Here is a 115,343-nt window from a genome sequence, read left to right on the forward strand (position 1 = left end):
ATGAGTTGTTGGGTTTGGTCGGGGGGGAGGTTGATGTTGGTCATGCCGCCGTGGCCGGTGAGGGTGGTGAGGGCTTGGCTGCGGAGGGCGGTGATGCGGGCGCCGTCTTCGAGGGTGAGTGCGCCGGCTACGACGGCGGCGGCGATTTCGCCTTGGGAGTGGCCGAGGACGGCGTCGGGGTGGATGCCGTGGTGTTGCCAGAGGGTGGCGAGGGAGACCATGATCGCCCAGAGTGCGGGTTGGATGATGTCGACGCGGTTGAGTGGTGTGTGGTCGCGTAGGAGTTGGGTGAGGTGCCAGTCGACGTGGGGTGCGAGGGCTTGTTCGCATTCGGTCATGCGCTGTGCGAACGCGGGTTGGGTGTCGAGGAGTTCGGCGGCCATGCCGGGCCATTGGGAGCCCTGGCCGGGGAAGACGAAGACGGTACGCCCAGGAGTCTCCCGGCTGCCCCGGACCAGCTGCGGGTGCGGGAGGTCGCCGGCCAAGTGGGCCAGCGCGTCGCGGATCTGGTCACGGTTCCCGATGGCGACGGCGCGGTGGTCGAAGGTGGCGCGGCCGGTCGCGAGGGTGTGGGCGATGTCCGGAGAGGGCCGGCTCGCCGTCCGGAGTCCGGCAGCGTAGGAGCGGAGGGCCTCCGGGGTGCGCGCGGAGAGGATCCACGGCAGCACCGCCCCCGGGTCCTCCACACCCTCCGGCGCGGGCTCCTCGGCCGGTGCCTGCTCCAGCACCACGTGCGCGTTGGTCCCGCTCACGCCGAACGACGAGACGCCCGCCCGGCGCGGCCGGCCGTCGGTCTCCCAGGGCCGCGCCTCGGTCAGCAGCTCGACCGCGCCGGCCGACCAGTCCACCTGTGGCGTCGGCTCGTCCACGTGCAGGGTCTTCGGCAGCACCCCGTTCCGCATGGCCAGCACCATCTTGATCACCCCGCCGACCCCGGCGGCCGCCGAGGTGTGGCCGAGGTTGGATTTCAACGAGCCCAGCCACAAGGGGCGTTCGCGGTCCTGGCCGTAGGTGGCGAGCAGCGCCTGGGCTTCGATCGGGTCGCCGAGCCGGGTGCCGGTGCCGTGCCCCTCCACCGCGTCCACGTCGGCCGCCCGTAGGCCGGCGTCGGCCAACGCGGCCCGGATCACCCGCTGTTGGGACGGCCCGTTCGGTGCGGTGAGCCCGTTGCTGGCGCCGTCCTGGTTGACCGCCGTACCCCGGACCACCGCGAGCACGGGGTGCCCGTTGCGCCGGGCGTCGCTCAGCCGCTCCAGCAGCAGGACGCCCGCGCCCTCGCCGAAGCCCGTCCCGTCCGCCGCCGCCGCGTACGGCTTGCAGCGCCCGTCCGGGGCGAGCCCGCCCTGCCGGCTGAACTCGACGAACAGCTCAGGGCTGCACATCACCGTCACCCCGCCGGCCAGCGCGAGGTCGCACTCCCCGTGCCGCAGCGCCCGCGCGGCCAGGTGCAGCGCGACCAGCGAGGAGGAGCAGGCGGTGTCCACGGTCACCGCCGGGCCCTCGAGGCCGAAGACGTACGCGAGCCGGCCGGAGACGATACTGCCCGAGTTGCCGGTGCCGAGGAAGCCCTCGACCTCCTCCGGGATGTACGGCAGCAGCCGGGCCGCGTAGTCCTGCTGCATCAGGCCGACGAAGACACCGGCCGCCGCGCCGCGCAGGGTGGTCGGGTCGATCCCGGCCCGCTCGAACGCCTCCCAGGTGATCTCCAGTAACAGCCGCTGCTGCGGGTCCATCGCCACCGCCTCGCGCGGCGAGATGCCGAAGAACTCCGCGTCGAACCCGCCGACCCCGGCCAGGAAGCCGCCCTCCCGGGCGTACGAGGTGCCGCGGTGCTCCGGGTCCGGGTGGTAGAGCGCGTCCAGGTCCCAGCCGCGGTCCGCCGGGAACGGTGCGATGCCCTCGGCGCCGTCGGCGACCAGTCGCCACAACTCCTCCGGGGTCCGCACCCCGCCGGGGAAACGGCAGCCCATCGAGACCACCACCACCGGGTCGTCCGCGCCGGCCCGCCTCACCGACCGGGCGGCGATCGGTGCGGCCTGACCGCCGAACAGCTCGGCCCGCAGGTGCCGGGCCAGCGCGGCCGGCGACGGGTGGTCGAAGACCAGGGTGGCGGGCAGCCGCAGGCCGGTCGCGGCGGTCAGCCGGTTCCGCAGTTCGACCGCGGCCAGCGAGTCGAAGCCCAGGTCACGGAAGGCCCGTCCGGCGTCGACCGCCTCCGGCGAGGCGTGGCCGAGCACGGCCGCCACCTGCGCCCGGATCAGCGCCAGCAGCGCGGGTTCGCGCTCCGCCTCGGGCAGCGCGCCCAACTCGCCGGCGGGCGCGGCCTCGGCGACCGCCCGGGCCGCCGTCCGCCGGACGACCGGGCCGCCCACCAACGAGCGCAGCAGCGCGGGGACCGGCCGGCCGTCGCCCCCGGCGCGCAGGGCCGCCAGGTCCAGCCGGATCGGCACCAGCGCCGGCAGGTCCACGGTGAGTGCCGCGTCCAGCAGCGCCAGCCCCTGCGCGGTGGAGAGCGCGGGCAGCCCGGAGCGGGCCAGCCGCCGCTCGCCGGCCTCGTCCACCCGGCTGGTCAGCGCGCTGCGCTGCTCCCAGAGCGTCCAGGCCAGCGACTGGCCGGCCAGACCGCCCGCTCGCCGGTGCTGGGCGAGGGCGTCCAACACGGCGTTGGCCGCCGCGTAGTTGGCCTGTCCGGGGCCGCCGAAGACGCCGGCCGCCGAGGAGAACAGCACGAACGCGGCCAGCGGAAGGTCGGCGGTCAGCGCGTGCAGGTGCAGCGCCGCCTCGGCCTTGGGCGCCAGCACGGTGTCCAGCCGGTCCGGGGTCAGCGCGCTGACCACGCCGTCGTCCAGCGCGCCGGCCGCGTGCACCACGGCGGTGAGCGGACGGTCCTCGGGCACCCGTGCCAGCAGCTCGGCCAGCGCCGGGCGGTCGGCGACGTCGCAGGCCGTCACGGTGGCGGTGGCGCCCAACTCGGCTAGCTCCGCGACGATTTCGGCGGCGCCGGCGGCTCGCGGGCCCTGCCGGCTCACCAGCAGCAGGTGGCGCACGCCGTGCGCCCGGGCCAGGTGGCGGGCGACCTCGGAGCCGAGCAGGCCGGTGCCGCCGGTGATCAGGACGGTGCCGTCCGGGTCCAGCGCGGTCGGGGTCGGGTCCGCCGTGATCGGGACCCGGGCCAGCCGGGGCGCGAGCAGCGTCGCACCGCGCACCGCGAGCTGCTCCTCGGCGGCGGGCCCGGTGAACGCGGCCACCGCCGCCGAGAGCGACTCGCTCGCGTGGCCCGGAAGATCGAGCAGGCCGAACCGGCCCGGGTGCTCGGCCATGGCCGAGCGGACCAGGCCCCAGACGCCGCTGTGCGCGAGATCCGGCACGTCCTCGGTCGGTCCGGTGGCCACCGCGCCGTCGGTGACGAAGACCAGGCGCGAGCCGGCGAACCGCTCCTCCGCCAGCCACCGTCGCACCAGTTGGAGCGCCCGGTGGGTGGCCTCGCGCACGCTCGCCGAGCGGTCGCCGACCGGCACCAGCACCAGCGGCGGCGGCTCGGTGAGCGCCGACAGGTCCGCCCCGCCCGGCTCGAGCAGCACCCAACTCGTGTCATCAGAAAGGGAATTGGCCGGAAGTGCGGACCACTCGACCCGGCACAGCGACTCGTGCCGGCGCTCCACGGCCGGTACCCACGCCGAGGCCTCCGGCACCGGCCGCAGTACCAGCGACTCCACGGTGGCGACCGGCCGCCCGGTCGGGTCGGTCGCCGCCAGCGCCAGCGCGCCCTCGCCCACCGGGGTCAGTCGCAGCCGCAGCGCGGTCGCGCCCGAGGCGTGCAGGGTCACCCCGGTCCAGCTGAACGGCATCCGGCCCGCGGCCTCCGGTCCCAGACCGGTGGCGTGCAGGGCCGCGTCCAGCAGTGCCGGGTGCAGCCCGTACCGGCCCGCCTCGGCCCGCTGCTCCGGCGTCAACTCGGCCTGGGCGAACAGCTCCGCGCCGCGCTGCCAGGCGGCCGTCAGCCCCTGGAACGCTGGGCCGTAGCCGAACCCGGCCGCCGCGAACCGCTCGTACAGCCCGTCGAGGTCGAACGGGACCGCGCCGGCCGGCGGCCACTCGGCCGACTCCTCGCCCGCCGCCGCGCCGTCGCCGAGCAGCCCGTCCGCGTGCCGCACCCAGACCTCGGTGTCCTCGGCGCGCGAGTGCAGTGAGATCGGCCGCTCGCCGTGCTCGTCCGGCGCGCCGACGGTCAGCCGCAGCAACACGCCGCCCCGCTCGGGCAGCGGCAGCGGCGCGCCGAGCGTGAACTCCCGCACCACCGGGCAGCCGACCTGGTCACCGGCCCGAACCGCCAGCTCCAGGAAGGCCGTTCCGGGCAGCAGCGCGGTGCCCCGCACGGCGTGGTCGGCCAGCCAGGGGTGGGTGCGCAGCGAGAGCCGGCCGGTGAACACCACGCCGTCCCGGTCGGCGAGCGTGACCATGGCGCCCAGCAGCGGGTGCTCCGCCGTCTCCAGGCCCGCCGCCGCCAGGTCGCCCGGCGCCGCCGAACCGTCCTGCAACCAGTAGTCCTGGCGCTGGAAGGCGTAGGTCGGCAGCTCGGCCGGCAGCGCCGGACGGCCCGTGAAGACCGCGTCCCAGTCGATCGGCACTCCGCGCAGCCAGAGTTCGCCGAGCGAGCCCAGCAGCCGGGCCGGGCCGCCCTCGCCGCGGCGCAGCGTGCCGACCGCACAGGCGTCCGCGCCGGCCGCCTCCGCCGTCTCCTGGAGCGCGGGGAGCAGCACGGGGTGCGGGCTGGCCTCCAGGAAGACCTGGTAACCGTCGGCCAGCAGGGCCGCGGTGGCCCGCTCGAACTCCACGGCCCGGCGCAGGTTCCGGTACCAGTACCCGGCGTCCAGTTCGGTGGTGTCCAACAAGCCACCGGTGACCGCCGAGTAGAACGGCACGCTCGCCGGCCGCGGCGTGATCCCGGCCAGCTCGCGCAGCAACTCCCCTTCGATCGCGGCGACCTGTGGACCGTGCGAGGCGTAGTCGACCGGCACCGAGCGCGCTCGCTCGCCCGCCGCCGTCAGCTCGGCCAGCAGCTCGGCCAGCGCCGCCGGCTCGCCGGAGACCACCACCGAGGCCGGCCCGTTCACCGCCGCCAGCGCCAGCCGCTCGCCCCACGGCTCGATCCGGGCCCGGACCCGCTCGGCCGGCAGTGAGACCGACAGCATCCCGCCGCGGCCGGCCAGCGCCCGCAGCGCTCGGGAGCGCAGCGCCACCACCTTGGCGCCGTCCGCCAGCGAGAGCGCGCCGGCCACCACGGCGGCGGCGATCTCGCCCTGGCTGTGGCCCACCACGGCATCCGGCGCGACCCCGTACGAGGCCCACACCGCGGCCAGCGAGACCAGCACCGCGAAGAGCAGCGGCTGTACCTCGTCCACCCGCTCGACCGGCTCGCCGGAGCGCAGCAGTTCCAGCGGCGAGCGGTCCAGGTAGGGCGCCAGGGCGTCCGCGCAGGCGGCCATCCGATCGGCGAACACCGGTTCGCGGTCCAGCAGTTCGAGTGCCATGCCGGTCCACTGCGAGCCCTGCCCCGGGAACACCATGGCCACCGCGCCGCCCGCGCCGGCCCGCCCGCGCAGCAGGCCCGGCGCCTCCCGGTCGGCGGCCAGCGCCGCCAGCCGCGCCAGCAGGCCCGCGCGGTCCCCGGCGACCAGCACCGCCCGGTGCTCCAGCGCGGCCCGGGTGGTCGCCAGCGCGTGGCCGACCGCCGCCGGCGCCGGTCCAGGACGCTCGGCCAGGTGCGCGTGCAGCCGCTCGGCCTGGGCACGCAGGGCCGCGGGGGTGTGGCCGGACAGCACCCAGGGCAGCGGGCCACCGGCCCGGGCCGCCGGCGCGGGCTCCGACCCGGGCTCCGACCCGGCGGTCTCCACCGGTTGCGGGGCCTGTTCCAGCACCACGTGCCCGTTGGTCCCGCTCACCCCGAACGAGGAGACCGCCGCCCGCCGCGGTCGTCCGGTCTCCGGCCAGGCCCGAGCCTCGGTCACCAGCTCCACGGCGCCCGCCGCCCAGTCCACCTGCGCGGTGCGCGGCTCGGCGTGCAGGGTGGGCGGGACGACGCCGTGCCGCATCGCCAGCACCATCTTGATCACGCCGCCGACGCCCGCGGCGGCCTGGGTGTGCCCGATGTTCGACTTCAACGAGCCGAGCAGCAGCGGGTGTTCACGATCCTGGCCGTAGGTGGCGAGCAGTGCCTGGGCCTCGATCGGGTCGCCCAGCGGGGTGCCGGTGCCGTGCGCCTCGACCACGTCCACGTCGCCGGGGGCCAACCGGGCGGCGGCCAGCGCCTGGCGGATCACCCGCTGCTGGGCCGGGCCGTTGGGCGCGGTCAGCCGGCTGCTGGCACCGTCCTGGTTGACCGCCGTGCCGCGCACCACCGCGAGCACGGGGTGCCCGTGGCGTCGCGCGTCGCTCAGCCTCTCCAGCAGCAGCAGGCCGACGCCCTCGCCCCAGCCGGTGCCGTCGGCGCGCGCCGAGAAGGACTTGCAGCGGCCGTCGGCGGCCAGCCCGCCCTGCCGGCTCATCTCGACGAACGGCACCGGCGTCGACATCACCATCGCGCCGCCGGCCAGCGCCAACGTGCACTCGCCGGCCCGCAGCGCCTGGGCGGCCAGGTGGATGGCGACCAGGGACGAGGAGCAGGCGGTGTCCACGCTCAGCGCCGGCCCCTCCAGGCCGAAGGTGTACGCCATCCGGCCGGAGGCGACACTGTCCGAGCTGCCGCTTCCCAGGTAGCCGGCCACGTCCTCCGGGACCCGGCGCAGCCGCACCGCGTAGTCCTGGTACATCACGCCGGCGAAGACCCCGGTCCGACTGCCGCGCAGGGTGGTCGGGTCGATGCCGGCCCGCTCGAACGCCTCCCAGCCGGTCTCCAGCAGCAGCCGCTGCTGCGGGTCCATGGCCAGCGCCTCGCGCGGCGAGATCCCGAAGAACGTCGGGTCGAAGCCGCCGACGTCGGCCAGGAAGCCGCCCTGGTCGGCATAGCTGGTGTCGGGCCGGCTGCGGCTCTCGTCGACCAGCGCGGCCAGGTCCCAGCCGCGGTCGGCCGGGAACGGGGTGATGGCGTCCGTCCCGCCGGCCACCAGCTCCCAGAGCTCCTCGGGCGAGCCGACGCCGCCGGGGTAGCGGCAGCTCATCGCGACGATGGCGATCGGCTCGTGGTCCTTCGCCTCGACCTCCCGCAACCGCTGGCGGGTGCGGTGCAGGTCGGTCGCGACGCGCTTGAGGTAGTCCCGCAGCTTGTCGTCGTTCACCGTGTGCGGCCTGTCGTCATTCACCGGTGGTCGTCACCTTCGTCAGCAGGGGCCGGGGACAAGCCCAGTTCGTGGTCGATGAAGTCGAAGAGGTCGTCGTCGCCGGCGCCGGCCATCCGCTCGGTCAGGTCGTCGTCCGGCCCGGGATCCGGCTCCGGACCCAGTCGGCCGAGCAGCGTGCGGAGCCGGGCGGCCAGCTCGGGGTGCGGCCGGTCACCGGCCAGGGCCAGCTCCAGCCGTTCCAGTTCGGCCAGCCCGGCGACCACCGGCTCGGCGGCCTCCGGCACCAGCCGCTCGCCGAGGTGGCCGGCGATCGCGGCGGCGGTCGGGTGGTCGAAGAGCAGGGTGGCCGGCAGCCGCAGGCCGGTGGCCGCGCGCAGCCGGTTGCGCAGCTCGACGGCGGTCAGCGAGTCGAAGCCGAGCTCCAGCAGGCCGCGGTCGGTCGGGACCGGCTCCCGCGTCGGGAAGCCCAGGATCAGTCCGACCTGTGAGCGGACCAGCTCCAGCAGCACCCGGGCGCGCTGCGGTTCGGCCAGGCCGGCCAGCCGGCCGAGCAACGCCCGCGGCCCGTCGCCGCCGGCCTCGCCGGTCGCCGCCACCGCACGCCGGGCCGGTGCCCGGACCAGGCCGCGCAGCAGGGCGGGGACGCCGCCGGTACCGGCCTGCGCGGCGATCGCCCGGGTGTCCAGCCGGACCGGCAGCACCATCGCGCGGTCCACGCCGTGCGCGGCGTCGAACAGGGCCAGCCCCTCCTCGGGGGCGAAGGCGACGATCCCGCCCCGGGCGATCCGGCGCAGGTCGGCCTCGTCCAGTCCGCCGGTCATCCCGCCGCTGTTCGCCCACAGACCCCAGGCCAGCGAGCTCGCGGTCAGGCCCTGCGCCCGGCGCCGGTGCGCCAGCGCGTCCAGGAAGGCGTTGGCCGCCGCGTAGTTGCCCTGGCCCATCCCGCCGAAGACCCCGGCCAGCGAGGAGAACAGCAGGAAGGCGGAGAGCTTGCGGCCCTCGGTCAGCTCGTGCAGGTGCACGGCCGCGTCGACCTTGGGCCGCAGCGCGGTGTCCAGCTGCTCGGGGGTCAGCTCCGCGACCAGGCCGTCGGCCAGCACACCGGCCGCGTGCACCACCGCGGTCAGCGGGTGCGCGGCCGGCACCTCGTCGAGCAGCGCCGCCAGCGCCGCCCGGTCGGCCGCGTCGCAGGCGGCCACCCGGACCTCGGCGCCCAGCGCCCGCAGCTCGGCGCGCAACTCCCCGGCGCCTTCGGCCGCCGGGCCGCCGCGGCTGGTCAGCACCAGGTGCCGGACACCGTGCTCGACCACCAGGTGACGGGCGACCAGCGCGCCGATCGCGCCGGTGCCGCCGGTGATCAGCACCGTGCCCTCGGCGTCCCAGCGCGGCGTCGGCTCGTCCTCCGTGCGCGGCACCCGGGTCAGCCGGGGCAGGTACGCCCGGCCCTCGCGCAGCGCGAGCTGCGGCTCGCCGCTCGCCAGCGCCGCGCCCAGTGCCGCGCCCAGTGCCGCCCGGGAGGAGGGCAGGTCGTCCAGGTCCAGCAGGACGAACCGGCCCGGGTTCTCGGTCTGGGCCGAGCGCAGCAGGCCCCAGACGGCGGCCTGCGCCAGGTCGGGGACGTCGTCGTCCGGGTGGACCGGGACGGCTCCGGCGGTGACCAGGGCCAGCGTGGAGCCGGCCAGCCGGTCCCCCGCCAGCCAGTCCCGGACCAGTCGCAGGGCCTGTGCGGTGGTCGCCCGGACCGAGTCCGCCAGCGCCCCGGGCCGCTCCGGCGCGCAGCCGGCCAGCACCAGGGACGGCACCGGTCCGCCCGCCGCCAGCAGGTCGGCCACCCGGCCGCCGGCCGGCAGCTCGGCCCAGCCGGCGGCTGCGGCTGCCGACGGCCAGGTCTGGGGCGTCCACTCGACCCGGTACAGCTCCTCGTGGTGCGCGGCGCGCGCCGGCCCGACCTGCTCGGGGGAGACCGGGCGCAGCACCAGCGAGTCGGCCGAGGCCACCGGTCGCCCGCTGGCGTCCGCCACCAGGACGGCCACCGAGTCGCGCCCGGTCGGTGTCAGCCGCAGTCGCACGGCCGGCGCGCCCTGGGCGTGCAGCGTGACGCCGGTCCAGGAGAACGGCAGCCAGCCCTGGCTGTTCCCGCCTGCGGGGGCCTCGGGGCCGGTGCCCGGCAGCACGTCGAAGACCAGCGCGTGCAGCGCGCTGTCCAGCAGCGCGGGGTGCAGCCCGTAGCGGGCCGCCTCGGCGTGCAGGCCGTCCGGCAGCGCCGCCTCGGCGAACACCTGCTCGCCGAGCCGCCAGGCCGCGGTCAGACCCTGGAACGCCGGGCCGTAGCCGAAGCCGCCCGCCGCGAACCGCTCGTACAGTCCGTCCACCGGGAGCGGGACGGCGCCCGCCGGCGGCCACGCCGCCAGGTCGTCCGGCTCGGCCGGCACGACGGTGGCCAGCAGACCGCTCGCGTGCCGGGTCCACGGTTGGTCCGGGGTGTCCTCCGGCCGGGCGTAGACGGTCAGGGCCCGGGTGCCGGACGGCTCCGGCGCGCCCAGCACCAGCTGCAGCACCGTGCCGCCGGTCGCCGGCAGCACCAGCGGCGCCTCCAGGGTCAGCTCCTCGACCTGTCCGCAGCCCACCTGGTCGGCGGCCCGCACGGCCAGCTCCAGGAAGCCGGTGGCCGGGAACAGCACGCCGTCGTAGACCCGGTGGTCGGCCAGCCAGGGCTGGGCCTGGCAGGAGAGCCGACTGGTGAACAACAGGCCCTCGCCGTCGGCCAGTTCGACGGCAGCGCTGAGCAGTGGGTGGTCCACCGGCAGCAGCCCGGCGGACGGCAGGTCGGCCTCGGCGGTGGTGGCCTCCAGCCAGTAGCGGCGGCGCTGGAAGGCATAGGTGGGCAGTGCGGTGGCCGCCGCCGGGGCGGGGGTGAAGCGGCGGGTCCAGTCCACCGCGGCGCCGTGGACGTGCAGTTGGGCGAGCGCGGCGGTCAGCGCGGTCTCCTCCGGCTGGTCGCGGCGGAGCAGCGGCACCAGCAGGGCCGGCGCCTCGCCCAGGCAGTCCTGGCCGAGCCCGGTCAGCGCGCCGTCCGGGCCGAGTTCGACGTACCTGGTCACCCCGGCCGCCTCCAGGCAGGCCATCCCGGCCCGGAACTCGACCGTGCCGCGGACCTGGTCCACCCAGTGGTCGGGGGAGGCGAGCTGTTCGTCGCCGGCGAGGGCGCCGGTCCGGTTGGCGACCAGCGGGATCCGTGCCGGGTGGAACGTCAACTGGCCTGCCAGCAATCGGTATTCGTCCAGCATGCCGTCCATGTGCGGGGAGTGGAAGGCGTGGCTGACCCGCAGCCGGCGGGCCCGCCGCCCGTGCGACTCCCAGTGTGCGGCGATCTCGGCGACCGCCGCCGCGTCGCCCGAAACCACGCTGGCGTCCGGGCCGTTGACCGCCGCGAGGGCGACCTCACCGGCCCGCTCCGCCAGCACCGGGGCCAGCTCCTCGGCCGACACGGTCAGCGCGACCATCGCGCCGCCACCCGGCATCGCCTGCATCAGCCGGCCACGGGCCACCACCAGCGCCGCCGCGTCGGGCAGTGACAGCACCCCGGCGACGTGCGCGGCGGTCAGCTCGCCGATCGAGTGGCCGAGCAGGTAGTCGGGAGTGATGCCCCAGTGGGCGGCCAGTTCGAAGAGCGCGGTGCCGAGCGCGAACAGGGCCGGCTGGGTGTACTCGGTGCGCTCCAGCAGCTCGGGGTCGGCGATCGCCTCGTGCAGTGGACGGTCCAGCAGCGGGTCCAGTGCGGCGCAGACCCGGTCGAAGGCGTCCGCGAAGACCGCGTGGGTCCGGTACAACTCCATCCCCATGCCGGGGCGTTGGCTGCCCTGGCCGGGGAGCAGGAAGGCGGTCCGGCCGAGCGGTGGCAGCTCGGCGGCGCCACGCACCAGTCCGGAGTGTTCCTGGCCCGCCGCCAGCGCGCCGAGCGCCGCCGTCCGCTCGGCGCGGTCCGCGCCGAGCAGCACCGCACGGTGCTCGAAGGTCGCCCGGGCGGTGGCCAACGCGGCGCCCGGGTCGTGCTCGGGCTCGCCGTTCAGGTGCTCCAGCAGCCGGCCGGCCTGCGCGCGCAGCGCCTCGGGAGTGCGGGCCGACAGCAGCCACGGGCCCTCGGCGGCCGGCGCCGGCGGCTCGGCGGGGACGTGCTCCAGCACGGTGTGCGCGTTGGTGCCGCTGACTCCGAAGGAGGAGACCCCGGCCCGACGCGGGTGGTCGGTGCTCGGCCAGTCGGTGTTCTCGGTGAGCAGCCGCACCGTGCCGGCACTCCAGTCGATCTCCGGCGAGGGCCGGTCCACGTGCAGGATCCTCGGCAGCACGCCGTACCGCATGGCCTGCACCATCTTGATCACGCTCGCCACGCCGGCGGCGGCCTGGGTGTGCCCGATGTTGGACTTCAACGAGCCCAGCCACAAGGGGTGTTCACGGTCCTGGCCGTAGGTGGCGAGTAGCGCGCCGGCCTCGATCGGGTCGCCCAGCCGGGTGCCGGTGCCGTGCGCCTCCACCGCGTCCACCTCGGCCGCGCGCAGCCCGGCGTTGGCCAGCGCCTGGCGGATCACCCGCTGTTGCGAGGGCCCGTTGGGCGCGGTGAGCCCGTTGCTGGCACCGTCCTGGTTGACCGCCGAGCCGCGGATCAGGGCGAGCACGGGGTGCCCGTTGCGGCGGGCGTCGCTCAGCCGCTCCAGCAGCAGCAGGCCGGCGCCCTCGGCCCAGGCGGTGCCGTCGGCGGCCGCGGCGAACGGCTTGCACCGGCCGTCCGGCGCGAGCCCGCGCTGGCGGCTGAACTCGACGAAGGCGTCCGGGCCGGCCATCACCGTCACGCCGCCGGCCAGCGCCAGCGTGCACTCGCCGGCCCGCAGCGCCTGGGCGGCCAGGTGGATGGCGACCAGCGCGGAGGAGCAGGCGGTGTCCACGGTGACCGCCGGCCCCTCGAGCCCGAAGGTGTAGGCGATCCGCCCGGAGGCCACGCTGCCGGCGCTGCCGATCCCGAGGTAGCCCTCGAACTCCTCGGAGGGCCGGCCCAGCCGCGAGCCGTAGTCCCGGTAGCTGGAGCCGACGAAGACGCCGCCCCGGCCGCCCCTGAGCGAGGACGGGTCGATCCCGGCCCGCTCGAACGTCTCCCAGGCCACCTCCAGCAACAGCCGCTGCTGCGGGTCGACGGAGACCGCCTCGCGCGGCGAGATGCCGAAGAAGGCCGGGTCGAACTCGCCCGCGTCGTACAGGAATCCGCCCTCGCGGGCGTACGTGGTGCCGACCCGGTCGGCGTCCGGGTCGTAGAGGCCGTCCAGGTCCCAGCCGCGGTCGGTGGGGAAGCCGGCGACCGCGTCGGTGCCCGACAGCACCAGCCGCCACAGGTCCTCGGGGCCGCGCACCCCGCCGGGGAAGCGGCAGCCCATCGCGACGATCGCGATCGGGTCGTCGGCCGGAGCCGGGGTCGCGCTCTCCTCGATCTGGGTCAACTCCGCTGTTACTCCGGGGAGTTGGGTGAGCAGGTGATCGGTGAGCGAGGCGGTGGTCGGGTAGTCGAAGACCAGGGTCACCGAGAGCCGCAGCCCGGTCGCACCGGCCAGCCGGTTGCGCAGCTCGACCGCGGTCAGCGAGTCGAAGCCGAGGTCCTTGAACACCCGCTCGGGCTCGATCGTCGCCGGGTCCGGGTGGCCCAGCACGGCGGCGACCTCGGTGCGGATCAGCGCGGTCAGCGCCGCCCGCCGCTCGGGGCCGGCCAGTCGGGCCAGCCGGGTGGCCGGGGTGTCGTCCTCGGCCGTCGCCGCGGGCACCCCGGCCTGGGGCAGGTCCCTCAGCACGGCGCTGGGCCGCAGCGCGGTGAACGAGCGGACGAACCGCTCCCAGGCGAAGTCGGCGACCACCACCCGGGCGTCGTCGTGGTCCAGCACCTGCTGGAGCGCGACCAGTGCCGCCCCGGGGGCCATCGCGGGCAGGCCGTTGCGGACCAGCCGCTCGCCCACCGCGCCGCCGGCCAGGCTCTCCCCGCCCCACAGACCCCAGGCCACCGAGGTGGCCGGCAGTCCGGCCGCGCGGCGCTGCTCGGCGAGCGCGTCCAGGAAGGCGTTGGCCGCCGCGTAGCTGCCCTGGCCGGTGCCGCCCAGGGTGCCGGCCAGCGAGGAGAAGAGCACGAACGCCGACAGGTCCGACTCCCGGGTCAGTGCGTCGAGGTGCAGCGCCGCGTCCACCTTCGGCCGCAGCACGCCCGCCGCCCGCTCCGGGGTCAGCGCGTCCAGCACGCCGTCGTCCAGTACGCCGGCCGCGTGCACCACCGCGCGCAGCGGGTACCCGGCCGGGATGCCGTCCAGCAGCGCCGCGAGCGCCGCCCGGTCGGCCACGTCGCAGGCCGCCACGGTCGCGGTCGCGCCCAACTCGGCCAGCTCCGCGACCAGTTCGGCGGCCCCCGGGGCGGCCGGACCCTGCCGGCCGGTGAGCAGCAGCCGGCGGGCGCCGTTGCCGGCCAGCCAGCGGGCGACGTGCCCACCCAGCGCACCGGTGCCACCGGTGACCAGCACCGTGCCGTCGGCCGGCGGGGTCCAGGCCCGGGCCGGGCCGCCCGCGCCGGTGCCGGCCGAGGCCAGCCGGCGCCCGAAGAGACCGGCGGGGCGCACCGCCACCTGGTCCTCGCCGTCACCGCTCGCCAGCACCCCGGCCAGCCGGGCACGGGCCCGCGCGTCCAGCCGGGCCGGCAGGTCGACCAGCCCGGCCCAGCGCTGCGGGTACTCCACGCCCGCCACCCCGCCCAGCCCCCAGGCCAGTGCCTGCAGCGGCCCGGTCAGCGGATCCGAGCGGCCCACCGACACCGCGCCGCTGGTCGCGCACCACAGCGGCGCCGCCGACCCGGCGTCCCCCAGCGCCTGGAGCAGCGCCACCAGCGCGACCAGTCCGGCCGGCAGCGCCGAGCCCGCCGCGTACGGCCGCTCGTCCAGGGCCAGCAGCGAGAGCACGCCATCGGGCCGCAGCTCGCTCAGCCGGTTGGCCGACTCGGCGCGGTCGGCCGCCGCGATCTCCAACACACTGGCCTCGGCGCCGTGTTCACCCAGCGCCAGCAGGCAGTCGGCGACCAGCGGATGCTCCGCCAGCCCGGCCGGGACGGCGATCAGCCAGGTGCCGGTCGGCCGACCGGTCGGCGCGCCGGCCAGCGGCCGCCACTCCACCCGGTAGCGCCAGCCGTCCACCGCGGCCCGGTCCCGGCTCCGCCCGAGCCGGTCGGAGAGTGCCGGCAGCACGGCCGCCAGGGCCGAGCGGGTCGCGTCGTCCTCGATCCGCAGCGCCTCGGCCAGCCCGGCCGGGTCCTGGCGTTCCACCGCGCCCCAGAAGTCCCCGTCCAGCGGTGTCGACCCGGCCCGCTCCGGCGCGGCCGGGACCAGCCAGTAGTGCTGGCGCTGGAAGGGGTAGGTGGGCAGGTCGGTGCGGCGGGGTTCCAGGCCGGCGAAGAGTGCCGTGCGGTCCACCGGCACGCCCAGCACGTGCAGTTCCGCCAGCGAGGTGAGGAACCGCTCCCGGCCGCCCTCGCCCCGGCGCAGCGTGCCGACCACCGCGCCGCCCCCGCCGGCCGTCTCCACGGCCTCCTGCAGCCACACCGTCAACGCCGGATGGGTGCTGGTCTCGACGAACACGTCATGGCCGTCGGCCAGCAGCGCGCGGACGGCGCGGCCGAACTCCACCGGCCGGCGCAGGTTCCGGTACCAGTACCCGGCGTCCAGCAGCTCGCCGTCCAGCGGCCCACCGGTGACCGTCGAGTAGAAGGCGAGCTCGCCGCGCCGGGGCCGGACGTCCGCCAGGACGGTCAGCAACTCCCGCTCGATCCGCTCCACCTGGGCCGAGTGACCGGCGAAGTCCACGCCCGGGATGGGCCAGTTGAGCACGCCGTCCGCCGACAGAGCGCCGGCCAGCTCGGCCAGCGCGGCAGGATCGCCGGAGAGCGCCACCGAGGTCGGTCCGTTGACCGCCGCCACCCCGATCCGGTCGCCGAAGTCGGCCAGGTAGCCGGTCAGTCGCTCGACCGCCAGCGGGACGAAGAGCATCGCGCCCCGGCCGGCCAGCGCTCGCAGCGCCCGGCTGCGCAGCGCCACCACCTTGGCGCCGTCGGCCAGCGAGAGCGCGCCGGCCACCACGGCGGCGGCGATCTCGCCCTGGCTGTGGCCCACCACGGCGTCCGGCTCGACCCCGTACGAGCGCCAGAGCGCGGCCAGCGACACCATCACCGCGAAGAGCACCGGCTGCACCACGTCGACCCGCTCCAACGGGTCGTCCGAGTGCAGCACTTCGAGCAGCGACCAGTCCACGTACGGCGCCAGCGCCCGCTCGCAGTCGGCCATCCGCGCGGCGAACACGGGCTCGCCGTCGAGCAGGTGGAGTGCCATGCCGACCCACTGCGAGCCCTGGCCGGGGAAGACGAACACCGTCCGGCCGCGCTGCCCGGCCACCCCGCTGGCCAGGCCGGCCCCGGTCCGGCCGGCGACCAACTCGTCCAGGCCACGCCGGAACTCGGCCGGCTCGGAGCCGACCACGGCCGCGCGGTGCTCGAAGGCGGTCCGGGTGGTGGCCAACGACCAGGCCACGTCCAGCGGGTCGCAGTCCCGCTCCGCCAGCGCCCGCAACCGCTCGGCCTGGGCCCGCAGGGCGTCCGCGCTGCGTCCCGAGAGCAGCCAGGGCACCGCCCGCCGGGTGGCCGCGCACTCGGCGGCGCAAGGCGCCTCGGCGAGCCGGTCGGCGGGCGGCTGCTCCACGATGACGTGCGCGTTGGTGCCGCTCAGCCCGAACGAGGAGACGCCGGCCCGGCGCGGCCGGCCCCTGTTCGGCCAGGCCCGGGCCTCGGCCAGCAGCTCGACCGCGCCGGCCGTCCAGTCGACGTGTGGCGAGGGCTCGTCCAGGTGGAGCGAGCGCGGCAGCACGCCGTGCCGCATCGCCAGCACCATCTTCATGATCCCGGCGACCCCGGCGGCGGCCTGGGTGTGGCCGATGTTGGATTTCAACGAGCCCAACCACAAGGGGTGTTCACGGTCCTGGCCGTAGGTGGCCAGCAGCGCGTCCGCCTCGATCGGGTCGCCGAGCCGGGTGCCGGTGCCGTGCGCCTCCACCGCGTCGACCTCGGCGCCGGTCAGGCCGGCGTCGGCCAGCGCCTGCCGGATCACCTCCCGCTGCGCCAGACCGCTCGGCGCGGTCAGCCCGTTGCTGGCGCCGTCCTGGTTGACCGCCGAGCCGCGCAGCACCGCCAGCACCGGGTGCCCGTTGCGCCGGGCGTCGCTCAGCCGCTCCAGCACCAGCAGCCCGACACCCTCGGCCAGCCCGAAGCCGTCCGCCGCCGCGGCGAAGGACTTGCAGCGGCCGTCGGCGGCCAGGCCGCGCTGGCGGCTGAAGCCGGTCAGCGACAGCGGGGTGCCGATCACGGCGGCCCCGCCGGCCAGCGCCAGCGCGCACTCGCCGGCCCGCAGCGCCCGGGCCGCCAGGTGCACCGCGACCAGCGAGGAGGAGCAGGCGGTGTCCACCGTCACGGCCGGTCCGCGCAGGCCCAGGGTGTAGGCGACCCGCCCGGTCAGCACGCTGGTGGACACGCCCGCGACGAACAGGCCCTCCAGCTCGTCCGGGACCAGGTCCATGCTGCCGCCGTACCCCTGGTAGGCGGCGCCGGCGAACACCCCGACCCGGCTGCCGTGCAGCGTCGTCGGGTCGATCCCGGCCCGTTCGATCGCCTCCCAGGAGGCCTCCAGCAGCAGTCGCTGCTGCGGGTCCATGGCCAGCGCCTCGCGCGGCGAGATCCCGAAGAACGCCGGATCGAACTCGCCGGCACCCCGCACGAACCCGCCGGCGGTGCTGTAGCTGGTGCCGGGGTGGTCCGGGTCCGCGTCGAAGAGGGCGGCCAGGTCCCAGCCGCGGTCCGCCGGCAGCTCGCCGATCGCGTCCAGCTCCCCGGTCAGCGCCTGCCACAGCCGCTCGGGGGAGTCGATGCCACCGGGGTAGCGGCAGCTCATCGAGACGATCACGATCGGGTCCCGGTCCGGCCCGGCGGTGGCCGCCGGCGGCGGGGCGGCCGGCGCGTCGGCGGTGGTGCCGAACAGCTGGGCCGCCAGGTGCCGGCCCAGCGCCCCCGCCGTCGGGTGGTCGAAGACCACGGTCACCGGCAGTCGCAGCCCGGTCGCCGCGTTCAGCCGGTTGCGGGTCTCCACGGCGGTCAGCGAGTCGAAGCCCAGGTCGCGGAAGGCCCGCGCGGCGTCCACCGCCGAGGCCTCGTCATGGCCCAGCACGGCCGCGGCCACCCCGCGCACCAGCTCGGTCAGCTCGCGGTCCCGCTCGGCCGCCGGCCGCCCGGCCAGCCGTTCGCGCAGCTCGGCGGCCGTCCCGCCGGCCCGGTCCGCGGCCGGCGCGTCGGCCAGCGCGGCCCGCACCTCCGCCAGCTCGCCGATCAGCGGGCTGGGGCGCGCCGAGGTGAAGACCGGCGCGAACCGGCTCCAGTCCACATCGGCGACGATCGGCACCACCTCGTCGCCGTCCAACACCTGCTGGAGGGCGGTCACCGCGAGTGCGGGCGGCATGAAGACGACGCCCTGTGCCCGCAGTTGTTCCTCGACCAGCTGGGCGGCCATTCCCGCGCCGCCCTCCGGGCTCCAGATCCCCCACACCACCGAGGTGGCGACCAGGCCGCGGGCCCGGCGCCGCTCGGCCAGCGCGTCCAGGTAGGCGTTGGAGGCGGCGTAGGCGCCGTGCACCGCGCTGCCCCAGACCGAGGAGATCGAGGAGAAGAGCACGAAGGCGTCCAACTCGGCGTCCTGGAAGAGCTCGTCCAGGTTGGCCGCGCCGCCCACCTTCGCGTACAGGGTGTCCGCGAACTCGGCGAGGTCGGTGTCGGCCAGCGGCACCAGCAGGCCGGCGCCGGCCGCGTGCAGCACCGAACGGATCTCGCTCCCCTCGGCCCGGAGCCGCGCCACCAGCGAGCCGAGCGCCGCCCGGTCGGCCACGTCGCAGGCGGCCAGGGTCACCCGGCAGCCGAGCGCGGTCAGCTCCTCGGCCAGCGCGGCGGCGCCGGGCGCGTCCGGCCCGGCCCGGCCGACCAGCACCAGGTGCTCGGCGCCGGAACGGGCCAGCCAGCGGGCGATCTGGGTGCCCACCCCGCCGGTGCCGCCGGTGATCAGCACCGTGCCACGCGGCGTCCAGGTCCGCCCGGCCGCGGTCCGGGGGGAGGCCGAACGGACCAACCGGCGGCCGTGACCGCCGCCCGGGCGGATCGCCACCTGGTCCTCGTCGCCCGCTCCGGCCAGCTGCCGGGCCAGCAGGTCGGCACCCGGCCCGTCGAGTTCGGCGGGCAGGTCCAGCAGGCCACCCCAGCCGCGCGGGTACTCCAGTGCCGCGACCCGGCCCAGGCCCCAGCTCAACTGCTGCTCCGGGCACGGTGGTTCGTCCTGCGGCCCGACCGCGACCGCGCCGCTGGTCGCCCACCAGAGCGGCGCCCGCACCGCCAGGTCGCCCAGCGCCTGCACCAGTGCCAGGTTCAGGGCCAGCCCGACCGGCACCACCGGGTGCGCCGGGTGCGGTCGCTCGTCCAGCGCCAGCAGCGACAGCACCCCGTCGACGGGCGCGGCCAGCGGGCCGGCCAACCGCCCGGTCAGCACCGCGCGGTCCGCGTCCGGCTCGGTCAGTTCGACGGTGCGCAGCTCGGTGTCGGCCAGCGCCCGTTGGCAGGCCGCCACCAGCGGGTGGTCGGCCGAACCGGCCGGCACCAGCAGCAGCCAGCGCCCGGCCGGCCGAGCGCCGCCCGGCTCCGGAGCGAGCCGCCGCCAGGTCACCCGGTAGCGCCAGGAGTCCAGGGTCTCCTGCTCGCGGCTCCTCGCGTGCCAGCCGGCCAGCGCCGGCAGCACCGCGCTGAGCGGCTCCTCGGGTCCGACTCCCAGCGTGGCGGTCAGCTCCGCCAGGTCGCCCTCGCGCACCGCCGACCAGAACCGCTCGCCGGCCGGATCGGCCGCCGCCGGCGCGCCGGCCGCCGTCAGCCAGTACCGCCGCCGCTGGAAGGCGTAGGTGGGCAGCTCCACCGGGTGCCCGGTTCGCTCGCCCGCGCCGAGGACCGCCGGCCAGTGCGGCGAGCGGCCCGCCACGTGGGCCTCGGCCAGAGCCAGCAGGAAGCGCTCCGGGCCGCCCTCGGCGCGGCGCAGGGTACCGAGCGCGGTAGCCTCGAACTCCCCGTCCTCCGCGGTCTGTTGCACGCCGAAGGTGAGCACGGGGTGCGGGCTGGCCTCCACGAAGTACCGGTAGCCATCGGCCAGCAGCGCCCGGGTGACCGGCTCGAACCGCACGGTCCGGCGCAGGTTGCGGTACCAGTAGTCGGCGTCCAGCTCCTCGCCGGTCAGCCGGTGGCCGTCCACCGTGGAGAAGAACGGCACCCGCGCCACCGTCGGTACCAGGCCGGCCAGTTCGGTGAGCAGCTGCTCGCGGATCTCCTCGACCTGCGCCGAGTGCGAGGCGTAGTCGACCGGGATCCGGCGGGCCTCCGGCTGTTCGGCGAGCAGCTCCTCGATCGCGGTGCTCGCGCCGGAGAGCACCACGGCGGACGGGCCGTTGACCGCCGCGATCGACAGGCTCTCGCCCCACGGCTCGATCAACTGCCGGACGCTTTCCAGTGGTTGGCCGATCGAGACCATCCCGCCGGCGCCCTCCAGGCGGCGCAGGGCGCGGCTGCGCAGCGCGACCACCCGGGCGCCGTCCTCGAGGGTGAGCGCGCCGGCCACCACGGCGGCGGCGATCTCGCCCTGCGAGTGCCCGAGCACCGCGTCGGGCAGCACGCCGTGGGACTCCCAGAGCGCGGCCAGCGAGACCATCACCGCCCACAGTGCCGGCTGCACGATGTCGACCCGCTCCAACGGGTCGCCACCGCGCAGCAGTTCGGCCAGTGACCAGTCCACGTGCGGGGCGAGCGCCCGCTCGCAGGCAGCCATTCGCTCGGCGAAGACCGGTGCGGCGTCCATGAGTTCGACGGCCATCCCGGACCACTGCGAGCCCTGGCCCGGGAAGACGAAGGCGGTCTTCCCGGCCGGGCCGGCGGTGCCGCGCACCAGGCCGGGCGCGGGCTCGTCGCGGGCCAGCGCGTCGAGCCCGGCGGCGAAGTCGGCCCGGTCGGCGGCGACGAGTGCCGCGCGGTGCTCGAAGGCCGTCCGGGTGGTGGCCAGGGCGCGGCCGATCCCGGCCGGATCGTACTCGGGCGCGTCGGCCAGGAACGCCGCCAGCCGGGCCGCCTGGGCTCGCAGTGCCCGCGGGTCCCGGCCGGACAGCACCCACGGCAGCGGACCGGCCACCGGCTCGACCGGTTCCGGCTCCCCGTCCGCCGGCGCCTGTTCGACGATCGCGTGCGCGTTGGTGCCGCCCACTCCGAAGCCGGAGATCCCGGCCCGGCGCGGCCGGTCGACCGCCGGCCACGGCCGGGCCGAGGTCAGCAGCTCGACCGCACCCGCCGACCAGTCCACGAACGGCGTCGGCTGGTCCACGTGCAGGGTCTTCGGCAGCACTCCGTGCCGGATCGCCTGGACCATCTTGATCACCCCGCCCACCCCGGCCGCCGCCGAGCTGTGGCCGAGGTTGGACTTGAGCGAGCCCAGCCAGAGCGGCCGGTCCGCCGGCCGGTGCCGGCCGTAGCCGGCCAGCAGGGCCTGCGCCTCGATCGGGTCGCCGAGTCGGGTGCCGGTGCCGTGCGCCTCCACGGCGTCCACCTCGGCGGCCGACAGCCGGGCGTCCGCCAGCGCGTCGGTGATCACCCGTTGCTGGGAGGGGCCGTTGGGTGCGGTGAGCCCGTTGCTGGCGCCGTCCTGGTTGACCGCGGTGCCCCGGATGACGGCCAGCACCCGGTGGCCGTTGGCCCGGGCGTCGCCCAGCCGCTCCAGCAGCAGCACGCCGACCCCCTCCGACCAGCCGGTGCCGTCGGCGGCGCCGGCGAACGCCTTGCACCGGCCGTCGGCGGAGAGCGCTCGCTGGCGGCTGAACGTGACGAACGCGTCCGGCACGGCCAACACCGACACGCCGCCCGCCAGCGCCAGCCCGCACTCGCCCGAGCGGAGCGAGCGGACCGCGAGGTGCAGTGCGACCAGGGAGGAGGAGCAGGCGGTGTCCACGGTGACGGCCGGCCCCTCCAGGCCCAGTGTGTACGACACCCGCCCGGAGACCACGCTGCCAGCCGTGCCGGTGTCCAACAGTCCTTCCACCTCGGCGAGTTGCCGGGATCCCGAGCCGTATCCGTTGGCGATCGCGCCGACGAAGACGCCGGTCCGGCTGCCGCGCAAGGTGGTCGGGTCCAGACCGGCCCGCTCCACGGTCTCCCAGCAGGTCTCCAGCAGCAGTCGCTGCTGCGGGTCCATGGCCAGCGCCTCACGCGGACTGATCCCGAAGAACCCGGCGTCGAACTCGCCCGCCTGGTAAAGGAATCCGCCGCTTCGGGTGTACGAGGTGCCGGTGTGGTCCGGGTCCGGGTGGTACAGCCCCTCGACGTCCCAGCCGCGGTCGTCCGGCCAGTCGGCGATCGCGTCGCCGCCCCGCTCGACCAGCTCCCACAGCCGCTCCGGCGAGTCCACCCCGCCCGGGTAGCGGCAGCCCATCGCGACGATCGCGATCGGCTCGTGCCGGGCGTCCTCGGCGGCCCGCAGCTCGCGCCGGGCCTCGCCGAGGTCGGCGGTGGCCCGCCTGAGGTAGTCGAGAAGCTTCTCGTTGTCCCGCATCAGTCGCAGCGCTCCCTCAGGCCATTCCGAAGTCGTTGTCGAGCAGGTCGAAGAGTTCGTCGGCGGTCGCCGCCTCCAGCGCCAGCGGGTCGGGCGACTCGGCGCCCCGGCCGCCGCGCTCGCCCCAGCTCCGCAGCAGCTCGCGCAGCCGGTCGCCGACCGCGTCCGCGCCGGGCGCGGCCGGATCCAGCTCGGTCAACACCTCGGCCAGTCGGTCCAGTTCGGCCTCGGCCGGCGGCCGAGGCGTGGGGCACAGTGCACGCTCCAGCAGGCCGGCCAGCGCCTCCGGGGTGGGCTGGTCGAAGACCGCGGTCGGGGGCAGGGACAGGCCGGTGGCCGTGGACAGGCGGTTGCGGAACCGCACCGCGAGCATCGAGTCGAAGCCCAGCTCGGCGAAGGCCCGGTCGGGGCGGACGGCCGCCGCGGAGGCGTGGCCCAGGGCCGCGGCGGCGTGCGCGCTGACCAGCTCGACCAGCACCCGATGCCGGTCCGCCCGGTCCAGCGGCGTCAGTCGCAGCGCCAGCTCGGCCGCCGGGTCGGCGGTCGGGTCGACGGCCGGTTCCCCGGTCGTGCCGGGTGCCCCGGGCGCGGCCGCCGGCGCAGTCCAGCCGCCGCGCCCGGGGGAGGGCAGCCAGAAGCGCTCGCGTTCGAACGGGTAGGTCGGCAGCCGGTCCGGCCGGCGCGGGCGACCCGCCCGCCAGGCCACCGGCGCACCGGCGGCCCACGCCTCGGCCAGTGCGCGGAGCAGCCGCCCCGGCCCGCCGTCCGCCCGGTGCAGCGTGCCGACCGCGACGGCCGGCCGCCCGGCCGCCTGGGCCGAGCCGTCCACCGCCGCCACCAGCACCGGGTGCGGGCTCACCTCGACGAACAGCTGGTGCCCCGCCGCCAGCAGTGCCCGGGTCGCGGCGTCGAACGCGACCGGCTCGCGCAGGTTGCGGTACCAGTACTCGGCGTCCAGCAGCGCACCGTCGATCCACTCGCCGGTCACGGTCGAGAGGAGCGGCACGGCGGCTGGCCGCGGCGCGATCCCGGCCAGCCCCGCCAGCAGTTCGGCGCGCACCCCGACGACCTGGGCGGAGTGCGCCGAGTAGGCCACCGGGATCCGCCGGGCCCGCACCCCCGCCCGCTCGCAGTCGGCCAGCAGCCCGTCCAGTGGCCCGGGCGCACCGGCCACCACCACGGCCTGCGGTCCGTTCACCGCCGCCACGCAGAGCGCCTCGCCGTACGGCTCGATCAACTTCCCCACGCTCTCCAGGGGTTGGCTGACCGAGACCATCCCGCCGGCCCCCTCCAGGCGGCGCAGGGCGCGGCTGCGCAGCGCGACCACCCGGGCGCCGTCCTCGAGGGTGAGCGCGCCGGCCACCACGGCGGCGGCGATCTCGCCCTGGCTGTGGCCGACCACGGCGGCCGGTTCCACGCCGTGCGCCCGCCAGACCGCGGCCAGTGCCACCATGACGGCCCAGAGCGCCGGCTGCACCACGTCCACCCGCTCCAACGGGTCTCCGCCGCAAAGCACTTCGGTCAGCGACCAGTCCACGTGCGGGGCCAGCGCCCGCTCGCACTCGGCCAGCCGCTCCGCGAAGACCGCCGACGCCTCCAGCAACTCCACCGCCATGCCGGGCCATTGAGAGCCCTGCCCGGGGAGGACGAAGACCGTCCCCGCACCGCCGGCCCGCCCCTCGAACACCCCGACCGAGGGCGATCCGGCGGCCAGCGCGGCCAGTTCGGCGCGGAGCCCGGCCCGGTCCGCGCCGACCAGCGCGGCCCGCAGCGGCAGCGCGGCCCGGCCGGTGGCCAGGGTGCGAGCGATCTCGTCCGCCGTCAACTCAGGATCCTCGTCCACCCGTTCCAGCAGCCTGGCGGCCTGGCGGCGCAGTGCCGCCGGTGAACGCGCCGACAGCAGCCAGGGCGATGCCGAGGGCTCCGCGGGCACGGCCGGCTCGTCCGGGGCCTGTTCCAGCACCGCGTGCGCGTTGGTGCCGCTCATCCCGAACGCGGAGACGGCGATCCGGCGCGGCCGGTCGACGGTCGGCCACGGCCGGGCCTCGGTCAGCAGCTCGACCGCGCCCGCCGACCAGTCCACCCGGGTCGAGGGCCGTTCGGCGTGCAGGGTCTTCGGCAGCACCCCGTGCCGCAGCGCCAGCACCGACTTGATCACTCCGGCGACCCCGGCGGCGGCCTGGGTGTGGCCGATGTTGGACTTCAACGAGCCGAGCCACAAGGGCTGTTCACGGTCCCGGCCGTAGCTGGCGAGCAGCGCGCCGGCCTCGATCGGGTCGCCGAGCGTGGTGCCGGTGCCGTGCGCCTCGACCGCGTCCACCTCGGCGGCGGACAGGCCCGCGTTGGCCAGCGCCTGCCGGATCACCCGCTGTTGGGCCAGGCCGTTCGGCGCGGTCAGGCCGTTGCTGGCGCCGTCCTGGTTGACGGCGGTGCCGCGCACCACGGCCAGCACCGGGTGGCCGAGCCGGCGGGCCTCGGCGAGCGTCTCCACCAGCAGCATGCCCACCCCCTCCGACCAGCCGGTGCCGTCGGCGTCGTCGGAGAACGAGCGGCAGCGCCCGTCGGCCGACAGCCCGCGCTGGCGGCTGAACTCCACGAAGGCGTCCGGCCCGGCCAGCACTGCCGCGCCGCCGACCAGCGCGAGCGAACACTCGCCGGCCCGCAGCGACTGCCCGGCCAGGTGCAGGGCGACCAGCGAGGAGGAGCACGCCGTCTCCACCGTGACGGCCGGGCCCTCCAGGCCGAGCGTGTAGGCGATTCGGCCGGACGCCACACTGGTCACCGTGCCGCTGAGCAGATGCCCCTCGACGTCCGCCGACGGATCCTGCGGGCCGGTGCCGTACCCCTGCGCGGCCAGGCCCAGGAAGACCCCGCCGGCGGTGCCGCGCAGCGCCGTCGGATCGATCCCAGCCCGTTCCACGGCCTCCCAGGCGGCCTGCATCAGCAGGCGCTGCTGCGGGTCCATGGCCAGCGCCTCGCGCGGGGAGATCCCGAAGAACTCGGCGTCGAACTCGCCGGCGTCGGACAGGAACCCGCCCGCGGTGGCGTAGAAGGTGCCGGGCGCGTCCCGGTCGGTGCTGCACAGCGCCTCCAGCGGCCAGCCCCGGTCCGTGGGCAGCGCGCCGATCGCGTCCGTGCCGTCCGCGAGCAGCCGCCACAGCTCCTCGGGGCTGCTCACCCCGCCGGGGAACCGGCAGGCCATCCCGACGATCGCCAGCGGCTCACCGGCCGGCAGCGGCCCGCTGGCCGGCCCGGCCGGTTCGGGCGCCGCCGCGTCGTCGCACAGCTCGGTCGCCAGGTGCTCGCCCAGGGCGGCGGCGCTCGGGTGGTCGAAGACCGTGGTGACGGCCAGTTCCAGACCGCAGCTGGCGACCAGCCGGTTGCGCAGCTCGACGGCGGTCAACGAGTCGAACCCGGCCTCCCGGAACGGCCGTTCGGCCGCCATCTCGTCGCCGTCGCGGTGTCCCAGCACGGCCGCCGCCTCGGCGCGGACCAGCTCCACCAGCAGCTGCCGGCGGGCCGACGCACCCAGCGGCGCCAACCGGCGGCGCAGCAGCACGCCGGGCGACTCCCCGGCCACCTCCAGGGGCTCCGGCCCGGCCGCGCCGGTCAGCTCGGCCAGCAGCGGGCTGCGCCGGGCCGACTCGAAGAGCGACCCGAAGCGCGCCCAGTCCAGGTCGGCGATCACCACGTGGGTCTCGTCCAGCTCCAGCGCCCGTTCCAGCGCGTCCAACGCCGTCGCGGGCGCCATCGGCCGCAGGCCGAGCGCGCGCAGCCGTCCGCCCACCTCGCCCGCGGCCATCCCGGCGCCCGCCCACGGCCCCCAGGCCACCGAGGTGGCGGCCAGGCCGCGCGCCCGGCGGTGTTCGGCCAGCGCGTCCAGGTAGGCGTTGGCAGCCGCGTACGCGCCCTGGCCACCGCTGCCCCAGGCCGCCGAGACCGAGGAGAACAGCACGAAGGCGTCCAGCTGCCGGTCCGCGAGGAGCGCGTCCAGGTTGGCCGCGCCGGCCGCCTTGGCGGCGCACTCGGCGGCCCAGCCGGCCGGCGTGCACCGGTCCAGCGGCGTGTCGGAGGTCAACCCGGCGGCGTGCACCACCGCGTCGACCCGGTCGTCGCCGAGGCCCGCCAGCAGCTCCGCCAGCGCGGCGCGGTCCGCCACGTCGCAGGCCGCCACGGTGACCCGGGCGCCGAGCCCGGTCAGCTCGGCCGCCAACTCGGCTGCCCCGGGCGTCTGTTCCCCGCTCCGGCTGGTCAGCACCAGGTGTTTCGCGCCGGCTTCGGCCAGCCGCCGGGCCAGCTGGGCGCCGAGCCCCCCGGTGCCGCCGGTGATCAGCACGGTGCCGGTCAGCCGACCGCCCACGCCGGCCGGCCGCGCCGCCGCCGGGGCGCGTCGCAGCCGGCGCCCGAACAGCCCGGCCGGGCGCACCGCGACCTGATCCTCACCGCTCAGCCCGGCCAGCACCGCGCACAGGCCCGCCCAGTCCGCCGCCGCCGGCTCGGCCGGCAGGTCGACCAGTCCGCCCCAGCGCCCGGGGTGCTCCAGCGCGGCGACCCGGCCCAGGCCCCACGACCGGGCCTGCTCCGGCCGCTCGACCGGCTGCCCGCCGGCCGCCACCGCCGCCCGGGTCGCGCACCACAGCGGTGCCGCCGAGCCGGCGTCACCCAGCGCCTGCACCAGCGTCAGCAGGTCGGTGTCCCCGGCCGGCAGGGCCAGCACTCCGGCGGCCGCCGCCGGCAGCAGCGCGGCCAGCGCGGCCCGGTCCGTCCCGGCCGGCATCCGCACCGCCTCGACCTCCGCGCCGTGCTCGGCCAACGCCCGCGCGCAGTCCGCCGCGAGGGCGTCCGCGGGCTCGGGAGCGACCAGCAGCCAGCGGCCGGTGAGCGTGGCCGAGGCCGGGCGGGCCAGTGGCTGCCAGCCGATCCGGTAGCGCAGCCGGTCGGCGTCGGCGGCGACCGGCCGCGGCCAGTAACGGCGATGCTGGAAGGGGTATCCGGGCAGCTCGAGGCGGGCCGGGGCGACGCTCCCCGCGGCCCAGTCCACCGGCACGCCTCGGACGTGCAGCCGGGCCAGGGCGGCGGTCACCGACTCCTGCTCCGGGCGCCCCTGCCGGAGCAGCGTCACCACCGCGCCCTCGGGCGTCTCCGGCAGGCCCTCCTGGACCAGCGCCGACAGCACCCCGCCGGTGCCGAGCTCGACGAAGCCACTCGCCCCCTCGGCCCCCAACCGCCGTACGCCGTCCAGGAACCGGACCGTGCCGCGCGCGTGCCGCACCCAGTAGTCGGGGGAGCAGAGCTGCTCGGCGCCGGCCGGCTCGCCGGTCAGGTCCGAGATCACCGGGAGTACCGGCGGGTGGTAGCGCAGGCCCGCCGCGACCTCCCGGAAGGCCGGCAGCATCGGCTCCAGCAGCGCGGAGTGGAAGGCGTGGCCGACCGTCAGCCGCTTGACCCGCCGCCCGCGCGCCCGGAACTCCTCGGCCACCCGCAGCACGGCCGCGCGCTCGCCGGACAGCACGCACGAGCGCGGCCCGTTCACCGCCGCCAGGTCGACGCCCGGATCGGCCAGCGCCGCCGCCAGCTCGTCCTCCTCGGCCTGCACGGCCACCATCGCGCCGCCCGCGGGCAGTTCGTCCATCAGCCGGCCGCGCGCGGCGACCAGCGCGCAGGCGTCCGCCAGCTCCAGCACGCCGGCCGCGTGCGCGGCGGAGAGCTCGCCGATCGAGTGCCCGAGCAGCAGGCCGGGGGTCACACCCCGGTGGCGCAGCAGCCGGAACAGCGCGGTCTGCAGGGCGAACAGCGCCGGCTGGGTGTAGCGGGTGCGGTCCAGCGGCCCGGCCGCCGGGCTGCCGGGCTCGGCGAACATCACCTCGCGCAGCGGCCGGTCCAGCCACGGGTCCAGCGCGGCCAGCACCTCGTCCAGCGCGTCGGCGAAGACCGGCTCGGTGCGGTACAACTCGGCTCCGGTACCCGCGCGTTGGCTGCCCTGGCCGGGGAAGAGGAACGCGGTCCGGACCACCGGCGGCAGCACGCCGGTGCTCACCGCGGCCGAGCGGGTGCCGGCGGCCAGCGCCCGCAGGCCTTCGCGCAGCGCCGCGCGGTCCGGTCCGTGCACGGCGGCCCGGTGCTCCAGGCCGGCCCGGCTCGCCGCCAACGCCCGGCCCAGCTCGGCGAGATCGACCTCCGGCCGCTCCTCCAGGTACCGACCCAGCCGCTCGGCGGTGGCCCGCAGCGCGGCCTCGCCGTGCCCGGAGAGCAGCAGTGGCAGCCGCCGTTCGGGCCGGGGCGCGCCGGTCGGTTCCGCCGGGGCCTGCTCGACGATCACGTGCGCGTTGGTGCCGCTGATCCCGAACGAGGAGACCCCGGCCCGGCGCGGCCGGTCCAGCCGGGGCCAGTCCCGGGCCTCGGTCAGCAGCTCGACCGCGCCCGCCGACCAGTCCACCAGCGGGTTCGGCTCCCCGACGTGCAGGCTCTTCGGCAGCACGCCGTGCCGGATCGCCAGCACCGTCTTGATCACTCCGGCGACGCCGGCGGCGGCCTGGGTGTGGCCGATGTTGGACTTCACCGACCCGAGCAGCAGCGGCCGGTCCGCCGGCCGCCCCCGGCCGTAGACCGCCTGCAGCGCCTGCGCCTCGATCGGGTCGCCGAGCCGGGTGCCGGTGCCGTGCGCCTCGACCGCGTCCACGTCGGCGGGGCGCAGGCCGGCGTCGGCCAGCGCGGCCTCGATCACCCGCTGTTGGGACGGGCCGTTCGGCGCGGTCAGCCCGTTGCTGGCGCCGTCCTGGTTGACCGCCGTGCCGCGGACGACGGCCAGCACCCGGTGGCCGCGGGCGCGGGCGTCGGAGAGCCGTTCCAGCACCAGCAGGCCGACGCCCTCGCCCCAGCCGGTGCCGTCCGCCTCCGCCGAGAACGCCTTGCACCGGCCGTCCGGCGCCAGCCCGCGCTGGCGGCTGAACTCCACGAACAGCTTCGGCGTGGACATCACCGTCACCCCGCCCGCGAGCGCCTGCTCGCACTCGCCGCGGCGCAGCGCCTGGGCGGCCAGGTGCACGGCGACCAGCGAGGAGGAGCACGCGGTGTCCACGGTCAGCGCCGGGCCCTCCAGGCCCAGTGCGTAGCAGATCCGGCCGGAGAGCACGCTGGCGGTGTTGCCGGTCAGCAGGTGGCCTTCGGAGACGTCCTCGGCGTCGGCCAGCGCGTCCGGGTAGTCCTGGCCGTTGGTGCCGACGAAGACGCCGATCCGCCGGCCGCGCAGCCCGCTCGGATCCTGCCCGGAGTCCTCCAGGGCCTGCCAGGAGGTCTCCAGCAGCAGCCGCTGCTGCGGGTCCATGGCCAGTGCCTCGCGCGGTGAGATGCCGAAGAACTCGGCGTCGAACCCGCCGGGGTCCGCCAGGAAGGCGCCGCGCCGGCTGTAGGTGGTGCCCGGCCGGTCCGGATCCGGGTCGTAGAGCCGCTCGACGTCCCAGCCGCGGTCGGTCGGCCAGTCGCCCACCGCGTCGGTGCCGCCGGCCAGCAGCTCCCAGAGCTCCTCGGGGCTGCTCACCCCACCGGGGAAGCGGCAGGCCATCCCGACCACGGCCAGCGGCTCGTCGCCGGTGGCCGAGACCGCCTCCTCGGCCACCGGGCCCGGGGCGAGCCGCAGTTCGGCGAGCAGCCGCTCGGCCACCGCCAGCGGGGTCGGGTGGTCGAACAGCACGGTCGCGGGCAGCCGCAGGCCGGTCGCGGCACCGAGCCGGTTGCGCAGCTCGACGGCGGTCAGCGAGTCGAAGCCCAGCTCGGCGAAGGCCCGCGCGGGCGGTACGGTGCCGGTGTCGGCGTGCCGCAGCACCGCCGCCGCGTGGGTGCGCACCAGGTCGGTCAGCAGGCGTGGCCGCTCGGCGGCAGGCAGTTGGGCCAGCCGGTCGGCCAGCGTCCCGCCCGCCGCCGCCGGGGCGGTGGACCGCTCCGCGGCGGCGGCCGGCAGCCGTTCCAACAGCGCCGGGCGCAGGCCGGACGCCGCGGCGAAGCGCCGCCAGTCCACGTCGGCGACCACCACCAGCTCGTCGCCCTCGGCCAGCGCGCGGTCGACCGCGGTGACCGCCGTGCGCGGGGCCATGGCCGGCAGGCCCCGGTCGCGCAGCCGCCGCGCCACGTCGTCGGTCAGCATGCCGGCACCGTCGCCGTTGCCGCCGTCATCGCCGTCGCCGCCGACCTCGGTGCCCCAGGCTCCCCAGGCGATCGACGTGCCCGGCAGACCGGCGGCCCGGCGCTGTGCGACCAGCGCGTCGAGCGCCGCGTTCGCCGCCGTGTAGTTGCCCTGGCCGGCGTTGCCGACCACGCCCATCACCGAGCTGCACACCACGAAGGCGTCCAGCTCCCAGGAGGCCGTCAGTTCGTGCAGAAGGCGGGCCGCGGTCAGCTTGGTCCGCAGCGCGGAGGCCATCCGCTCCGGGGTCAACGCGTCCGACATCCCGTCGTCCAGCGACCCGGCGGCGTGCACGACGGCGGTCGGCCGGTGCTCGTCGAGCACGGCGGCCAGCGCCCGGCGGTCGGTCACGTCGCAGCCGACCAGCGTCACGGCCGCGCCCAGCTCCGCCCGCAGCCGCGCCGCACCGGGCGCCTGCGCACCCCGGCGACCGACCAGTACCACCCGCTCAGCGCCCCGCGCCACCAGCCGGCGCGCCAGTTGCGCTCCGACCGCGCCCGTGCCCCCGGTGACCAGCACCGCGCCGGTCGGCCGCCACTCGGGCGCCGCCGTGCGCGTCGGGGCCGGCAACAGCCGGCGGCCGTGCACGCCGGTGGAGCGGACCGCCACCTGGTCCTCGTCGCGCGCCGCCGCCAGCACCGCGCACAGTCGGCGGGCCGCCCGTTCGTCCAGTTCGCTCGGCAGATCCAGCAACCCGCCCCAGCGCTCGGGGTGTTCGAGCGCCACCGTGCGGGCCAGACCGGCCACGGCACCCTGGGCGGGTGCGCCCGGCCGCTCGCCCGCGCCGAGCACCGCCGTGCCGCTCACCAGGCACCAGAGCGGCGCCTCGATCCCCGCGTCGCCCAGCGCCTGGACCAGCGCCAGCGTGAGCGAGACGGCACCGGGCAGGTCGGGGAGGCCGGGGTGCGGGCGGTCCTCGCGGGCCAGCAACGAGAGCACGCCGGTCAGTGGCCGTTCGCCGTCGACGGCGTCGCCCAGCCGCTCCGCCAGCGCCCGCCGGGTCTGCCCGGGGCCGCCCACGGTCAGCGTGGCCAGCTCCAGGCCCACCGCCGCCAGCGCGTCGACCAGCTCGCCGCCGGCCCCGCCCTCGGGCAGCACGGCCAGCCAGCGGCCCGCCGGAGCCCCTTCGACCGGCTTCAGCGTCAGCGGCTGCCAACCGATCCGGTAGCGCCAGGAGTCCGCCCGGCGCGCGACGGACCGCTCGGCCCGCCAACGCGACAGCGCGGGCAGCACCTCGTCGAGCGCGGCGGGGTCCACCCGGAGCGCGGCCGACAGCTCGGCCGGGTCCTGTCGCTCCAACTCACCCCACAGGCCGTCGACTTCGCTTCCGGTCGGCTCCGGGGCGAGCCAGCAGCGTGCACGCTGGAACGGATAGGTCGGCAGGTCCGCGCGGCTGCCCTCGCCGAGGACGGTGGTCCAGTCGACGGGGAGGCCGTGGCTCCAGGCGTGGGCGAGGGAGTGGAGGAAGCGGTGGTGGCTGTGGTCGTCGCGGCGGAGGGTGGCGGTGGTGGTCGCGGTGTCGAGGGTTTCCTCGATGGTGGGGACGAGGACGGGGTGGGGGCTGGTCTCCAGGTAGTGGGTGTGGCCCTGGGCCCGCAGCTCGGCCAGTGCCCGGGTGAGCAGGACCGGTTGGCGCAGGTTGGTGTACCAGTACTCGGCGTCGGGGGGTGTGGTGAGCCGTTGCCCGGTGACGGTGGAGTACATCGGGATGCGCGGGGTGACGGGTGTGATGTCGCCCAGCACGGTGAGGAGTCGCGCGCGGATCCGCTCGACCTGGGGGGAGTGGGAGGCGTAGTCGACGTCGATCGCCCGATACCGGACGCCCTGGGCGGCGCAGTGCGCGTGGAGTTCGGCCAGCGCCTCGCGGGTGCCCGCGATCACCGTACTGGTGGGGGAGTTGTAGGCGGCGACGGACAGACCCGCTGCCCAGCGGGCGATCAGCCGCTCGGTCCGCTCCGCCGGGAGGTTGATGCTGGTCATCCCACCGTGACCGGCCAGCACGCCGAGGGCCCGGCTGCGCAGGGCGGCGACCCGGGCGCCGTCCTCCAGCGTGAGCGCGCCCGCCACCACCGCCGCGGCGATCTCGCCCTGGGAGTGGCCGAGGACGGCGTCGGGCCGGACGCCGTGGTGCTGCCAGAGCGCGGCGAGGGAGACCATGACCGCCCAGAGCGCGGGCTGGACCAGCTCGACGCGATCCAACGGCGCTCTCTCGCCCAGGAGCCGGGTGAGCCGCCAGTCGACGTGGGGTGCCAGAGCCTCTTCGCACTCGGCCATCCGCCGCGCGAACGCCGGCTCGGTGTCGAGGAGTTCGGCGGCCATCCCGGCCCACTGCGAGCCCTGACCGGGGAAGACGAAGACCGTGCGTCCGGGGGTCCTGCGGCCACGCGGCAGGGGCACGGACAGCTCGGCGCGCAGCTGGTCCCGGTCGCCGACCAACACCGCGCGGTGCTCGAACGCGGTCCTCCTCGCCAACGCCCTTGCCACCGTGAGCGGTTCGGCGTCCGCGCCGGTCACGTGCTCGCGCAGCCGCTCGATCTGGGCGTCCAGGGCCTGCGGAGTGCGCGCGGAGAGTGGCCAGACCACCGGCCCCACCGCCGGTGCCGACGGCTCGACGGCGGTGGCCGGCGCCTCCTCCAGTACCACGTGTGCGTTGGTCCCGCTCACCCCGAACGAGGACACCCCCGCCCGTCGCGGGCGGTCCGTGCGAGGCCAGCCGGTCTGCTCGGTGAGGAGTTCGACCGCGCCGGCACTCCAGTCGATGTGCGGCGAGGGCCGGTCGACGTGCAGGGTCTTCGGCAGCACCTCGTGTCGCATGGCCAGCACCATCTTGATCACCCCGCCGACGCCCGCCGCGGCCTGGGTGTGGCCGATGTTGGATTTCAACGAGCCGAGCCACAAAGGGCGTTCGCGATCCTGTCCGTAGCTGGCGAGCAGTGCGCCGGCCTCGATCGGGTCGCCGAGCGTGGTGCCGGTGCCGTGCGCCTCGACCGCGTCCACGTCGGCGGGGTGCAGGCCGGCGTCGGCCAACGCCGCCTGGATCACCCGCTGTTGGGACGGGCCGTTCGGCGCGGTCAGCCCGTTGCTGGCGCCGTCCTGGTTGACCGCCGAGCCGCGCAGCACCGCGAGCACGGGGTGCCCGCCGCGCCGCGCGTCGCTCAGCCGCTCCAGCAGCAGCACGCCCGCGCCCTCGGCCAGCCCGAAGCCGTCGGCCGCCGCCGCGAAGGCCTTGCACCGCCCGTCCGGTGCCAGTCCACCCTGCCGGCTGAACTCCATGAACATCCCCGGCGTGGACATCACGGTCACCCCGCCCGCCAGCGCGAGGTCGCACTCCCCGCGCCGCAGCGACTGGGCGGCCAGGTGCAGCGCGACCAGCGAGGACGAGCACGCGGTGTCCACGGTCACCGCCGGGCCCTCGAGCCCGAAGACGTACGCCAGCCGGCCGGACGCCACGCTCCCGGTGGTGCCGGTCAGCAGATGGCCCGACAGCTCCGAGCCCGAGGTCAGCCCCGGCCCGTAGTCCATCGTCATCGCGCCGACGAAGACACCGGTCCGGCTGCCGCGCAGCGATCCCGGCTCGATCCCGGCCCGCTCGAAGGTCTCCCAGGTGGTCTCCAGGAGCAGTCGTTGCTGCGGGTCCATGGCCAGCGCCTCGCGCGGCGAGATGCCGAAGAACTCCGCGTCGAACAGCTCGGCCCCGGCCAGGAAGCCGGCCGCCCGCTGGTAGAAGCGGCCCGGCTCGCGGCCGTCGGGCCGGTACCCGGCGGCGAGGTCCCAGCCGCGTCCGGTGGGGAACTCCGCCACCGCGTCGCCGCCGGCCGCCAGTAACTCCCAGAGCCGCTGCGGGCTGTCGGCGCCGCCCGGGTAGCGGCAGCCCATCGCGACGATGGCCACCGGGTCGTCCCGGTCCTCCCGGCCGGTCGCTTCGGCTCGCGAGGACTCCGCCACCGCCGGCACGCCGGTCAGTTCGGCCCGCAGGAACTCCGCCACCGCCGCCGGCGTGGGCCGATCGAAGACCAGCGTGGCGGGCAGGTTCAGCGAGGTCACCGCGCCGAGCAGGTTGCGGGTCGCCAACGCGCTGACCGAGTCGAGCCCGAGGTCCAGGAAGCTCCGGTCGGCGGTCACCGGAGCGGTCCGGCCCAGCGCCTCGTTGACCGCGGCGCCGACCAACTCCAGCAGCAGGGTGCGCTGTTCCGACTCACCCAGCTCGGCCAGCCGCTCCGGCCAGGTGAGCCCGTCCTCGACCGGGGCCTCCGCCGCCGGCTCCTCGACCGGCTCCGGCGGCAGCTCCACGGCCCGCCCGCCGGCCGCCGCCGCGACCGCCGTCAGTTCCAACTCGTGCCCGTCCACAAAGAGTTCGCCGAGTGTGGTGAGAACCCGCTGCGGCCCGCCCTGGTCACGCCGGAGCGAGCCGCGCACCCTGGACGCCACGCCACGGGCGCGGGCGGTCTCCTGGAGCGCGGCGGTCAGCACCGGGTGCGGGCTCACCTCCAGGAGCAGCCGGTGGCCGTCCGCGAGCAGGGCCTCGGCGGCCGGGGCGAACAGCACGGTGCCGCGCAGGTTGCGACACCAGTGCTCGGCGTCCAGCACCGGGTCCGCCAGCCGGCCGCCAGTCAGTCCCGAGTAGAAGGGAAGTCGGGCAGGTCGGGGTCGCAACGGGGCGAGCACGGCGCGCAGTTCGGGCAGGATCGCGTCGATGTGCGGGGAGTGCGCGGCCAGCCCGACCGCGACCCGGCGGGCGTGCAGACCGAGTGCGTCGGACGCGGCGACCAGCTCGGCGGCGGCGTCGACGTCCCCCGAAACGACCACCGAGCCGGGGCCGTTGACCGCGGCCACCGCGAGCCGGCCACCCCAGCGGTCCAGCAGCGGGCGGACCCGGTCCACCGGGCTCATCACCGAGACCATGTCGCCCCGCCCGGTCAGCGTGGCCTGCAGCCGGCTCCAGTGCGCGACCACCCGGGCCGCGTCGTCCAGATCGAGCGCGCCGGAGACCACGGCGGAGCTGATCTCGCCCATGCTGTGCCCCAGCACCGCCGCCGGCCGCACCCCGTAGGACTCCCAGAGCGCGACCAGCCCGAGCGTCACGGCGAACAGGACCGGCTGGACCACGTCGGCGCCCTCCAGCTCGGGCGCACCCGTCGCACCGCGCAGCACATCCAGCGCCGACCAGTCGGTGAACGGCTCCAGCGCCTGCGCGCAGTCCTCCAGCCGACGCCTGAACACCGGTGCCCGGTCGAGGAGTTCGGTCGCCATGCCGGGCCACTGGGAGCCCTGGCCGGGAAAGACGAGGGCCGTGTCGCCCTCCCCGGCGGTGCCGGTGAGCAGCCCGGCCGAGGTCGACCCGGCCGCCAGGGCGGCGAGTTGCGCGAGCAGGCCGTCCCGGTCGGAGCCGACCAGCGCGGCGCGGTACGGACCGCCGGTCGGTCGGCCGCCGAGCGCGTACGCCACGTCCGCGGGGCGCAGCTCCGGACGTTCCGTCAGCTCGCCGTACAGGATCCGTGCCCGCCGGGCCAGTTGGGCCGCGCTGTCGCCGCGGAGCGTCCACAGGATCGGCGTGTCGGGACCGGATCCGTGAGTCATCGTGCTTCACCACTCCTTCGTGACGAGCCGGACCGGCGGGCGCCCGCGAGGGAACGATCACCCGGCGGCAGGCGCGCCCGAATTCCCTGGACACGCGGGCACGACCCGGTGGTATCCGCCCCCCGACGGACCATTCAGACTGATCACTCAGCGATATCGGTGGACTGGACCAGTCACCTCATCCGCATTCCCGCCTCGCCGATTCGGAGCGGGTCGCGGAATGCTGGAAAGCCTCCCGATAGATGTTGGCACCCCCCCATATCGTTTCGATAGCGGGATCCGCGACACCGCTCTTGTGGGGGGATTTAGCCAGTTTCCGCATTTCGCCGCGAGCCCCCTGCTACCGTGGTCGAGCAGCGGTGGACCGGCCCCGAACGGCCCGCAATGCGGCCCGGCTTCCGGTATTCCGAGGCCCCGGCCGGCCCCTGCCACTCCCTATTCGCGGAATTCCCTGAGGAGGACCGGATGGCGCTGGGGTATCTGTTCGGCGGCGGTGTCGGAACCGAACCGCACGGCCTGGAGCTGTACCAGGCCTATCCGGTGATGCGGGAGCTCTACGACCGGATAGCCGAGTGGGCCGGCCTGACCGTCGGCCAACTGCTCGACGAGGAGCTGCCGAAGCCGCCGGAGGAGCGCCAGGGCGTCGGCAGCGTCCGGGAGGCCGCGCTGGCGCTCGCGGTGTACGACATCCTCGCCGAGCACGGTCTGCGCCCCTCCGTGGTGGGCGGGTTGAGCCTGGGGGCGATGACGGCGAGCGCCCTGGTCGGCGCGCTGGGCCGGCGGGAGCTGGTCGAGATGCTGGCGCACACCCGTCAGGTTCCCGCGCTCTGCGCCGACGCGCCCGAGCAGGGCATGGCACTGGTCTTCGCTCCCGCCGGCACCGAGTCCGCCGGGCTCGCCGAGGGCCGGCCCGGGGTGTACCTGTCGGGGGACTTCGGCCCCGCCGCCGACGGCTCGGCGCGCATCCTGATGCTCTCCGGGGAGCGGGCCGCGCTGGAGGCGCTGGCCGGCGAGCTGCCGGCCGGTCTGGTCAACCCGCTGCCGGACCGCACGATCGCCGTGCACTCGCCGCTGCGCGCCCACTTCCGCGCCTTCATGGCCCACTACATCGACGCGATGCCCTTCCGGGCCCCCGAACTGCCGCTGGCCTCCTGCCTGGAGCGGAAGACCCTGGTCACCGCCGAGGACGTGCGCGACCTCTTCCACCGCAACGCGACCGACCCGATCAGCCTGGTCGACGTCTACACCGGGATGAGACAGGAGGGCGTCCGGCTGGGCCTGGTGATGGGCGGCTCCATCCCGGACGGGATCCTGGACTTCCCCTTCCCCGTGGTGCACGTGGACCGGCCCGAGCACATCGAGCAGGTGCTGACCACGGTCTACGAGCTGGGGATCGACCTCCCCGACGGTCAGGACGCGCGGTGACCACGGCGGGGGCGGTGCGGCCGAGTGCCGCGTGCGACGCGCTGATCGAGGGCTGGCTCGGCACCGACCTCGACCGGTGGACCCGCCAGGTGGTGCGCCGGCACTTCGACCCCGCGACCGGCAGTCCCTACTGGCTCCGCCGGGCGGCCGAACTCGAGTTCGACCCCCGGGACCTGACCCGTTACGAGCAACTCACCGCGTTCGGCCCGTTCCCGCTGGAGGCACTGCGCACCGGTGATCCGGCCGACCTGGTCCCGCTCGCGGTACCCCGGCCGCTGACCGGGCGGATCTGGGACACCGGCGGTACCACCGGCGCCCCGTGCCGGGTCTTCTACACCCCCGACATGCTGCTGCACCGCGGGGCCTGGCGGCGCTGGTCCTTCGTCACCGAGGGCTTCGCACCCGGTCGCGGCTGGCTGCAGGCCACTCCGACCGGGCCGCACCTGATCGGCAACGGCGTCTGGGAGGCGTCGGAACTGCACGCCGGGCGGGTCCACGCGATCGACATGGACCCGCGCTGGGTCAAACGCCTGATCCGGGCCGGCCGCCTGGCGGACGCCCGCGAGTACACCACCCACCTGCTGGAGCAGATCGCGGACGTGCTCGGCCGGGGCGGGGTGCACTACCTCAACACCACACCGGCCCTCTTCCAGGCGCTCCGCCAGCGCTTCCCGGACCTGGTGCGGGGGCTCGACGGAGTCCGCCTCAGCGGCACCCAGATCAGCCCGGACACCTACCACGACTTCGTGGCCGCCCTGAACGGCGGTGTCTGCGGCCTCAGTTACGGCAACACCTTCGGCAACGCGGCCGGTCTCGCCACGCGGCAGGACGCCCGGCTGCTCCCGTACGTGCCGAACTACCCCCAGGTCACCATGGCGGTGGTGGACCGGGGCGACTGGTCCACGCCGGTCGGGTACGGGCAGACCGGGCAGGTTCGGCTGACCGTGCTGCACGAGGACCTCTTCCTGCCGAACATCCTCGAACGCGACCAGGCGCTGCGCTACCACTGCGGCGCCGACTGGCCGACCGACGGCGTGGCCAACGTCCGCCCGCTGCAGATCACTTCGACCGCACCCGAGGGCCTGTACTGAGCCGGCGCCGGAACCACGGTCCGCCCGCCGCGAGCAGCCGCCCCGCACCCGTGCACCCGCGCGCCCTACGCTCCCGGTGACGGCCGCCCCGGCGCGCCGGTGAGTGCCCTGATGTGCGCGGGCACCACGCAGGCCTGGCCGGCGAGCAGATCCGCGAACGTGGTGGTGAGCGGATCGGGCCGGGTTCGCGTGTAGGCCGTGAGAGTCCGCCGGACCGCCGGCTCCGGTAGCCGGAGCAGACCGTCGAAGTCCGCCGGGATGATGTTCGCCGGCACGAGGGCCGGTCCGAGGCCGGCGGCGGCGAGCAGCGGCGCGGCCGAGGTCTGCTCGGCATGGACGGCGGTCAGCGGCTGGAACCCCGCCTCCCGGCAGACCCGGTCCAGCAGGTCGGCGAGCCCGTTCCCGGGCGCGTACCGCACCCACGCGCGGTCGGCCAGCGCGCGGAGCGCCAGCGGCCCGGCCGGCGCGTCCGCCAACGGGTCGTCACTCGGCAGCACGATGACGAACTCCTCGATGCCCAGATCCCTCACCGGCCCCTCCCACCCGGCCGGTGAGGGCCCCACCGCCAGGTCGGCCTCCCCGGCGGCCATCGCGGCCCGGAGCTGATCGGCGTGCGGATACTCGCGCAGGCGGATCCGCACCCCCGGGTGCCGCCGGCGCCAGGCCCGCAGGACGGGCGGGAGGATGCCCAGACTGACCGAGTAGACGGTGGCGACCTCCAGCTCGCCGCCCTCCAGCCCGGCCGCACGCCGTGCCGCCCCGCGCAGCCGCTCGGCCTCGGCCAGCGCGGCGCGGGCGTGCGGCAGCACCGCGCGGCCCATCGGGGTGGGCCTGACCGCGCGCGGCAGACGCTCCAGCAGTGGACCGCCCAGCGAGCTCTCCAACGCCCGGATCTGGTGCGACAGCGCCGGCTGCGTCAGGTGCAGCAGCTCCGCCGCCTGCGTGAACGAGCCGGTGTCGACGACGGTGACCAGGTATTCGAGCTGTCGCAGCGTTGCCATGAACGGATTTTATCGCAGCAGGAGAAAACAAGTCTTGGACTCATTACCGCTCCCCGGGAGAGGGTCGAACCAGAGCCGCTGCCCACGAAACAGCCGGCAGTTCGGTCCCTCCCACTCGAAGGAGTTCAGTCACCATGACAACCCCGGCAATCTGACCCGCTGGTCACCGGCGACAAGATCACCGCCCGGCTGGCACATCGAGGACAACCAGACCCTGATGAGCCAGCTCGGCGTCAACGGCTGACCACCCGCGGGCAGGCAGCCGCGGGCAACGGGGCGCGCGTCAGCGGAAGTCGTCCGCGTGGTCGCGGGCCCACTCGTCGAAGGTGCGGGCCGGGCGCCCGGTGATCCGCTCGACCTCGTCGGTCATCCGGGGCGTGGTCCCGACCGAGGCGCCGAAGTACTCGAGGAGCTGGCGGGCGGCCCCCTCGGGGATGCCCGTGCCGGCCGCCATCGCCTCGGCGGCCCGCTCCACGGGGATCGTCTCGAACCGGACCTCGCGCCCGATCGCCCGCCCGATCGCGGCGGCCTGGCCGGCCTGGGTCACGGGCTCCGGGCCCGTGACGTAGGGGGCGCATCCGAGCAGGGCGCCGCTGCGGTCCAGCAGGGCGCGGGCGGTGACGGCCGCCAGATCGGCCTCGTGGACGGGGGCGGCGACCGCCTCCGGGAACGGGCCGCGGACCACGCCCTCGGCCTTGACGAGCGGGACCCACTGGAGCGAGTTGGTGGCGTACATCCCGCCGCGCACGAAGGTCCACTCCAACCCGGAGGCACGGATCGCCCGCTCGACGGAGGCGTGCATGCGGGAGATGAAGCCCTCGTCGTCGGCCGGGGTGTCGGTCACCGACAGCGAGGAGTTGAGGACGATCCGGCGCACGCCCGCCTTGACGGCGGCGTCCACGAGCTGGATCGCCGCCTCGCCGCCACCCGCCGCGAGGTTGAGGTAGAGCGATTCGGCACCCTCCAGGGCCGGTTCCACGGACGCCGGGTCGGTCAGGTCGGCACGCACCACCTCGGCGGCGGCCGGCAGCCCGGCGCGCTCGGGGTCGCGGGTGAGGGCGCGTACGGACGCACCCTCGGCGAGCAGCTGGTCGACGAGCCGGCGTCCGATGTGGCCGGTCGCTCCGGTGACTACGATCACGGGTCGCTCCTCCTGATGGCGCCGGGCCACGGGCCGTCCACGGCCGTGCCCGACTCTGCTGGGCGGCGGTTCACCATCCACAGGAACAACGGATGCCTGCCGCAAAGGTGTTCCCCCGCCCGCGCGGGAGTTCCGGTCAGAAGTTCTTCGCCCCCGCGGTGATCGCCTCGCGGATCCGGAAGTAGGTGCCGCAGCGGCAGATGTTGCGGATCTCGTCGAAGTCGGCGTCGCCGATCTCGTGTCCGGCGGCGCGAGCCTGCTCGACCTTCGCCACGGCGGCCATGATCTGCCCGGGCTGGCAGTAACCGCACTGCGCGACGTCGTACTCCAGCCAGGCCTCCTGCATGGGGTGCAGGTCCTTGCCGACGGTGGCCGGCAGGCCCTCGATGGTGGTGATCTCGTCCGTCGGCCGCAGCGCGCTGACCGGCACCGAGCACGGGTTGAAGGCCTTGCCGTTGATGTGGCTGGTGCAGGCCTGGCAGACGCCCAGCCCGCAGCCGTACTTGGGACCGGTGACGCCGAGGACGTCGCGCAGCACCCACAGCAGCCGGACGTCGTCCTCGACGTCCACCGAGACCGGCGCGCCGTTGAGGATGAAGGTGTGTTGGGGCATGGTGCGGCTCCTAGTAGGCGCGGGTCAGGCCGTCAACCGGCGACTGCGGAACGGGCGGTGTGGTCGGCAGCGGATCGAAGGCGAGCGGGGCGGCGTGGTTGATCGGGAAGCTGGTCGGCACGGTTCCCGTGGCCCGGGCGTAGGCGCAGGCCACCGCGGCCATCGCCGCGCCGACGGCGAGCTCCCCGGCGCCGCCCGGGGTGCCGGTGGTCGGCGGCATCACCACGATCTGCAGGTCGGGTGGCGTGTTCCACTGTCGGGTGTAGAAGTAGTTGTCCCAACTTCCCTCCTGGAAGACCCCGTTGCTGAGGTGCAGGCCGGAGGTGAGGGCGAGCGCGATGCCGTCCGAGATCCCGCCCATCATCTGGGCCTCCAGTCCGAGCGGGTTGACCGCGAGGCCGGCGTCGACCGCGCAGACGGCCTTGGTGACCCGTGGTCCGGTGTAGGCGTCGGGGATCTGCCGCCCGACGGTCTGCGCGGTGCAGTCGATCTCGACCAGGACCGCGGCGATGCTGTGGTACTCGGGGTGGAGCGCGATGCCCTGTGCGGTCCCGGCCGGCATCGGGCGCCCCCAGTCGCCGAGTTGGGCCACCTTGTCGAGAACCGCCACCGCCCGCTGGTCCTTGAGGAACTGCCGGCGGAACCGGTAGGGATCCTGCCCCAGCGCGACCGCCAGCTGATCGACCATCAACTCCTGTGCGCAGCGCACGTTGGGCGAGTAGATCCCGCGCATGCTACCGGTGTTGAAGCCCTTGTCCACCTCGCTCAGCAACTGCGTGGTGAGGCCGAAGTCGTAGGGGGTCTGCTGGGTCAGCTCGAAGATGGTCTCGGAGAATCCGAGGCCGCCCACCGGCAGTTTGGCCACCATCGCGGTGAGCACCTCGCCGAGGCCGTGGCTGAAGTCGGTGGCCACCGAGGTGTGCCGCTGCTCGAAGCTGAGCACCTCGCCCAACGCGTAGCTGGCGCGCACCCGGGAGGTGCACATCGGATGGGTACGGCCCTGCCGGAACTCGTCCGTCCGGTGCCACATCAGCTTCACCGGCTTGCCCATCGCCCGGGAGATCCCGGCGGCCTCCAACGCCGCGTCGGAGAACAGCTTGCGACCGAACGACCCGCCGCCCTCGGTGACGTGCACCGTGACGGCGCTCGGCGGCAGCGCCAGCTTGGCCGCGATCGCGCCCTGCGCCACGATCGGTGCCTTCATGGCCGCCCAGATCTCGGCCCGGTCCGCGCGGACGTCGGCGATGGCGCAGTTGGGCTCCAGCGCGGTGTTGCTGGCGAAGGCGAAGGTGAAGGTGTTCTCGATCGTGTGTGCCAGCAGGTTCACCGGCGGTACCGCGAACGGGAGTTCGGCGGCCCGCAGCTCCCGCAGCACCGTGTCGTCGGAGGATCCGTCCTCGCTGCCCGGGCCCCAGGTCACCTGCAACGCGCGGATCGCGTCGATGCACTGCCCGAAGGTCCTCGCGCGCACCGCCACGCCGGTTGCGATGGTGACGACGTCGGTGACCCCCGGCATCGCCTGCACGGCCGCCAGGTTCCGCACGGAGAGCGGGGTGCCGTTGATCGTCGGAGGCCGGCAGACCATGGTCGGCAGCGCGTTCGGCACCGCCAGGTCCATGGTGAACTGCTTGCGGCCGGTCACGATGTCCAGAGCGTCGATCCGCTGCTGCGCGGTGCCGATGACCTTGAACTCGGCCTGCTGTTTCAGCGCCACGGAGACCTGCACCGTCGTGTCGCTCGCCGCCCGTGCCGCAAGTGAGCCGTAGCTCGCGCTCTGCCCATCGGGGCCGTTGACCACACCCGCGGCCGTCGTCAGCGTCGAGACGGGCACGCCGAAGCGGGCGGCGGCGGCCGCCAGCAGCCGCTGGCGGGCGATGGCCGCCGCGACCCGGACCGGGGTGTAGGTGGCGACGGTCGTGTTCGACGCCCCGGTGAACTGGTTGAACAGCAGCTCCGGGCGGGCGTCCGCGAGCGTGATCCGCACCTGCGCGAGGGGGAGGTCCAACTCCTCGGCGATCAGCATCGCGGTGGAGGTGGTGATGCCCTGGCCGACCTCGGCGCGCGGCAGCGCGAAGCTCGCCGTCCCGTCGGCGTTCAACTGGATGCTGATCAGGCCCGAGGTCGGCAGCGCCGCGTCGGTGAGCAGGTCGGTCAGGTCGTACACCTCGGCCGGCTCGGGCAGTGACGGCACCGCCGCCGCGGCCGGCGCGGGCGCGAGCACCGCCTCCTCGAACTGCGCGGCCACCAGCAACGTCGGTGCCGCCAGCACGTAGCCGAGGAACCGTCGCCGCCCGACCCCCTGATCTCCCATCAACTGTCCCCTCCGGTAAGTGGAAGCCGCGGCCGGGCACACCAGCCATGACCGCGCCAAGCCTAGGGGTCACCCCTCATGAACCCGAAGGTGGGGTGGTCGCGTGCCCGCCACCCGCGCCGACCCGGTGCGGACCGCCGGGCCGCCGGCTCGGTGGCCGGACCGCGGTGCGATCACCGGTGCACCTGGCGGGTGATCAGTGGCACATCGCGCCGCAGCCGTGCGGCACCGCGTCGGTGTCCATGGGGCCGACCGTGAGCGGGGTGGAGGCGACCGTGATCGAGCCGTCGTCGGCCGAGGGCGCGTCCGGCTCGGTGCTGGGTGCCGGTGCGGCCCACCGCTCGGCGCACGCCGAAATACCGTGCCAGGCGTGCGAATTCGTGAACTCGTGCGCCGACAGCCGCGATCCGGGTGGTCCCGTCGGTCGCCGAGCGGTGAAGAGTTGCCGCGTTCATGGCTTCGCCCCTCCGGCGGCCGGAGGGGCGATCGGTCAACGGGCCAGGCGCCCGGTCACCACTGGGCGGTGCAGCTGGTGTGGTTCCAGGTGGGCTTGTGAACGGTGATGTTGGTGTCCAGCTCGGTGATGCACACGTAGGCGAGGGTGCCGTTGTCGCCGTACAAGTCCCCTGACGTGCTTCCCCCGTTGGTGACGGTGAGCGCCGGCCCCAGCGGGCCCCAGCCGCCCTGGTTGCGGTAGAGCTGGCCGGTGCAGAGGTAGTTCAGCGAGCCGGTGTTCGGTGCGGCCGAGACGGTGACCCGGACGTTGTACACGCCGTTGTTCCAGTACGTCTCCATGCCGCCACTGCAGCCGTCCAGGCCGGTGGCGGCGAGGTAGCCGGAGCCCGACGTCTGCGGGGCGGCACTGGCGAGCGGCACGGCGAGGGTTGCGAGCGAACAGACGGTGGCGCCGACCACGGCCAGGCGCTTGACGATGCGTTTGATGACGTCCTCCAGATAGGCGTCCCGGATACTCCCCCAGGTACCGGCGCCCCCGAACCCCCGACAACTCGGCTGCGCGCCGACGGGCGTGGGTGGTGGCGAGGTCCGACCGCTCCCCTGCGGGCGGACCCACCGGCCGACGGGCTGACCCGGCCAGCGTCCTCCCCGGGCGCCGGGTTGCGCAATGGGCGGGGGCACGGACGGTTCGGGCGGTTCTCGCGCGGCTCCGATGGAGGAGACGGGCCGGAGCGGTGTGCTCCGGAAAGCGCCGGGACTGACGGATCCGGACGTCGGCGGAGGCGGACCGCTCAGACGACTGGCGAACTCGTACGGTCCGGCTGGCGGTCGGCGGGCTGTCGATCCTCTGCCGGCCGGGCAGGGCGCGGTGTCGGATCCGACGCGGCCGGCCGCGCGGACCGTACCGACCCTCGCTCCGGCGTCGACCGCCGCCGCCTCAGCCGCGGCAGCGGCGCCTCGCTGACGAAGACGCCCAGGATGATCAGCGCCGCACCCAGGACCGCCGGCCCCGGCAGACGGTCGCCGGCCAGGCGGCCGACGAGGCCACCCCAGACCGGTTCGGCGGAGTAGATCACTGTTGCCCGCATGGGAGGCACGGACTGCTGCGCCCAGTTCATCGTCAGCTGGATCACGGCACTCGCGGCGCCCAATCCCACGGCCGCGGCGAGCCAGACCCAGGAGAAGGCGGGGACCGACTCGCCGGCCGCGGGCATGGCGAGGAAGGACAGCACGCTCGCCGTGAGCAGTTGGACGACGGTGATGCGGCGCAGGTCGACCCGCCCGGCGAACCGGCTGATCAGGACGATCTCGGCCGCACCGGCCACGGCCGAGCCCAGCGTCGCCAGTTCGCCGGCGCCCAGTGCCGGACTCACGGCCCCGGGGCCGGCGAGGAGTATCAGCCCGATGAGGGCGCAGGCGATCCCGAGCAGGCCGGCAGGCTTCGGCGGCCGGCGCAGGAGCAGCCACTGGAAGAGCGGGACCAGGGGGACGTACAGCGCCGTGATGAAGGCGGAGGTGCTGCTGCTGACGGTCTGCAGGCCGTACGTCTGGAGTGCGTAGCCGAAGAAGATCGTCGTGCCGACCGATGCTCCGGCCACCAGGTCCGCCCGGGTCAGGCCCCGCAGGGCCTTCCGGAACACGAGTAGGGTGAGCAGCCCGGCGGTGGCGAACCGGGAGCCGACGAAGAAGAGAGGTCCGCTGTGGCGCATGGCGGTGTGCACGATGAGGAAGGTCGTGCCCCAGAACATGGTGATGGCGACCAGGGCCAGGTCGTGACGGCCGAGGCCCAGGAGAGGGCTTCGGCGAACAGTGGGGAGTGCAGCATAGTGCACATGATAGGGGCACTATAGTGCACACTCGCCAGGGGCGATCCGACGTCCTGGCGTTCGTCGGCGAGAACCTGCGCCGCCTGCGCCACCAGGCGGGGATGAGCCAGGCCGCGCTCGCGCAGGCGTCGGGGATCAGCCGTCGCATGATCATCAAGCTTGAGGGCGGCGACACGAACATCAGCCTCTCCAGCCTCGACCGGCTGGCCGAGGCGCTCGGGGTGACCTTCGTCGAGGTCGTCAGCGACCCCGGCGCGCAGAGCCGCCGCATCGATGCGGTGGCCTGGCGCGGCGGCCAGCCCGCCAGCGAGGCCGTCCTGCTGGGCAGCGTGCCCGCTCGCAGCGAGGCCCAGCTGTGGCGCTGGTCTCTCGGTCCCGGCGACCGGTACTCCGCCGAGCCCGATCCCGAGGGCTGGCACGAGATGATCGCGGTGACCGAGGGGCGGGTGCTGATCGAGTTGGCGGAGGGGCCGGTCACCGTCGAGGCGGGCGGCTACGCGATCTACAGCAGCGCCCAGACGTACGCGTACGTCAACGTCGGTGACGGCGTCGCGCGGTTCATTCGCACGGCGGTGGCGTGATCGGCACGTCGGCACGGCCGTCGCCGCCGGCGGCGACCGACGAGTGGTGCTGATCACCGGTGAGGGATCCCATCAGCTGACCGCCCAGGAGATCAGCCAGTTCGGCCGGTACGGGCTGCGCCCCGTGGTGTTCGTGCTCAACAACAACGGCCACCTGGAGGAGGTGCCGGGTCAACCGTGGTGCCTGGCGGGATCGGCCGGGCCGCCGGCCCCGGCACCCGCGCCAGTAGCCGGCCCGATCGTGTGGTGATCAGGGCCGGCGTCGAACGCGGTGGTGTCAGCGGCCTGACCTGGTCAGCGGGGGTGCACCTCGAGGAAGGCGCGGACCGCGGACTCCAGGGCCCCTTCGATCCAGGCGGGCTTGAGGCTGGTGTGCTCGCCGGCGAAGTGGACCCGGCCTTCCACCGTACGGGTGGCGGGGTGCAGCTCGTGCAGCTGGCCGGGGGTGAAGATGACGGCCTCGCCGAGCGCGTAGCGGGCGCGGGCCCAGGACTGGGTGGCGCCCGCGCCGGTGAACTCGGTCCGGACCTTGGGCCCGAAGAGCTTCTCCATGTCGTTCAGGGCGAACGCGTAGCGCTCGCCGGGGGTGAGCGAGTCCCAGCGCATGGCGTCGTCGGACCAGGTGTAGGAGGCCAGCACGACACCGCCGGGTGAGTCGGTCGGGGAGTGGGAGGGGAAGTAGGTGAAGCGGCTGGCGCTGTCGGAGACGCAGCCGCCGCCGGTGAAGCCGTTCGGCCCGTTCTCCCAGAAGCGGCTCTTGAACTCCAGGAGGACCTTGGTCGCCGAGTCGTAGTGCAGCTCGTTGACGGCCCGGCGCTTCTGGTAGGACATCAGCGGTTCGACCGAGCAGAACCGCAGGGCGCTGAACGGGATGGTGATGATCGCGTAGTCGCCCTCGAAGGTCTCCAGCGGTTCGGTCGGGGCGCCGTCGCAGGACTCCTCGCTGCCGCTCTCGGCGGTGGTCTCGATCCGCACCCCGGTGTCCGTCTGCACCAGGCGGGTCATCCGGCGGCCCAGGCGCAGCTCGTTGCGGAGCTTGCTCGCCAGCGCCTCGGTCAGGACGTCGGTGCCGCCGTCCAGTTCCCAGTAGCGGTTGGTGGGGCTGATCACGGCTTGGTCGATCAGGGTGGGGACCAGGGAGTAGTGCAGCCGGGAGGTCATGTTCTCCAGGGTGCCGACGGCCTGGATCCTGGCGAGGTCCCAGCCGGCCTCCTCGACCAGGTAGCGGTGCGTGGAGTAGCCGTCGTAGCGCTGGAAGATCTTGGACCAGGCGGCGAGCTGGTCGGTGATCGGGCCGTTCGGGACGGTGACGTCCGCGAAGGCCTTGGCGACGGCGTCCGTGGTGGTGGTGTCGAGGGTGGTGCCGAAGGTGGCGTTGACCGGACGCGGGGACTTGGCGTAGGCGGCGCGGGTGGTCTGGACGCCGTTGACGGCGATCCTGGTGCGCAGACTGGCGGTCGGCGCGCGGAAGGAGCCGCTGTCCTCGCCGTTGCTCCAGGTCTCGCCGGTGAACGAGCGGTAGACCACCGGCGGCACCGCGCCGGTGGTCCCGGCGCGCGGCGCCACGTCGGCGTTGTAGAACAGCCGGCGACCCAGGCCGAGCTTGTCGGCCAGCGCCAGCACCAACGGGTGGAAGTCGGGCAACCGCATCGCGCCCGCCTCGGCGTGCAGGCCCGGGTCGGCGAAGATTCCACGGAAGGTCTTGACCCGACCGCCCACCCGGCTGCCGTTCGCCTCGATCACCACCACCTCGTGCCCGGCCTGCCTGAGCAGGTGAGCGGCCGTGAGACCGGCCACGCCCGCGCCCACGACCAGCACCTTCTTGCGCGGTGCGCGCGGCGGCAGCTTCTCGTCGATCAGGATCCGCAGGTAGGACAGCTTGAGGTCCTCCTGCTCGTCATCGCCGACCAACAGCATCTTCCGGGCCAGATCCCGGCCCTGCGCCTCATCGGCACCACCCCCGCCGCCCACACTCGACGGGAGGCCGACGGCGGGGGCGGCGACCGCACGGCCGACGAGTCCAGTCGCGGCGGCCACCGCGACTCCGCCGACCGCCGAGCCGACCAGGCCGCGCCGGGAGATCCCGGCGTGGTCGACGACGGGCACGGGCTGCTGGCTGAGGTGCTGATCCACAAGAACTCCCGAACAGGGGGGACAGAGGGCAACACCCGGCGCAACTCCCAGGAACGATCAGGGACACGAGAAGCTGGGGCCGTTCATCCGGACGGGGTGACGACCACTGACCGACCTCGAGCCGCACGCCCGCCGGAGGGCGACGGGCGGCCCGTGGCGGGGCACCGCTTCACCCGCCCGGACGATCTCCGGGTAGCCGCCAGCGGGCTCACGTCCCTGGAGCACACCGGCGTCCGCGCGGGCGCGGCCACGCTCAGCCCTGACGACGGGGGCTTGAGGCGGCCGACGCCGACTCCCTCCTCACCCGGGCCCGGTCGATGGTCCATGCGCCCAGGGCCACCAGCAGGGCCGCTCCGACGCCGTACAGCGGCAGCCACCTGGTCGTCGTCGCTGACAGGCAGTCGGCAACGGCCTCATGGCTGTGGCTGGCCTGCGCGTAGGCCAGGGCGGCGCTGTCGCGACCGGCGAGGTTCGCCAGCGCGGCCTCCGTCTGGATGCTCTGGTACCTGCCCAGCTTCTGACACCCGCTGCGGGTGCCCGGCATCGGGAACAACCATGCCCAGCGCTGCATCAGGGGAGCCAGCGTGATGGCGACGCACAGGCCCACGACGAGCGAATACGCCGTCAGGTTCCGCGCGTACGCCGACCGGAGACCGGGCGTCCAGGTCGGCAGGCGGTAGAAGGAGAAGACCACCGCGAGGAGTGTCACTCCGACGTAGGTGGCGAACCACTGCCAGGAACCGTTCGCGAGCGCGGCCGTCAGCACGGCGGCGAGCGCGATGCCGATGACGCCCGGCTGAGCGCCAGGGCCGTGACCGCTCATCTCGGCGGATGCCGTTTCGCGGGTTCCTCGGGGGGTGGGCTCGCTGTCCACGGTCTCTCCTGTCTGGTTCCGGGGCCATCAGTGTTCGGGGACACCGCACTGTTGTCCTGGCACCATTCCGGAGTGGGTCGGAAGTCCCGCCCGGTTGGCGGGGCTTCCGACCTTCCGCAGGATCGGCGTGGAGACGGCGGACCGGTCGGGCCGTACGGCGGGCCGACCAGCCTCGACCGACTTCCGCTCAGGCCTTCGCCGGGTACACGGTCCGTCCGCCCAGTACCGTGCGGAGCGGGCGCAACGCGGCCAGCTCCCGCTCCGGGCAGGTCAGCGGGTCGGTCGGCCAGAGCGTCAGGTCGGCCAGGGCGCCCACCCGCAGGCTGCCGCGCTGCGCGCTCTCCCCGAGCAGTCGAGCCGCGTTGCCGGTGTGCAGGGCGATCGCCTCCGCCCGGGTGATCGCGTGCTGCGCGCCCTGCGGGCCGGCCACCGTCTGGCGGGTCGTCATGCCCCAGACCGAGGTCATCGCGCCGTACGGGCCGACCGGGAAGTCGGAGCCGGCCGCGAGCAGCGCGCCCTCGTCGATCCACTCCCGCAGCGGGAAGAGCGCGCCCACCCGGTCGGCACCCCAGGCGCGGATCTGCGCGGTGGCGGCGTCGTGCAGCAGCGGGTGCTGGACGGTGACCGGCACGCCGAGCGCGATCGCCCGGGCCCGCTGCTCGGCGGTGGCCAGCCCGCCGTGTTCGACCACCAGCGTCCCCGGTTCCAGATCCGGGTGGCTCCCGAGGACCTTGGTGTAGACGTCCAGCAGGGTGCGCAGGCCCCGGTCGCCCCAGGCGTGCACGCCCACCCGCCAGCCGCGCGCCACCACCCGGTCGATCGCCTCGGCCAGCGTGTCGGGGTCCCAGTGCAGGGTGCCGTGGTAGCACGGCCGGTCCGCGTACGGCTCCTCCAGCGCACCCGCCTCGATGCCGCCGTCGATGCCGAACTTGACGCCCCAGACCCGCAGCCACTCGTCGGTCGGGCCGGCCTGCCAGGGTTCCATCCGGTCGAGCAGCTGCTCGACCTCCGGTACCGAGGTCAGGCCGATCGCCGAGACCAGCGCCCGGACCCGGACGTCGAGCGCGCCGGCGTCCCGCGCCGCGCGCAGCACCTCCAGGTCATCGACCGGCACCGCGCAGTCGCGGACCGTGCCGATCCCGGTGGCCGCGTAGTCCTGGGAGGCCGCGTGCAGGCCCGCGATCCGCTCCGCGAGGGCCGGGGGCGGCAGCAGCCGTTCGGCGAGCGCGATCGCCGCGTTGACCAGCCGGCCGGTCAGTCGGCCCTGCGCGTCGCGCTCGATCACCCCGCCGGGCGGGTCGGGCGTCTCGGCGGTGATCCCGGCCAGCCGCAGCGCGGGGGAGTTGAGCACCACGTTGTAGGCGCCGCGCTTGACCAGCACCGGGTGGTCGGGGGCGGCCGCCGACAGCTCCTCGGCGGTGGGCAGCCGCTGCTCGGCGAGGTTGGCCTCCTGCCAGTTGATCGTGGTGCGGATCCACGCGCCGGTGGGCGTGCGGGCGGCGCGCTCGCGGATCAGCTCCAGGAACTCGGCGAGGGTCCGGGCCCGGTGGACCGGCACGTCGTGGACGCTGTGCCCGGCCAGGATCAGATGGGTGTGGGTGTCGTCGAAGGCGGGCAGCACGGTGGCGCCGGGGGCGTCCAGCACCTCGGTGCCCGGGCCGATCAGGTGGTCCAGGCCGTCGGCGTCCGAGGAGAGGGCGCTGATCCGCTCGCCGGTGACGGCCAGCGCCCGCCGCACCCCCTGCGCCGGGTCCAGGGTGCGCACCGCGCCGGCTCGGATCAACAGATGGGCTTGGGTCATGACGGCTCCTTCGGGTGCGACAGGCCGGTCAGCCGCTCGACGTGGCGCATGCTGGGCACGGCGAGCAGGTCGTGCAACTCCGCGAAGACGGCCCGGGCCGCCACCGCGTTCCACTCCGCCGGCAGCAGCGGCGCGGGCAGGCCCGGGTCCAGGTACGGCAGCCGGCGCCACTGGGTGAGCATCGGTACGTAGGCGCGGAAGGCGTGCGCCGGCTCGACGGCGTCCAGCTGCCGCAGCTTCTCGGCCACCGGGGCCCAGGCGTTGGAGAACTCGGCGTACTGGGCCTCGATCGCCGGGAAGTCCCACCAGGAGCTGACCGCCTCGCGCAGTTCGGCGAAGCCCGCGTAGTCGGAGAGGAAGAGGTGGACGTAGGAGCTCAGCCCCAGCCGCTCCAGCAGCCGCCGGGCGTCCGGCAGCAGCCGGGCCGGGGCCAGCCAGACGCCCGGCGCGGCGTTGCCGAAGCCGAGCCAGGACAGCCGGGAGCGCAGCTGGTGGCGGTGGGCGCGCTCCGACTCGGGCACCGAGAAGACCGCGACGACCCAGCCGTCGGCCAGCTCGGCCGGCTCCAGGCTGTGGAAGATCCGCCGGTCCCCCTCCTCGAAGACCGGTGTCATCGCCGGGCTCAGCCGGTAGCCGATGGTGGGCCGCCGCTCCTGGCGCAGCGTGTCGGCCTTCTTCAGCCGCGAGATGGCCGAGCGGACGGCGGGGCCTTCCACGTCCAGCTCGGCCATCAGGGCGACCAGGTCGGCGATCGAGATCCAGCCGCCCAGGCGGCGCACGAACTCGCCGTAGACGGTGTGGATCAGGGAGCTGGGCCGAGGTGTGCCCTCCGGCATCCGCACGCTCCTCCCCGTCCCCGGTCGGTCGCGGTGATCATACCGGCGGGGCGGGGGTGGCGTAGGCGCCGGAGAGCAGGTGGCCCGCGCCCGGGGCGTACGCGGGCAGGTCCAGGGCGCGCAGCAGCTGGTGGGCGGTGCAGACGGCGGCCGAGACCACCGGCTTGCCGAGTAGCTGCTCGGCCTCCTCGACGGCGCTCAGCGAGGGGAGCTGGACGCAGGCGGAGAGCACCACGGCGTCGGCGTCCGCGTGCGCCAGGCCCTTGGCGATGGCGGGCAACCGGGCCGGGTCGTGGGCGGCCACCGCCAGGTTGTCGGCGATCTCCAGGGCGGCGAAGTCCACCACCTCGATGCCCTCGTGGGTGAGGTAGTCGGCGACCGTGCGGGTCAGCGGGCGCAGGTAGGGCGCCACCAGGACGACCTTCCGGGCACCCAGCGTGTGCAGGCCGGCCACCAGGGCGCCGGCGCTGGTGACGACGGGCGCGGGCGCGCCGTTCTCGACGGTCCGGGTGTGCAGGCGCTGCTCGGCGGTGCGGTGGTAGCCCGGGCCGGTGCTCATCACGGCCACCAGGCAGGCGTAGCCGAGCACGTCCATCCGCGCGTCCGACAGCTCGACGGCGCAGCGGTCGGACTCGGCGTCCATCGCGCGCAGTTGCTCGGGGGTGACCCTGGTCATCCGCATCCGGCTGGAGTGGAAGGTGAAGCGCTCCGGGGCCACGGCCTCCCGGGCGCGCAGGATGGCCGGGATCTCGGTCTCCATGGTGACGTTCGAGCTCGGGACGATCTGACCGATCCGGTAGCTGGACACGGTGCGGTGCTCCTTCTGCCGGGCCCTCAGCGGGCGTCCACGACCGGGTTGGTCAGGGTGCCGATCCGCTCGATGGTGGCCTCGACCAGGTCGCCGGGCCGCAGGAACTGCGGGGGCGCCTGGCCGGCGCCCACCCCCGAGGGGGAGCCGGTGGCGATCACGTCGCCCGCCTCGAGCGTGACACCCGAGGAGATGTCGGCGATCAGACGGGCGATCGAGAAGAGCATGTGGCGGGTGTTGGAGTTCTGCTTGGTCTCGCCGTTGACGGTCAGGGACAGCCCGAGGTTCTGCGGGTCGGGGATCTCGTCGGCGGTGACCACGGCCGGGCCGAACGGCGCGTAGGAGTCCTGGCCCTTGGAGAAGAACCACTGGCCCGAGCGGCGCTGGTCACGGGCGCTGATGTCGTTGACGATGCTGTAGCCGAAGACGTGCCGCCAGGCGTCGGCCTCGGCGACCCGGACGGCGGGGCGGCCGATGACCACGGCCAGTTCGCACTCCCAGTCGAGCTGCTCGGTGAGGTCGGCGTTGTGCAGGATCGGCTGGCCGGGGCCCGTGACGGCGGTGGCGGGCTTGCTGAACAGCACCGGGCGGTCCGGCAGTTCGCGCGCGGTGTCCAGGGTGCGGTGCGACTCGGCGACGTGTTCCACGTAGTTGAGGCCGACGCCGACGATCTTGCCGGGGCGCAGCGGGGCGCGCAGCACCACGTCGGCGAGCGGCGGCAGTGCCTGGTGGTCGACTCGGCCCAGCAGGGTGCGGGCACGCTCCAGGGCCGGCTGCCCAGCCCGGATCAGGGCGAGCAGATCGCCCGGCAGCGCCACGCCGGCCCGGGCCGCCAGCGCCCCCAGGTCGGCGACCCGGTCGCCGAGCCGGGCGCCCAGGCGGGGGGCGTCGGCGGCGGTGGGGGAGTAGGTGATCAGGTCCATCGGGGGCTCCTTACGGGAGGATCGGCTGGCGGCCGCCGTTGTCCGGGTAGGCCTCCTCCCGGTGCAGGCCGAGCGAGCGCATCACCGGGAAGTCGTTGAAGGAGAAGAGGACGGCGTCCTCGGAGGCGTCGAGGTTCTCGTGCTCGTGCCAGGCCCAGGACGGGACGCAGAAGATGTCGCCTTCCTGCCAGGCGAACCGGTGCCCGGCGATGACGCTCACGCCGCGCCCCTTGGCGGCGGTGTAGACCACGGAGCCGGTGTGGCGGTGGGCGAGGGTGGCCTGGCCCGGGCGCAGCAACTGGAGGTGGGCGCTCATGGTGGGCATCACCGAGCCGCCGCTGACCGGATCGGTGTACTCCATGATCACGCCGTCGTACGGGGAGCCCTCGCGCGCCCCGGCCAGCCGGCCGAGCGCGTGGTAGCTGGGTTCCCAGGGCCAGCCGAGCAGCGGCGAGTAGGGGCGGGTCCACTTCTCCATCCCGTAGGGGAGCAGATTGCCGCCGTAGCTGAGCAGCGAGGAGTTCACCACCGTGCCGGGCCGCTGGTGGAGTTCGGGGTGGACCTGGTAGAAGTTCGCGTCCAGCGCGTTGACCAGCGGGATGTCCAGGCCGTCCTGCCAGATGACCGGGGCGTCGGTGCCCTCGTTGCCGTGCTCGTGCCAGGTGTTGTTGGGGGTGATGGCGAAGTCCCGTGGGCCGACGGCGAGTTTCTGGCCGTCCACGATGGTCCACGCGCCGTGGCCCTCGTGCACGAAGCGCAGGGCGGCGGCCTGGTGGCGGTGGGCGGTCATCGCCTCCCCGGGGCCCATGATCTGCAGGCCGGTGTAGAGCAGGCCGACGGCGGCGCTCAGCTCCCGGCGGCCGGGGTTGACCAGCATCACCACCCGCCGGCCGGCATCGTCGGCGTTGACCAGCGGCAGGGCCTTGCGCACCAGCGGGCGCAGGTCCGCGTAGCGCCACAGCACCGGTACCGAGCGGGGCTGCGGGTACCAGGGCTCGATCTCGTTCGCCACGGTCCACAGGGCACCGGCCTCTACCTTGGCCAACTCGTCGTAGTAGGACAGGAGTTCGGGGCTGTCGGTGACCCGGGCCCGGCCGGCCTGGGTGTCGTCGTGGTTGTTCAAGCTTCCTCCTCGAAGAACACCACGGGGGTGCGCGGACGGTTGTCGACCTGGAGCTGGAAGACGTCGAAGCGGTTGTAGTGGCCGATGATGTCGTGCATCTGCTTGGGCTGGATGCAGCGGCCGAGGTCGATCTCGGCGTACACGATGCCCTCCTCGTCCACCAGCGGTTCGCCGACCGGGCGGCCGTCGGGACCGAAGATGCCGGACAACGCGCTGTGCGGGCGGGCCAGTTGCTTGCGCACCTCGGGGTCATCGCCGGCGATCAGGTCGACCATCTCGGGCGAGACGGTGGAGCAGGCGACCACCGAGAAGAGCTTGCCCTCGAAGCAGTGGGCGGCGGTGCGCACCGCGATCGCCTCCGCCATGTCGTAGTCGGCGGGGGCCACCGGAAGGGCGATGTAGCTTGCCGCGTGCACCAGTTCGCCCTGGGCGAGCAGGGTGAAGCGGGCCAGCGTGTTGGTGTTCTCGCCGCAGGCCAGCGCGCCGAGCGGGCCGATCGCGGTCCGGTGCACCCGCAGTGAGCTGCCGTCACCACCGGTCCAGGTCAGCTTCTCGGCCCAGGTCGGGACCAACTTACGGTGCACACCAAGCAGTTCGCCGTCGTCGCCGATGATCAGCAGGGTGTTGTGGAGCACCCCGAGACTGTGCGCGCCGCGCTCGTTGACCCCGATCACCAGCACCACCCCCGTGCGGCGGGCCGCCTCGCGGAGGGTCGCCACCTGGGGGCCGGGGACGTCGACGGCGCTGCGGTAGAGCCGTTCGAACCAGGGCGAGCCCTGGACCGGGTTCATCGTCCAGTTCCAGTACGGGTAGCCGGGCACGAAGACCTCGGGGAAGACCACCAGCGAGGCGCCGTGCCCGGCCGCCTCCTCGATCAGGGCGACGGCCTTGTCGACGGTGGCGTCCGCGTCCAGGTAGACCGGTGCGGCCTGGACGGCGGCGGCGGTGAAGCGGGGCAGGTACGGCATCGGGTCCTCCGGCGCGGGGCGCGGGTCAGCGGGTCGCGGGGGCGGTCAGCGGCGGTGCCGGCAGCCACCGGCGGTGGACCGGCGCGGCGGCCTCGCGCAGCAGTCGCAGGCGCGGCGGGACGCGGTCGGCGCCCGGGCCGGGCGGCCGGCGGCTGCCCGCCCGCCAGGCGGGCGGCCAGGGCGCGGCCGGACCGCTGTAGCCCTGCTCGGCGGCCGCGTGCAGGGTCCACAGCGGGTCGTGCAACTGGGCGCGGCCGACCGCGACCAGGTCGGCCCGCCCGGCCAGCAGCACCGAGTTGACGTCGTCGTGGGTGGAGATCGCGCCGACCGCGATGGTCGGCAGACCGGTGGCGCGCCGGATCAGCTCGGCCAGCGGCGTCTGGTAACCACGCCCGTACGGCGGGCGCTGGTGGGCGACCACCTCGCCGGTGGAGACGTCCACCGCGTCCGCACCCGCCTCGCCCAGCGTTCGGCAGATCGTCACCGCCTCGGCCTCGGTGGTGCCGCCCGGCGCCCAGTCGCTCGCCGAGATCCGCACCAGCAGCGGTCGGTCGGCCGGCCAGGCGGCGCGTACCGCCGCCAGCACCTCGACCGGCAGCCGCAGCCGGTGGGTGAGCGGACCGCCGTAGTCGTCGGTGCGCCGGTTGGTGAGCGGGGAGAGGAAGCCGGAGAGGAGGTGGCCGTGGCCGAACTGGAGCTCCAGCACGTCGAATCCGGCCCGGGCGGCGCGTGCCGCCGCCTGGCCGAAGGCCGCGGTGACGGCGGCCAGCTCGGCGCCGGTGGCCGCGCGGGGCACGGGGCCCGCCGTGTCCCAGGGCAGTGCCGAGGCGGCCAGGGTGGGCCAGCCGCCCTCGGCCGCGGTGAGCGGGCGGCCGATCCCGTCCGGCCCGGGCGGGGCGGTGGCCGCCCGGCGTCCGGCGTGGGTCAGTTGGATGCCCAGCGGGGTGTCGCTCACCTGGCGCACCGTCGCCACCAGCTCACGCCAGGCCGCCTCCTGGCCGTCCGTCCAGAGCCCCGGACAACTCGGGGTGGCCCGCCCCTCGGGGCTGACCGCGGTCATCCCGGCCAGCACCAGCGCGGCGCCGCCCAGCGCCTGGGCGCCCAGCTGGGCCCGGTCGAAGGCGCTGGGCAGGCCGTCGACGGCGGTGAAGGTGGCCATCGGCGGCACCACCACCCGGTTGCGCAGGGTGAGCCGGCCCAGCCGCAGCGGGCGGAACATCGGTGGCACGCCGGCCGACCCGCCGAACGCCCTGTCCACCGCGTCCACGAAGCCGGCGTCCCGGGCCCGCAGGCTGCCGTAGGTGACCCGCCGGCTGCGGGTGAGCAGGTCGAAGGCGAACCGGTCGACGTCCTCGCCCGAGCGGCGCCCGATGGTCTCGAACCACTCCAGGCTGGCCTGCGCGGCCCGCTGGGTGGACTCCACCACCGGCCGCCGCTCGGCCTCGTAGCAGGCCAACGCCTCGTCCACCGTGGGCTGTTCGCGCAACGCGGCGGCCAGTGCCAGGGCGTCCTCCAGGGCCAGTTTGGTGCCAGAGCCGATCGAGAAGTGCGCGGTGTGCGCCGCGTCCCCGAGCAGCACCACGTTCCGGTGCCGCCAGGCGGCGTTGCGCACGGTGGTGAAGCGGATCCACCGGGAGGCGTTCGGGATCAGCCGGTGGCCCGCCAGGTGCTCGGCGAGCAGTTCCTCGCACCGCCGCACGCTCGCCCAGTCACTCTCCCCGTGCCCCGGCGCGCGGGCGGCCAGGGCCTCGAAGCCCGCGCGGCGCCAGGCCTGTTCACCGATCTCCACGATGAAGGTCGAGCGCCGGTCGCTGTAGGGATAGGCGTGCACCTGCAGGACGCCGAAGTCGTGCTCGGCCACGACGAAGGTGAAGGCCTCGAAGACCCGGTCGGTGGCCAGCCACATGTAGCGGCAGTGGCGCTCGTCCAGCTCGGTCCCGAAGGCGTCCGGGTAGGCCGCCCGGGTGCCGGAGCGCACCCCGTCGGCGGCCACCACCAGGTCGTGGTCGGCGGCCAGTTGCGCGACCGGCGGGGCCGGAGTGCGGTAGCGCACGTCCACCGCCAGCTGCTCGCAGCGCTGTTGCAGGATCTGCCGCAGCCGGTTGCGGTCCAGCGCGGCGAACCCGTGGCCGCCGCAGGTCCGCAGCCGGCCCGCCACGTGCACGTCGATGTCGCTCCAGCGCGCGAACTCACCGGACATCGCGGCGAAGACCACCGGGTCGGCCTGCGCGACACCGTCCAGCGTCTCGTCCGAGAAGACCACCCCGAAGCCGGACGTGTCCTCGCGCGCGTCACGTTCCCACAGGGTGATCTCCGCGTGCGGGAAGAGCTGTTTGGCCAGCGCGGCGAAGTACAGTCCGCCGGGCCCGGCTCCGATCACGGCAACGCGCATGGTGCCCTCCGGGGTGGTGGGTTGGGGATCAGCGGTAGGACTCGGCGGCCTGCGGACCGGACTCCGCCAGCGCCCGGCGCACCGGCTCGGGCCAGGGCACCGAGCCCGGCTCACGCGGGGCCGCGTGCGCCACCGTCATCCGGCCGCTGGCGGCGATGCCGGTCGGCCCGTGCACGTCGAAGGAGTACTGCAGCGAGGTGGTGCCCACCCGCGCCACCCGCAGCTCGATCCGCACCGGGTCGCCGAACCAGAGCCGCTCGCGGTAGTCGGCCTCGAAGCGCACCCGTGGGATGCGCCCGAACAGGTCGGCCAGCCCGAGCCGGCGCAGCAGTACCGACTCCGCCGCCTCGGCCCAGCGCTGCACCGCGGAGAAGTGGTAGTGACCGGCCGCGTCGGTGTCCGACCACTCCACCCGCCGCTCCACCGAGACGCTGGCCAACTCGGGTCGCCCGAGGGGGAGTCGGGCCCAGCGGCGGAGCTCGCCGCGGTGCAGCTTGCCGGTGGTGGTGCGTGGCAGGGCCGGGACGAACTCGACGGCACGCGGGTACTTGTACGGCGCGATGGTCCGCTTGACGAACTCCTGCAGTTCGCGCACCGCCGCCGGCCCGGTCGGCGCGCCCTCGCGCGGCACCACGTAGGCCTTGACGACGGTCCCGCGCCGCTCGTCCGGTGCCCCGGTGACCGCGCAGTCCGCCACCGTCGGGTGCTCGGCCAGCACCCGCTCGACCTCGGGCCCGGCGATGTTGTAGCCGGCTGAGACGATCATGTCGTCGGTGCGCGCCTGGTACCAGAAGTAGCCGTCCGGGTCGCGGACGTAGGTGTCCCCGGTGAGGTTCCATCCGTCGCGCACGTAGCCCGGCTGGCGCTCGTCGCGCAGGTAGCGGCAGCCGGTCGGGCCCTTCACCGCCAGCCGCCCGGGCGTCCCGTCCGGAACCGGCGTGCCCTCCTCGTCCAGCACCGCGGCCCGGTAGCCGGGGACCGGACGGCCGGTGGCGCCCGGGCGGATGTCGGCGTCGGCCGCGGATATGAAGACGTGCAGCAGTTCGGTGGCGCCGATGCCGTCGATCAGCCGTAGTCCGGTCGCCGCGTGGAAGGCCTCCCAGACCGTCGCCGGCAGGTGTTCCCCGGCCGACACGCACCGCCGCAGCGAGCCCAGTCGGTCGGTCAGGTGGGCTGCCAGCAGGGCCCGGTAGGCGGTCGGCGCGGTGAACAGCACGCTCGCCCGGTGCCGCGCCACCTCCTCGGCGAGCTGCTCCGGCGAGGCCTGCTCCAGCAGCAGTGCGGCGGCGCCGGCCCGCAGCGGGAAGACCACCAGCCCGCCCAGGCCGAAGGTGAAGGCCAGCGGGGGCGTGCCGGTGAACAGGTCGTCGGGGGTCGGGCGCAGCACGTGCCGGGAGAAGGTGTCGGCGATGGCCAGGACGTCCCGGTGGAAGTGCAGGGTGGCCTTGGGCCGGCCGGTGGTGCCGGAGGTGAAGGCGATCAGCGCGACGTCGTCGGCGGCGGTGGGCACGGCGGTGAAGCCGCTGGCCGGCTTCGCGGCGCAGCGTGCCGTCAGGTCCTGGGCCCCCGGGCCGCCGTAGCCGACCACGGTCAGCCCCGGGGTGTCGGCTCGCAGCAGCTCGTCGGTCCAGCGGTGGTCGCAGAGGGCGACGACGGGCGTGCTGATCTCGTGGATCGTGGTCAGCTCGGGCGAGCGCAACAGTGCCATGGTGGTCACCACCACCCCGCCGGCCTTCAACACGCCCAGCCAACAGGCCACCAGCCAGGGGGTGTTGGGCCCGCGCAGCAGCACCCGGTTGCCGGGCAGCAGGGCGAGGTCCTCGGTCAGCACCCGGGCCACCCGGTCGGCGCGGTCCAGCAGTTCGCGGTAGCTCCACTCCTCGCTCGGGCTGAGCAGCGCGCGCCGGTCGGGACCGAACCGCGCGATGGTGTCGTCCAGCAGCGCCTGCGCGCAGTTGAGTCGGTCCGGATAGGCCAACTCGGGCAACTCGCAGAGTAGTTCGGGCCACTGTTCGGCGGGTGGAAGGTGGTCGCGACAGAACGTGTCCACGTGCGCGGAAGGGGAGAGCTCCATCGGCGGCACCTCGATCGGGCGAGCGGGGGAGCGTGCGGGGACAAGGCAAGTATGGCGTGGCCGTGACGCCAGTCAAGAGAGCGATATAAATCTGACGGTTCCCCACCACCCCGGCGCCGCGCGCACCACCGTCCAGCGGGCAACCGGCGACCCGGATCGCGCCGGTACGCCCCCGGCATCCCGCTCCGCCGACCCCGGTCAGCCGGTGCCGCGCCCGGTCGGCCGTACCCGCGCAGACTCGGGCAGCTCCGTGAAGGGCACTTCCCGCAGGGGCAGTTCAGGCGACACCGCCGCCGTGGCGGGCACCCGCGTCCGGTGGGAGCATGGAAGAAGGTGTGACATGGCCACTCTGCTCGCGGTCAACGTCGGTCTGCCCAAGGACGTCTCCTGGCACGGCCGGATCACGCGTACCGGGATCTGGAAGCAGCCCGTCACCGGCCCCAGGACGGTTCGGCGGCTCAATCTGGAAGGCGACGGCCAGGGCGACCTGGCCGGGCACGGCGGCGAGCAGCGTGCCGTGCTGGTGTACCAGATCGACTCCTACCGCTACTGGCAGCGGGAGCTGAAGCGGGACGACTTCACGTTCGGCCAGTTCGGCGAGAACTTCACCGTGGACGGGCTGCCCGACGACGAGGTGTGCATCGGGGACCGCTACCGGATCGGGAGTGCGGTCTTCGAGGTCACCCAGCCCCGCGTGACGTGCTACCGCGTGGGCCTGCGGATGGAGGAGCCCCGGATGGCGGCCCTGCTGGTGTCCCACCGCCGCCCGGGCTTCTACCTGCGCGTGCTCACCGAAGGCCAGGTGGAGGCCGGGGACGAGATCGTGAAGATCGCCTCGGGGCCGGAGGGGATGACCGTCGTGGAAATGGACGCCCTGCTCTACCTGCCCGGCCACCGTCGGCCCCAACTGGAGCGTGCGCTGCGCATTCCCGCGCTGAGCCCCGGTTGGCAGGACTCGCTGCGGACCCTGCTCGACAACGACCTCCGCGGGCTCGGCGCGACTGCCGGGAACACCGGCCTGACCCCGGCCGCGAACAGCCCGCCACCGGCCTGGCCGGGGTTCCGCCCGCTCAGGGTCGCCCGCGTCACCCCGGAGAGCCGCGACATCTTCTCGCTGACCCTGGCCTCGACCGACGGCCTCCCGCTTCCGGCGGCACTTCCGGGCCAGTTCCTCACGCTGCGGCTGCGGCCGGAGGCGGCGGGTCCCGCCTTGATCCGCAGCTACTCGCTGTCGGGTCGACCGGGCGCCGCCGAGTACCGGATCAGCGTGAAGCAGGAGCCGCACGGCGCCGCCAGCGGCTACCTGCGACGGCACGTGACGGCGGGCGACGTCCTGGACGTCGCGGCGCCACGGGGCACGTTCATCCTCGCGGCCGGTGACTCCCCGGTCCTGCTGCTCTCCGCCGGTGTCGGTGCCACCCCGGTCCTGGCCATGCTGCACGCCCTCGCCGACGCGCGGTCCCGGCGTCAGGTGTGGTGGGTGCACGGAGCACGGGACGGCGACAGCCATCCCTTCGCCGAGGAGACGCGGGCCCTCCTGGCCGAACTGCCCGCCGGCCACGCCCACGTCTCGTACAGCAGACCGCGCGCCGGTGACCGCCCGGGCATCGACTACACGGCGGGCGGCCGGATCTCCGCCCAGCAGCTGCGCGACCTCGGCCTTCCCCGGGACGCGGACGCCTACATCTGCGGGCCCACCGCGTTCATGCGGGACGTGTCCGCCGCCCTGGTCGCCGCTGGGATCGATGCCAGCCGGATCCACACCGAGACCTTCGGCGCACTGTCCGCCATCACCCCCGGCGTGCTGCCCGCGGCCGCACGCGCCCCGCACCTTCCCGCCCACCCACCCGGGGGACGGCCGGGGCCGACCGTCTCGTTCGCCCGCAGCGGCCTGGCCGTGCCCTGGCACCCGGAGTACCGGACACTGCTCGAACTCGCCGAGGCCTGCGACGTCCCCACCCGGTGGTCCTGTCGCACCGGCGTCTGCCACACCTGCGAGACCGCCGTGCTCCAGGGCCGCGTCGACTACTCACCGGAACCGATCGAGGCACCGGCCGAGGGGAACGCCCTCATCTGCTGCTCACAGCCACCGGCCGACCTCGTCCTGGACCTGTGAACCGCGCGCCGGGACCGGCTCGCGGGCCTTCGGCTCGGTGCGGGCCGGCACGTCGCACGCGCGCTCCCCGGCGCCGGTGAACGGGCCCGGCGGGGGTCAGCGGCCGGAGCGGGAGAGCAGTTCCCGTTTGAGGACCTTTCCGCCGGGGCCGAGCGGGAAGGCGTGGAGGAACTCCACGCGGCGCGGGTACTTGTAGGCCGCCAGACGCGTCCTGGCCCAGGCGACGATCTCCTCGGCCAGGACGGCGTCCGCGCGGATGCCGGGGCGGACCAGCACGAAGGCGCACACCTCCTGGCCGTGCCGCTCGTGCGGCAGGCCGACCACCGCGACCTGGGCGATCGCCGGGTGGCGCGTCAGCACCTCCTCCACTTCGCGCGGGTAGACGTTGTAGCCGCCGCGCAGTATCAGATCCTTCTTGCGGTCGACGATGGACAGGTACCCGTCGGCGTCCAGGCGTCCGAGGTCGCCGGAACGGAACCAGCCGTCGACGATCACCTCGGCGGTCGCCTCCGGCCGGTTCAGGTACCCGGCCATCACGTTGTGGCCGCGGATGACGACCTCGCCGACCTCGCCGGCCGGCAGCAGTTCGATGCGGCCCTCGACCTCGGCCCTGGCGATCGCGACGTCGACGCCCCGGATCGGCCGGCCCACGGTTCCCGGTCTGGTCGGCCAGGCCGGCTGGTTGTAGGCCACCACCGGTGAGGTCTCGGTCAGGCCGTAGCCCTCGTAGACCGGGCAGCCGAAGGTCGCCCGGATCTCCTCCAGGACCGCCACCGGCAGCGCGGCCCCGCCGGAGAACACCCGGTCGAGCGGTGGCCGCCGCGGGTCGCTCCGGGCGGCGGCGAGCAGCGCGAGGTACATGGTCGGCACCCCCATCATCAGCGTGCACCGCTCGCGCACCATCAGGTCCAGCGCCCGCGGGCCGTCGAACCTCGGCATCAGCACCAGGGTGGCGCCGGCCCGGAAGCAGGTGCTCATCCCGCAGATCTGGCCGAAGGTGTGGGACAGCGGCAGGCAGCCGAGCAGGACGTCGCGGGCCTGGAAGGCGAACGGCGAGAGCATCGTGGTCGCGACGTTCGTCACCAGGTTGCGGTGGGTGAGCATGGCGCCCTTGGGCCTTCCGGTGGTGCCGGAGGTGTAGAGCACCACCGCGAGGTCACCGGGTTCGCGCTGGACCTCCGCGGCGATCGGCTCGGCCCGCCCGGCCAGCACGTCCAGACGCGGCGCACCGCCCTCCCGCTCCACCGCCACCGTGAACAGCGGCGTCCCGGTGGCGTCGGCCGCCTCGGCGCCCTCGCCGAGCTCCGTGGCGGCGCAGATCAGCGCCGCCGCCGCGCTGTCCCGCAGGACGTGGGCGATCTCCTCCGCGCGCAGCAGGGGGTTGACCGGCACGGCCACGGCGCCCAGCGCCAGCACCCCGAAGTAGGCCAGCGGGAAGTGCGCGGTGTTGGGCAGCAGCAGGGCGATCCTGGCGCCGGGGCCGAGCCCGTGCCCGCGCAGCACCGCCGCGTAGCGCCGCGCGTCGCGCCACAGTTCGTGGTAAGTGATCCGCCGGCCGTCGAGGACCAGGGCCGCGTGGTCCGGCCGGCGGTGTGCGGACTCGGCCAGGACGGTGGCCAGGGACACGGTCATGGCCGACCACGGGTGGTGTCCGAGACCAGCCGGGCCCGGTCCGGCTTGCCGGTGCCGGTGAGCGGCAACCGCGTGCGGAGGTCGATGACGGCCGGGGCCTGCTTGGGGGAGAGCTCGGCGGCTACGTGCTCGCGCAGGTCCGCCGACGAGGCGTCGCCCCCGGCGCGCAGGACGACGGCGGCGTGCAGGTGTTCGACGTGGTCCGCGTCCGGGACGCCGAACACGGCGGCCTGGACCACGTCCGGGTGGGACAGCAGGACGTTCTCGACCGCGGTCGGATAGACCTTGATCCCGTTGGTCTTGATCACGTCGGACATCCGGCCGTGCAGTCGGAGGTAGCCGTGCTCGTCGAGGCGGCCGAGGTCGCCGGTGTGGACCCAGCCGTCCCGGACGGTCCGAGCGGTGAGTTCGGGGTCGTTCAGGTACTCGCGCATCGCGAACGGCGAGCGGACGCAGACCTCACCGACCTCGCCCACGGGCAGGTCGTGGTGGCCGTGCGGATCACGGATGCGCACCTCGCCGGCCAGCGGCCGCCCGACGGTGGTTCGCAGGTCGGCCTCCAGGTGCTCGGCGGGCGTCAGCATGCTGATCGCGCCGGCCTCGCTGCTGCCGTAGACCTGGACGAGAGCGGGGCCGAAGACCTTGACCGCCTCGCCCAGCCGCTCCGGCGAGGCCGGGCAGCCGGTGTAGCACAGCATCGTGAGGGCCGACAGGTCGGTGGCGGCCAGGTCCGGGTGGTCCAGGAGCTGGTAGAGCTGTGGCGGGGAGACCAGCAGCCGCGAGACGCGGTGCTCCCGTACGGCTCGCAGGACCTCGCCGGCCTCGAAGCCGTCGTGCAGCACCACGCTGCCGCCGGAGGCCAGCGAGTCGTCGGCCGTCGCGCCGCTGGAATGGCTCATCGGAAGGGTGGCCAGGTAGACCGAGCGCCACTTCATCCGCAGACCGGCGACGATGAAGCCGTTGCGCGTGCGGAAGTCGACCGCGATGCCCTTGGGCTGGCCCGTGGTGCCGCTGGTGTAGGTCACCACGGCGGCCCGGTCCGGCAGGACGTCCACGGCGGTCGGGTCGAACGCGGCCTCGTCGCCGGCGCTCAGGTCGAGGACGTCGGGGCCGAGGTCGCCGAGCGCGGCCAGCACCGGGGGGTTCGGCAGCAGGTCGCGCAGCTCCCGGGCCGCCGCCAGGTGCTCCGCGTCCACGGCCAGCACGGTCGCGTGGGTGTCCGTCAGGATGCGCAGCTCGGCGTTCCTGGTCAGCCGGTCGCCCGGGTCCACCGCGTTGGTGGTGTGCAGGTGGACCACCGTGGCCCCGGTCAGGTTCGCCGCGTACCGCAGGATCAGCGTGGCGGGGGAGTTGGTCACGGTGAGCACGGCGACGACCGGGCCCGCGCCGCCGTCGAGGCCGTCCTCGCCGTGCCGCCGGCGCAGGACCTCGGCCGCCGATCGGACGCCGGTGGTGAACTCCGCCGCGGTGACCGCGGTGCCCCGCCAGGACAGCACGATCTTCTTGGGCTCGGTGGAAAGCACCTGGAGAACCTGGTTGACGTAGGTGTCACTCGCAGACATGCGAAATTCCCGTCAGGTGGGTGTGATTTCGGCGAGCATAGCACCGGGGCCGGGCATTTCGACCGGCTTTGCGGAACATCCGCCGGAGTATTTCCCGCGGCCCGGCGGAACTCCTGGTTCCGGGGCAATGTCGCGGGCTACGCCATCGAAATGATATGCCGCCCGGGGATGATGTCGGGAAGCCGAAGGAATCCGGCTCCCGTCGCGGGCCGGGCGGGCCGTACCGTGCCGACCGGGCGGTTTCCGCCTGCCCGCCGCCGCGGATCGGGCAGCCGCAGGCGATGCGAGGTGTCGCGCGACCGAGCTCCGGTGCGTGTCGCCGACCTTGGGGGCGAGCCCCGTTCCGTGACGGTTCCGAGAGAGCGAGTAGACGTCATGACCCATTACCGGGATTTCTTCCCGCACGACGCGCAGAAACCGGAGCAGGCGGTCGGGAAACGAGAATTCCTCGAGATCGCCCGACAGGCCGGGAATTTTCCGATGGCGCGGCACGAGCGGGACGGCGCGGTTCGCGACATCAGGGTCTGGTGCAGCAACGACTATCTGGGCATGGGCCAGCACCCCCTGGTGATGGCGGCGGTGCGACAGGCCCTCGACGAGCTCGGGGCCGGGGCGGGCGGCTCCCGGAACATTGCCGGCACCAACGGCTACCACGTCCTGCTGGAGCAGGAGTTGGCCGATCTGCACGGCAAGGAGGACGCGCTGCTCTTCACCTCCGGGTACACCGCGAACGACGGCGCGCTGTCCGTCCTGCCCGCCCGCATGGACGGCTGCCTCGTCCTGTCGGACGAGTCGAACCACGCCTCCATCATCGACGGACTGCGGCACAGCGGCGCGGAGAAGCGCATCTTCCGCCACAACGACCCGGCCCACCTCGAGGAACTGATCTCCGCCGCCGACCCCGACCGTCCGAAACTGATCGTGATGGAGTCCGTCTACTCGATGGCGGGCGACATCGCCCCCCTGGCGCAGATCGCCGACATAGCCAAGCGCCACGGGGCGATGACCTTCCTCGACGAGGTGCACGCGGTCGGCATGTACGGACCGCAGGGGGCCGGCATCGCGGCCAGCCTCGGACTCGCGGACGAGTTCACCGTCGTCATGGGCACGCTGGCCAAGGGGTTCGGTACCGTCGGGGGCTACATCGCCGGTCCGGCCGCGGTGGTGGACACGGTGCGGAGCCTGTCCCGCCCCTTCATCTTCACCACGGCGCTGCCGCCGGCGGTGGTGGCCGGCGCGCTCGCGGCGGTCCGGCACCTGCGGACGTCGGACCGGGAGCGGCAGCGACTGTGGGCGAACGCGCGGTTGACGCACACTTTGTTGACCGAGCGGGGCATCCCCTTCCTGTCCGACCGCTCCCACATCGTCTCCGTGCTCGTCGGGGACGAGGGCGTGTGCAAGGAGATCTCCGGCCTCCTGCTGGAGCGCCACGGCTGCTACGTCCAGGCGATCAACGCGCCGAGCGTGCGGGTCGGGGAGGAGATCCTGCGGATCGCCCCCGGGGCGGTGCACAGCGCCGACGAGGTACGGGGCTTCGTCCGGGCGCTGGACGGGATCTGGGACGAGGTCGCGCTGCCCCGCTGCCGGCGCCCGGTCGCCGGCCGGTAGCGGGGCGCTTCGAAGCCCGGCGGCCGGCTGGGTCCGCGGGCCGGGGCGGTGCGGGGAGTCCCGGCCGGCCCGTCACCGGCGCGGCGAGGCTCCGCCTGGGCGGGAGTTGGGCGCCGTGCCGGCCGGAGTCGGCCGGCACCGGTCGCGGTCAGACGATGGGGCGTCCCTGCCGGATGCGGCGACGGGCGTCCCGGAGGATGAGGTTCCACGGGAACTGGCGGACCGGGCGGGGGAGGGCCCGGGAGACGCGGGCGGTGGTGGTGACGTAGGCGTCGAAGGCCCGCTGGCGGCGGTCGCTCCACGGGAGGCGCAGTTCCTCGCGGAAGCGCGGCGGCAGGAAGCCGGTGGTGAGGAAGCGGTGGAAGGACCCCAGTGGCAGGCGCAGGGGAGCGGGGAGGAAGGCCAGGCCCGCCAGCCGGTGCAGGAACGCACGGCTGGTGTCGTCCATCGACAGCCCTTCCAGTGAGGCGTTCCAGTACTCCTCGAACGCGGCCCGGTCGGCGGGCCACATGCTCTCGGTGACCTGCAGGGTGGTGCCGAGCCGCGCGCCGGCCTGGTACAGCGCCTCCCGGGCTTCGGCCGGCTGGGGGCCGTGCATCCGCTGGTGGAAGTCCTCCAGGCCCCAGAAGAGGCAGGCGGCGACCCAGAGTTGGAGTTCGCGGTCGAAGGCGGTGTAGTCGACGGGGCTGTCGGCGTCCGAACGCACCCGGCGGTGGGACCGGTTGACCTCGTGGCGCATCACGGCGCGCTCCGCGTCGGTGCCGAACAGCGCGATCACGAGGTAGCTCAGCGTGGTGCGCATCCGCTTGAACGGATGGCGGTCTATCCGGCCGTGCTCGACCTTGCTCTCGATCACTCCGTAGGCGATCGGCAGGCGTGCGAGTTGCATGATCACGTTCGCCACCGCGACGGCCAGGGCGAACACGTTGACGCCGGCGTCGAGGAGACCGGTGGCCGTCGGGGGTTCCGCCGTTCTCGTTCGCTCCTGTGACATTCGGGTGATCCTACTGATTCCCGAAGTCGGGCCGGTCCTCGAGGTCGGCCGGGAGAGGGGTGATCGCCGCCGTCACCCTGATCCGTGCCCCGGCCCGGGTCAGCGCTTCCGGGCCAGCGTGACGCCGTCGCGGACGGGGAGCATCACCGCGTCGACCCGGTCGTCGGCGGCGATGAAGTCGTTGAGGCGGCGCATCGCCAGGTGGTGCTCCTCCTGGTAGGCGGGATCGAGGACGCGGCCGCCGAGGAAGACGTTGTCCAGCACGACCAGGCCGCCGGGGCGCAGGCGCGGGACGATCTCCTCGTAGTAGAGCGGGTAGCCGACCTTGTCCGCGTCGATGAAGGCGATGTCGATCTCCGGCTCGGCGGGGAGCGCGCGCAGGGTCTCGACGGCCTGGTCCGGCTGGCCGAGACCCGGCAGGTGCGCGGTGGCACCGAGCAGTACTTCGCGCTGGTCAGTCGCGGCTTCAAACTGGCCGACGACGCCGAGGTCGGCGGCGAGTTCCTGATCAACGCGGCCCTGGCCGAGATGCTGCCCGGCCGGACCGAGCACACCGTGCTGCGCCACCTCTGGCTCACGCCGGACGAGGCCGAGGCGCTGGCCGCGCGGCTGCGGGAGCAGGGCGCCGAGCCGTACCCGACCGACAGCTCCCGGGGTGACGCCTACGGCTTGCTGGTCAGCCTGTACCGGGCCGACATCCCGAACCTCTCCCCCGAGGAGTCGGATCCCGAGGAGCCGGGTCCCGAGGGCTGACGGCGAGGCGTCAGCCAGCCGTGGCGCCCGGGCCTCCGGGGGCGGGGCAGCCGGGTTCGGGCTCGTCCAGCAGGAGCTCCAGCAGCGGAACGGCCGCCTCCAGCTCCCGGCACTGCTCCGCCGTGAGCCGCCCGCTGCGGTGGGCCAGCAGCTCGGAGCGCTCGCGGCGGATCCGGGTGATGGCCTCCAGGCCCGCCGGGCTGAGTTCCAGCAGCTGGGAGCGGCCGTCCAGCGGGTCGGGGGTCTTGGCGATCAGCCCGTCGGCGGTCAGCGGGCCGATCGTGCGGATCATGGACGGCACGGCCACCCGTTCCCGTGCGGCGAGTTCGCCCAGTCGCAGCGGCCCGTGCTGCTCGATCCGGGCCAGCGCGGAGAGCTGGGCGAAGGTCAGGTCCTTCCCGCTGGAGGCCTGGGCCATCTGCCGGTTGAGCCGGGCGATCACCAGGCGGAGCCGGACGACGGCGTCCGAGGAGAGGCCGCCGCCGGCCTCGGCCCCGGTGCCGCCGCCCTCGACCGCGCTCATGATCCGCCGCGCCCCTCCCGGCTCGGCCGCGGGCGCCCGGTCCCCGCGCGGCCGGCCCGCGGGCGACCCGTGCTGGGCCGGTCGCGCACCAGTGAGGCGGCCGCGGCGACCAGTGACATCGCGATCGCCAGCCAGAACACCACCACCAGGCCGTCGTGGAACGGCCCGGAGATCAGCTGCGGGAAGAACTGCCGGCCGGTCAGCGTCCGTGCGTTGGCCGCCGGCAGCTGCCCGAGCACGTGCGGGCCCAGCAGCTGCTGGATCGGGTTGTAGCCGAGGAACGCGGCGAAGAGCGTGCCCACCGGTGGCAGCGACGCGATGGTGTGCGCGTCACCGGCCGGCACCCCCTGCGCGGTGAGCCCCGAGCTGAGCGTGTGCGGCAGCGACCCGGCCAGTCCGGCCACCATCAGCGAGAAGAAGACGCCGATCGACAGCACCATGCCGGCGTTCTGGAAGGTGGCCCGCATGCCGGAGGCGGCGCCGCGGGCCCCGGCCGGCACGCTCGACATGATCAGCGAGGTGTTGGGCGCGGCGAACAGGCCGCCGCCGAGACCGTTGAGGAACACCAGGAACGCGAACCACGGGTAGCCGAAGTCGGTCGGCAGCACCAGCAGCCCCGCGAAGGAGACGGCCATCACCACCAGCCCGCCGGCGGCGAACAGCCGGGCCCCGGCCCGGTCCGACAGGTAGCCGGAGATCGGTCCGGCGGCGAGGAAGCCGAAGGTCAGCGGGACCAGGTAGATGCCGGCCCAGAGCGGGGTGTCGGCGTAGTCGTAGCCGTGCAGCGGCAGCCAGATGCCCTGCAGCCAGATGATCAGCATGAACTGCAGACCACCGCGGGCGACCGAGCCCAACAGGGTGGCCGCGTTCCCGCCGGCGAAGACCGGGTCGCGGAACAGGGCCAGCGGGAACATCGGCTCGGCGACCCGGGACTCGACCAGGCAGAACGCCACCAGCAGCGCCACGCCGCCGATCAGCCCGGTGAGCACCCAGGGGTTGGTCCAGCCCATGGTGTGGCCGCCGTACGGCTGGATGCCGTAGGTGATCGCGGCCAGCAGCGCGGTCAGGCCGAACGCGAACGTGACGTTGCCCCACCAGTCGATCCGGGCCGGCCGGCGGACCCCGGTGTCGTGCAGCGACCGGTACGCCCAGACCGTGCCGAGGATGCCGATCGGCACGTTGACCCAGAAGATCGACCGCCAGTCCCACTCGGCGAGCAGCCCGCCCAGCACCAGGCCGATGAACGAGCCGGCGATGCCGGCCACGATGTTCACGCCCAGCGCCATGCCGCGCCGGTCGGCCGGGAACGCGTCGGTGATGATCGCCGCCGAGTTGGCCATCAGCATCGAGCCGCCGACCGCCTGGACCACCCGCCAGCCGATCAGCCACAGCGCGCCGGGCCCGCCGTGCAGCGGGTCGAGCGAGAGGGCCACCGAGGTGACGGTGAAGACCAGGAAACCGGCGTTGTAGATCCGCACCCGGCCGTGGATGTCGCCCAGCCGCCCGAGGGTGACCACCAGGACGGCCGTGACCAGCATGTATCCCATCAGCATCCACAGCAGGTAGCTGACGTTCCCGGGCTGCAGCGGGTCCAGACCGATGCCGTTGAAAATGGCCGGCAGCGAGATCAGCACGATCGAGGCGTTGATGGTCGCGATCAGCGTGCCGAGGGTCGTGTTGGAGAGCGCCACCCACTTGTAGTGGGGGTGGTCGGGGTCCGTGGTCCACCGCGAGGTCCCCGCGCGTCCGGTTCTGCCGCCGGTTGCGGCTCTGGTGGTCACGCTGCCTCCTGGAGAGTGTTCGGCTGGGTCGCCGCCGTCCGGAGTGCTTCGATAGGTCTCGTCAGCTAACGATAGTCGGATCATCGGGTTTTCAGTAGGCGCTCGGGAGGCACAAGGGGCGCACGGCGCGCCGGGACGCCCCCTTGGCGCCGACGGTCCCGCCGTGCGATGTATGGGCAATGGACAACTCGCCGCGAACGGACGGCTCACTGCCGCAGGCCCGCTGGACGCACATCGCGCTGCCGGTCGGTGATCTGGACCGTGCGATCGACTTCTACACCGCGCTGACGCCGCTCGTGGTGGTCTCCCGCTTCGCGGACGCCGACGGCAGCAGCGCGTGGTTGTCGAACCCCGGCCAGTACGAGACACCGTTCGTACTGGTGCTGGTGGCCTTCGACCGGGACAGCGGCAAGCGGCTCGGCCTGCTGGCCCCCTTCGCGCACCTGGGCATCGAGGTGCCCAGCCGCGCCGAGGTCGACCGGATCGCCGAGCGGGCGAGGGAACTGGGCTGCCTGCACTGGGAGCCGCAGGACGTCTCCGAGTGGGTCGGCTATGTCTGCGCCCTGCGGGACCCGGACGGGAACGTGGTCGAGATCTCGCACGACCAGAAGGTCTTCGAGACCGTGCGCAGGTTGTGGGGCCGGCCGGGGAAGGCGTAGGCGTGCGGCTGGGCGCTCCGGCCTTCCCGGTCCTCAGGACCCGGGGCGTCGGCGGTGTCGTCCGCCGGTGCTCGGGTCGGGACGGGTCCGCGAGCGGAAGGTGCGGCGGTAGGTGTCCGGAGGCACGCCGACCGTGCGGTCGAAGTGCCGGCGCAGCGTGGTGGCGGTGCCCATGCCGGTGGCCGCCGCGATGGTGTCGATGGTGGCCGAACCGACCGTCAAGAACGCTGGTGGCAAGGGGGTTCGCGGAGTAGCGTCGGCCCGGTTCGAGTCGGTCCTGTCCGCGAGCGCGAATGGAGTCGGTCGCCGTGCCGGAGCTGCTGATGACCGGTGCCGCCGGCGGGGTCGGTGCCATCCTGCGCGCCGAACTGCCGCGCCACGGTTACCGTCTGCGCCTCCTCGACCGTGTCCCGGTGCCCGACGAGCCGGCGGCGGTCACCGCCGACCTCGCCGACCTGGAGGCGCTGACCGCGGCGGCCCGCGGGGTGGACGGGATCGTGCACCTCGCCGGGATCCCGGTGGAGGCGCCGTTCCCGGAGATCCTGGCGGCCAACATCACCGGCAGCTACCACCTCTACGAGGCGGCTCGCGCGGCCGGGGTGCGCCGGGTCGTCCTGGCCAGCAGCAACCACGCGGTCGGCTTCACCGAACGCCCGCCCGGAGGCGGTCCGGTGGGCGTCGACACCCCGCACCGCCCGGACACCTACTACGGCCTGTCCAAGTGCTTCGGCGAGGACCTCGCCTCGCTCTACGCGGACCGGTACGGCGTCGAGACCGTCTCGGTGCGGATCGGCTCCTGCTTCCCCGAGCCGTCCACCGTCCGCCAACTCGCCACCTGGCTCAGCCCGGGCGACTGCGGCCGACTGGTGCACGCCGCGCTGACCGCCCGGCTCGACGGCCACCGGCACACCGTGGTGTACGGCGTCTCGGCCAACACCCGTGGCTGGTGGGACCTCGCCCCGGCGCGCGCGCTCGGCTACCGGCCGCAGGACGACGCCGAGGTCTTCGCCCCCGCCCTGCTCGCCGAGCACGGCGAGTTGGCCGAGGACGACCCGGAGCACCGCTACCTCGGCGGCGCCTTCACCCAGGCCCGCCCGTAGGCCGCGGCGGGCCGACGGCCTGAGGGGCCCAGGTGTGCGCGCCCGGGTGGCCGGCCCGGTCCGGTCCGCGCCCTCCACCCGGCTCTCCACCCCGTCTCCACCCGGGAGTTGAACCAATCCTCTCCACCGTGGAGTTGAGCCGCTCCACCCGCCCGGGGTGAGACGTTCGTGGCACCCACACGGGCAGTTGGAGAGGGGAACGTCGTGGTGGAATCGGTACGGTGGGCCTACACCGTCACTATGGCACTCTGGGTGGCGGCCGAAGTATGGCTGCAGGTGAGGCAGTTCCGGCGCAGTGGCCGGACCGCGCGGACCGAGTGGCGGACCCTGCTCGCCATCGCCGTGCTGTCCGGTGGCAGCCTGGCACTGGCCGGCCCGGCGGCCCGCGCGCTGCCCGGGCTCTCCTTCCCGGTGGCCTGGGCACTGCCGGCGCTGCTGGTGCTCACCTGGGCCGGGATCGCGCTGCGGCTGTGGTCGATCCACACCCTCGGCAGGTTCTTCCGGGGCACGGTCCACGTCCAGGAGGGCCACCAGGTGGTCGACTGGGGCCCGTACCGCCGGCTGCGGCACCCGGCCTACAGCGGCGCCCTGCTCGCCGCCACGGCCACCACGCTCTCCTTCGGCAACGCCGCCTCCTTCGCCGTGGTGATGGGCGCACTGGGCCTCGCCGTCGGCTACCGGATCCGGGTCGAGGAGCGGATCCTCGCGCAGGCCCTCGGTGCGTCCTACACCGGTTACGCCGCCCGCACCCACCGCCTGGTCCCCGGCGTCTGGTGAGGCCCCGCGGCCCGATCGGCCCGGCGGAGTTCAGCCGGCGAGGTGGCGTTCGATCCAGGAGGCCGCGCTGCGGCGGAACAGCACCCGGCTGCGGGTGCGCCTGAACTCGTGGCCCTCGTTGGGCAGGATCAGCAGTTCGGCGGGGATCCCCCGTTGGCGGGCCGCCCGGACCATCTGCTCGGACTCGCCCGGCGGGACGTTGGTGTCGTGCTCGCCGTGGACGGCCAGCAGCGGTACCCGGAGCGCGTCGATCCGGCTCATCGGGGACAGCTCGTGCAACAGATCCCGGTCGCGCTCGGGATGGCCGTACTTGGCCGCGGCCGAGCGCGCTATCCACGGCTCGGTGCCGGCGAAGAACGTCAGGAAGTCCGACATGCCGCACACCGAGACACCGGTGCGGAACAGCTCCGGATGCCAGACCAGGGAGGCCAGCGTGAGGTAGCCGCCGTAGGAGTGCCCCATCACGGCCAGCCGCCGGGAGTCGGCGAGTCCGCGGGTGATCAGGTGCGTCGCGCAGTCCGCGACGTCGTCGATCGCCGCGAACCGTCCCGGTCCGAGGTCGGCGTTCACGAAGGAGCGGCCCGCGCCCAGCGAACCGCGTACGTCGGGTGCGAAGACGTCCAGGCCGCGGCCGAGCAGTTCGTGGTAGAGCGGGTCGAACACCGGCCGTTCCTGCTGCTCGGGTCCGCCGTGCAGATGGACGACGCACGGAGCCCGGTGGTCGGGGTCACGGTCGGAGGCGCGGTAGTACCAGCCGGCCAGCGCCAGCCCGTCGCGGGCCCGCAGGCGCAGGTGCTCGGGGCGCACCGGCGGGCGGCCTGGTGCGACGGCGTCCTCGTCGCGCGAGGACCACGGGGTGCGCAGCGGTGACGCGCCGTCGACCGCGTGCCAGACGCCGGGCCGGCGGAGGGAACCGGACACGGCCAGCGCCAGTCCCCGCGGGCCGGCCGGGCTGATCCGGGTCACCACCTCGTGCGCCAGGGGCAGCGGACGCGGGGGGAGTTCGGGTGAGGGCCGTCCGTCGTCGCCGTCGCCGGCCCAGGACGGGGCGGGCAGGGTGATGCTCTCCAGCTCGCTGCGGCCGTGCACGTTCCACGCCAGGACGGCGCTCCGGCCGTCGTCCTGGACCGAGAGCAACTCCAGGTCGGCGTCGTCGCGTTGTGCGGTCACCAGACGGCGCAGGCAGGCGCCGTCCGGTCCGAGCTCGGCGGTGACCAGAGCCGCGAACTCGCGGTCGGCGTCGCTGCGCAGGTACAGCGTCCGGCCGTCGGGCGAGAACCGGCCGATCCAGGGATCGCCGTCGGCCACCGGCACCGTGCACGCCGTCTCACGGCTGGTGGTCCGCAGCACCACGGCCTCACGCCCGCCGCGCGGTCCTCGCAGCAGCAGGACCAGCCGGCCGTCCGGGGTGGTGTCGCACACCCGCAGCGTGGCGCCCGCCGGTTCGGTGGCGATGAGTTCGGGAGGCCGCACACCGGCCGGATCGGCCAGGTACGCGGCCAGGCCCCCACCCGTGAGATGGGGCTCGGGAGCGGGTTCGTAGGGGGCCGGCCTCGGCGGGCGCAGCGCTGCCGACGCCTCTGCCGGGCCCGGCGGTCCGGCGTCCGTGAACAGCGTCCCGACCTCACCGTGGTGGGCGCCACCGAGCGGCACCGAGCGCCCGTCGCGGCTGGTCCACTCGCCCGGGGGCGCCTCCTGGTGCGGCGCGGGAGGGCCGGCGCCGCCGTGCTCCGCGCTGGGGAAGCCGGCCGGCGGATCGGTGGCGGTGATGGCCAGGGCCGTACCGTCGCGGGTCCAGCGGCCGAGGTAGGCGGTGCTGCCCGCCACGGCGCCGGCCAGCACCCGGCGGTCGCTGCCGTCCGGCCGGACGCAGAGCACGCGCGTGTGTTCGCCGCCGCCGGGGGCGGTGGTGTAGGCGATCCAGCGGCCGTCCGGGGACCAGGAGACCTCGATGACCGGGTCGAGCCCGGTGTCCAGGAGGTGCACGTCGTCGCCGTCGGCCGATCCCGTCCACAGCTGCGGTACGCCGCCGCGGTTGCAGATGAAGGCCACCCGCCCGCCGGTGGGGTCCGCCGAGGGGTACCAGCAGCCGTGGGCGATCACCTGGCTGTGCGCGTCCGGGGTGGCGTGGGCCTCCGGGAGGGCCTCGGCCAGGGGGGCCGCCTGCGCCGAGGCCACGGGATCCGCCCGCTGGTCCACCATGGTCCCTTCCCCGCTCAGCCGATCCCGTGGCACTGCAGCCACATCTCCAGCAGGGCCACCTGCCACAGCGCGTTCGCCCCGCGCGCCGTGCGGTGGGCGTCCGGTGCGGCCAGCAGCTCGGCCAGGTAGGCCTCCCGGAAGACCCCCCGGGACCGGGCCTCGGGGGCCGACAGGGCCTGTTGGACCCGGTCGAGCACTGGCGGAGCCATCCGGCGGATCGCCGGTACGGGGAAGTAGCCCTTGGGCCGGTCGATCACCTCGCGCGGCAGCAGCTTGCGGGCGGCGTCCCTGAGGACCCCCTTGCCCCCGTGGGCGAGCTTGAGCTCGGGCGGGCAGGCGGCGGCCAGCTCGACCAGCTCGTGGTCCAGGAACGGCACGCGTGCCTCCAGACCCCAGTCCATGGTCATGTTGTCGACCCGCTTGACCGGATCGTCGATCATCAGGACGTGGGTGTCCAGCCGCATGGCCGCGTCAAGGGCGGTCTCGGCTCCCGCGGGCGCCATGTGCGCGCGGACCAGGTCGCTGGAGGCGTCGTGGTCCGCCAGCAGATCCGGCTGGAGGATCCGGCCCAGATCGGCGTGCGACCGGTCGAAGAACACCCGGGCGAAGGTCTCGGGTTCCCGCTCGCGCGGCACGGCCGCCAGCGCGGGGTGCCAACGGTACCCGGCGAAGATCTCGTCGGCACCCTGCCCGCTCTGCACGACGCTGACGTGTTTGGAGACCTGTTCCGCCAGCAGGTGGAAGGCGACCACGTCGTGGCTGACCATCGGCTCGCTCATGGCCGCCACCGCCCGGTCCACGGCGGTCTGCAGCCGGTCGGAGGGGACCATGATCTGGTGGTGGTCGGTGGCGAACTCCCTGGCCACCAGGTCCGAGTACCGGAACTCGTCGCCCTGCTCCCCGCGCTCCGTCTCGAACCCGACACTGAAGGTGGTCTGGTCGTGCTGGCCCGCTTCGGCGAGCAGCGCCACGATCAGGCTGGAGTCCAGACCACCGGAGAGCAGCACGCCCAGCGGCACGTCCGCCACCGTACGGCGCCGGACGGCGGTGCGCAGCGCGTCGAGCACGGCCTCCCGCCAGGCGGCGGCGTCCATGCCCGCGTGCTCGGGGCGGCGGCTGTAGGAGGGCTGCCAGTAGCACCGGTCGTGCTGGCCGCCGCCCGGCTCCACGACCCGCACGGTGGCCGGCGGGAGCTTGCGCACCCCGGCGAGCACGGTGCGCGGTGCCGCCACCGTGCCGTGCAGGGTCAGGTACTGGTGCAGTGCGGCCGGGTCGAGGGAGGTGTCCACCCCGCCGCCCGCGAGCAGGGCGGGCAGCGAGGAGGCGAAGCGCAGCCGGCCCGCCCGTTGCGCCAGGTAGAGGGGCTTGATCCCGAGCCGGTCACGGGCGAGCACCAGCCGGCCGGTGTCCAGCTCGGCCACGGCGAAGGCGAACATGCCGAACAGGCGGTCGACGCACGCCGTGCCCCACTGCCGGTACGCCTTGAGCAGCACCTCGGTGTCGGAGGTGGAGAAGAAGCGGTGGCCGAGGCCCTCCAGCTCGTTCCGCAGCTCCCGGTAGTTGTAGACGCAGCCGTTGAAGACGCCGGTGAGCCGGCTCTCGGAGTCGGTCATCGGCTGGGCGCCGCGCTCCGACAGATCGATGATCTTCAAGCGCCGGTGGCCGAGCGCCACGGCGCCCTGCGACCACAGCCCCCGGCCGTCCGGCCCGCGGGCCGCCAGCCGGTCGGTCATGCGCTCCACGGCCGCCAGGTCCGGGCGCCCGCCGTCGAAGCGGATCTCCCCGCTCAGCCCGCACATGCCGCCTCACCCCCGTTCGAGCGGTGGCGCGGGGCCGGCGGCAGGACGGTGGCCGCCGCCGGGTCGCAGCCGTCCGCGAACCCCGGTCCGTCCGCGGCCGTCGTGCTGCCCGTACCGTGCGGCGGAGCGCCCGATCCGTGGGCCGCGAGCCGGGCGGCCTGGTGCTGCCGGTAGCGGGCGGAGAGGGCCCTGCGGCCGGACCGCGCGCGGGGGTCGGCACCCGGGCGCGGCGCGCGGGTACCGGCGATCAGGAAGTCGACAGCCGCCGTCAGGCCGCCCTCGGCGGTGATCCGCCGCAGCTGGTGGGCGGCGTCGCCCTGGCCCAGTGTCTCCTCCGCCAGCCCCGAGACGATGTCCCAGTCGCCGAACTCCTCCAGGGCCGGCCGCAGCCGCGCCAGCAGCGACCGGACCACGGCCCGGGCCGGCCGGGCCAGCCCGGTGTCCGGGTCGACGAGGCCGCCGTCCAGCCCCGAACGGGCGGCCCGCCAGGTCATGGCGCGCAGCCACTGCTGCCGGGCGTGCTGACAGCCGCCGGTTCCCCGCACGGCCTCGCAGGCGTCGACCACCAGCGCGCGGAACAGCCCGGCGATCATCACCACCGTCTCCACCCGGGGGCAGGCGTCGCAGACCCGCAGCTCCAGGGTCTGCTGGTGGGCGGAGGGCCGGATGTCGTAGTAGACCATCCCGGCGTCACTGATCACTCCGGAGCGCACCAGCCCCGTCACGGCCGCGTCGTAGTCGGCCGCCGAGTCGAAGCAGCCGACCGGGCCGGTGGTGGGCCAGCGCTGCCACAGCAGGGTGCGCCAGCTGGCGTAGCCCGTGTCCGTGCCGAGCCAGAAGGGCGAGCTGGCGGAGAGCGCCAGCAGGGTGGGCAGCCAGGGCGAGACCACGCACATCGCGCGGACGGCCGTGTCGCGGTCGGGCACGTCCACGTGGAACTGCGCACTGCAGATCAGCTGCTCGTCGGCCACCGCGCGGTACTCGTCTGCCATGTGCAGGTACCGGGGGTCCGGCGTGGCGTCCACCGACCCCATCCGGGCCATCGGCGCGGTGCCGGCCGCGACGACCGCCAGACCCAGGGGGGAGGTGGCGTCGGACAGGGTCCGCCGGGACCGGATCAGGTCGGCGTGGAGAGCGTCCAGCGAGGCGTGCACGCCGCTGTTGGACTCGACGACCGACTGCAGGAACTCGGCGGTGAAGCTGCGGTCCGGCAGGCGGTCCAGCACCTCGTGAGCCCGTGCCACCAGCATCCGGCTCTCCACATCGACGATGTGGAACTCCTCCTCGACTCCCATCGACACGGTCATCGGGCACCTCCGAACCGGTTCGACGACACGGCGGCTGCTACGCCGCCGCGCCCCGGACGGCCGCTCCGCGCGGTCGCCCGCCCCCGAGAGACCAAACTCCCACGACCGCCCCCGCACCGCATCAGGACCCGAGCCCGCCACGACCGCCCGCCACAGCGGGACGACGCAGAGCGACGTCCGGCCGCCAATGCCGCCGAACCTTCCGCACCGGCCGGCGCCGTCCCCCCGGCGCGTCCGGGGGAACGGCACGGTCCCGTGGACCTCGGCCGTGCTCCGCGGCATCCGTTGCCCGGGAACGCCGTCCGTGCTGTCCAAGGGCTTGGCCGCCGCGGCAGGATGATCGCTCGTGCGGCTCCGCGCGGCACACCTGCGGTGCCGGCTCCTCCGGGGGGAACGGGGTGCCAGCCGGCTGACCGGGACGCCGGTCCCGGTGTGGTCGCCCGGGTTCGCGGCTTGACCGGACGTCAGTGCCCGTGCCGCTGGACACGTTTCGTGGCGGGTACCGAGGGCACCGTCGGGACTTTCGGGCACCAGGGGCGTCCCTGTTGTCCCTGTCCCGGTGCCCGCCCGGCGCCGTAACGTGGCCACGTGATTTGGACTTCCCTGGAACCCGCTTCCACCACAGTGGATCCCGGCAGCACCGCGACCGTGCGGCTGCGCGTACGCAACACTAGTGATGTCGTCGACGGGTACCGCTTCGTACCGGTCGGCGAGCTCGCGCCGTACATCACCGTGGAGCCGCCGACCATCCGGCTCTACCCGGGGACCAGCGGGGAGGTCCAACTCACCTTCGCGCCGCCGCGCACCCCGGACGCCGCCGCCGGACCGAAACCCTACGCGGTCCAGGTGATCTCCACCGAGAACCCCGAGGCGACCACCGTCCCCGAGGGCAACGTCACCGTCATGCCGTTCACCGAGGTGCGGGCCGAGCTCGTCCCGCACACCGTCAAGGGCCGCTTCCGGGGCAAGCCCAAGCTGGCCATCGACAATCTCGGCAACACCCAACTCACCACCTTCCTCGCCGGCAGCGACAGCGGTGACGAGCTCGAGTTCGAGATCCACCCCGCCAACGTCCAGATCGAACCCGGCCGCGCGGCCTTCGTCAACGCGAGGCTGAGGCCCCGTCAGATCATCTGGTTCGGCCGCAAGCAGAACCGGCCGTACAACCTGGCAGTGCGGCGCTCCGGCCACACCCCGCTCGCGGTGGACGGCATGTACGTCCAGCGCGGGGTGCTGCCACGCTGGCTCGCCACCGTGCTCGGCATCGGGCTGGCACTCCTGACGGCCTTCCTGACGCTGTGGTTCGGACACCAGCCCGCGGTCGCCAGCCAGGCCAGCGCACTCGTCGCACAGCCTTCCGCCTCCCCGATCGCGCCCTCGGCACCCGCACCGCAGCCCGTCTCGCCCCCCACCGCGGCGGCCCCGACCCAGGCCGCGCCCGTCGTCGCGCCGCCCCAGCCCCAGCCGTCCAGCGGGGGTGGTGCGCCGGCCCCCGCCCAGACCCAGGCCGCGCCCGCCCCCGCGCCGCCCCAGCCCCAGCCGTCCAGCGGGGGCGGGGCGCCGGCCCCGGCCCAGCCCCAGTCCCAAGGCAACCCGGCCGTCGAAATCGTGGGTCAGGCCTCGGGGCGGTGCATCACGGTGACCAACGGCGTGGCGCCGGGCGGCAAGGACGGTGAGCCGCTGGAGCTGGACGACTGCACCAAGGCCGTCTGGCAGCAGTGGACCTTCGTGCTGGACGGGACGCCGGACTACCGGGGGACGATTCACTCGCTGGGCCTGTGCATGGATGCGGCAGGGGCCTCGACGGCTGACGGAACCACCGTCCAGCTGGCGAACTGCAACGGCAACCAGGCCCAGGTGTGGACACTGAACACGCAGTCGGGCGATCTGGTGAGCATCCTGGCCGGGGACAAGTGCGTGGACGCGAAGGACACCGGAACCGCCAACGGGACCAAGCTGCAGCTGTGGGACTGCAACGGCGTCGGCGGCCAGAAGTGGCACACCCAGACGCTGTCCTGAGGGGACGTCCGTCAGCCCGCTCGCGCTCCGGGCCGTCGACCGGAGGTCGCGGCACGTCGCCGGGACCGTCCGCCGCGTCCACCGCGACGCGCCCGCCCGTGCCCCCGTGCTCCGCCGGCAACTGCCCGGCGGGGCACGGGGGCACGGTGCCGTCGGCCGTCCGTGCGACCGCCCGGGGAATCGAAGGCGCAGGTGAGCTCTTCCTTAGGGCTCTCTGTGGGTGTCCGTCGCGCGGCTTTTGTCCGCTCCGGCATCCCTAGGATCGGGCGAGCCGACCCGGTGATCCACCGAACCGGGGTCGTCCGCCCCTCTCCCCTGCTGCCGGAACAGCGCACCGTGTCGTCGAACGACGTGGCGGTCGAGGCCGTTCCGCACCTCCGACAGGAGACTCGTTTGTTGCACTCCCCTCAGCGACCGGACAAGCGGTCCCACCGGCGCTCCCCCCTCAAGAGCAGGGTCCGCATAGCGGTGGCGGCCTCCTCGGCGGCCGCGCTGCTCGCCGGCGGCGCCATCGCGCTCAACTCGGCCATGGCGGCGGAGACCGTCAGCCTGTCCACGCACCTCGACAGCGCCGCCGCCCAGCACTACCGCGAGGCCTGCCCGCCCGCCTCCCCGGGCCACTACTCCTGCAACGCCCTGGTCCGCACCGACCTCAAGCCACAACTGGCCCGAGCCGGTGCCACCCGCGCCGCGACGGTCGACGGTTACGGTCCGAGCCAGCTGCAGTCCGCCTACAACCTGACCTCCGCAGCCGCCTCCGGTGGCAGCGGGCAGACGGTCGCCATCGTCGACGCCTACGACGACCCCACCGCGGAGAGCGATCTCGCCGTCTACCGCAGCCAGTTCGGCCTGCCCGCCTGCACCAGCGCCAACGGCTGCTTCAGCAAGGTCAACCAGAACGGCCAGGGCGACCAACTGCCCGCCCCCGCCCCCGCGAACGACGACTGGACCGGCGAGGAGTCGCTCGACGTCGACATGGTCTCGGCCGTCTGCCCGAACTGCCACATCCTGCTGGTCGAGGCCGACTCCGAGAGCGACAGCGACCTGGGCAGCGCCGTCAACGCGGCCGTCAAGCTCGGCGCCAAGTACGTCTCCAACAGCTACGGCGGCCCCGAGTCACCGGGCCAGACCAGCGAGGACACCCAGTACTACGACCACCCCGGCGTGGCGATCACCGCTTCCTCCGGTGACTCCGGCTACGGCGTCGAGTACCCGGCCGCCTCCCAGTACGTGACCGCCGTCGGCGGCACCGCGCTCACCCAGGCGAACAACGCCCGCGGGTGGAGCGAGTCGGTCTGGGCCACCTCACCCACCGAGGGCGCGGGCTCCGGCTGCTCCGGCTACGACCCCAAACCGGCCTGGCAGACCGACAACGGCTGCGCCAAGCGCACCGTCGCGGACGTCGCCGCCGTCGCCGACCCGGCGACCGGCGTGGCCAGCTACGACACCTCCAACGGCAACGGCGGCTGGAACGTCGAGGGCGGCACCTCCGCCGCCTCCCCGATCATCGCCGCGGTCTACGCCCTGGCCGGCACCCCGGCCGCCGGCACGACCCCGGCCTCCTACCCCTACGCCGACGCATCCGCCCTCAACGACGTCACCACCGGTGCCACCGCGTCCTGCACACCGGGCTACCTGTGTGCCGCGGGCCCCGGTTACGACGGCCCGACCGGACTCGGCACGCCCAACGGCACCGCCGCCTTCACCTCCGCCGCGCCCACCGGCGGCAGCGGTGGTGGAACGGGTGGCGGGGGCAGCGGCTCACCGGGCCACGACGTGACGGTGACCAACCCCGGCAACCAGGTCGGCACCACCGGCACCGCGGCCTCGCTCCAGATCACCGCGGTGGACGCCACCTCCGGCCAGACCGTCAGCTACCGAGCCACCGGTCTGCCGGCCGGACTGTCGATCTCCGACACCGGCCTGATCTCCGGCACCCCGACCACCGCGGGCACCTCCCACGTCACCGTCACCGCGACCGACGGCACCGGGGCCAGCGGCACCACCAGCTTCACCTGGACCGTCAACAGCGCCGCCGGCGGCTGCACCGCGAGTCAACTGCTGGGCAACGCGGGCTTCGAGAACGGCTCCGACATGACCCCCTGGAAGAGCACCGCCGGCGTGCTCAACAACCAGATGGCCCTGGAACCGAGCCACTCCGGCAGCTGGGACGCCTGGCTGGACGGCTACGGTCGAGCCGCCACGGACGACCTCTGGCAGACCGTCACCATCCCCACCGGTTGCGCCAAGGCCAACCTGTCGTACTGGCTGCACGTGGAGACCGCCAAGCGCACGCGACAGGCCGTGGACACCCTCAAGGTCGAGGTGGTCAGCAGCACCGGCACCACCACCGTGGCCAGCTACTCCAACCTCAACGCCCACAAGGGCTACCAGCAGTACTCGGTCGACCTCTCGGCCTGGACCGGCCAGACCGTCACCGTGAAGTTCGTCGGCACCGAGAACAACTCCCCGCAGCTGACCAGCTTCGTCCTGGACGACACCGCGCTCCGGACCTCCTGACACCGCTCCGTACGTCGGCCTGTCCGCCCCCCCGGGGGGCGGACAGGCCGACGTCGCGTTCGGCGCGCCCACCCCGGGACGGACCGCCCGCGCCCCCGCCACCGACCGGCGGCTCTGCCCGCTGCCGAGCGCCGGGATCGGCGACGGCGGGCAGCGGCGTGGTCCGCCCGCCGGCGGACCGACCCCGCGGACAGCGTGACCGATGGCGCACCCGGGAGCACGGCTGCGCACCGAGCGGCCGCTCGAACGGACGGTCACGGGCATGCTCCCCCGGAGCTGACGGGCAGAGTAATGTTAAGTACTTAACAAGTAACCACTCCGCTGACACCCGAGGAGGCCGGCCGTGACCGAGGGGCCCGAGGACGTCGTCACCCGTGCGCAGGCGCTGGACGCGCTGACCCGCGCCGCCTACAGCCTGAGCGCTGCCGACGCCCGGCTGCGCGGCCGGGCCACCAGGACGGCGGGCGCGCTCTCCCTCACCCACGCCCGGGCGCTGCGGGTGCTCGCCGAGGACGGTCCGCTGTCGGTGGGCCGCCTCGCGGAGCGCACCGAGACCACCGGGGCCGCCACCACCCAGCTGGTCAACGGGCTGGTGGCGGCGGGCTACGTGACCCGGGAGCGGCCGGCTCAGGACAAGCGGTCGGTGCTGGTCGCGCTCACCGCGCGGGGTCGGCAGCGGCACGAGGAGCGCAGCGGTGAGCTGGCCCGGGCCCTGGCCGAGGCCCTGGTGACGCAGGACGCCGCGGCGCTGGGGACGGCGGCGGAGGTGCTGCGCCGGTTGGCGGAGATCTACGACCGGCTCTGACTCACAGCACCAGCGGACGGTCGGCCGGGGTGACCGGGGCGGGCAGGCCGGTGGAGCCGGTCAGGTAGCGGTCCACGGCCGCGGCCGCCGCCCTTCCCTCGGCGATCGCCCAGACGATCAGCGACTGTCCCCGGCCGGCGTCCCCGGCCACGAAGACGCCGTCCGCCGTGGTGCCGAAGCCGTCGTCCCGGGCGAAGGCGCCGGACGGGGCGAAGGTCAGGCCGAGCCGGTCGGTCAGCGCGGGGTCGTGCTCCGGGCCGGTGAAGCCGAGGGCGAGCAGCACCAGGTCGGCGGGCAGTTCGCGCTCGGTTTCCGGCCGTGGTCGCCGCCGCTCCGGTTCGGCCTCGGCCAGCCGGACCGCTCGGACCCGGCCCTCGCCGTCGCCCACGAAGCGCAGCGTGACCGCCGAGAACTGGCGCGCGTCGCCCACCGTGGGCGGCTCCGACCCGCCGGCGGCCGGTGGCGCCGCCCGGGCCTCCTCGTGCGAGGTGGTCTCCCGGTAGACCTTGGGGTGAACCGGCCAGGGCTGGCCGGCCGGGCGGTCGGGGTCCGGGCACGGGTTGATGTCCAGCTGGGTCACCTCGGCGGCCCGCTGGCGCAGCGCGGTGCCCAGGCAGTCGGCCGCGGTGTCGCCGCCGCCGATGATCACCACTCGCCGGCCGGTCGCGCAGATCGGCGGCGTCACCAGCTCGCCCTCCGCCACCCGGTTGGCCTGCGGCAGGTACTCCATGGCCTGGTGGATCCCGGTCAGCTCCCGGCCGGGCACCGGCAGCTTGCGCCAGGCGGTGGCGCCGACCGCGACGACGACCGCGTCGTGCTCGGCCCGCAGCCGGTCGGCCGGCAGGCCGGTGCCCACCGCCACGCCGGTGCGAAACCGGGTGCCCTCGGCGCGCATCTGGTCGAGCCGCCGGTCCAGTCGGTGCTTCTCCAGCCGGAACCCCGGGATGCCGTAGCGCAGCAGGCCGCCCGGGCGGTCGGCCCGCTCGTAGACGGTGACGGTGTGCCCGGCCCGGGTGAGCTGCTGGGCGGCGGCCAGCCCGGCCGGGCCTGAGCCGATCACGGCGACGGTCCGGCCGGTGCGGCGCTCCGGCGGCCGGGGCGTCTCGTAGCCCGCCTCCCACGCCCGGTCCGCGATGGCCAGCTCGATGTTCTTGATGGTTACCGGGTCGTCGTCGATGGCCAGCACGCAGGCGCTCTCGCAGGGGGCCGGGCAGAGCCGCCCGGTGAACTCGGGGAAGTTGTTGGTGGCCAGCAGCCGTGCCGCGGCGGCCCGCCAGTCCTCGTCGCGGACCAGTCGGTTCCACTCGGGGATGAGGTTGCCCAGTGGACAGGCGTTGTGACAGAAGGGAATGCCGCAATCCATGCAGCGGCCGGCCTGGCCGCCGATGATCGGCAGCAGCGCGTGCTCGTGCTCGGCGTAGACCTCGCGCCAGTCGTGCAGCCGCTCGTCGACCGTACGGCGCTCGCGGGCCAGCCGGGGGGTGCTGAGAAAGCCCGGTGGCTCGGCCATCGACGGCCTCCCTCACCAGTGGGACGTGTGGGGGCGGAGGGCGGCCGTGCGGCGGGTGGCCGGATCGGGGCGGCCGACCGGTGGGCGGACGGCGCGCGGGGCGGGCGGGGAGTGGGCCCCGCACCCCGCGACGGCGCGCCGCCGGGTGGCAACAGCGTTGTGTGGCAACAGTACGCCCGGCTCCCGGCCGGCCGGAAGTGGAGGGAAGCCCTCCGGTCTGCCCGGACGGGCAGTTCCGGAATCCGTCCGGGCAGACCGGAGGGCCAGGTGGTTCGCCGCCGGAACGGACGGCCGACCGACCGGCGCCGGCGGGTCAGGGCCCGGCCGGGCGGGCCGGCGGCCTCGCCGGGGCCGTCGCCCGGATGGCGAGAATCGGACGGCGCCGTCGCACCACGGCCCGTCGGCGAAGGTGTTCTCCGTCCTGGGTGGCATGTGCCCGAAGCACGGTCCGACGGTCCTGCCGGAAGCTGGCCGAAAATCGACGCAACGTCATCTCGTTGAATTTCGTACGGATTTCCAGCCGTTCACCTCCCGTTTCCTTTGGAGGGTTCGCGAACTGCCCCGGATATGACCGGTCGTGCTGTGATGCTCGTCGCACGGCCTGCTGTTTCCCGTCGTGGCGGCCGGTGATGGTCGGTCACATCCCCACGCAGGCGCTACTGTGGAGCAGAGGGTCGGTGGGGGACCGACCACTGCTTACTTCGTGTCCGACCACCCTGCCGAGAACCGTGCGGCGAGGTCGGTGGCGCGGCCCGTGACGAACCCGTGCCGCCGCGTCGAACGGGCGCCCACCAGGCACCCGGCCTCGGCCACGAATTCGTATTCCTGATCCGCCCGCGCGACCCGCGGGCGTGACACGTGTGCGGGAGAGAACTTGGCTAACGAATTTTTGCGGGCCGCCGCCGAGGACATCGACGAACTCCTGCTGCTCTATCGCCAGGTCTACGGGCGGGACTACGCGTTACCGCTGGGCACCGACCCGGAGGTGATGGGTCGGGAGATCGCCTCGCCGAGCTCCACCTGGCTGGTGGCCCGGGACGACCGCGGCCGTCTGGTCGGCTCGATCCTCGGCACGGTGGACCAGGTCGCCCGGGTCGGCAAGCTCCAGGGCCTGGTGATCCACCCGGAGGCCCGCGGTGGCGGGCTGGCCAACCTGGCCGTCCGTCAACTCAGCGACGCGATGCTGGCCGACAGCCAGGAGACCGACTCGGTCTACGCGACCGCCCGGACCAACGCGACCGCGCCCCAGCGCACCTGTCTGCGGGCCGGGTTCCACGCGCTCGGCATCTTCCCCAACCTCCGCAAGGCGGCCAAGCACGAGACCATGGTGCTGCTGGCCCGGCACCGCCCCGGTGTGCTCGACAAGCGGATCCCGGTCGAACGGGTTCCCCAGGCACTCGGCGGACTGATCGAGGCCCTTCGACGGACCCTCGGTCCGCACCAGCTGCCCGAGATCAGCGACGAGCCGCTGCCGCTGAGCGGTACCGCTCGGCGCGGCGCCCGGAGCGAGCTGGAAATGATCGACGCGCCGAGTTTCGTGGCCCGCCGCTACGCGCGTCAACTGGCCGACCCGGAGGACGGCTTCTACCCCTTCCACACCCCGAACGTGCTGCTCAGCCGGGTGGACGGGAGCGCCGAAGTGTACGCGCAGCTGAGCCCCTCGGACGGCTACTGCACCCTGATCGGCGCCTCGCCGGGCCTGGCCGAGGCCGACCTGGAGGCCATCACCGAGCGGCTGGCGGCCGGCGGTGCCGGCTACATCGAGACCCTGCTGCCGCTCGACGCCTACCACGAGCTGAGCCGGCTGCTCGCGGCCGGATTCCTGCCGGTGGCCGCCTACCCCGCGATGCGCCGGGAGGAGGCGGGCTACCGCGACTACGTGGTGATGGCCCGCACCCTGCAGCCGCTGGACTTCCGCGGCCTGGCCATCGACGCCGCGTTCCAGCCCTTCACCGAGCAGTACATCGAGCTGTGGACCAACCAGCACCTCAACACCTACGGGATATTCCAGTGAACCAGTACCTGCAACCGGTCGCGGTGCCCGATCCGGAGGCCCTCGCCCACGTCCAGCGGCTCTGCGACATCGCCGAGCCCTACCGCGTCGGCGCCGACCTGGACCAGCTCTTCACCGAGGCGATGAACGAGTCGAACGCCTGGCACGCCGCCCGGTCGCCGTTCTACGCGAGCCTGCTGAAGGCCGGCCCGTCCGCCGGCAGGCCGCTGGCCGGCATCGAGGAGCTCGACCGGCTCCCCTTCGTGCACGCCAACTTCTTCAAGGCGCACGAGATCGTCTCGATCCCGCGTGAGGACGTGCGGATCAACCTCACCTCCTCCGGTACCACCGGCCAGAAGTCGCAGATGTTCTTCGACGACTTCACGCTGCGCAACGGCCAGCGGATGGTCGCCCGGATCTTCGACCACTACGGCTGGATCGGTTCCGACGAGCCGGTCAACTACTGGCTCTCCAACTACCAGCCGCGGCCCGGCCTGAACCTCGGCACCTCGTTCACCGACGAGTACCTGTGCCACTTCGCACCGGTCCGCTCGGCCGAGTACGCGCTCAAGCACACCGGCAGCAGCCACGAGTTCGACCCGTTCGGCTGTGTGCGGGCGCTCATCCGGTTCGCCGAGGAGGGAGCGCCGGTGCGGATCCTCGGGTTCCCCGCGTTCCTCTCCTTCACCCTGGACCGGATGCGCGACCTCGGGATCGGGCCACTGGAGTTGGACCCGCGCTCGCTGGTGGTCTTCGGCGGCGGCTGGAAGGGCCACGCCGACAAGCAGGTCGGCAAGCCCGAGTTGTACCGGCGGATCCACGACCAGCTGGGCATCCCGGACGAGCGGATCCGCGACGGCTACGGTGCCGTCGAGCACTCGGTGTTGCACATGGAGTGCCCCAACCACCGCCTGCACGTGCCGACCTGGGCCAGGCTGCTGATCCGCTCGGTGCGTGACCTGACGCCGCTGGGCTACGGCGAGCCCGGCTACCCGCAGTTCATCTCCCCGTACATCACCTCGGTGCCGGCCCAGTCGGTGCTGATGGGCGACCTGGTGACCCAGCACGCGCCCGAGGAGTGCGGCTGCGGCCTGCCCACGCCCTGGTTCGCCGTGCACGGCCGGGCCGGCCTCAGCCGGAACAAGAGCTGTGCCATCGCCGCCGCCGAACTGCTCAAGACCGAGGGGACGTTGTGACCGCCGTGACCACCGACCGGCACTACTGGCAGGGCGAGTGGGTGGAGGACGCCGAGGCCGACCGCCGGCTCGACGCGCTCGACCGCTGCGCCGCCGACGCGCTCGCCGAGCGCCTCAACCCGCTGGTGGTGCTCGCCGCCTGCGACCGGTTGGCGACCGCGCTGACCGACCCGGCCAGCCCGCAGTCGACCGAGCTGCGCGCCCTGCTGGACGCCGCCGGGATCCCGGCCGAGGAGGCCGGGCGGACCCTGCCCGACCTGGCCGAGGCGCTCTCCCGGGAGGCGCTGGAGGTCAAGGTGATGCGCGAGCTCGGTGGCGTCGACCCGGGCCGGCTGGCCCGCTTCGACTTCCGCCGGGAGATCTTCGAGGGCTGGCTGCCGGTCGGCCTGCTGGTGCACATCGCCGCGGGCAACGCCCCGGCGGTCGGCGCCCTGAGCGTGGTCGAGGGCCTGTTGGCGGGCAACCTCAACATCGTCAAGACCAGTGGCGACAGCCGGTTCACCCACGGCCTGCTGGCCGCGCTGGCCGACCTCGACCCGACCGGGCTGATCGCCCGGCACGTGGTGGTGCTGGGCTTCTCCTCCGCCCGGACCGACTGGACGGCCCGGCTCTGCGCGGCCGCCGACGCGGTGGCCGCCTGGGGCGGCGAGGAGGCGATCAGCGGGATCGCCGCGCTGCTGCCGGCCGGTGTCCGGCTGGTCGACTGGGGGCCCAAACTCTCCTTCGCCTACCTGACGGCCGAGGCCTGGTCCGAGCGCACGGTGCTGGACGGCATCGCGGCCGACATGATCCGGCTCGACCAGCAGGCCTGTGCCAGCCCGCAGGTGGTCTACCTGGACACCGACGACCAGGACGAACTCTTCGCCTTCGCCGAGCGGTTCGCCACGGTGCTGGAGGAGGCGGTGCCGGTCGGCGGGCGGCCGGTGCCGGAGCTGCAGGAGAGCGCCGAGATCACCAACACCGTGTTGGTGGCCCGGCTGGAGGAGCACCTCGGGCTGACCCGGGTGCACGCCGCCGCGGACGGCCGTTGGCACGTGCTGGCCGACACCCGCGGTGCGCTGCGCGCCTCGCCGCTGCACCGCACGGTCTGGGTCAAGCCGCTGCCGCGCAAGCGGATCGGCGAGGTGCTCCGCCCGATGCGCCGCTACCTGCAGACCGCCGGTATCGGGGCCGCCCGGGCCGACACCGCCGAGCTGGCCGGCGCGGTGCTGGCGGCCGGCGTCCAGCGGGTCACCGTGCCCGGCCGGATGCTGGAGAGCTACGACGGCGAGCCGCACGACGGCGTCTACGCGCTGCAGCGCTACAGCCGCCGGGTGGACGTACAGCTGGACGAACGCTTCGCCGCCGACGCCTGCCTCGACGACCTGATCGGCGCGCGCGAACTCCCGGTCCCCGCCGTGCCGGTGACCGCCAAGACCGAGTTCGAGCAGCTGCAGGGCGACCTGAGCCGGGCCGAGGTGTTCTTCCGCAGCGGCGGCAGCTCGGGCGCGCCCAAGCTCTCCGCGTTCAGCTGGGACGACTACCACGAGCACATGCGGCACGGCGCCGAAGGCGTGCTGGCGGCCGGCTTCGACCCGCGCACCGACCGGGCGATGAACCTGTTCGCCGGCGGGCTGCTCTACGGCGGGTTCCTCAGCTTCTACTCGGTGCTGGAGAACCTGCGCGCGGTACAGTTCCCGATGGCCATGCAGAGTGACCACGCGCTGGTCGCCCGCTCGATCGTCGAGCACCGGGTGGACACCCTGTTCGGGATGCCCAGTTACCTGCTGCGGGTGTTCACCGAGGGCGGCGAGGCGCTGCGCGAGTACCGCGGGGTGCGCAAGGTCTTCTACGGTGGCGAGCACTTCCCCGAGGGGCAACAGGCTTGGCTCCGCGAGGAGTTCGGAGTCGAGCTGATCCGTTCGGCGGCCTACGGCAGTGTCGACGCCGGGCCGCTCGGCTACCAGTGCCCGGACGCCCCGGAGCGGGTGCACCACCTGTTCAGCGGTCTGCAGACGCTGGAGATCCTGGACCCGGAAGCGGACCGTCCGGCGGCGCCGGGCGAGGCCGGCCGGCTGGTCTTCACCGCGCACACCCGTCGCGGCCAGCGGCTGGACCGCTACGAGATCGGTGACCTCGGGCGCTGGGTGGAGGGCGACTGCGCCTGTGGCCGGCGCACCCCGCGGTTCGAACTGCTCGGCCGGTTCGGCGACATCTTCCGCAGCGGCAGTCACTTCCTCAACTACCGCCGGTTCGTCCAGGTCGCCGAGGAGCGGCTGGGGCACCACGACGCCGTCCAACTGGTGCTGGCCGAGGACGAGTCGGACGGGGAGACGCTGACCGTCAAGCTGGCCGGCGAGCCGTTCGGCCAGGACGAGGCGGCGGTGGAGGAGTTCCTCGACGGCTACCCGGAGCTGGCCGCCGCCGCGGTGCGGGACGAGTTGGTGAGGGTGATCGTGGAGCGCTGCCCGGTCGAGGAGTTGGCGCACACCGAGGCCAGCGGCAAGCTGCTCGCGGTGGTGGAGCGGCGGGCCCGCAATCTCTGACGTAACGTCAGAAACGCTGAGGGCGGCGGCTTCCGGGGATTCCGGGAGCCGCCGCCCAGGGCGCGTTGACCGGTCAGTCCATCCGCTGGTCGAGCAGTCGGACCAGCTTGCCGGTCCGCGGGTTGACCAGCAGGCCGTCCGGGCCGGTCCACTCCACGGCCAGCGGGTGGATCAGGCCCTTGGTCACGTGGCTGCCGAACATCGGCCGCAGCTCGGCCAGTCGGTCGGCCAACTCCGCCGCCAGCTTGGCTCGTTCGTCCGGGTCACCGCCGACCGGTCCGGCCAGCCGCAACACCAGCTGGTCCAGGCCGTCGTGGTGTCGCAGCACCACCTGGAGGTTGCCCACCAGTGCGTTCCGATCGGTCTCCGCGACCAGGGTCCGCAGGTCCTCCAGGTAGACGGTGACCACGCCGACCCGGGCGGCCTCGTCCGAGCGGCCCAGCAGCCGGAACCGCCGGCGCGGGAAGTCCACCCACTCGGCCAGGTCACCCACCGGGTAACGGATCACCGGCATCAGGCGGCGGGTCAGGTCGGTGGCGACCACCCGGCCCGGGCGGCCCTCCTCCTCGATCGGCTGTCCGGTCTCCGGGTCGAGCAGCTCGACCACCTTGTCGGTGGTGAACACCTCGTGCACCCGGTTGTCGGTCTCGCCGGCCACCGGGCCGGCCAGGATGCCCGCGTCCACGCTGGCGTAGCCGATCGAGCGCACCTCGGCGTTCGGGAACGCCCGACCCAGCATGGCCAGTTGGTCGCCGTAGCAGGCCTCGCCGGCGAACAGCGCGACCCGCACCAGCGGCAGCGTGCCGACCGTGTCGAGCACCTGGCCCGCCAGCCGGCAGAGCGAGGTGGGCGGTGCGGCGATCACCGTGGCACCGAGATCGCGCAGCGCCGGCACGGTGAAGTCGAGCGGCGCGGCGCCGCCGATCGGCAGCTGGACGGTGGGGACCTCGGCGTCCTGCAGGGCGTTCAGGGTGAAGACGAAGCTGGAGTAGAGCTCGCCCGCGTAGAAGAGGTTGGCCACCCGGTCACCCGGGCGCAGCCCGGCGGCGGGCAGGCCGGCGCCGAAGCAGCGGCTCATCCGGCGCCACTCGTCGCGGGTGTACAGCGACAGTCGCGGGGTGCCGGTGGTGCCACCGGTCTTGAAGAGCAGGCCGTCCTGGTGCGGGCCGGTGACGACCCGGCTCGGCTCGGCGTTGTGGGCGGCCCAGTAGTCGGTGTGCTCGGTCAGTGGGAGCGCGGCGAGGTCGGCGACGTCCTCGGGCAGGTCGGCGTAGAGCTCGCGGTAGAAGGGCGAGTGGGTGCGGACGTGCCGTATCAGTTCTGATACCTGATCAAAAACCATCAGAGGCAACCTAACTGTGGGATTTGAGGACTATCTTAGACATATCATCCACTCGCTCGGCGGCCGGCCTGACCCCGTGTGAGCCTGGTGGTGGATCGCCGACCGGATGGGGTGCGATGGTCCGTTCGGGCGGGCCGTCGGGCGCGGCGGCGGCCGGCCCGCGGGCCGGGTGGGTAGAAACGGGGGACGTGGGCGGCGGCCGGTCGCCCCGCTGAGGGGAGAGGTCCTGACCGGTCAGGCTGCTCTGAGGGCGGACGAGGTGCTCAGCCTCGGCGTGGAGGAGGAGTTCTTCCTCGCCGACCACGCGAGCCGGGCATTGACGGCATGTGCGCCGGTCGTCGTCAAGCGAGCCAGAGACCTGCTGGGGGACGGGGTCACCGTCGAGCTCTTCCCGACCATGGTGGAGATCCGGACCAGGCCGGTGCTCACCCTGACCGAGCTGGCCGCCGAACTGCGCCGGGTGCGCGCCGGTGTGGTCGCCGCGGCCCGCGAGGCGGGCTGCCGGGTGGTGGCCTCCGGGACGATCCTGCTGCCCCCGCCGGTGCTGCCCGAGGTCAGCGAGCAGGACCGCTACCTGCGGCTGGCGGCGCAGTTCGCGCCGCTCGTCGTCGGCGACCAGGGCGCCGCCGTCTGCGGCTGCCACATCCACCTCGGGGTCGCCGACAGGGACGAGGCCGTCCGGTTGGCCGGACACCTGCGGCCCTGGCTGCCGACCCTGCAGGCGCTCGCCGCCAACTCGCCCTACTTCCGCGGCCGGGACAGCGGCTACGCGAGCTGGCGGGTGATGCGCTGGGGGAACTGGCCGGAGGCCGGACCGACCCCGCTGGTGCCCGACGCGGCGGCCTACGACGCGCTGGTGGACACCCTGGTCCGGTCCAGGATGCTGATCGACCGTCGGATGGTCTACTGGTACGCCCGGCCCTCCGAGCACGTGCCGACCCTGGAGATCCGGGTCGCCGACGTCAATTCCGACCCGGACACCGTGCTGCTGCTGGCCGGCCTGCTGCGCGGGCTGGCCGTGGTGCTGCTGGCCGAGATCCGCCGCGGGGTGGCCGCCCCCGTCCTGGTCGAGCCGGTGCTCCGGGCGGCGCACTGGCTCGCCGCCAAGGACGGGCTGTGCGGGAGCGCGCTGGACCCGGTGACTGGCACGCTGCTGCCGGCCGACGAGGCGGTCGAGCGGCTGATGGACCGGGCCGCGCCGGGGCTGGCGGCGGCGGGGGACGAGCAGCGGGTGGCCGAGCTGTGGGAGCGGCTGCGCGCCACGGGGGACGGCGCCACCCGGCAGCGCGCGGCCTTCCGGTGGCGCGGTGAACTGCGGGACGTGGTGGACCTGCTCACCCTGCCGGAGGAGCCGGCCTGACGGGTGCCGGCCCGGTGCGGGTGGCAGCGGCCGATCGGCCGCCGGATACCGTGGAGCCCGATCGCGCGGCCCCGGGCTCCACCGCGTGCGCGGTCCGAAGGTCCGACCCCTGCGAGCTGAGAGGCCCTCATGTCCACCCGCTTCCCCGCCCCCTCCACCGTCGCCGCGGGGTGGGCCCGCATCCCCGAACCGCGGCCGGCCGCCCGGCTGCGGCTGATCTGCTTCCACGCCGCCGGGGCCGGCCCGTCGATGTACCGCTCCTGGGCGAGCGGCCTGCCGGAGGAGGTCGAGCTGGTCGCGGTGCAGCTGCCCGGGCGGGAGACCCGGTTGGGGGAGGAGCGGTTGACGGACTACCCGACCGCTGTGGCGGCCGCCTTCGAGGGGCTGGCCCCGCTGTTCTCCCGCCCGTACGCGCTCTTCGGGCACAGCATGGGCGCGCTGCTCGGCTACGGGGTGGCCCTGGCGGCCCAACGGGCCGGCCTGCGCGAGCCGTCCCGGCTGCTGCTCAGCGGCTGCGAGGGACCCGGGGCCTGGCGGACCGTGCCGGAGCGCCTGACCTGGAGCGACCAGCGGCTGGTGGAGGAGCTGCGGCGCAACGGCGGCACCCCGGAGGAGGTGCTGGCGATGCCGGAGCTGCTGGAGCTGGTCCTGCCGGTGCTGCGGTCCGACTACCGGATCGTCGACTCCTTCCAGCCGCCCGCGGGCGGGCGGCTGGAGTGTCCGCTCTCGGTCTTCGGCGGGGAGGAGGACCGGATGGACCGGGACGGCCTGGCGGCCTGGTCCGCCGTCAGCCGGGCGGAGTGCTCGGTGCGGATGTTCCCCGGTGGGCACTTCTTCCTGACCGGGGAGGCGGGACCGCGGGTGCTGGCCGCCATCGCCGCCGACCTGGCCGCCACACCGGCCTGAGCGGCACCCGCTACGTCGTGACCGGGCGGAACTGCGGGCCGTAGACGCCGTGCCCGTCGGGCAGCGGGATCTCCATCAGGCTGAGCGCCGGGCCCTCCATCGCCCGCATGGCGTGCACGGCGGCGCGCAGCGTGCCCGGGTCGCCGGCCGTCCAGGCGGCCTCCAGACGACGCAGCATTTCGGTGAAGGTGGCGTCGAACCGGCGGAGCAGCCGCTCGGCCTCGGGCCGCGGGGCGGTCCAGCCGCCCGCCGGGACCGACCCCATCGGGCTGACCTCGGGGAAGGGCACCCGCTCGCCGGTGAACTCCCAGACGCCGTCGACCCGCCGCAGCCGGTGCTCGTGGTAGATCTCGCCGAACGCGTAGTAGTGGGCCGGGGTCTCGGAGTCGAACCGGCTGTCGGGCGACCCGGAGGTGCCCTCGCCCTGCTCCTTGATGATCTCGATCGCCTGCTCGACGTCGTCCAGGCTCTCCATCGGGAGCAGTCGGTCCGGGCCGATCCGGTCGGCCAGCTGGCCCTCGGCCGAGAGTTCGGGCCGGACGTCGCGGAACGCCTCCAGCAGCCCGGTGTAGAAGGCGCCGATGCTCGGCGGTCCGCCCGCCATCCGGGCGAGGGGGGTCTCCGGGGTCTCGATCCTCATCAGCACCTCGTGCACGTACTCCTTGGTGAGCCCGGAGAGGTGGACGATCAGTCCGGGCCGGACTCCGCCCGGGAGCGGGCCGGGGTACGAGGGCACGGCATCGGCGATCCGGGGCCGGCCGCCCACCGCCACCAGCAGGTTGCAGGCCAGGCCCATGTGGTACATCTCGTCGTTCACGATGCGGCGGATCAGCCGGGCCGCCTGGTGGCCACGATCCCTGACTGACCACCAGGCGCAGAGGTACGGCGGGATGGTGGCGAACTCCAGCTCCACCGCGACCTGGAGCGCCGCCCTGATCCAATGGACGTCACGCCGGTCGCCGGGCACCGCCAGCAGTCGCGCGACCGCTCCGCCGGGGGTCGCGCCGGGGGTCGCGGTGGGTGCGGCCGCCGCGGGCGGGGCGACCACGGCCGGCCCGGCCGCGGCCAGGCCGGCCGAGGCGAGGAAGTCCCTGCGGCTCAAAGGGGGAACCCGTCGGCTCTCATCGATCACATCTGCCTCCGTCCTTGGGCGACCGGCCCCGGTCCTTCGGCCGCGGGCCGCTCGGCTGCCTGGCAACGGCTGGCGAAGCTACCAGCGGATCGGCCGCCGAGCCGGCGCCGCCACCGGGACACCCGCCGGTCACCACCCGGGAGGCTCAGCCGTGCCGTCCGGCGAGCAGGACCTGGTCCGGTGCCGGCCGGCACTCGGGAACGGATTCGACGAACTCCAGCAGGTTGCCGACCGGGTCCTGGGTGTAGAAGCGGCGGTGCGGCGGCAGGCTCTCGTCCCAGACCACCAACGCACCGAGATCCGCCAGGCGTGCCGCGAAGTCGTCGATCTCGCTGACCGCCAGTCCGGGGTGAGCCTTGGTGGTGGGTCGGAAGCGCTCCTCGATCCCCAGGTAGAGCCGGACCCGGCCGCCGTCGGCCGCGAACCAGCAGCCGCCCCGGTCGGTCAGCGGCGCCGGCTTCGGGATCTCGGCCAGCTGCAGGATGTCGCAGTAGAAGGCCCGGAGCAGTGCTTCGCTGCCGGGCGGTGCGCTGAGCTGGACGTGGTCGAGGGCCGTGATCACAGACGGCCTCCTCTCGGTGGTGGTGGTCATGGTGGGTCGCCCGAACTCCCGGGTGACGGTGGGGAGTCGGGTGCGCACGGCGGCGCGCCGCCCGGCGGGTGATCCGCGTCGGCGCGGGCCGATGAACTGACGCTGAGTCAGAAGGCTTGGCTGGTCGGGTCGTTATCGCAGGGCGGGGAGGGGCGACGACAGGCGGGAATGGGGGCCATGGTGGCCCGGACTACTGCAATCCATGTCTCTCGCCTCCTCCCGGCCGGACGCACCGTCTTCGGTGCGTCATCGACTCGGCAAGGAGCTCACCGGCGCGCCCGAGCCGCCGGATCACCCCAACCCGTCAGAGCTTTGGCACTGCACGGCGTGATCCAAGCCCGAAGGACTGGAAGCCACTTGGGATCAACCCTTAAGCCGGGAAGATCTGTCCTGAACCTGGGCGTCTCTCGACGTCGTGGGGTCAGTGGCCTGTGTCCGTGCAGACGCCTCACCGAACGAGGTGCCTTCTGCAAACCTCAACAAGCCTAGCTGCCGCCGGGCGACCGATTGACCATTTTGCCGACTCTTGACGTTGGGAGGTGATGCCTGCCGGCCGGCCGCGGGCACCGGCCGACCACCTCGGCCCGTCCGCCCCTCACCGACCTGTCGCTGCCGCCCCTCGCCGACCCGCCTGCTCGGACCGTCCGTCCCGGGTCGCGCCGGACCCGGCGACCGCCCGGGCGCTGGGGGACGTCGCGGCCGGGCTCACCGGCGCCGGGTTCCCGGCCGTCGCCCGAGTGGTCGCCGCTACGCGGTGTGGCGCAACCGCAGGACGTTGTCCTCGCGGGTGCCGGGCAGGCCGTCCGGGTCGGTCAGCTCGCGGGTGAACAGCTCGTCGCGCTCGACCCGCCACCGGCCCGGCGCGAGGTCGAGCGAGTCGAGGACCTCCGCGGTGGTGGGGAAGTGGTAGTCGAAGTGCGGGGTGTGCTGCCACGAGGGCCAGCCCGCGTGACCGACGATCAGCAGCACCCCGCCCGGTGCCACGGCCTCGGCCGCCCGGCGCAGGATGGCCGTCCGTTCGCCCTCCAGCTCGACCGGGGAGTGCAGGAACTGGGCGGACACCAGGTCGAAGTGGCCGGCGGGGAACGACTGCGACAGGTCGTGCCGCTGCCAGTCGATCCACTCGGCGACCCCGGCGTGGGCCGCGTTGGCGGCGGCCCGGCGAAGCGCGGTCGCCGAGACGTCGACGGCGGTGACCCGCCAGCCCCGGTCGGCCAGCCAGATCGCGTCGGTGCCCTCGGAGCACCCGAGGTCCAGCGCGGTGCCGGGGGGCAGCTCGCTGACCTCCCGGACCAGCGGCTCGTTGGGCCTGCGGACCCGGCCCCACGGGCTCTCGCGGTCGCGGTAGAACTCCTCCCAGTACTCGTGGGCGGTGCTCTGCGGCGAGGTGTCGGTCATCGGTCGTCTCCTCGGTCGGGTTGGTTGGCTGGTGTCCCTTCGGCGAGCGTGCGACAGTCGGTGCTGGCTGGCAAAGTTCCTTGCCGGAACAGCAAATGAGGAGAGTGACCTGCCGGGGGTGGCGGGCGTTGACCGGGCATGAACCGCTTCGCCGCCGCCGTCGCCCTCCTCGCCGTCACCGTGCTCACCGTGCCCGCCGCCGCGGCCAGCGGGTCGCCGCCGCCCGCGTCGCTCGGGCGGCTGTTCGGGAGCGAGAACCGGCGGATGCCCACCGACCGCCGGGAGGTCGCGCTGACCTTCAACGCCGCCTGGGACGAGACCGGGGTGCCCGAGGTGCTGGCGACGCTGCGGCAGCGCGACGCGCCCGCCGACTTCTTCCTCACCGGGCGGTTCGCCGAGCGTCACCCCGCCGCCGCCCGGGCCATGGCGGCCGAGCACGGCATCGGCAACCACTCCTACAGCCACCCGCTGTTCGACCGGCTCACCGCCGACCAGGCCCAGCAGGAGGTCCTGCGGGCCGACCGGGCGATCCGGGCGGCCACCGGCGTGGTGCCGTTGCCGTTCTTCCGCTTCCCCTACAGCGCCACCACCCCGCAGGGCATCGCCGCGGTCAACGCGCTGGGCTTCGCGGACATCGAGTTCTCCGCCGACACCGACGGCTATCTCGGCACGCCCGGCGGGATGACCGTGCGGAAGGCGGTCGACCGGGTGATGGCCGCGCTGGCGCCGGGGGAGATCGTCGAGATGCACGTCGGCGTCGACGAGAGCGGTGAGGCCGGGCCCACCGACCTCGACGCCGAGGCACTGCCGCTGATCATCGACGCCGTCCGGGCCCGGGGCTACCAGCTGGTCGACCTGCGCACCCTGCTGGAGGGCTGATCCGTCGTCGCGGCCCGGATAGGCTCGTCTCCCCGAGCCGTCCGAGGACGATGGAGCCGTCCGTGCCCGCCCCCTACCACGTGCTGTTCGTCTGCACCGGCAACACCTGCCGTTCCGCGATGGCCGAACACCTGCTCCGCCGGGCCGTGTCGGCCGCCGGACTCGCACCCGGCACGCTCATCGGCAGCGCGGGCCTGGCCGCCGAAGCCGGCACCCCGATGGACCCGCGCGCGGTGGCCGCACTCGGCCTCGACCCCGCGACGGTGACGCACCGGGCCACCCCGGTCGAACCCGAGACGCTCGCCGCCGCCGACCTCGTGATCGCCATGACCCGCGAGCACCGCGACCGGCTGGCCGCCCTCCTGCCCACCGGCGCCGGACCACGGTTGGCCCTGCTGACCGCCTTCGACCCGACCGCCGCCCCCGGGACCGAGGTTCCCGACCCCTTCGACGGCACGCCGGCCGACTACCGGCGAACCCGCGCGGCCCTCGAAGCCGCGCTCCCCGCCCTGCTCGCCCACCTCCGCGCTGTCGCCGCCCGGTCGTAGGGAGCGGGTACCACCTCGGTCCGCGACCTGACCGCCGGACCGACCGGAGCGCTGGTGCGGCTGCCGGTGGGAGGTAGTCCGCCAATGTCGGTGCATCGGTTGACGGCCCGTACGGGTGGCTGTTGGCTCGTGGCGTCCGTCCCGGGAGGGGAGACCGCCTGGTGCCGGGGGACACCCAACCAGCAGGAGGACGTCTTCGCGCGCTACCCGCCCCGGCACTGACCCTCCACCGGGACCGTGCCCCGACCGGGTGCCGCCGGATGGCTCCGGTCGGGGAGGGCCGTTACGGTGAGCCGTACGCGTCCGACGGTGAGGCAGCAATGATCCGTAACCGAGTGATCGTCTCCGGTGAGGTGCAAGGCGTGTTCTTCCGGGACACCTGCCGCCGGACGGCCGCCGAGCTCGGTGTGGCCGGCTGGGTGCGGAACCTGCCGGACGGGACGGTCGAGGCCGTGTTCGAGGGGCCCGCGCAGGCCGTCGGGACGATGGTGGCCTGGGCGCGCCGCGGTCCCGAGCTGGCGATCGTGGACCGGCTCCGGGTCTTCGAGGAGGAGCTCGAGGGGCTGCGGGGCTTCGAGATCCGGCCGACCTGGCTCGGCCGGTGAAGCCGGAGCGCGAGATGGCACGGATCGGCGCGGCACTGATCGACATCGACGGTGTGCTCACGGTGTCCTGGCGGCCGCTCCCCGGGGCGGTGGACGCGTTGACGCGCCTGCGCGCGGCGGGCCTGCCGTTCGCGCTGCTCACCAACACCACCGCGCGCACCAGGGCGTCGATCGCGAACGCCCTCGCCGAGGCGGGCTTCCCGGTCGGGAGCGAGGACATCCTCACCGCACCCGCCGTCACCGCGGCCCGGCTGGCCGAGCAGCACCCGGGCGCCCGCTGCCTGCTGCTCAACTGCGGTGACATCAGCGCCGATCTGGCCGGTGTGCGGCTGGTCGAGGCGGACACCCGGGAGGAGGTGGAGGTGGTCCTGGTCGGCGGGGCCGGCGCCTGTGCCGACTTCGACTACCCGGCCCTCAACCGCGCCTTCGGCCACCTCCAACGAGGCGCGCGGCTGGTCGCCATGCACCGCAACCTGTACTGGCGCACCGACCAGGGCCTGCAACTCGACAGCGGGGCGTTCCTGCTCGGACTGGAACGGGCGACGGGGACGCGGGCCGAGGTGGTCGGGAAGCCGGCCGGGGCGTTCTTCGCCACGGCCCTGGCCCACCTGGGTGCCGAGCCGGACCGGACCGTGATGGTGGGGGACGACGTCGAGTCCGACGTGCTCGCGGCCCAGCGCGTCGGGATCACCGGGGTGCTGGTCAGGACCGGCAAGTACCGGGAGCAGGCGGTCCGGGACGCCGACGGGACACCGGATCACGTCATCGACTCGGTCGCCGACCTGCCGGACCTGCTCGCCGGGCTGCCCGCCTGACGGAACCGCGGCCCGTTTCCAGGGTTGTCCGTTGCGGATCACCCGACGAGTTCAGCACGCGCCGGTTGCGGTCCGGGGCCGAGTCCACCCGTGTCGGGGTGGCCCGGCCCCTGTCGGGTGTCAGCCGTGCGGAGACGGATCCAGGCTCAGTGCCGGGTCGTCCGTCTGGCGCAGCTCCTCGAGGATCCCCTCCCGGTCGGTGAGCAGGACGGTCAGGATCCGGCGGGCCGAGCGCAGCAGGTCGGCGACGTCCCCGCCGGCCAGCGCGTAGAGCACGGTGGGTCCCTCGCGTCTGGAGGTGACGATGCCGGACCGCCTGAGGACGGCGAGTTGCTGCGACAGGTTCGACGGCTCGCACCCGATGTCGGCCAGCAGGTCGCGCACCGGCAGTGGGCCGTTCTGCAGGAGTTCCAGTACCCGGATCCGGACCGGGTGGCCCAGCATTCGGAAGAACTCCGCCTTGACCTGGTAGAGCGGAGGTGGCATCAGACCTCCAGCTCGCCCTCGACCAACTGGAGTTGGCGGCGGGCCATGGCCAGGTTGGCGCGCTTGCGGTCCAGGGCCAGGTAGAGGAAGAGGCCGGTGCCGCTGCGCGAGGTCAGCGGCCGGATCAGGTGGTACTGGCCGGTGAGCGTCACCAGGATGTCCTCGATGCCGCCGGTCAGGCCCAGCATCTCCATGGTGCGCAGTTTCGCTCGGACCAGGTCGGTGTTCCCGGCGGCGGCGACCGCGAGGTCGAACTCCTTGTTGCCGCCGAGCGTGCCGAGTGCCATGCCGCTGCCGACGTCCACGAGGGCCACGCCGATCGCGCCCTCGATCATCATCGCTTCCTTGAGTGCAATGTCCGTGTGTGCCATGGCTCCTACGCTAAGCAACCGGGCGGCGGTCTCGATGATGAATTGAAGAATACTGAAATTCACGCCTTCGAGGGTGTAGCGTGCCCCATGACCCGTGCCCTGCCGGGCGGTTGGCGCCCACCGTCGATGCGCGCACCGGCTGTAGTCGTACGACCCGGGTCGGGTTGCCGGATCGCGGGGTGGCCCGGATGCTGTAGCCGAGGGCCCGGGCTGCCGGCACGTGCCAGGACGACGCACGTCCCGTCGGGACCTCCCCACCATCGCGGGCCCCGTAGGCCGGTGGTTCCCTGAGCGGAAGGGGCTCGCTCCATGTCGTTCGAAGGCAAGGTCGCCCTGGTGACCGGATCTTCCAAGGGTCTGGGCAGGGCGATCGTGCTGCGGCTGGCCGCGCGGGGCGCCGACGTCGCCATCAGGCCGACGAGGCGGTCGCCGTGGTCGAGGTGGCCGTAACCGACGACGGCCCGGACGGGAAGAGCCCGATCGGGACCGTCCCGATCGGCCGGATGGCCACCACCGAGGATGTCGCGAACGTGGCCGAGTTCCTCGCCGGCGAGAGTTCCTCGTTCCTCCCCGGCGAAGACCTCCTGATGACCGGCAGATCCAGCAACTGACCCTGTGGTAACCCGAGTTGAGCCAGCCCCCAGCCCGGAGGGAAGACCGATGAACGCTTCCGACATGCGCGCCGTCCAAGTCGTCGAGGCCAAGGCGCCGTTCGTCGTCACCCGGCTGCCGGTGCCCGAACCCGGACCCGGGCAAGTGCGGGTGCGGGTTCGCGCCTGCGGGATCTGCGGCGGCGAGAACCTCACCCGGCTGGGCCTGCTGGGCGTGCGGTTGCCACGGGTGCCGGGGCACGAGATCGCCGGTACCGTGGACGCCGTCGGTGCCGGGGTCGGCGCCTGGGCGGTCGGTGAGCGGGTCGGCGTCGGCTGGCACGGCGGCAGTTGCTTCGTCTGCGACACCTGTCGCACCGGCGACTTCGTCAACTGCGCCGAACGCCGGATCGTCGGACTGCACTACGACGGCGGCTACGCCGAGTACCTGGTGGCGCCGCAGGACACCCTGGCCCGGATCCCCGACGCGTTCTCCTTCGAGGAGGCCGGCCCGATGATGTGCGCGGGCGTCACCTCGTTCAACGCCCTGCGGCACTGCGGTGCTCGGCCGGGCGACACCGTCGCCGTCCAGGGTGTCGGCGGGATCGGCCACCTGGCCGTGCAGTTCGCCGACAAGATGGGCTTTCGCACCGTCGCGATCGGCCTCGGGCCGGAGAGTGAGGCGGTGGCCCGGCGACTGGGGGCCGACGAGTACCTCGACAGCACCGAGGGGAGCGCGGGCGAGGCCCTCGCCCGGCTCGGCGGCGCGGCCGCGGTGATCTCCACTGCCGTCAACAGCCCCGCCCAGGCCGACCTGGTCCAGGGGCTCGCGCCGAACGGCCGGCTGGTCGTCATCGGCGCCGACCACAACTCGCTGGCGGTCTCGCCCGACCTGCTGGTCTTCGGCCGCCGCGAGATCGCCGGCTGGTACAGCGGCCACGCCAAGGACAGCGAGGAGGCGATGGCGTTCGCGGCGCTCAAGGGGGTCCGGCCGATGATCGAGACCCGCCCGCTGGAGGAGGCGGAGGAGGCCTTCCAGGGGCTGGGCAAGGCCGAGTTCCGGGCCGTGCTCACGGTGTGAGGTGACGGTGTGAGGTGACGGGAACGCTCGCGGGCCGGCCGGTGAGGGAGCCGGCCCGCGGGCGTTCCCGTTCCCGCGCCCAGCCGAAACGCCGCCGGGAGGACTCGTCGACCCGGCGGTGACCGCCCAGCCCGTCACCGCCACCACCGACGGTGTCGCCGACGGCCTGCGGGCCTTCCTGGCCCGCGGCGGCCGTCGCGCCGGCTGACCACCGGGCCGGCCGCGTGGCCAAGGCTCAGAGCTGCTCGCTCCGGCGCTGGCTGAGCAGTCGGGTGCCGAGCAGCGCGCCCGCCACCACCAGCGCGCCGCCCGCCGCCATCCGGGTGGTGTCACCGCCGAGCGTGTCGTCGTCCAGCCCGGCCCACATCGAGCCCACCGGCGCCGGCCCGGTGACCACGACCGTCCCGGTCAGCGCCCGCCCGCTCGCGCAGGTGCCGCCGATCCAGTAGCTGCCGGGCCGGGTGCCGGTGGGGATCTTCAGCCCACCCCGCACGTCGCGCGGTCCGGTCCGGTCCTCGGAGATCAGCGCGACCGTGCCCGAGCCCAGGCTGCTCGCGTCGACGGCGGCCGAGCCGCTGTCGCCGCACGCGGAACTGCTCAGGCTGACGTCGTCGCCGGGGGCGACCGGCCGGGGGGCTGCCGCGATCGTCCCGGCGTCCGCGGCCAGGGCGGTGGGGACGGCCAGCCCGAGGGCCGCGACAGCCAGCGCGGCCCCGGTCAGAGCACGAGTGGAACGCATGGTCTTCGATCCTCCAGAAGGCGCGGTCGCGACACCTTGGTGGGTCGCTGCGGTGTTCACCCGGAACTCCGTGCCTCGACCTCCAGGGAACCGGTGGCCCGGCCCGCGCGCATGCCGACGGACGGCGCACGGGTGACGGGCCGTCCGTCGGACGGTGGTTCAGCGCGGCTCCGGACGGCGGCGTGGCGGCCCCGCGCGGCCGGTCCGACCGGGGGCCGGCCGGCCCTCGCCGAACCTGGTGCCGCAGAGGAACTGGTGCATTCCCGGGACAGCTGGTTACCATCCAGTAGCCGTCGCGCGGCGTTCATCTCGTGGTCACCGGGACCGGGCCTGCCAGTCGCCCACCAGCGGCAGCCTGTGCGGCTGGCACGTCCCCCCACCACGACCTCGGAGGTCGCGTTGTCCCCTGTCTCCCGTCGGTCCTTCCTCGGTTCCGCCGCCGCCGTCGGCGCGGCGCTGGGCGTGGACGCCCTGCCGGGCGAGGCGGTCCCGGCCTCCGCCGCCACCGGTGCGACCCCCGCCGCGCTCCCGGAGGGCGCCACCGGAACGATCCGCGACGTGCGCCACGTCGTGGTGCTGATGCAGGAGAACCGCAGCTTCGACCACTACTTCGGCTCGCTCAAGGGCGTCCGTGGCTTCGGGGACCGCAGCGCGATCACCATCGGCGGCAACGGCACCTCGGTCTTCAACCAGCCCGGGCTGCTCTGGGGCCACCAGTACCCCTGGCAGTTGAGCACCACTCCGTCCGCCTTCGGTATCACCGGCGAGAAGTACGCGCAGTGCGACCAGTCGCTGGACCACGGCTGGAGCACCCAGCACAAGGCGTGGAACAACGGCAAGATGGACAGCTGGATATCGGCGAAGCTCTCCGACCGCACCATGGGCTTCCTGAACCGGAGTGACATCCCGTTCCACTACGCGCTGGCCGACGCCTACACCATCTGCGACGCGTACCACTGCTCGATCATCAGCGCCACCGGCCCCAACCGCACCTACCTGTGGAGCGGCATGATCGGCCCGGACGGCACCAAGGGCGGCCCGGCGTACGACGGCGGCTCGGAGTCCGGGCTGAGCTGGGAGACCTACGCCGAGGCGCTGCAGAACGCCGGGGTGAGCTGGAAGCTCTACCAGAACGCCAACGACAACTTCGGCGACAACGCCCTGGCCTACTTCACCCAGTTCGCCAACGCGGCGGCCGGCACCCCGCTGCACGACCGCGGGATGGCCTCGGTGCCCGCGGTCACCGGCTCGACCCCGGACGACATCGCCGCCGCGATCAAGGCGGACGTGCTGGGTGGCACGCTGCCCCAGGTCTCCTGGGTGGTGGCCGACCAGGCGCACTCCGAGCACCCGGACGCCCCGCCCGGGGACGGCGCGCACTTCGTCAACCTGGTGATCCAGGCGCTCGCCGCCGACCCGGACGTCTTCGACTCCACCGTGCTGTTCCTCAACTACGACGAGAACGACGGCTTCTTCGACCACGTGCCGCCGCCGGTCGCCCCGGCCGGCACCGCCGAGGAGTCGATCCAGAACGGCACTCCGATCGGGCTGGGCTTCCGGGTCCCGATGATCATCGTCTCGCCGTGGACCCGCGGTGGCTGGGTGGACTCCCAGGTGGCCGACCACACCTCGGTGCTGCGCTTCCTGGAGACCTGGACCACGGCGCTCGGCACCCCGGCGATCTGCCCGAACATCTCGGACTGGCGCCGCCAGGTCTGCGGCGACCTCACCGGCGCCTTCGACTTCGGCTCGCCGGTCTACGGGCTGCCCGCGCTGCCCGACACCAGCTACCAGATCGGGCAGTCCAGCTGCACCCTGCTGCCCAACCCGATCCCGACCAACAACAGCATGCCGAGCCAGGAGCCCGGCACCAAGCCGGCCCGCGCGCTGCCCTACCAGCCGAACGGCTCGGTGGACCGGCTGGAGTTCGACGCGGCCGGCAAGATCCTGCTCTGGATGAAGATGTCCAACGAGGGCGAACAGGCCACCAGCGCGGCGCACTTCGCGATCTACGCCAACCAGTACCGCAGCGGCGGCCCGTGGCAGTACACGGTGCCCGCGTACGACCCGGCCAGCGGTGCCGACGGCACCGCCGAGGACTTCTTCAACATCGGCTCGGGCTACGGCGACGGCGCCTACGACCTCACCCTGATCGGCCCCAACCGGTTCCTGCGCCGGGTCACCGGCAACGCCACCAACGCCGGTCAGTACGCCGAGACCACCAGCTCCTACGCGGCGGCCCCGAACACCGGGCAGCAGGCGGTCTGGTTCACCATGACCAACGCCGCCGGCTCCGGCCGCACCGCGACCTTCACCATCACCTCGAACCAGTACCGCTCGGACGGCCCGTGGACCTACCAGGTGCCGGCCGGCGGCAGCGTGTTCGACTACTTCAACGCGGTCGCCTACACCAACGGGTGGTACGACTTCACGGTGACCGTGGACCTCGACGCCAGCTGGTCGCGCCGGTTCACCGGCCACCTCGAGACCGGCACGCCGAGCGTCACCGGCTGATCAGCCCGTTGACGGGCCGGACCGACTCCGGTCGCGGTCAACCAACCGAGAGGAGAGGCCCGATGAGCACCGAACCGGTCAGGACCGAGCGGCGGGGAGCGGTCCGTACCGTGATCCTGTCCCGTCCGGCGGCCCGCAACGCCGTGGACGGGCCGACCGCCGCCGCGCTGCTGGCGGCCTTCGAGGAGTTCGAGGCGGACGACTCGGCCGCGGTCGCGGTGCTCTGGGGCGAGGGCGGGACGTTCTGCGCCGGTGCCGACCTGAAGGCGGTCGGCACCGAGCGCGGCAACCGGCTCTCCGCCGACGGACCGGGCCCGATGGGCCCCACCCGGCTGCGGCTGGGCAAGCCGGTGATCGCGGCGATCGCCGGCCACGCGGTGGCCGGCGGGCTGGAGTTGGCGCTCTGGTGCGATCTGCGGGTGGCCGCCGAGGACGCCGTCTTCGGGGTGTTCTGCCGCCGCTGGGGAGTGCCGCTGATCGACGGCGGCACGGTCCGGCTGCCCCGGCTGATCGGGGAGAGCCGGGCGATGGACCTGATCCTCACCGGCCGCCCGGTGGACGCCACCGAGGCGCACCGGATCGGGTTGGCCAACCGGGTCGTCCCGGTGGGCCAGGAGCGGGCGGTGGCCGAGGAGTTGGCCGCCGAGCTGGCCCGGTTCCCGCAGACCTGCCTGCGCCAGGACCGCCGCTCGCTGCTCGAACAGCACAGCCTGTCCGAGCCGGTCGCGCTGGCCAACGAGTGGCGGCGCGGGCAGCTCTCGCTCGCCGCCGACACCGCGGTCGGGGCGGCCCGGTTCGCCGCCGGCGCCGGACGGCACGGTTCCTTCCAGGACGCTGACTGGCCGTCATGAGCGCGGATGCCGCCGGCCGGACAGCCCCAGCGCGGTGTCCAGTAACCCGATGTGGCTGAACGCCTGCGGGAAGTTGCCGAGTTGGCGGTTGGCCTGGGGGTCCCACTCCTCCGAGAGCAGCCCCACGTCGTTGCGGACGGTCAGCAGCCGCTCGAACAGCTCCCGGGCCTGTTCCTCGCGGCCGAGCCCGGCGAGCGCGTCGGCGAGCCAGAACGAACAGGCCAGGAAGGCGCCTTCGGTGCCGGACAGGCCGTCCACGGCGGTCTCCGGATCGGCGCCGGTGGTGTAGCGGCGGACGAAGCCCTGCTGGTCGAGCTCGGCGCGGACCGCGTCCACCGTGCCGGCCACCCGGGGATCGTCCGGCGGCAGGAACCCGACCTTGGGGATCAGCAGCAGTGCCGCGTCCAGCTCCCGCGAGCCGTAGTACTGGGTGAAGGTGCCCCGGCCCGGATCGAAGCCCCGGGTGCAGACCTCCCGATGGATCGCCTCCCGGATCGCCCGCCAACGGTCCACCGGGCCGGGCAGGTTGAACCGCTCGGCGTCCTGGACCGCCCGGTCGACCGCCACCCAGGCCATCACCTTGGAGTGCACGAAGTGCCGGCGCGGCCCGCGGATCTCCCACAGCCCGTCGTCCGGCTGCCGCCAGGTGTTCGTCAGGAACTCCATCAGCACGCGCTGGATGTCCCAGGCGTGCGCCAGCGGCGGCAGCCCGGCCGTCCGGGCCAGGTGCAGGGCGTCCATCACCTCGCCGTAGACGTCCAGTTGGAGCTGGTCGGCGGCCGCGTTGCCGGCCCGGACCGGCCGTGAGTTGCCGTAGCCGGGCAGCCAGTCCAGTTCGGTCTCCGGCAGCCAGCGCTCGCCCGCGACCCCGTACATGATCTGCAGGTCCTCCGGGCTGCCGGCCACCGCCCGTTCCAGCCACTGCCGCCAGGACTCCGCCTCCCGGACCAGCCCGACGCGCAGCAGTGAGGAGAGGGTGAGGGTGGCGTCGCGCAGCCAGCAGAACCGGTAGTCCCAGTTGCGCTCACCGCCGAGGTCCTCGGGCAGCGAGCTGGTGGCCGCGGCGACGATCCCGCCGGTGGGGGCGTAGCTGAGGGCCTTCAGGGTGAGCAGCGAGCGGACCACGGCCTCCCGGTACGGGCCCTGGTAGCCGCAGGTGGCGATCCAGTCGGCCCAGAACGCCCGGGTCCGCCCGAGCGCCTGGGCGGCGTCCGGGGCGGCCGGCCCGGGCAGGTGCGAGGGTTGCCAGCTGAGCACGAAGGTGGCGCTGTCGCCGGCTTCCAGCACGGTGTCGGCGCGGGTGGTGAGGTGCTCGCCGCGCTGCTCGGTGTCCGACCGCAGCCAGACCGAGTCCGGACCGGCGACCGCGACCCGCGCCCCGGCGACCCGGCGCACCCAGGGCACGAACCGCCCGTAGCCGAAGCGCAGCCGCAGTTCGCTGCGCAGCCGCACCGAACCGGCCGTGCAGCTGGCGATCCGGACCAGGTGCGGACCGGTGTCGTCACCGGGCAGTGGCATGAAGTCGGTCAGCCGCAGGGTGCCGGAGGGCTCCTCCCAGACGCTCTCCAGGATCAGCGTGTCGCCCAGGTAGCCGCGCCGGGTGCACGGGCCCGCGTCCTGCGGGGCGATCCGCCAGTGCCCGTTCTGCTCGGTGCCGAGCAGCGCGGCCAGGAAGGCGGGGGAGTCGAAGCGCGGGGCGCAGAGCCAGTCCACCGAGCCGTCCCGGCCCACCAGGGCCGCCGTCCGCAGGTCGCCGACCAGGGCGTAGTCCTCGATCCGTCCGGGCATGGGGAGCCACCTCCGTGCAGCTCATCTCACGGTAGGCGGGCGACCGGGGGCCCGCCATCCGCGCCGGTCGCGGCGGGCTCGGGGAGCACCCGGTCCAGCAGGGTGGCCACGGTGTCGAGCCACCGTTCCAGGTCGACCAGCAGTGGCAGCGCCGGGGCGTCCGCCGGGCTCGGGTCGTCCGACGGGACCACCCGGACCCGCGGGACCGGGGCGGCCCCGTCCCGGCCGTCGGCCAGCAGGTCGGCCAGCCGGTCACAGCCCGCCGCCACCGCGGCCGCCGCCGCCCGGGCCCGCGCGAAGCCGGCCGGGTCGCGCGGGCGCGGTGAGTCGCAGTGGCCGTCCAGGAGCTCGTCCGCGCCCTGCAGGATCCGGGAGGCGGCGATCAGCGCGGCCTGCCAGTCGATGGGCGAGGCGCGCGGTGTGGCCAGCTCGCCCTGGTACTGCGCGTAGGAGGACTCGGCCAGCCGGAGGGCGCGCCGGGCCGGCCGGATGGCGCTCGGCTCCGGGGCGGGCGTCGGGCCCAGCAGGGCGGCCGCGGTCTGCTCGATCACCGGCTTGCCGGCCCGGACCAGGGCCGCCGTGTTCCGCCGCAGCTCGCCCCGGGCACCGCGCGGCCAGGCCAGCAGCCCGCAGGTCAGCCCGATCACGCTGCCGGTGGCCACGTCCAGCAGCCTGGTCCGGGCCAGCTGCCAGGTCGTCGGCGCCAATTGGGCGAAGGCGGTGGCGACCACCAGGGTGAACAGGGCCTGTCCCCAGGCCACCCCGAGCAGCGGGCCCAGGGTGAACGCCACCAGCATCAGCGGGACCAGGGCGACCGCGTACGCCTCGGCGTGCTGGCCCGCGATCAGCAGCAGGGCGGCCGAGGCCAGCGCGCCGACCAGGGAGCCCAACAGCGCCTGGCGCACCGACCGCCAGGTGTTCAGCGCGGTGGTGCGGGTCAGCGTCAGCACCGCGAGGAGCACCCAGAAGCCGTGCTGGAGGTCAAGCACGCCGGCCGCCAGCCGGGCGGCGGCCAGGCCCACGGTGGTGCGCACGGCGTTCTGGAAGTACACCGAGTGCGGGGTGAGGTGGTCGCGGATCCGGTACCACCAGAGCGTGGGGGTGCGGGCCCGGACGTACCAGAACAGCGCCACCGGGTGCAGCGGCCAGGCCCGGCGGCCGTCCACCGCCACCCGGACCGCCGACTTCAGGGTCAGCGCGGGCTCGGCGGCCGCCAGCACCCGGGCCTGCCGGCGCAGCGCCGGCACGGTGGCCCGATCCGGGCTGCCGGCCTGGGCCCGCTCGATCCGCTCGGCCTGGAAGGCGCGGAGCGCCTCGTCCATCGCGGTGGCGGGCGGTGCCGGACCGCCGCGCAGGGCGGCCGCGGTGCAGGCGCAGGCCTCGGCGATCCGGGCCAGCATGGCGGCCGACGGGGGGTCGTCCGCGGGCGCCTCCGGGATGCGGGCCAGCGCGTGCAGCTGACCGAGCAGCACCCGGACGGCGGCGCCGGCCTGGGCGAGCGCGCGATCGGTCCGGCTGGGGCTGGCGGGCCGCTCGGCGGGCGGCAGGTGGGACGGGCGCAGCCGCTCGTCGGCGGGGTCGACTGCGGCCCGGTCGGTCTCGTCGAGCTCGGCCGGCCGGCGGAGCCGGGTGGCGAGCCGCCCGGCGTCGGTGACGGCGTCGGCGAGCAGCGTGCGGTAGCTCGGGCCGGGTGGGACGGGCAGCAGCAGCTCGACCGCGGCCAGTGCCAGCACGCCGATCGTCACCCCGGTCAGGCGGGCGGCCAACTGCTGCGGCGCGTACGGCGGGAACGACGGCAGGATGTAGAGCAGTTGGAGCCCGGGCGCGGTGCTGGCCGGGCGGGGGCCGGCGATCGACGCCAGGGTCAGTGGGAAGCCCACCAGCAGCATCCCGAGTGCCGCCGTCCAGGTGTGCGCCGCCGCGGCGGTGCCGATGGCGACCAGCAGCCAGCCCACCGGCAGCGCGGCCGCCGTGGTCGCGGCCCGCTGCCGGCCGGAGCCGCAGATCTGCGAGATCACCCCGAGCGCCAGCGCGCCGAACAGCGCGTAGATCGCGGTGACCGGCTGGTTCAGGCCGTAGCGGCAGGAGTAGAAGCCGGCGGCCGCGGCCGTGCTGACCCGCACCGCGCGGCGCGCGGCCGCCGCCCGGACGTCGGGGGTGGTGGACGCGAGCCGCCGGACGGGCCCGGGCACCGCGGCCTCAGGCCGCCGGATCGTGCCAGCGAATGCCCGGCGGCAGCAGCACGTCCGCCTCGGCCGGTCCCCAACTGCCGCGTGGATACGGGTGAACGGGGACGGCGTCGTCCAGTACCGGGTCCACCACCCGCCAGGAGTCCTCCACCGTCTGCTGGTCGGCGAAGAGCCAGCGGTCGCCCTCCAGCGCCGCGCCGATCAGCCGGTCGTACGGGCGCATGTCGGATCCGGGTTGCTGGGCGAAGACCAGCTCCTCCTGCCGCGGGCGGTTGGTGTCGCCGGGTTGCTTGCCCACCAGGGTCAGGCCCAGCTCGGTGTCCGGCCGGACCCGGATCCGCAGCGCGTTCAGCGTGCTGGTGTCGCGCAGGCCGAAGACGTCGTGCGGCGGGCGGCGGAAGCTGAGGTGGATCTCGGTGGCGGTCACCGGCAGGCACTTGCCGGCCCGGATCAGCACCGGTACGCCGCCCCATCGCCAGGAGTCGAGCTCCAGCCGGACCGCGACGTAGGTCTCCACGGTGGAGGCCGGGCTCACCCCGGGGACCTCGTGGTAGCCGTGGTACTGGCCGCGCACGGCGTCGCGCACGGTCAGCGGGCGAAGCGCCCCGATCACCCGGTCCTTGACCTGCGGCCAGTGCGCCAGGCCGGCGCCGTCCGGCGGGTCGGCCAGCACGCTGGCCAGGATCTGCAGCAGGTGGTTCTGCAGCACGTCGCGGATCGCGCCGGTGCGGTCGTAGAAGCGGCCGCGGTCGGCGACGTCGAAGTCCTCGGCCATGGTGATCTGCACGCTGTCCACGAAGGTCCGGTTCAGCAACGGCTCCAGCACGGTGTTGGCGAACCGGGCGAAGAGCAGGTTCTGGATCGGCTCCAGCCCCAGCCAGTGGTCCACCCGGAAGACCGCGTCCTCCGGGAAGACCTGCTGGATGGTGGTGTTGAGCTCGCGGGCGCTGTCCAGGTCGGTGCCGAACGGCTTCTCCACCATCACCCGGGCGCCGCCGGCCCGGCCGGCCCCCGCGATGCCCTGGGCGATCCGGCCGAACAGCACCGGTGGCACCTCCAGGTAGTAGAGCGGATTCGCCGCGTCACCCATCGCGTCCGCCAGGGCCTGGTAGGTGGCGGGCTCGGTGAGGTCGCCGTCCACGTAGCGGAGCAGACCGAGCAGCTTCTCGGCGGCCGGGGTGGTGGGGTCCATGTTGTTGAGCCGCAGCGAGGCGGTCGCGTAGTCACGGAACTCCGGCAGGCTCCAGCCGTTCTTGGCCACGCCCAGCACCGGGACGCCCAGTACGCCGCGCTCGACCAGGCCCACCAGGGCCGGGAAGGTCTCCAGTTTGGCCAGGTCGCCGGTCGCGCCGAAGATGACCAGGCAGTCCACGGTTGTCGTCGCCATCGCTGACTCCTTGTGTCCCCTTGTGCGCCCGCTGTCCGCGTCACGGCGCCGGTCGACCTCCCGGGTCCCATTGTCGGTTGACCCCGCACACCGTGCAGCCCGGCGCCCCGGAGCGGCGGTGGTGTCGCGCTCCGGGGCCACCCACGCCGCGGGTCAGAGGGTGAACATCCGATGCATGCTCACCGCCGGCCGCGGGGTCCGTGCGGCGGCGGTGCCTCCGCCACCGCTCGGGGCGTTCGCCGCGGCCGCGTTGAGCACGGCCAGCACCTGCGCGGCCAGCGCGTCCGCCTGGTTCTGCACCGCCGTGGTGGACTCGTCGGACCGGCTCAGCGCGTTCAACTGGTCGTGAATGCCATCAAGTTGCCGCATGTCGGCAGTCGACAGGCGGAACGGCTCGGGCGTGGAGATGATGAACTGGTAGGCGCCGGCCAGGGTTTGGCACCCGGCGCAGTGCTCGTTCTCGGCCTTGCTCAGGTTGACCGCGTTGAGGTGCACGTTCTCCCCGGCCATGGTGACGATCTGGAACGAGAGCGCCACCGAGCGGCAGGGCGCGGCGGCCGAGCAGCCGGCGGCGAACGCGTCGGCCTGGTTGGTGGCGCTGGCGGCGAGCAGCGTCCCGTACTGGTGGACGGTGAACGAGTCCTGGAACCGGTCGGGTTGGGCCGGGCTCGCCAGCGTGTGTGCCGAGTCGTCGGCCACGGCCACGCCGGTGGCGGCCTGGGCCGGGAGCGCGGTGGCCACGCCGGTGAAGCCGATGGTGGCCAACAGGCCGACCCGGACGGCCCGGCCGGCCGGGGTGAGGCGGCCGCGACGCGGCTTGCGGTGCTGCTGGTGGTTCACGGGGTCTCCTAGGGCTGTGCTGCGGTGGTGGGTCCTGCGGTGGGCGTGCCGGGCGTGAGGGAGGGGCTCGGCCCGACGACCGGCGACAAGGTGGCGGGCGGGGTCAGCGTGCTCGAGGTCGGCACGGGCGACGGGCTGGCCGCAGCGGCCGGCGTCCGGCTGGGTGGCGCCGACCGCGCGGGCCGCGAGGAGGCGACGGGCGCCGCGGCACTCTGTGCGGGTGTGGGCGCGGGGGCGGGCGGCGCCGCAACCTGCGGGGCCGGTGTCGGGCCGCCGGCCGGGGCTCCCGCGCCGGGCGTGGCGGGCCCGTTGACGTGCGGCGTCGCGGCGGCGGACCGCGCCGGGAGGGGCCTGGCGTGCTCGTGCACCCGGCCCACGTGCGGCACCCGCACCACGGGCCGGACCTGCGGCACCCCGGGTTGCAGTGCCGGCACGATCGGCGGCTGCGCCGGCAGCGGTCCGGGCGTGATCCCGCCGGCCCAGGCGAGGCCCAGACCCACGACGCCGGCGGCGGCCAGCAGTCCGAGGCCGATCCGCAGCCGGCGGTCGTCCCGCGTGGTCCGCGCGGCGGCGCGGACCAGCCGTCCGCCGAGCCGGACCGACAGGTACCCGACCCCGGCGAGCGGGCAGACCAGCATCAGGCTGCCCAGCACCCCGACCAGCCCGGCGGCGAGCTGCCCGGCGGCGAAGGCCGACCAGGTGCCGGTGAGCTGCGCGACCAGCGAGTGCAGGGTGGTGGTCAGGATCCGCGGCAGGTTCCAGAGCGCGTAGCCCAGATCGCCCACCAGCAGCGGGACCATGGTCAGCACCCAGACCGTGACGATCACCCGGGCCGAGCGCTTGAGGCCGGCCGCCTCGGCCGGCACCGGCCGGCCGGGGACCATGCTGAGCAGGATCGGCCTGATCCGCCCGAAGAGGTCGGGCACCCCGGCCAGGTCGCCGACGATGTAGTACCCGTCCAGCCGGACGGCCGGCATCAGCTGCTCCAGCACCTCGAAGTGGCCGAGGTAGACCGCGCTGAGGAAGAACGGCTGCCCGGTGGCGAAGTAGCAGCCGGCCATGCCGAGCATGAAGACGACGTTGAAGTAGACCCCGCCGAGGTCGGTGCGGATCCGTCCGGCCCGGCCGATCCGGTAGACGTCGGTGACGTCGGTGTAGAGCGAGGGCCAGATCAGGAAGACCCCGCAGCCGATGCAGCCGGGGTGCGCGCCGCCGTACCGGCAGGCCGAGGCGTGGCCGAACTCGTGGAACACCAGGGAGGCGACGGTCAGGCCGAACACGGCCAGCAGCAGCACGGGTTGGTCGAGTACTTCCAGCACCGGGGTCATCGCGCCGAAGTACCCGAACAGCCAGACGTCCATCGCGACCGCCGCGAGCAGCACCACGGCGACCACCGGGGGCCAGTGCAGCCAGCTG

68 protein-coding genes, 2 pseudogenes and 1 riboswitch (1 of these 71 running past the window's edge) are annotated in these 115,343 nt (G+C 74.4%); of the genes and pseudogenes, 27 read left to right on the forward strand and 43 right to left on the reverse strand.

From position 1 onward, the window contains the following. From ACIGXM_RS27345 to ACIGXM_RS27355, 3 genes are all read right to left on the reverse strand, one after another. On the reverse strand, positions 1 to 7,298 hold a 7,298-nt coding region (locus ACIGXM_RS27345), incomplete at its 3' end, for an SDR family NAD(P)-dependent oxidoreductase (protein ID WP_396565343.1). Beyond that, entirely contained in the window at positions 7,295 to 22,000 is a 14,706-nt protein-coding gene (locus ACIGXM_RS27350) for a type I polyketide synthase (protein ID WP_396565345.1), read from the reverse strand. The genes ACIGXM_RS27345 and ACIGXM_RS27350, both read right to left, overlap by 4 nt. Before the next feature lie 16 nt (positions 22,001 to 22,016). Beyond that, on the reverse strand, positions 22,017 to 35,756 hold the full coding sequence (locus ACIGXM_RS27355) for a type I polyketide synthase (RefSeq protein WP_396565347.1): 13,740 nt from the start codon (positions 35,754 to 35,756) through the stop codon (positions 22,017 to 22,019). Positions 35,757 to 36,221: 465 nt separating this feature from the next. On the opposite strand from ACIGXM_RS27355, the gene ACIGXM_RS27360 reads away from it, so the two are divergent. Together ACIGXM_RS27360 and ACIGXM_RS27365 are read left to right on the forward strand one after the other, a co-directional pair. Continuing rightward, complete coding sequence (locus ACIGXM_RS27360; RefSeq protein WP_396565348.1) at positions 36,222 to 37,181, forward strand: ACP S-malonyltransferase; 960 nt, start codon at positions 36,222 to 36,224, stop codon at positions 37,179 to 37,181. Then, positions 37,178 to 38,272, forward strand: coding sequence for an arylcarboxylate reductase (locus ACIGXM_RS27365; protein WP_396565350.1), 1,095 nt, complete (start codon positions 37,178 to 37,180; stop codon positions 38,270 to 38,272). Before ACIGXM_RS27360 ends, ACIGXM_RS27365 begins: the two co-directional genes overlap by 4 nt. 65 nt (positions 38,273 to 38,337) lie before the next feature. Here the strand turns inward: ACIGXM_RS27365 and ACIGXM_RS27370 are convergent, their stop codons facing one another. From ACIGXM_RS27370 to ACIGXM_RS27395, 6 genes are all read right to left on the reverse strand, one after another. After that, positions 38,338 to 39,273 (reverse strand): LysR substrate-binding domain-containing protein, encoded by a 936-nt coding sequence (locus ACIGXM_RS27370; RefSeq protein WP_396565352.1) that lies wholly within the window; start codon positions 39,271 to 39,273, stop codon positions 38,338 to 38,340. 283 nt (positions 39,274 to 39,556) lie between these two features. Then, complete coding sequence (locus tag ACIGXM_RS27375; protein WP_396565354.1) at positions 39,557 to 40,414, reverse strand: NAD(P)H-binding protein; 858 nt, start codon at positions 40,412 to 40,414, stop codon at positions 39,557 to 39,559. A 136-nt stretch (positions 40,415 to 40,550) separates the two neighbouring features. Beyond that, on the reverse strand, positions 40,551 to 41,027 hold the full coding sequence (locus tag ACIGXM_RS27380) for a (2Fe-2S)-binding protein (RefSeq protein ID WP_396565355.1): 477 nt from the start codon (positions 41,025 to 41,027) through the stop codon (positions 40,551 to 40,553). Positions 41,028 to 41,037: 10 nt separating this feature from the next. Further along, positions 41,038 to 43,338 carry a molybdopterin cofactor-binding domain-containing protein gene (locus ACIGXM_RS27385; protein WP_396565357.1) on the reverse strand — a complete coding sequence of 767 codons (2,301 nt, stop codon included), beginning with the start codon at positions 43,336 to 43,338 and terminating at the stop codon, positions 41,038 to 41,040. A gap of 510 nt (positions 43,339 to 43,848) precedes the next feature. Beyond that, the gene (locus tag ACIGXM_RS27390) at positions 43,849 to 44,253 is read right to left on the reverse strand and encodes a hypothetical protein (RefSeq protein ID WP_396565358.1); all 405 of its coding nucleotides are present in this window, start codon (positions 44,251 to 44,253) and stop codon (positions 43,849 to 43,851) included. 332 nt (positions 44,254 to 44,585) lie between these two features. Beyond that, positions 44,586 to 45,626, reverse strand: coding sequence for a DMT family transporter (locus ACIGXM_RS27395; RefSeq protein ID WP_396565360.1), 1,041 nt, complete (start codon positions 45,624 to 45,626; stop codon positions 44,586 to 44,588). Positions 45,627 to 45,643: 17 nt separating this feature from the next. Between ACIGXM_RS27395 and ACIGXM_RS27400 the strand changes: the two genes are divergently transcribed. Both ACIGXM_RS27400 and ACIGXM_RS27405 read left to right on the forward strand, forming a co-directional pair. Beyond that, positions 45,644 to 46,201, forward strand: coding sequence for a helix-turn-helix domain-containing protein (locus tag ACIGXM_RS27400; protein ID WP_396565362.1), 558 nt, complete (start codon positions 45,644 to 45,646; stop codon positions 46,199 to 46,201). Then, the gene (locus ACIGXM_RS27405; RefSeq protein ID WP_396565364.1) at positions 46,161 to 46,451 is read left to right on the forward strand and encodes a thiamine pyrophosphate-dependent enzyme; all 291 of its coding nucleotides are present in this window, start codon (positions 46,161 to 46,163) and stop codon (positions 46,449 to 46,451) included. The genes ACIGXM_RS27400 and ACIGXM_RS27405 overlap by 41 nt, the downstream gene beginning before the upstream one ends. A 44-nt stretch (positions 46,452 to 46,495) precedes the next feature. On the opposite strand, the gene ACIGXM_RS27410 is transcribed toward ACIGXM_RS27405, so the two are convergent. From ACIGXM_RS27410 to ACIGXM_RS27460, 11 genes and pseudogenes are all read right to left on the reverse strand, one after another. Further along, positions 46,496 to 48,334 carry a flavin monoamine oxidase family protein gene (locus tag ACIGXM_RS27410; protein ID WP_396565366.1) on the reverse strand — a complete coding sequence of 613 codons (1,839 nt, stop codon included), beginning with the start codon at positions 48,332 to 48,334 and terminating at the stop codon, positions 46,496 to 46,498. A gap of 253 nt (positions 48,335 to 48,587) precedes the next feature. Then, a complete protein-coding gene (locus tag ACIGXM_RS27415) occupies positions 48,588 to 49,208 on the reverse strand; it encodes a hypothetical protein (protein WP_396565368.1) in 621 nt (206 codons plus the stop codon). 187 nt (positions 49,209 to 49,395) lie between these two features. Continuing rightward, entirely contained in the window at positions 49,396 to 51,009 is a 1,614-nt protein-coding gene (locus ACIGXM_RS27420) for an amidohydrolase (RefSeq protein WP_396565370.1), read from the reverse strand. Beyond that, positions 51,006 to 51,845 (reverse strand): PaaX family transcriptional regulator C-terminal domain-containing protein, encoded by an 840-nt coding sequence (locus tag ACIGXM_RS27425; protein WP_396565372.1) that lies wholly within the window; start codon positions 51,843 to 51,845, stop codon positions 51,006 to 51,008. The genes ACIGXM_RS27420 and ACIGXM_RS27425 overlap by 4 nt, the downstream gene beginning before the upstream one ends. A gap of 37 nt (positions 51,846 to 51,882) precedes the next feature. Beyond that, the gene (locus ACIGXM_RS27430; protein WP_396565374.1) at positions 51,883 to 52,653 is read right to left on the reverse strand and encodes an Asp/Glu racemase; all 771 of its coding nucleotides are present in this window, start codon (positions 52,651 to 52,653) and stop codon (positions 51,883 to 51,885) included. Between the two features lie 26 nt (positions 52,654 to 52,679). Continuing rightward, complete coding sequence (locus tag ACIGXM_RS27435) at positions 52,680 to 53,576, reverse strand: fumarylacetoacetate hydrolase family protein (RefSeq protein WP_396565376.1); 897 nt, start codon at positions 53,574 to 53,576, stop codon at positions 52,680 to 52,682. Positions 53,577 to 53,586: 10 nt separating this feature from the next. Further along, positions 53,587 to 54,699: a cupin domain-containing protein gene (locus ACIGXM_RS27440; RefSeq protein WP_396565378.1), complete on the reverse strand. Its 1,113-nt coding sequence runs from the start codon at positions 54,697 to 54,699 to the stop codon at positions 53,587 to 53,589. Further along, positions 54,696 to 55,667 (reverse strand): carbon-nitrogen hydrolase family protein, encoded by a 972-nt coding sequence (locus tag ACIGXM_RS27445; protein WP_396565380.1) that lies wholly within the window; start codon positions 55,665 to 55,667, stop codon positions 54,696 to 54,698. The genes ACIGXM_RS27440 and ACIGXM_RS27445 overlap by 4 nt, the downstream gene beginning before the upstream one ends. Positions 55,668 to 55,692: 25 nt before the next feature. Next, positions 55,693 to 58,059, reverse strand: a complete 2,367-nt coding sequence (locus ACIGXM_RS27450) for an FAD-dependent monooxygenase (RefSeq protein WP_396565382.1) — start codon at positions 58,057 to 58,059, stop codon at positions 55,693 to 55,695. 28 nt (positions 58,060 to 58,087) lie between these two features. After that, on the reverse strand, positions 58,088 to 58,483 hold the full coding sequence (locus tag ACIGXM_RS27455) for an acyl-CoA thioesterase (RefSeq protein ID WP_396565525.1): 396 nt from the start codon (positions 58,481 to 58,483) through the stop codon (positions 58,088 to 58,090). Positions 58,484 to 58,531: 48 nt separating this feature from the next. Next, positions 58,532 to 60,133: pseudogene (locus ACIGXM_RS27460) on the reverse strand (AMP-binding protein); the annotation flags it as partial. Positions 60,134 to 60,473: 340 nt separating this feature from the next. Between ACIGXM_RS27460 and ACIGXM_RS27465 the strand changes: the two are divergent. Beyond that, positions 60,474 to 62,249 (forward strand): MOSC domain-containing protein, encoded by a 1,776-nt coding sequence (locus tag ACIGXM_RS27465; protein WP_396565384.1) that lies wholly within the window; start codon positions 60,474 to 60,476, stop codon positions 62,247 to 62,249. A 96-nt stretch (positions 62,250 to 62,345) separates the two neighbouring features. Here the strand turns inward: ACIGXM_RS27465 and ACIGXM_RS27470 are convergent, their stop codons facing one another. Together ACIGXM_RS27470 and ACIGXM_RS27475 are read right to left on the reverse strand one after the other, a co-directional pair. Continuing rightward, complete coding sequence (locus ACIGXM_RS27470; protein WP_396565386.1) at positions 62,346 to 63,881, reverse strand: long-chain fatty acid--CoA ligase; 1,536 nt, start codon at positions 63,879 to 63,881, stop codon at positions 62,346 to 62,348. Further along, the gene (locus ACIGXM_RS27475; RefSeq protein WP_396565388.1) at positions 63,878 to 65,443 is read right to left on the reverse strand and encodes a class I adenylate-forming enzyme family protein; all 1,566 of its coding nucleotides are present in this window, start codon (positions 65,441 to 65,443) and stop codon (positions 63,878 to 63,880) included. Before ACIGXM_RS27475 ends, ACIGXM_RS27470 begins: the two co-directional genes overlap by 4 nt. 375 nt (positions 65,444 to 65,818) lie before the next feature. On the opposite strand from ACIGXM_RS27475, the gene hemA reads away from it, so the two are divergent. Beyond that, a complete protein-coding gene (gene hemA, locus ACIGXM_RS27480; protein WP_396565389.1) occupies positions 65,819 to 67,051 on the forward strand; it encodes a 5-aminolevulinate synthase in 1,233 nt (410 codons plus the stop codon). 148 nt (positions 67,052 to 67,199) lie between these two features. Here the strand turns inward: hemA and ACIGXM_RS27485 are convergent, their stop codons facing one another. Next, positions 67,200 to 68,045: an oxygenase MpaB family protein gene (locus tag ACIGXM_RS27485; RefSeq protein ID WP_396565391.1), complete on the reverse strand. Its 846-nt coding sequence runs from the start codon at positions 68,043 to 68,045 to the stop codon at positions 67,200 to 67,202. Positions 68,046 to 68,144: 99 nt separating this feature from the next. Then, complete coding sequence (locus tag ACIGXM_RS27490) at positions 68,145 to 68,612, reverse strand: O-methyltransferase (protein WP_396565393.1); 468 nt, start codon at positions 68,610 to 68,612, stop codon at positions 68,145 to 68,147. On the opposite strand from ACIGXM_RS27490, the gene ACIGXM_RS27495 reads away from it, so the two are divergent. Next, positions 68,601 to 68,798: a hypothetical protein gene (locus ACIGXM_RS27495; protein ID WP_396565395.1), complete on the forward strand. Its 198-nt coding sequence runs from the start codon at positions 68,601 to 68,603 to the stop codon at positions 68,796 to 68,798. The two genes, ACIGXM_RS27490 and ACIGXM_RS27495, sit on opposite strands and share 12 nt — an antisense overlap. A gap of 10 nt (positions 68,799 to 68,808) precedes the next feature. On the opposite strand, the gene ACIGXM_RS27500 is transcribed toward ACIGXM_RS27495, so the two are convergent. Together ACIGXM_RS27500 and ACIGXM_RS27505 are read right to left on the reverse strand one after the other, a co-directional pair. Continuing rightward, positions 68,809 to 69,321 carry a MarR family winged helix-turn-helix transcriptional regulator gene (locus ACIGXM_RS27500; RefSeq protein ID WP_396565397.1) on the reverse strand — a complete coding sequence of 171 codons (513 nt, stop codon included), beginning with the start codon at positions 69,319 to 69,321 and terminating at the stop codon, positions 68,809 to 68,811. After that, positions 69,318 to 71,186 carry an MFS transporter gene (locus tag ACIGXM_RS27505; RefSeq protein ID WP_396565399.1) on the reverse strand — a complete coding sequence of 623 codons (1,869 nt, stop codon included), beginning with the start codon at positions 71,184 to 71,186 and terminating at the stop codon, positions 69,318 to 69,320. The genes ACIGXM_RS27500 and ACIGXM_RS27505 overlap by 4 nt, the downstream gene beginning before the upstream one ends. 95 nt (positions 71,187 to 71,281) lie before the next feature. On the opposite strand from ACIGXM_RS27505, the gene ACIGXM_RS27510 reads away from it, so the two are divergent. Beyond that, positions 71,282 to 71,761: a VOC family protein gene (locus tag ACIGXM_RS27510; RefSeq protein WP_396565401.1), complete on the forward strand. Its 480-nt coding sequence runs from the start codon at positions 71,282 to 71,284 to the stop codon at positions 71,759 to 71,761. Between the two features lie 33 nt (positions 71,762 to 71,794). On the opposite strand, the pseudogene ACIGXM_RS27515 reads toward ACIGXM_RS27510, so the two are convergent. Next, a pseudogene (locus ACIGXM_RS27515) lies at positions 71,795 to 71,965 on the reverse strand (AraC family transcriptional regulator); the annotation flags it as partial. A gap of 89 nt (positions 71,966 to 72,054) precedes the next feature. Here ACIGXM_RS27515 and ACIGXM_RS27520 point away from each other — a divergent pair. Next, entirely contained in the window at positions 72,055 to 72,861 is an 807-nt protein-coding gene (locus ACIGXM_RS27520) for an NAD-dependent epimerase/dehydratase family protein (RefSeq protein WP_396565403.1), read from the forward strand. 240 nt (positions 72,862 to 73,101) lie between these two features. Beyond that, positions 73,102 to 73,638, forward strand: a complete 537-nt coding sequence (locus tag ACIGXM_RS27525; protein ID WP_396565405.1) for a methyltransferase family protein — start codon at positions 73,102 to 73,104, stop codon at positions 73,636 to 73,638. Between the two features lie 30 nt (positions 73,639 to 73,668). Here the strand turns inward: ACIGXM_RS27525 and ACIGXM_RS27530 are convergent, their stop codons facing one another. Genes ACIGXM_RS27530 through ACIGXM_RS27540 form a run of 3 tightly spaced genes read right to left on the reverse strand, consistent with a single transcriptional unit; the run spans position 73,669 to position 78,946 of the window. Next, positions 73,669 to 75,840 (reverse strand): S9 family peptidase, encoded by a 2,172-nt coding sequence (locus ACIGXM_RS27530; protein ID WP_396565407.1) that lies wholly within the window; start codon positions 75,838 to 75,840, stop codon positions 73,669 to 73,671. Between the two features lie 14 nt (positions 75,841 to 75,854). Further along, on the reverse strand, positions 75,855 to 77,639 hold the full coding sequence (locus ACIGXM_RS27535) for an N-acetylglutaminylglutamine amidotransferase (protein ID WP_396565409.1): 1,785 nt from the start codon (positions 77,637 to 77,639) through the stop codon (positions 75,855 to 75,857). Beyond that, on the reverse strand, positions 77,627 to 78,946 hold the full coding sequence (locus tag ACIGXM_RS27540; protein WP_396565411.1) for a glutamate--cysteine ligase: 1,320 nt from the start codon (positions 78,944 to 78,946) through the stop codon (positions 77,627 to 77,629). Before ACIGXM_RS27540 ends, ACIGXM_RS27535 begins: the two co-directional genes overlap by 13 nt. A gap of 588 nt (positions 78,947 to 79,534) precedes the next feature. On the opposite strand from ACIGXM_RS27540, the gene ACIGXM_RS27545 reads away from it, so the two are divergent. The 3 genes from ACIGXM_RS27545 to ACIGXM_RS27555 all read left to right on the forward strand — a co-directional run bounded on the left by ACIGXM_RS27545 (position 79,535) and on the right by ACIGXM_RS27555 (position 84,290). Next, a complete protein-coding gene (locus ACIGXM_RS27545) occupies positions 79,535 to 80,965 on the forward strand; it encodes an RICIN domain-containing protein (RefSeq protein WP_396565413.1) in 1,431 nt (476 codons plus the stop codon). Between the two features lie 528 nt (positions 80,966 to 81,493). After that, positions 81,494 to 83,485, forward strand: coding sequence for a putative Ig domain-containing protein (locus tag ACIGXM_RS27550; protein WP_396565527.1), 1,992 nt, complete (start codon positions 81,494 to 81,496; stop codon positions 83,483 to 83,485). Positions 83,486 to 83,828: 343 nt separating this feature from the next. Then, a complete protein-coding gene (locus tag ACIGXM_RS27555) occupies positions 83,829 to 84,290 on the forward strand; it encodes a MarR family winged helix-turn-helix transcriptional regulator (protein WP_396565415.1) in 462 nt (153 codons plus the stop codon). Between the two features lies 1 nt (position 84,291). Here the strand turns inward: ACIGXM_RS27555 and ACIGXM_RS27560 are convergent, their stop codons facing one another. Next, positions 84,292 to 85,800, reverse strand: a complete 1,509-nt coding sequence (locus tag ACIGXM_RS27560; RefSeq protein WP_396565417.1) for a glutamate synthase subunit beta — start codon at positions 85,798 to 85,800, stop codon at positions 84,292 to 84,294. Positions 85,801 to 86,674: 874 nt separating this feature from the next. Here ACIGXM_RS27560 and ACIGXM_RS27565 point away from each other — a divergent pair. The 3 genes from ACIGXM_RS27565 to ACIGXM_RS27575 are packed head-to-tail and all read left to right on the forward strand — an operon-like array spanning position 86,675 to position 91,514. Beyond that, complete coding sequence (locus ACIGXM_RS27565; RefSeq protein ID WP_396565419.1) at positions 86,675 to 87,814, forward strand: GNAT family N-acetyltransferase; 1,140 nt, start codon at positions 86,675 to 86,677, stop codon at positions 87,812 to 87,814. Then, a complete protein-coding gene (locus ACIGXM_RS27570) occupies positions 87,811 to 88,989 on the forward strand; it encodes an acyl-protein synthase (protein WP_396565421.1) in 1,179 nt (392 codons plus the stop codon). Before ACIGXM_RS27565 ends, ACIGXM_RS27570 begins: the two co-directional genes overlap by 4 nt. Beyond that, positions 88,986 to 91,514 (forward strand): acyl-CoA reductase, encoded by a 2,529-nt coding sequence (locus ACIGXM_RS27575; RefSeq protein WP_396565423.1) that lies wholly within the window; start codon positions 88,986 to 88,988, stop codon positions 91,512 to 91,514. Before ACIGXM_RS27570 ends, ACIGXM_RS27575 begins: the two co-directional genes overlap by 4 nt. Before the next feature lie 73 nt (positions 91,515 to 91,587). Here ACIGXM_RS27575 and ACIGXM_RS27580 read toward each other — a convergent pair whose 3' ends face one another. Further along, positions 91,588 to 92,856, reverse strand: coding sequence for a phenylacetate--CoA ligase family protein (locus ACIGXM_RS27580; protein ID WP_396565425.1), 1,269 nt, complete (start codon positions 92,854 to 92,856; stop codon positions 91,588 to 91,590). A 259-nt stretch (positions 92,857 to 93,115) separates the two neighbouring features. Here ACIGXM_RS27580 and ACIGXM_RS27585 point away from each other — a divergent pair, with 259 nt between their 5' ends. Further along, on the forward strand, positions 93,116 to 94,216 hold the full coding sequence (locus tag ACIGXM_RS27585) for a glutamate--cysteine ligase (RefSeq protein ID WP_396565427.1): 1,101 nt from the start codon (positions 93,116 to 93,118) through the stop codon (positions 94,214 to 94,216). A gap of 129 nt (positions 94,217 to 94,345) precedes the next feature. Continuing rightward, on the forward strand, positions 94,346 to 95,122 hold the full coding sequence (locus ACIGXM_RS27590) for a thioesterase II family protein (protein ID WP_396565429.1): 777 nt from the start codon (positions 94,346 to 94,348) through the stop codon (positions 95,120 to 95,122). A gap of 10 nt (positions 95,123 to 95,132) precedes the next feature. On the opposite strand, the gene ACIGXM_RS27595 is transcribed toward ACIGXM_RS27590, so the two are convergent. From ACIGXM_RS27595 to ACIGXM_RS27605, 3 genes are all read right to left on the reverse strand, one after another. After that, positions 95,133 to 96,224 (reverse strand): ferritin-like protein, encoded by a 1,092-nt coding sequence (locus ACIGXM_RS27595; RefSeq protein ID WP_396565431.1) that lies wholly within the window; start codon positions 96,222 to 96,224, stop codon positions 95,133 to 95,135. A gap of 175 nt (positions 96,225 to 96,399) precedes the next feature. Next, positions 96,400 to 96,816 carry a VOC family protein gene (locus ACIGXM_RS27600; protein ID WP_396565433.1) on the reverse strand — a complete coding sequence of 139 codons (417 nt, stop codon included), beginning with the start codon at positions 96,814 to 96,816 and terminating at the stop codon, positions 96,400 to 96,402. Between the two features lie 318 nt (positions 96,817 to 97,134). Continuing rightward, a riboswitch (M-box (ykoK) riboswitch) is annotated at positions 97,135 to 97,313 on the reverse strand. A 280-nt stretch (positions 97,314 to 97,593) separates the two neighbouring features. Continuing rightward, positions 97,594 to 98,244, reverse strand: a complete 651-nt coding sequence (locus ACIGXM_RS27605; protein ID WP_396565435.1) for a class I SAM-dependent methyltransferase — start codon at positions 98,242 to 98,244, stop codon at positions 97,594 to 97,596. A gap of 138 nt (positions 98,245 to 98,382) precedes the next feature. Here ACIGXM_RS27605 and ACIGXM_RS27610 point away from each other — a divergent pair, with 138 nt between their 5' ends. The 4 genes from ACIGXM_RS27610 (at position 98,383) to ACIGXM_RS27625 (ending at position 101,091) form a co-directional block, all read left to right on the forward strand. After that, positions 98,383 to 99,123 carry a polysaccharide deacetylase family protein gene (locus tag ACIGXM_RS27610; protein WP_396565437.1) on the forward strand — a complete coding sequence of 247 codons (741 nt, stop codon included), beginning with the start codon at positions 98,383 to 98,385 and terminating at the stop codon, positions 99,121 to 99,123. A gap of 62 nt (positions 99,124 to 99,185) precedes the next feature. Then, the gene (locus tag ACIGXM_RS27615) at positions 99,186 to 99,671 is read left to right on the forward strand and encodes a hypothetical protein (RefSeq protein WP_396565439.1); all 486 of its coding nucleotides are present in this window, start codon (positions 99,186 to 99,188) and stop codon (positions 99,669 to 99,671) included. Positions 99,672 to 99,991: 320 nt separating this feature from the next. Continuing rightward, positions 99,992 to 100,276: an acylphosphatase gene (locus tag ACIGXM_RS27620; protein ID WP_396565440.1), complete on the forward strand. Its 285-nt coding sequence runs from the start codon at positions 99,992 to 99,994 to the stop codon at positions 100,274 to 100,276. A 14-nt stretch (positions 100,277 to 100,290) separates the two neighbouring features. After that, positions 100,291 to 101,091, forward strand: coding sequence for an HAD-IIA family hydrolase (locus ACIGXM_RS27625; RefSeq protein WP_396565442.1), 801 nt, complete (start codon positions 100,291 to 100,293; stop codon positions 101,089 to 101,091). Positions 101,092 to 101,211: 120 nt separating this feature from the next. On the opposite strand, the gene ACIGXM_RS27630 is transcribed toward ACIGXM_RS27625, so the two are convergent. Both ACIGXM_RS27630 and ACIGXM_RS27635 read right to left on the reverse strand, forming a co-directional pair. After that, complete coding sequence (locus tag ACIGXM_RS27630) at positions 101,212 to 101,577, reverse strand: ArsR/SmtB family transcription factor (RefSeq protein ID WP_396565444.1); 366 nt, start codon at positions 101,575 to 101,577, stop codon at positions 101,212 to 101,214. Beyond that, positions 101,577 to 101,948, reverse strand: a complete 372-nt coding sequence (locus ACIGXM_RS27635) for a hypothetical protein (RefSeq protein ID WP_396565446.1) — start codon at positions 101,946 to 101,948, stop codon at positions 101,577 to 101,579. Before ACIGXM_RS27635 ends, ACIGXM_RS27630 begins: the two co-directional genes overlap by 1 nt. A gap of 309 nt (positions 101,949 to 102,257) precedes the next feature. Here ACIGXM_RS27635 and ACIGXM_RS27640 point away from each other — a divergent pair, with 309 nt between their 5' ends. The 3 genes from ACIGXM_RS27640 to ACIGXM_RS27650 are packed head-to-tail and all read left to right on the forward strand — an operon-like array spanning position 102,258 to position 103,619. After that, complete coding sequence (locus ACIGXM_RS27640; protein WP_396565448.1) at positions 102,258 to 102,398, forward strand: SDR family NAD(P)-dependent oxidoreductase; 141 nt, start codon at positions 102,258 to 102,260, stop codon at positions 102,396 to 102,398. Beyond that, a complete protein-coding gene (locus ACIGXM_RS27645) occupies positions 102,389 to 102,559 on the forward strand; it encodes a hypothetical protein (protein ID WP_396565450.1) in 171 nt (56 codons plus the stop codon). The genes ACIGXM_RS27640 and ACIGXM_RS27645 overlap by 10 nt, the downstream gene beginning before the upstream one ends. 49 nt (positions 102,560 to 102,608) lie before the next feature. After that, the gene (locus ACIGXM_RS27650; protein ID WP_396565452.1) at positions 102,609 to 103,619 is read left to right on the forward strand and encodes an alcohol dehydrogenase catalytic domain-containing protein; all 1,011 of its coding nucleotides are present in this window, start codon (positions 102,609 to 102,611) and stop codon (positions 103,617 to 103,619) included. Between the two features lie 235 nt (positions 103,620 to 103,854). On the opposite strand, the gene ACIGXM_RS27655 is transcribed toward ACIGXM_RS27650, so the two are convergent. Further along, entirely contained in the window at positions 103,855 to 104,358 is a 504-nt protein-coding gene (locus ACIGXM_RS27655) for a hypothetical protein (RefSeq protein ID WP_396565454.1), read from the reverse strand. A gap of 399 nt (positions 104,359 to 104,757) precedes the next feature. Between ACIGXM_RS27655 and ACIGXM_RS27660 the strand changes: the two genes are divergently transcribed. Continuing rightward, entirely contained in the window at positions 104,758 to 106,872 is a 2,115-nt protein-coding gene (locus tag ACIGXM_RS27660) for a phosphocholine-specific phospholipase C (protein WP_396565456.1), read from the forward strand. A 62-nt stretch (positions 106,873 to 106,934) separates the two neighbouring features. After that, positions 106,935 to 107,723, forward strand: a complete 789-nt coding sequence (locus tag ACIGXM_RS27665) for a crotonase/enoyl-CoA hydratase family protein (RefSeq protein WP_396565457.1) — start codon at positions 106,935 to 106,937, stop codon at positions 107,721 to 107,723. Here ACIGXM_RS27665 and ACIGXM_RS27670 read toward each other — a convergent pair. The 5 genes from ACIGXM_RS27670 to ACIGXM_RS27690 form a co-directional block, all read right to left on the reverse strand. Continuing rightward, complete coding sequence (locus tag ACIGXM_RS27670) at positions 107,718 to 109,511, reverse strand: glycoside hydrolase family 15 protein (RefSeq protein WP_396565459.1); 1,794 nt, start codon at positions 109,509 to 109,511, stop codon at positions 107,718 to 107,720. The genes ACIGXM_RS27665 and ACIGXM_RS27670 overlap by 6 nt on opposite strands. A gap of 26 nt (positions 109,512 to 109,537) precedes the next feature. Further along, a complete protein-coding gene (locus ACIGXM_RS27675; RefSeq protein WP_396565461.1) occupies positions 109,538 to 111,703 on the reverse strand; it encodes an FUSC family protein in 2,166 nt (721 codons plus the stop codon). A gap of 7 nt (positions 111,704 to 111,710) precedes the next feature. After that, positions 111,711 to 113,087, reverse strand: a complete 1,377-nt coding sequence (gene zwf, locus ACIGXM_RS27680; RefSeq protein ID WP_396565463.1) for a glucose-6-phosphate dehydrogenase — start codon at positions 113,085 to 113,087, stop codon at positions 111,711 to 111,713. Positions 113,088 to 113,240: 153 nt separating this feature from the next. Then, positions 113,241 to 113,927 carry a hypothetical protein gene (locus ACIGXM_RS27685; protein WP_396565465.1) on the reverse strand — a complete coding sequence of 229 codons (687 nt, stop codon included), beginning with the start codon at positions 113,925 to 113,927 and terminating at the stop codon, positions 113,241 to 113,243. Between the two features lie 8 nt (positions 113,928 to 113,935). After that, a protein-coding gene (locus ACIGXM_RS27690; protein ID WP_396565467.1) for a hypothetical protein crosses the window boundary here: on the reverse strand, positions 113,936 to 115,343 show its 3' portion. The gene runs 500 nt beyond the window's last position; the window shows 1,408 of its 1,908 coding nt (coding positions 501-1,908); the start codon falls outside the window, past its right edge; the stop codon is at positions 113,936 to 113,938.

Origin of the sequence: Kitasatospora sp. NPDC052896, assembly GCF_044547075.1 — a bacterium.
GTDB lineage: Bacteria > Actinomycetota > Actinomycetes > Streptomycetales > Streptomycetaceae > Kitasatospora.

Excerpts from the sequence above, each read along its gene's own strand:
- ACIGXM_RS27350 (WP_396565345.1), bottom strand. The coding sequence starts at position 22,000 with ATGCGGGACAACGAGAAGCTTCTCGACTACCTCAGGCGGGCCACCGCC.
- ACIGXM_RS27355 (WP_396565347.1), bottom strand. The coding sequence starts at position 35,756 with ATGACTCACGGATCCGGTCCCGACACGCCGATCCTGTGGACGCTCCGC.
- ACIGXM_RS27360 (WP_396565348.1), top strand. The coding sequence starts at position 36,222 with ATGGCGCTGGGGTATCTGTTCGGCGGCGGTGTCGGAACCGAACCGCAC.
- ACIGXM_RS27370 (WP_396565352.1), bottom strand. The coding sequence starts at position 39,273 with ATGGCAACGCTGCGACAGCTCGAATACCTGGTCACCGTCGTCGACACC.
- ACIGXM_RS27380 (WP_396565355.1), bottom strand. The coding sequence starts at position 41,027 with ATGCCCCAACACACCTTCATCCTCAACGGCGCGCCGGTCTCGGTGGAC.
- ACIGXM_RS27385 (WP_396565357.1), bottom strand. The coding sequence starts at position 43,338 with ATGGGAGATCAGGGGGTCGGGCGGCGACGGTTCCTCGGCTACGTGCTG.
- ACIGXM_RS27420 (WP_396565370.1), bottom strand. The coding sequence starts at position 51,009 with ATGACCCAAGCCCATCTGTTGATCCGAGCCGGCGCGGTGCGCACCCTG.
- ACIGXM_RS27425 (WP_396565372.1), bottom strand. The coding sequence starts at position 51,845 with ATGCCGGAGGGCACACCTCGGCCCAGCTCCCTGATCCACACCGTCTAC.
- ACIGXM_RS27435 (WP_396565376.1), bottom strand. The coding sequence starts at position 53,576 with ATGGACCTGATCACCTACTCCCCCACCGCCGCCGACGCCCCCCGCCTG.
- ACIGXM_RS27445 (WP_396565380.1), bottom strand. The coding sequence starts at position 55,667 with ATGCCGTACCTGCCCCGCTTCACCGCCGCCGCCGTCCAGGCCGCACCG.
- ACIGXM_RS27450 (WP_396565382.1), bottom strand. The coding sequence starts at position 58,059 with ATGCGCGTTGCCGTGATCGGAGCCGGGCCCGGCGGACTGTACTTCGCC.
- ACIGXM_RS27465 (WP_396565384.1), top strand. The coding sequence starts at position 60,474 with ATGGCCACTCTGCTCGCGGTCAACGTCGGTCTGCCCAAGGACGTCTCC.
- ACIGXM_RS27470 (WP_396565386.1), bottom strand. The coding sequence starts at position 63,881 with ATGACCGTGTCCCTGGCCACCGTCCTGGCCGAGTCCGCACACCGCCGG.
- ACIGXM_RS27475 (WP_396565388.1), bottom strand. The coding sequence starts at position 65,443 with ATGTCTGCGAGTGACACCTACGTCAACCAGGTTCTCCAGGTGCTTTCC.
- hemA (WP_396565389.1), top strand. The coding sequence starts at position 65,819 with ATGACCCATTACCGGGATTTCTTCCCGCACGACGCGCAGAAACCGGAG.
- ACIGXM_RS27485 (WP_396565391.1), bottom strand. The coding sequence starts at position 68,045 with ATGTCACAGGAGCGAACGAGAACGGCGGAACCCCCGACGGCCACCGGT.
- ACIGXM_RS27500 (WP_396565397.1), bottom strand. The coding sequence starts at position 69,321 with ATGAGCGCGGTCGAGGGCGGCGGCACCGGGGCCGAGGCCGGCGGCGGC.
- ACIGXM_RS27505 (WP_396565399.1), bottom strand. The coding sequence starts at position 71,186 with ATGATCCGACTATCGTTAGCTGACGAGACCTATCGAAGCACTCCGGAC.
- ACIGXM_RS27510 (WP_396565401.1), top strand. The coding sequence starts at position 71,282 with ATGGACAACTCGCCGCGAACGGACGGCTCACTGCCGCAGGCCCGCTGG.
- ACIGXM_RS27520 (WP_396565403.1), top strand. The coding sequence starts at position 72,055 with ATGGAGTCGGTCGCCGTGCCGGAGCTGCTGATGACCGGTGCCGCCGGC.
- ACIGXM_RS27525 (WP_396565405.1), top strand. The coding sequence starts at position 73,102 with ATGGCACTCTGGGTGGCGGCCGAAGTATGGCTGCAGGTGAGGCAGTTC.
- ACIGXM_RS27530 (WP_396565407.1), bottom strand. The coding sequence starts at position 75,840 with ATGGTGGACCAGCGGGCGGATCCCGTGGCCTCGGCGCAGGCGGCCCCC.
- ACIGXM_RS27535 (WP_396565409.1), bottom strand. The coding sequence starts at position 77,639 with ATGTGCGGGCTGAGCGGGGAGATCCGCTTCGACGGCGGGCGCCCGGAC.
- ACIGXM_RS27540 (WP_396565411.1), bottom strand. The coding sequence starts at position 78,946 with ATGACCGTGTCGATGGGAGTCGAGGAGGAGTTCCACATCGTCGATGTG.
- ACIGXM_RS27550 (WP_396565527.1), top strand. The coding sequence starts at position 81,494 with ATGGCGGCGGAGACCGTCAGCCTGTCCACGCACCTCGACAGCGCCGCC.
- ACIGXM_RS27560 (WP_396565417.1), bottom strand. The coding sequence starts at position 85,800 with ATGGCCGAGCCACCGGGCTTTCTCAGCACCCCCCGGCTGGCCCGCGAG.
- ACIGXM_RS27580 (WP_396565425.1), bottom strand. The coding sequence starts at position 92,856 with ATGGTTTTTGATCAGGTATCAGAACTGATACGGCACGTCCGCACCCAC.
- ACIGXM_RS27590 (WP_396565429.1), top strand. The coding sequence starts at position 94,346 with ATGTCCACCCGCTTCCCCGCCCCCTCCACCGTCGCCGCGGGGTGGGCC.
- ACIGXM_RS27605 (WP_396565435.1), bottom strand. The coding sequence starts at position 98,244 with ATGACCGACACCTCGCCGCAGAGCACCGCCCACGAGTACTGGGAGGAG.
- ACIGXM_RS27610 (WP_396565437.1), top strand. The coding sequence starts at position 98,383 with ATGAACCGCTTCGCCGCCGCCGTCGCCCTCCTCGCCGTCACCGTGCTC.
- ACIGXM_RS27620 (WP_396565440.1), top strand. The coding sequence starts at position 99,992 with ATGATCCGTAACCGAGTGATCGTCTCCGGTGAGGTGCAAGGCGTGTTC.
- ACIGXM_RS27625 (WP_396565442.1), top strand. The coding sequence starts at position 100,291 with ATGGCACGGATCGGCGCGGCACTGATCGACATCGACGGTGTGCTCACG.
- ACIGXM_RS27630 (WP_396565444.1), bottom strand. The coding sequence starts at position 101,577 with ATGCCACCTCCGCTCTACCAGGTCAAGGCGGAGTTCTTCCGAATGCTG.
- ACIGXM_RS27635 (WP_396565446.1), bottom strand. The coding sequence starts at position 101,948 with ATGGCACACACGGACATTGCACTCAAGGAAGCGATGATGATCGAGGGC.
- ACIGXM_RS27640 (WP_396565448.1), top strand. The coding sequence starts at position 102,258 with ATGTCGTTCGAAGGCAAGGTCGCCCTGGTGACCGGATCTTCCAAGGGT.
- ACIGXM_RS27650 (WP_396565452.1), top strand. The coding sequence starts at position 102,609 with ATGAACGCTTCCGACATGCGCGCCGTCCAAGTCGTCGAGGCCAAGGCG.
- ACIGXM_RS27655 (WP_396565454.1), bottom strand. The coding sequence starts at position 104,358 with ATGCGTTCCACTCGTGCTCTGACCGGGGCCGCGCTGGCTGTCGCGGCC.
- ACIGXM_RS27665 (WP_396565457.1), top strand. The coding sequence starts at position 106,935 with ATGAGCACCGAACCGGTCAGGACCGAGCGGCGGGGAGCGGTCCGTACC.
- ACIGXM_RS27670 (WP_396565459.1), bottom strand. The coding sequence starts at position 109,511 with ATGCCCGGACGGATCGAGGACTACGCCCTGGTCGGCGACCTGCGGACG.
- zwf (WP_396565463.1), bottom strand. The coding sequence starts at position 113,087 with ATGGCGACGACAACCGTGGACTGCCTGGTCATCTTCGGCGCGACCGGC.